Here is a 114645-nt window from a genome sequence, read left to right on the forward strand (position 1 = left end):
GTCCAGGCTCAGGATTTTCAGGCCAACGAAACCAGGGCGCGCGCGGTCCGGGTAGGCGGCGTTGAACCAGCTGCCGGCGTCGAGGGTTTGCAGTTCTTTCCAGGTGAATTCGTTGGCAGGCGCGTCTTTGCGCTCGGGGAACTTGGTGGCGACGTCGGTGGTGCGCTGCAGGTTGTTGTCGTGCAGGGCGAACAGTACGCCGTCCTTGCTGCGTTGCAAGTCCAGTTCCAGGTAGTCGGCACCCAGGTCGCGTGCAACCTTGTAGGCAGCGGCGGTGGATTCAGGCGCATCGTAGGAAGCACCACGGTGAGCGATCACGGCAGGGTAGGGAATGCCTTCGTTTGTCGCCAATTCGGCCGGGCTGACCGGCTCGGCAGCCTGTGCCTGGCCAAGGCCGAGCATCAACGCCAGCAGCAAGGCGCTTTTGGAAAACGTGACAGGCATATGCGAAGTCCTTTCGTGGAGGTAACTTTGAGAAGGTGTCCTTTTTAACAATTGATTGCGAACGGCGCTATCACCAAACCGACATTAACGTGCGCACCGGCCAATTTTGTCGACTTTTTTGCAGGGTGTTGCAGTATTCTTACGGGTAGCTGCCCCGCCAGAGGGCGGTATTTTCTGCCACGCGTGTAAACCATCTTTCCAGTCCCTGTGGGACTTTTCAGTGAGGTTTACCATGCGCATCACTTCCGAGCTTATCTGCCAGGCCGCCGACCAACTCCAGGGATTTGTCGGCCTCAACCGCAAGACCGGCCAGTACATCGTACGATTCAGCGAAGACTCATTCGGCATGGACGTGGCCGATGACGGCATCATCCCCACGGCCGAGTTCGTCTGGCTGCCGGCCGCCGACCACACCATGACCCTGTGCCGAGCGCGCCTGCAGTTGTTGCTCGACCAGAATATCGACGAACGCATCAACATCACCGAGCCGCTGCGTGTGTATATGCGCCGGGTAGAGATCCCGCAGATCAGCGCGTTGCGTAGTTTGGTGAGCTGAGCGTCCGCGATTGCTAACGATGACGAGCAAATGTGGGAGCTGGCTTGCCTGCGATAGTATCACTGCGCTTTCACTGCATCACCGAGGTGTCTGCATCGCCGGCAAGCCAGCTCCCACCGGGTTCGGTGATTCAAGTGGAGAAGGTGTAGGCCCGCTCTACCTTGCATACCCGTGTGTGAAACGCCTCATACCAGGTGGCCCGCCCTTGCTCGCGCACCTGCCGATGCTCGGCCTGCTGTTTCCAGGCCAGTATCGCCGCCTCACTGGCCCAGTAGGACACGGTGATCCCCAGTCCATCCTCCCGCGCCGATTCCACCCCCAGGAACCCCGGTTGTTGCCTGGCCAGTTCCAGCATGCGTGTGGCGGCCTCGCCATAACCCAGGTCGGCGCCGGTGCGCAGCGAGCTGAAAATCACCGCGTAATAAGGTGGGGCGGGTGTCTTGGCGATCATACCGATACCTCCTGGCAGGCCTTGAGCAGCGCAATCGTCAGCGGCGGCGTGATGCCCTTGAGTGCGGCGCGTTCGGGCTGGAACAGGGTAGCGACGAAGAACGGGTGGTCGAGCAGTTCCACCGCGCGCAGATCGCCCGCCGAATCGTGGCCGGTGGGAATCAGGTTGGCGTCCAGCAGGGCGTCGGCAAAGGCGGGGTTGATGCCGTAGCGGCAACGGTAACCCTCGTGGATGTCCAGGCGGCTGTAGGCCTGGGCAATGCGCGTGTACGGGGCCAGGCGTACGGTGTTGCTCACCTCCACCAGGGAGCAGTCCAGCGGCGTGATGACGGCGCGTTCAGCATCCGGCATTAATTCGCCGTGCTGGGCATCGGCCCAGCCGAGCACATGGCGGGCATATTCCAGCACGGCATGTTGAAAACCGCCGCAGGTACCGAGGAAAGGGCGACCTTGTTCGCGGGCAAAACGTATCGCCCGTAAGGCGCCGTCGACATCGCGATAGGGGCTGCCGGGCACGCACCAGAAACCGTCGAAGTCGCTCAGGGCAGAAGTGGAGGTGAGGGTGTCGGTGGCCAGCCATTGCACTTGGACGTTCAGGCCCAGAACGTCGGCGGCCTGTTGCAGGGCCATGGGAATGGCTTGGTGGGCGGTCACATCGGGGGTGTAATCACCGATCAGGGCAAGGTGCAGCGCGGGGGTTGGCATCATGTACGTCCATGACTTGTGGTGGGGTGATACCCACTATAGATTGGCGCTCACGCAATCAATATTGGCGTTTGCCCATATGTTCAATGCAGTCACGCACTATCAAATCGACTACGCCGACCTGTCGTTGATCCTGGCCCTGGTGCGCGGCGGTACCCTGGCGCGGGCGGCGGCGCTGCTGCGGGTCGATGTATCCACGGTGTTCCGTGCGGTGCGGCGGCTGGAGGCGGCGCTGGGCCAGACCCTGTTTGAAAAAAGCCGTGCCGGTTATTTGCCCACCAGCCTGGCGAGCAACCTGGCCCAACAGGCCGAGCGTGCCGAGCAGGCGCTGGAGGCGGCGCGTATTGGCGTGGAGCAGGGCGGTGAAGTGATCAGCGGTACCGTGCGCCTGACCTGCACCGACTCGGTGTTGCAAGGTTTGCTGTTGCCGGCCCTCGCGCAGTTCATGCCGGCCTACCCGGCGTTGACCCTGGAACTGAGCACCTCCAATGACTTCGCCAACCTCAGCCGCCGCGATGCGGATATCGCCCTGCGCCTGACCAAGACGCCGCCAGCGCATCTTGTCGGACGTTGCCTGGGGGCGGTGACCTATCAGGTGTGTGCCAGTGCCGACTATGCGCGCCTGCACCCAGACCATGAGTGGGCCGACCTGGCCTGGATCGCGCCGGACGATTTTTTACCCGATCACCCCACCGTCATCTGGCGCCGTGAGCATTTGCCGGGCGTGCGTCTCCGTTATCGGTGCAACAGCATGCAGTCGGTGACCGAATTAGTGCGCGCGGGGTTGGGCGTGGCGGCGCTGCCGGATTTTCTGATGGGCGATGGCCTGCAACCGCTGGGCCCTGCGCTGGCAGGGCACGATACGGCGCTGTGGTTGCTGACGCGGCCTGATTGCCGGGCGTTACGCTCGGTGGTGACGCTATTTGATGAACTGGGGCGGCATGTGCGCTGGCTGCGAAGTTAACCTGCAGACAGCCAGCGCCAATGGCTCAGCGATTGCCCCGCTCATTGGCAAACGCACTTACCGCTTGTACTGCTTCGCCGGTGCCTTCGCGAATCTGCAGGATCACCGTGCCGGCCTGGTTGGCCAGTTCCACACCCTGGGCGGCGCGGTCGCGGGTGGCGTCCATGCTGTCGATGGCTTGGCGGGTTTCGTCCTGGATCATGGCGATCATGCCGGAGATTTCGGCGGTGGAGCCGCTGGTACGCGCCGCCAGTTGCCGCACTTCATCGGCCACCACGGCAAAGCCACGGCCCTGCTCGCCGGCGCGGGCGGCTTCAATGGCGGCGTTGAGGGCGAGCAGATTGGTCTGGTCGGCGATGCCGCGAATGGTATTGACGATGGCGGTGATCTGTTGCGAGCGTTCGCCGAGTTTGGCGATCAGTTGCGAAGATGTGTCGATATCCACGGCAATTTCGCGCATGCCGCTGGCGGTTTTCTGAATCACCTCGGCGCCTTTTTCCGCCATCTCCTGGGTGTTCAACGACAGGTGGTAAGCCTGGGCGGCGCTCTGTGCGTCAGCGGCATGCTGTAGCACGCGGGCGGTGACATCCGAGGCGAACTTCACCACTTTGCACAGGCGCCCGCTGGCGTCGTACACCGGGTTGTAGTTGGCTTCCAGCCACACGACCTGGCCGTGTTTGTCCACCCGCTCGAACTGGCCATTGAACAGCTCGCCCTGGTTCAAGCGCTTCCAGAACTCGCTGTAGGCCGCACTGTTGGCCAGCTCGGGTGTGCAAAACAGGCGGTGATGCTTGCCCTGGATCTGCGCCAGGCTGTAGCCCATGCGCTGCAGGAAATTGTCGTTTGCGGTGATGATGGTGCCGTCGAGGTTGAACTCGATCATCGCCATGGCGCGGTCGATGGCTTCGAGCTTGGCGTTGGCTTCGCTTTCGGCTTGCAGACGCGGGGTGACGTCCATGGCGTATTTCACCACTTTGATCACATTCCCCGCCTCATCCCGTACCGGGTTATAGCTTGCTTCCAGCCACACCGAGGCGCCGTTGGCGCCTACTCGTTCAAAGGTGCCCGACTGGAATTGGCCGTTTCGCAGGTGCGTCCACAGCTGGTTGTAGTCCGCGCTGCGGGCGAACGCCGGGGTACAGAACATCCGATGGGGCTGGCCCAGGATCTGTTCGGCGCGGTAGCCCATGGTCTTGATGAAGTTGTCATTGGCGCGCAGCACGGTGCCTTGCAGGTCGAATTCGATCACGGCCATGGAGCGTTCGATGGCGTCCAGCAGGCTGGTCTGTTGGGCTAGGCTGTGTTGCAGGGTACTGATGGTTTTCTTGTGAGCGTTGAATAGCATGGTGGAGGGCTCGGGCATGCAAGCGTATGCGGGGTCCATGTATTTGCGCCTGACCCCGTAGGGCCCCTGGCCTTACGGTTGACTTGCTCATTGCCAGCTTCCTGATGCTGACAGAGGGGGGTAGAACAACGGTGTCAGAGTGATCAACCGACCTGGAAGTTCGCCCGTCAGGCAGGACTATTTTGACCAGGCGACCAATGGCGGCATTATGCTATTGCGGCAGGCCGGCGAATGAAGTTTCAGACGAGGTGTCATCAGACAACTCAGGCCGGATGGGCGGCCACGCAACGGGCGGAATACGCCAAAACGCTCTGCAATAACGCGCCTTAGTATGAGGGCGGAGTGCTGACTTCGTAGCCGGCCAGGAACAGGTCGATGGCTGATTCGATAACACCTGCCTGGGCGGCGGGGTCGAGGGTGGGCTGGCCGAGGGTAATCTGCGGCCAGAATGCAAAGGCCTTGAGCAGGCTTTGGATCTGGTGGGCGGCGAACCCCGGGTCGGTGCAGGTGAGGCGGCCGTCTTCCTGGGCGGCGCGCACCCATTGGGTAAAGCCTTCTTCTCGTGCGCTGAGGCGGTTGACCATGTCTTGAGCGCGTTCCGGCGAATGAATGGTGGCAGCAATGGCTACGCGTGCCAGGTCGAGGAAGTTGGCGTCCGACATCATCTGCATTTTCGCTTCCAGCAACGTGCGCAGTTGGTCGCGCAGCGGACGGTCGCTCGTATAGATCACGTCCAGCTGGGCAACGCTGCTGGCCCATAGTTGGTGGAGGATCTCGGCGAACAGTTCTTCCTTGCTGGGGAAATGGTTGTACACCGTGCGCTTGGAAACGCCAGCAGTTGCGGCGATTTTGTCCATGCTGGTGACCTCGAAGCCGTTCTCGCGAAATTCGGCAATCGCCGCAGCCACGATGGCTTCACGTTTACGCTCGGTGAGGCGTTTGGGGGCAGTCATGGAAGGCATTCGACTCAACAATGAAATTACACCGGGCAGTTTACTTGCTCCGGATTTTGTTGCAATCTAGAAACTACACTGTGCAGTGTAATACTTGAGCGGACCGCCGGAGTCACATCGTCATGGCCACTATTTCAACCCGTCTCGACCCGGCGCCCTCGGCGCCCAAGCCTGCCGAGCAGGGCCTGGGGCACTTCAGCAACGACACTCCGGTGCAGCACGGTGGCTTGGGCAAGACCCTGCGCATTTTCTGGAACATGCTATTCAACAAGCCGCGCACGACACGGCCGGTGGGGCAGATTCCGGTACAGCCACTGACCCGCGAGCAGTTATTGGCCGCCCCTGATCACAGCGTGTATCGCCTCGGCCATTCAACCGTGCTGCTGAAACTACGTGGTAAATTCTGGGTCACCGACCCGGTGTTTGCCGAACGCGCCTCGCCGTTCAGTTGGGCCGGCCCCAAGCGTTTTCATCAGCCGCCTATCAGTGTTGATGAGCTGCCAGCGCTGGAAGCGGTGATCCTTTCCCATAATCATTACGACCATCTCGACCGCAAAGCGGTAGTCCAATTGGCCGAAAAGACCCGCTACTTCCTGGCGCCCCTGGGCGTGGGTGACACGCTGGTCAAATGGGGCGTAGACGCCAGCAAAGTGCGCCAGCTGGAGTGGTGGCAGGGCATCGAAGTCGATGGCGTTCGTTTTGTCTGCACGCCGGCTCAGCACTTTTCAGGGCGCGGCCTGTTTGATGGCAACCAGACCCTGTGGTGCTCATGGGTAATGATCGACGCTACGCGACGTATATTTTTCAGTGGCGATACTGGCTATTTCGACGGTTTCAAACGCATCGGCGAGCAGTACGGGCCGTTTGACCTGACCCTGATGGAAACCGGCGCTTACAATGTCGATTGGCCCCATGTGCACATGCAGCCGGAGCAAACGCTGCAGGCGCATATCGATCTGAAAGGGCGCTGGCTTCTGCCGATTCACAACGGCACCTTCGATCTGGCCTTCCACGCCTGGCATGAGCCCTTCGACCGCATCATGGCCCTGGCCTGGGAGCGCAATATCTCGATCACCACTCCGGCGATGGGTCAGGCTTTTCGCTTGAACCAGCCTGAGCGCGGGCAAGCCTGGTGGCTGGAAGTGGAGCCTCAACCGGTCAACGAACACGCAGCAAGCTGAGCCGATGGCCCGCTTGGAAAAGAGTTTTTCAGCGAATTTCTGCTCTGCGACAAAGGCCAAATGAGAGTGCGATGATCCCGCGGAAATTTTATTTCCGGGAGGATGTTTCGATGGACAGCCACTGTAAGAAGCTTTGGAAAATAGGGGTGCCTTGTGCCCCAGCCCAACCGCTACCCCCGCCAATGAACGCCGCCGACGTACCCGCTTCACCCCCCCATGCTGCACCCACCTCTATTGTCTTTGGCACCGAACAGGCTGCGGGCGCCATGCTCATCCCAGGGTATAACGCCCTGGCGCCCCATCTACGGCCGGTGCGTGACCCCGCGCTATCACTTGTCGCCCTCAGCGGCGAGGACCCTACCGAACCGGTGATGGTAGAGGTACCGCTCGTGTTGAATAACACCACGTTCACCGCCACGCGGGCGTTGACGGGCTATCGGGTCGGGTATGTCGAGCGCTATGTGCAGGGCAATCACGTTGAACGGGTCGAACACAGTGAGGCCTTGCACCGAGTCTTCGACACCCTGCGCAGGGCCGGTGTCCAATGGGTAGCGGTGGACATGCAGCGCAGCGGCGACAATCAGCAGGCCTGTCGTGAAATCGATGAGCGGGTGGCAGGCCTTCGCCTGGATGCCTTGGTGTCGGAGGATCCAGAAGCCGCCTTTCATAACGCCTCGAAAAGCGGGTACCCCACGGTGTGTGAAACCCTGGAGGATGGCTCCAGAGTCTGGTTTTACGGTGCACGCTGGGCAGGTGATCGTTTGGCGGCACTGGTACGCGCTTACCGCCAGCTACGGCCATAGACGTTATTGAAGACTACGTCGGGCTGGGAAGAGTAGGACGCAGCAGCAGGATTCGCCCGAAATATTGATGGGGTGTCGGCTCTTAGACTGGTGCGGTGTTATCGACCGATAACGCTCACATCCAGTTAGACAGAGGGGAATTTCATGATCGGACCAGTTTCGGTAAGTGGATGGGCGACAGGCCTGCTTCAGGAACTTGCAAACCCTGTGCAAGGTTTCAAGAGTGCCTGCCAGATGTCATTGGAGATGGGCCAAGGTGGCGGCGTTACCTCAGAGTCACTGTTGAGGGACTCGCTCAAGCAGATTGCCAATATTGATCGTGGGCTACAGGGCGGCAATGCGTTTTTGGAAACCAACCCGGATGCTATGAGGGAGGCGAAGGCCCGCGACCAGGAACGTGCCAATGGCCGCGTACTCAAGCACTTGCATGGCGTGCCGATAGCGCTGAAGGATGTCTTCGAAACCAACGACCGCATGCAGACCAGTGCAGGTTCGAAGGCCTTGGTGGGCGCGCCGGCCACTAAAACCGCCAAGGTTGTCGACAATTTGTTGAAGCACGGGGTGGTGATTGTGGGGAAAACCAATATGAGTGAGCTGTCCAACTTTCGGTCACTATTACCTGTGGATGGCTGGAGCTCCCGAGGTGGCCAGACGCTGAACCCTCATCGACTCGGAGGGCCGGTGGCTGGGTCGAGTTCAGGTTCGGCAGTGGCGGTCGCCCAAGGGCATGTGCCTGTGGCACTGGGGTTGGAAACCAACGGATCGATCATCAGCCCCGCCGCCTACAACGGTGTGTTTGGCCTGAAAACAACGACGGGCCTGGTCAGTACCGAAGGCGTCATGACCAGCACTCGCATGGACGCGGTGGGGACTTTTACCCGCAATATCTGTGATGCGGCCGAAGCGCTTAACGCAATGACCGAGACCACTGCCTACACCAAGGGCCTGCAGTCCGACGCCTTGAAGGACAAGCGAATTGGCTATACCCCTTTACCCGAGTTGTCCGCTGAGGAGGCCAAGGACCCGGCCAAGCGAGCAGACCGCAAGCATTATGAGGCGGCGCTCGACGTGATGAAGGCCCAAGGGGCGATTCTGGTGCCGATGGCGCGGTTGGATGCTGGCGTCCCCGAACAAACCTATGTCGATTATAACAACGCGCTTTTCTCGGAGGTCAAGCAAGCGCTGGAAGGCTACCTGGCTGGGCGAGAAGGTTTGCCGGTCAAATCACTCTCTGAGCTGATTGCTTTTATCAACCGCACCCAGAAACCTGGTGAGCCTGACCAGAAACTGCTGGAAATGATCAATGGGGTGCAGACCAACCAGGAAGATCGCGATGCGCTGTGGAAAGCCATTCTTCCTATATTTCAGAACACCATTGATGACCCCATGAAGGAGCACAAGCTCGACGCCATGGTGTCGAACTTCCAGTCCCACAATTATTTTTTCAGCGCTGCGGCCGGGTACCCAGGCATATCCGTTCCGTCAGGCATGGATGAAGATGGCATGCCCACGGCACTTTACGTGTATGGCTCCGCCAACAGTGAAGCGACCTTGCTGTCAGTCGCCTATGGTTATGAACAAGCCTCACAGGCCATTCAAAAACCGGCTTTTCTCCCAGGTGCTCCCTTCACACCGACACCTGCCAGTACAGAGGACGTGGTTGAGACTACTGACACTTGAGTTTGAATCAGCCTCTGCAGACGGCTGCCTCGCAGAGGTTGTGCCAGGGTTCAATCGACCGCCACGGGTGCATTTGAAACTATTGAAGCGCCCGGAGAAACACCTGGGCTCTACGCACCATTGGGTTGAGGCGTTTGTGAGTCAATGGTTGCGGTGGTTGAACCCATCAACCGGGAAATGAGGCCTTGCGCAGAAGGTTGCGCTGCGGCGGTATCAAACCGCCGCGCACTCATCCCCCACCCCGGCGCGAACCCCGGGAAAAATACCAGCCCTTCGGCCTCCAGGCGAAACGCCAGGATCAAACGAGTTTCATCGTCCACGTCGCCGTGGCCTTCCAGTTTCTCAATTGCTTGCACCGCCACGCCAGCCTGGCGAGCCAGCTCTTCGCGGCTCCAGCCCAGCATCACGCGCGCCTGCGCGCAGTGTTTGGTGGTGAATTGATGCAAGACGATCTGTTGTTCTACGAAAGAACTCATTGCCAGAGAGGACATGGGGTTTCTCCAGGTTCGACAGGGGAGGCGCAACTATACTGTTTTTTTGTACAGTTGTTTCTACCGCTCATCCATTGGCGTTGCAACCCCTTATGATTCCAGCCCCGGCGCCTCGCGAATAATCAGGTGATCCAGGTTTTCGATCCTGGCGCTGAATACCCCGAACGTCTGCTCGGGTTTTTTCTGGCTGGGCACCTGCACAAGCTGCGGCGTGACCCCGTAGAAAAAGCAATACAGCGGCCGTTCGCTGCTGGCCGCCGCCTTGATCTGTTCCAGGAATGCCGTGCGCTTGCGGTAGTTTTCGATAAGCTTTTTGCTCAGGTAGACATTTACCGAATAGGGCTTCTTGTCGAGCCACACCTTCTTTTCGAAGTCGATGCGAAAGCTGCTGGTGTAGTCCTTGATGGTCTTGATCTTGCCCCAGTAAATCAAACCCTGGTTGTCTTGCAGGTATTCGATCTTCTTGAAGAATGCCCAGTAGGTCGCCGTGTGCTCACCGATCTTCAAGGGCATGGCCTTGAGCTTGTCCTTGTCATCGATGTTGGACACGTAGCACTCCACCGGGTGTGCGAATACGCTGGTTTTGTCCGGGATCGAGTCATTGCTGCCAGAAGAGGTGGTAGCGCGGTTTGCGGGCACTTTCGTCGGCTCCTGCAGGACGCTCCCAGCGGTGCCGACTACCGGCGTTCTAAGCTCGTACAGTCGCCGCGTCAGCACAAATTCCGATGGGAAATTTTCCTCACGCTCGTCGTCATTTTCACCCGTCGCAGGTTTATGGCTGCCGGCATAGCGGCAGCCGTCGATATGCCGCGTGCCGGGTTTGTTCTTGAAGTGCGGCGTGCGCTGGTAGTTGACGTTCTTGGCGTTGAAGGTACTCAACGCATTGGCGCTATCGAACGCCGCACGGCAGGCGTCGTTGGGGCACAGGAAGCTGTCCTTGTCGGAATCGAAGGCGGTAGTTTCATCGAAATTCAGATCTCGCACGTCGTAGATCGACAGCTTGTCGCCGAGACTCAAGCTGTAGGCCGTGTCGAATTTCATGGGGCTCGGGTCCGTCAGAGGTTTGGCTATTAATAGCCGGATCTTGCGTAAATATCAGCAAGAACCTGCCACGCGTCGCCCGCTCAAGAAACACAGGGTGCCACCCATGGCCGTGAGTGCGGCCAGGGCAAAGAACATGCTGGTGGGCGCCGCATTGATCAGCAGATAGCCACAAATCACCGGGCTCATGGCCCCGCCAAACGCGGCCAGGTTCTGTGCGCCGTAATAACTGCCCCGTAGTGCATCCGGTGCGATGGTGTCGATAAACAGAAACTCCGAGGGGTAGATGATCATCTCGCCCAGGGTGAACACGAACATTGCCAGGCACCAGGTCAGCAGACTGTGCGCCTGGCTGAAGCTGACCAACCCGGCAATAAACAGCAGGGTGCCCAGCACGATCCAATGGCGCAGTTGCTCGCGCTTGAGAAATCGGCCGATTTGGTACTGCATCAAAATCACGGTGATGGCGTTGCAGGCGAGCACCGCAGACAGAATTTTCAGTGCCTGGTCGGGTGTGTAGGCCACCAGCAAAAACTGCGACAGATAAAGGGTGTAGCGCCCATGGACGATGGTGCTCAACAGGCTGCCGCTGGTGAAGAGGATCAGCGTGCGGTCGCTGCGCAAGATGCGCAGGGTGCTGAGGAAACTCTGAGGCTTATGACTGTCGTCGCGCTGGGTCGGCGCAATGCCGATCATCAGGAACAAGCTGCCAAAGGCAATGGCGCTGGCGATCAAAAACGGTGCCCACGGCAATTGGCCGGCAATCACTACGCCCAACATCGGGCCCGTGGCATAGCCGACATTGGTCAGGGTGTAGCGCAGGGAAAACACCTTGGCGCGCTCACCCACCGGCAGGTTTTCGCTGATGATCGCCTTGGAGCCGATCAGGAACAGCGCCGACGCGGCTTCAGTCACAACAAGGGTCAGCGTGGTGAGGTAGAGGTTGCTGGCAAAGGTCAGCAACAAAAAACCGATGGAGCTGGAGAGCATGGCCAGGATCAACAGCTTGCGCTTTTCCAGACGGTCGATGATGTAGCCGCCGTACAAACCCAGGAGCGTGGCGATGAACACGGCGACCCCCATCAGCAGGCCGATGTCCTGCTGGTTGAGGCCCAGGCGTGTGCTCAGCCAGAGGGCCAGCAACGGGCTGGTCATGGCACGGCTGACCACGATGGTCACCGAGCAGATCATCAGGCGACGGATTACCAGGGAGTAGGTGGCCACGGTGGGGGAGGGTTCCTTGTTATACCTTCACGACAACACAACTTGAATGTGAACACCGATCCAATGTGAGAGCTGGCTTGCCTGCGATAGCGGTAGGCCAGTTTGCATCGTCATTGGCTGATCTACCGCTATCGCAGGCAAGCCAGCTCCCACAGGTTTTGCGGTGTTTACTGGCCCGCGTTTATGCTTATTTTCTCGACCGCGCCCTGCTCCAGATCCCACTTTTTCAAGATCTTGCCGTAAGTCCCGTCATCAATCATGCCCTGCAATGCCTCACTGATCGCCGTGACCAACTCGGTATTGCTCTTCTCAATCCCAAGCCCGGTGAATTGCTTGGAAATCGCCAGGCCCACCGGCTTGTACTTGCCTTTGTCCAGCGACATCAAATAAGGAATGGTCTCGCTGCCCTGCATCGCCGCATCCAGGCGGTTCTGCTGCAACTGCGCCCGGGCATCTGCCGAGCCTTCGGTGCCGATCACCACGATTGCCGGCTTACCCGCCGCTTCGCAGTTTGCCTTGCTCCAGGCGGTAATTTCAGACGGCCAGGTGGTGCGGCGGCTGGTGCCGACTTTTTTACCGCACAGGTCGGTCAATTCCTTGATCTCTTCGCGCTTGGCCAAAGTGTAGAGCTGCGGGCCGCTGGTGAAGTAGTCGATGAAGGTCACGGCTTTCTGGCGCTCGGCGGTATCGGTCATGCCCGACAGCACGATGTCCACGCGCTTGGTGGTCAGGCCGCTGAGCATCTGTTCGAAGCCGGTTTCCTGCCATTTGATCTTCACGCCCAGTCGCTCGGCCAGGGCGTTGCCCAGGTCGAAATCGAAACCGGTGAGTTTGTTGGTGGCCGGGTCCTTGAAGTCCATCGGCGGGTAGTTCGGCACGATGGCCGCGCTGATCTCACCCTTGTCCTTGATGGCTTGCGGCAAGGCCGCGAATACACACGAGGAGGCCATCAGGCCTGCAAGCAAGGTAGGGATAAATATCTTCTTCATAGGGGCGTTCTCGTTAGTTTTTTAGTTAAGTGCGAACGGCAGAAATAAAGCTTTGGGTACGCGGGTTTTGTGGGCTTATTAGAATGTCTTCCGGGCTGCCGGCTTCCACAATCTGGCCGGCGTCCATAAACACCATGCGGTTGGACACTTCGCGAGCGAAGCCCAATTCATGGGTGACCACGATCATGGTCATGCCGGTGGTGGCCAAATCGCGCATCACCGACAGCACTTCGCCTACCAGCTCCGGGTCGAGGGCTGAGGTGGGTTCGTCAAACAGCATCAACTTGGGGCGCATCGCCAAGGCCCGGGCAATTGCCACACGCTGTTGCTGGCCGCCGGACAACTCCACCGGGTAGGCATTGCGCTTGTCCGCCAGGCCAACGCGGGCCAGCAGTTCCAGCGCATCTTCGATGGCTTCCTTGGGCGAGCGCTTGAGCACCTGGCACGGGCCTTCGATGATGTTTTGCAACACAGTCATGTGCGGGAACAAATTGAACCGCTGGAACACCATGCCGGTGGCCAGGCGCTGGCGGGCGATCTGCGCTTCGTTCATCTCGTGCAGCTTGTTGCCGACCACTCGATAACCAACCAATTCGCCATCGACCCACAGGCCGCCCTTGTCGATCTTTTCCAGCTGATTGACGCAACGCAGCAGGGTACTTTTGCCCGAGCCGGACGGGCCGATGATGCACATCACCTCGCCTTGCTCGACCTCTATATTGATGTCACGCAGGGCGTGATACTGGTCGTAATACTTGTTCAGGTTGACAGCCTTGACGATGCTTCTCATGGGGCAAATCTCCTCAACCCAGGCTTACGAACGCTTGCCGGCGCCGCGGGCAAAACGACGCTCGAGGCGGCTTTGACCGAATGAAAGAACAGTCACCACCGCTAGGTACCAGATGCCCGCCACAATCAGCAGCTCCATCACCCGGGCGTTGGCGTAGTAGATGTTTTGCGCGTTGTGCAACAGCTCCGAGTACTGGATGACACTGGCCAGGCTGGTCATTTTCACCATGCTGATGAACTCGTTGCCTACGGGCGGGATGATCACGCGCATCGCCTGCGGCAGAATGATCCTGCGCAGCGCCTGCAGGCTCGGCATGCCGATGGACTTGGCCGCCTCGTATTGGCCGGTGTCCACCGACAGCAAGCCGGCACGCACCACTTCAGCGGTATAGGCGCCCTGGTTGATGCTCAAGCCGAGCAGGGCGGCCACGAAGGGCGTCATCAGGTCGACGGTGTCGATGCTGAACAGGCCCGGAATCGCGATCACCGGGAAGATCAACGCCAGGTTGAACCATAACAGCAGCTGCAAAATCAGCGGTGTACCGCGAAACAACCAGGTGTAGGTGATGGCCACGTAACGCAGGATCGGGTTGGCCGACATGCGCATGATCGCCGTGATCACTCCGATCACTACGCCCAATGCCATCGCCAGGATCGACATGACGATGGTGTTCACCAGGCCCCAGAGGATGGCTTGCGACGTAAGGAACTGGCCAATGTAGGACCATTCGATCTGGCCATTGGCAAACGCGCGCAACAGCGCCGCCAACACAATCACGATCAGGGTGGCAAAAAACATCCGCCCGTAATAGCGCCGCGGCACGTGCTCGTACTGGGTGATATCGAACTGGTTTTCGGACAACTTGCGCTCGGCTTCCAAGCGCTCGGCCGGGGTTTGGTTCATGCTGCTACTCCAAAATTTATTCTTGATGCGTGATCGTTCCCACGCTCCGCGTGGGAACGCCGCCTCGGACGCTCCGCGTCCCGCCGTTGGCGCGTAACGTGACGACGCGGAGCGTCACGGGATGCATTCCCACGCAGTGCGTGGGAACGATCGTCACCGGCTTAAATCCGAAATCCTTGATAACTTTCAGTCCACTTTTGCTGAGCCGCCAACGCCATCTTCAACCGTCCAATCTGCTCCTTCACCCGCTCCGGCGCCGTCCCACCCCACCCACTACGCGCCGCAATCGCCGCCTCCAGGGTCAGGCAGTCGCGCACGTCCGGGGTGAGTCGCCCATCCACCTCGGCCAACATCGCCGGTGAGGCTTGCCACAACTCAATCTCATGCTGCTCACAGGCCTGCACCAGCGCGCCGGTAATCTCGTGGGCCTCCTTGAACGGCACACCACGGGTGGCCAGCCAGTCCGCCACCTCAGTCGCCAAGGTAAAGCCCATTGGCGCCTGGCGCCGCAACTCCTCTACCTGCACCTTCATGGTCGCCACCATGCCGGTCATCGCCGGCAATACCAGCAGCAAGGTGTCCACGCTATCCAACACGCAGTGCTTGTCTTCACTCAAATCGCGGTTGTACGACAGCGGCAACGACTTGAGCGTCGACATCAGCCCGGTCAGGTTGCCGATCAAACGCCCGGCCTTGCCCCGCGCCAATTCGGCAATGTCCGGGTTCTTTTTCTGCGGCATGATCGAACTGCCGGTGGCGTAGGCATCGTCCAGCACTACCCAGCGAAACTGGCGCGACGACCACAGGCAAAACTCCTCCGACAGCCGCGAAATATTCACCCCGAGCATGCCGGCCACAAACAGGAACTCCGCCACATGGTCACGGCTGGCGACGGCGTCTATGGAGTTTTCGCATGGCCCGGTGTAACCCATTTCCCTGGCCGAGTGCTCTGGCTGACGCGCTATCGCCGAACCTGCCATAGCGGCCGCGCCCAACGGCGACAGGGCCGTACGCGCATCCCAATCCACCAGGCGCTGCACATCGCGCAGCATCGACTGCGCGTGGGCCAGCAAGTGATGGGCAAACACAATGGGTTGCGCCTGCTGCAAATGGGTGAAGCCCGGGCAGATGCTCTGCACATGTTGCTCGGCCTGCTCAACCAGCGCCTGCTGCAAACCCAGCACCTCGTTGGCGATGGTGCGCGCATGGTCGCGCAGGAACAGGCGCAGATCATTGGCCGTCTGGTCATTGCGCGAGCGTCCGGCACGCAACTTGCCGCCCAGGGCGCCCAGGCGCTCGGTCAATACGCGTTCGATAAAGGTGTGTACGTCCTCGTCATCCAGGGTGGGATGCAGGCGCCCGGCGGCAAAATCCTCACCGATGCGGTCCAGGGCCTCGAGGGTACGCAAAGTCTCCGACTCATCCAGCAACCCAGCGCGCTGCAACTCACGGGCATGGGCGCAGGAGCCGGCCAGGTCGTAGGGCGTCAGGCGAAAATAGCGCTCAGGGCAACGCGACAACGCGGCCAACGCCGCAGACGGACCGGTCTTGAAACGAGCGCCCCAAAGGCGGTCGGTGGGCTGGGACATGGGTATTCCTCACGCTTGTTTTTAGAAGAGTCGGAGGCAGTTTCAACAGACGTTTATCGGTGTAGAACCGGCATCTGACGCGCCGTATTCAAGGTTGCCAAGGGCGGATGTTTATGTTCATTATCGCCGCCTGGCTATGTTCAAGGATTGGGTTCAAGCCTGTTGAATATGGCACTCGAGGTCAACGCGCATTATGGAAACCCCACTTTCCACTTCTGGAAACCTGCCGCCAAAACCCGGCACACGAGCACCGCTGCAACTGAGTGGGCTGGACTTCAAATTGCTGCGGGTATTTATGGCCGTGGTCGAAGCCGGCGGCTTCAGTGCTGCGCAAAACGAGCTGAACGTGGGCCTGGCGGCCATCAGCAAACAGATCTCCGACCTGGAGATTCGCATCGGCATGCGCCTGTGCACACGGGGCCGCGAAGGGTTCGGGCTGACCGAAGAAGGCAAGTTGGTGTATCAAGCATCCATCGAGTTATTTACCTCAGTGGACAGTTTTCGCGACAAGCTTAGTTCGGCGCAAAACGAACTGATCGGCGACCTGAGTGTGGGCGTTATTGATAACACCGTCTCTGATGTCAATTCCCCGCTGATTACCGCTCTGGGCAACTTACATCGCCAATCGCCAAAAATAAGATTGCGCCTACACGCCTCTCAATTGGACGAAGTTGAACGCGGAGTAGTGGAAGGGCGCCTGGTCGCCGGCATCGTCCCGGTGTACCAACGCCGTGAAGAATTCGACTACTTCCCGCTCTACGAAGAAAAGGCCCACGGCTACTGCGCCGTAGGGCATCCCTTGTTCACTGCGAGCGACATCACCCCCGATGCGCTTCGCCAATACGAAGTGGTGAACCATCGGTATGCGATCCATCGCGACAAGGCCAACTTCGTCGGCCACGACAGCCAGTCCGCCTCGGCTTCACAAGTGGAAGCCGTCGCCATCCTGATCCTCACCGGCCGCTTCCTGGGCTTTCTGCCAGAACACTACGCCACGCCACTGGTGAGGGAAGGGCGCCTGCGCGCACTGTGCCCACAGCAGGTTCATTTAAGCACCGCGTTCAACCTGATCCTGCGCCACAACGCGCCGAGAAGCCCAATGGTAAAAGCCTTTGCCACAGCGCTGGGTGTAGACCTGAAGACGTCGGCCTAAGCCTCAACAAAGCTCAAATGTGGGAGCTGTCGAGCCCCAGCGAGGCTGCGATGGGATCGCCTCGGTCTCCCCGCCAACCTCATCCCCCCGCATCACCGCTGCAACCGAGCTCGCTTTTTCTTCTTCGCATGAAAATGCCGAAAATGCGCATCCTGCGCCGCCGCCAACAACTCCCGATCCCCACGCGTATCGCCCCAGGCCCTGAGCCGATACTCCCCCAGGTCGCCATACACGGCCTCAAGCCGCAGCACCTTATTCTCACAACGGCAGTTATTCCCAGTGAGCTTGCCGGTCAACACCCCGTCGACCACCTCAAGCTCAGTCCCAATCAACTTGATCCCAAGCCGATCGGCAAACGGCTGCAACACCAACGCCGGCGACGCCGAGCACAGCGTCACCACCGCCCCCGAGCCCAACTCCTGCTCCACCGACAACACCCCCGCCGGGCGCATCAACCGCGCCCAATTGCGCTGGCAATACTCCTCGGCTTTCTGCTGCACCCACGTCTTCTCCACCCCAGTCATAAAGGTGCGAATCAACTGCGCCTTCAACTCATCCCGGCTGATCTGCCGCACCAAAAAACGTAGCCCCGGCACCGCCAGCTTGACCATCCGGCCATAAAACTCACCGGTGCCAAAGGCAAACTTGAGAAAGGGCACGAAACTGTCGTGGTGGGTGAGGGTGCCGTCGAAGTCAAAGACGGAAAGTACTTTGGCGTCTGCGGGGCCGGCTTCGAGCATGTCTGGGTTCACGGGTGGTCCTTATCAGGTAGGGCGGTTTCATAGCGTTGTGACTGACGCTTGCCTGCCGGGGTTCAGGTTGACGGTTCAGCCTGGTCGCTGCGGGTCAGCCTCTGCGCTCTTTGTGTGCGTGCGACGGTCCATGCGTTTATGGCGATACGAGTTTACTACCCCTGAGCCAGGAGTGGGGCTTCCGAGGTTCCGGCACGCTCATTCGAGAGCGAGTGCAGTTAGGTCTTACAAGTGTTTTGGCCGACTGATTGGAGTGTGGGTTAAATTTCCTACATACCACTCGCACCACTTAAAGCGAACTTTCCGATATTTCCTATTTGCTATTTTTCGTATGGTAAATGCCAAAAACAACAAGGCGTTAACCCTATGGCAAACCACGGCTACATGACCATCAGCGGCAAATCCCAAGGTCTGATTTCTGCAAAGTGTTCGACTCAAGACTCTATCGGCAACAAGTGGCAGGAGGGGCACTGCGAGAGATAATGGTGCTGTCCTTCCACCATAATATGGCCAACAGGGGCAACGTCAGGGCGTCGAGTCATGGGCCGATTGCCATTACCAAAAATATCGATAAATCGTCACCCTTGCTGGCGGTAGCGCTCTCCAACAGGGAAGAGCTCAACTGCGTCATCAATTTTTATCGGATCGCCCAATCGGGCTGGCATGAAAAATACTACAGCGTCGATATTCGAGGCTGCATCATCACCGACCTCACTGTCGACGTACCGCATTCTGTTTTGCATATTGATGCAGAGGCACAAGAGCATGTTGCGCTTAAATATCGTGAAATAATCTGGACTCATCATCAGGCGGGAATAAGTGGCTTCAGTACTTGGGAGACAGGCCGGTGAACATAAATGAAGAACGGAAGCCTACCTTTCAAGACCTTTGGGTGGTTAGTCAGGCTGCGGCGTATCTGACTAACCAGGCTTGTACGATAAGTGCTCGGAATATTAATGATGGGATTGTTCGGCTGCAATTCAATCGTGAGGTGGCTTATTACGCTCGGAGTATTGTTAGGGAAGTTGAGGACGGCAGAAAAACTGTTGATCAGGGATTGAAAGAAATAAAGCACGAACAAGAAAGCCTCCTAAACCAATCCCTGGAGGTGGGGAGGAAAGGCATCGGGGTTATCGCAGGCGCACTTCAGTTTGCGACGGGGGCAGGAATTTGCTACGCCTCAGTCGGTACGCTGTGTTTGCTGGCGGGCATCCCGATTATGGCGCACGGCGCTAATAACATGTATGAAAATGGTAGGAATATGCTTGAGGGGCATTCCGATACAGTTGGACCGGTCAGAACTGGATATCGCGGCGCAGCACAGTCCCTCGGGTATGGCGAAAGTGGAGGTGATTTAGCCTATGGTGGCACGGATATGATTATGTCTTTTTATAGTCTACGTAGGCTTGTATTGAAGCCGGATGCTTGGCGTTTGTTCAGATATATAAGGTCAGATAAGGAGAGGGCTTACAAAAGAATGGGGATGTTTCCATTAGGTGTTGAGGTTTATATTGATTATGAGACAGGGAAGCAGATGTATCAGGGGGTGGTAGATTGATTGTGTTCTATGCTCTTGTTTTTGTGGTTTTTGGTGTGGTCGGTGCGTATGCCTTAAGGGCTAGGCTTTCGGGGGAAGGTCTTAATACCTTGAAGTTATTTTTATGTGTGATATTTAACGGTTTTTTTGTCGTGTCCTATATTGAGGTGATTAAGTATGGCGAGTTTCCTTTTTTTGGGATTAGGACTGATTTTATTATTCAATATCCCATCATCGAGTGGATTGCCTTTTTCGGCATATTGGCTCACGGATTTGCACTTCCGGTGAAGTGGGAGGTCAGGCGCTGGTTTTGAACGAAAAAAGAGAGTGTGGGCTTGTCGGAGGCAGAGAGTACTCAGGCCTTAGGTTCGGCTTCGAGCATGTCTGGGTACACGGGTTGGCCTAGGTCCTATCTAATAGTATTAAGCATGCATCAGCTATGACAACAGGAGCCTACTCCCGTGCCAGTCCTCCGATCTTGGCGTAAAGCCTTTCGCTAAAAGCCTCCCGACCACTCGACCGATGACAACGCTGATGGCAATCGGGCACAAGGCTACAGCATTGGTGATGCGATCCGAACCCTTCTGGGCTAGGTGCTTGACGTGATGGACTTCAAGAAATAGCAAATTCCTTTTTTACCGACGAAAAAAAAGCCCTGAACATGCCAGGGCTTCCTTTAGTGCTTAGTCCGGATCAATCCCAGCTCAGCGCGCCGCCGGTCTGATACTCGATCACACGGGTCTCGAAGAAGTTCTTCTCTTTCTTCAAGTCCATGATCTCGCTCATCCACGGGAACGGGTTAGTCGTGCCTGGGTACTCTTCCTTCAAGCCGATCTGCGACAGGCGACGGTTAGCGATGAACTTGAGGTAATCCTCCATCATCGCCGCATTCATGCCCAACACCCCACGAGGCATGGTATCCCGCGCATATTCGATCTCCAGCTGCGTACCTTGCAGGATCATCTGGGTCGCTTCTTCTTTCATCTCGGCATCCCACAAGTGCGGGTTTTCGATTTTGATCTGGTTGATCACGTCGATACCGAAGTTCAGGTGCATCGACTCATCGCGCAGGATGTACTGGAACTGCTCGGCCACGCCGGTCATTTTGTTGCGGCGACCCATGGACAGGATCTGGGTGAAGCCGCAGTAGAAGAAGATGCCTTCCAGCACGCAGTAGTAGGCGACCAGGTTGCGCAGCAGCTCTTTGTCTGTGTCGACGGTGCCGGTTTCGAACTTCGGATCGGAGATCGAGCGGGTGTACTTCAGGCCCCAGGCGGCCTTTTTGGCGACCGATGGAATCTCGTGGTACATGTTGAAGATCTCGCCTTCATCCATGGCCAGCGATTCGATGCAGTACTGGTAGGCGTGGGTGTGGATCGCTTCTTCGAAGGCCTGGCGCAGGATGTACTGGCGGCACTCCGGGTTGGTGATCAGGCGGTACACGGCCAGCACCAGGTTGTTGGCTACCAGGGAGTCGGCGGTGGAGAAGAAGCCCAGGTTGCGCATGACGATACGGCGTTCGTCATCGGTCAGGCCTTCGGGGTTTTTCCACAGGGCGATGTCGGCGGTCATGTTGACCTCTTGCGGCATCCAGTGGTTGGCGCAGCCGTCGAGGTACTTCTGCCAGGCCCAGTCGTACTTGAATGGCACGAGTTGGTTGAGGTCGGCGCGGCAGTTGATCATGCGCTTTTCGTCAACGGCGACGCGGGCGGAGGCGCCTTCGAGTTCGGCGAGGCCTTCGGCGACGTCGAGTTTGTCCAGGGCGGCCTTGGCGCGCACGATGGCGGCGGAGTCGTTGGCGGTGACGGCGCGGGCTTCCACGGCGGCAGCGGCGCCGGCACCGTCGAGGCGGTCCATGTTGGCTTCGGTGGCGTGGCCGGCGTTGGCGCCTTTGGCGGCTACTTCGCCTTCTTCTTCTTTGTCGAATTCGTCCCAGCTCAGCATGACGTGTCGTCTCCTGCGTGAGGGCTCAAAGGTGCCCGTGTGAAACCGGATGGTTGGGTGTTCACACGGCCCTAGGGCCGCGGTGGATCTTAAGGAATCGTTTGTTGCAACAGCTCGCGCAGGCAAATAAACGGAATCAGGTTGCGGGTGCTGCATGAGGCTTGAGGGGCGCAGCGATGCGTACTTGCTGCAGCGCAGGCTCAAGGTCTGGCTCTTTATCCCTGTGTAAAGGGATATTGCAGGCCCGATTTACCCGCGCATTATAGGGAAAAATTCAGGTTTGTGTTGCGGCGGATGGTCACTTGGGAGCGCCAAAATGACGTGGGTTTCGGCCAAAGCGAGTGTTTGCAAGGCTTTGCTGGGCGTGGGGGTTTTTGACGGGCGGGGATGTTTTTTTTGGGGCAGGGGAAGGGGGGCGTAAAAAGAGTGGTCGTGGCTGAAATCGCCATCGCAGGCAAGCCAGCTCCCACAATTGATGTGGGGTGTATTCAAGGGCGGGTTCTTGGCCGCAAGAACGATTTCTTGCGGCAATTAAGAATCCAACTTCAGAAGTTGTTAGCCGTTAGAGCAACCATTGCCCATTACTTGATAGTTAAGAATATGACGCTGGCCTTGAGAATCTTCATATTCCATCTTCACCGGTACAACTTCGCAGACTTCTGGAATGCTGCTCATGGACAAGACTTTGGCCACATCCAAGTGCGTGCTATAGGTGTAGTTCTCGACAATCGGGGCGTTCTGGCCGGCCAGTTCAGTCGGGGCTTCGTCCGCCAGGGCAGCGGTGGCGCACAGGCTGCTCAGGGCGATCACTAATAACGCTTTCATTGCTTCATTACCTTCTTCAGGGCGAAAGGGGGCACGGGGCCCTTGTGAGGCCGCGTGTGTCACTTAAAAGTTGGGAAGTTCGGATTAACGTTGCCTTCGTGGGGGCTGTTGCGTTGTTAATCAGAGTGCCTTGTTGGCGGAGTTGATTTTAGGCGCCTCGGTTATATTCATATACCCGTGCTTTTGATAAACACTTTTGGCGGTTTTTGTAACAATCCCTCAATCAAGATTTTTTCAGAAACCTGCCAGCCGCCGCAGCACGCGGGCCAGAGCGGTGAAAAGGCATAGCAGGGCAATTTGTAGGGTCTTGTTACTACCATCGTCGAATGGTTCTATAGGCCCACCCCGGCTACAACAGGGGCCATACAACAACAACTATGTCACCGAGGTAAGAAAGATGAGTGCGGCTTCCCTGTACCCCGTTCGCCCCGAAGTAGCAGCCAACACGCTGACCGACGAGGCGACCTACAAGGCCATGTACCAGCAGTCGGTGGTCAACCCCGATGGCTTCTGGCGCGAGCAAGCCAAGCGCCTTGACTGGGTCAAGCCTTTCACCGCGGTGAAGCAGACCTCTTTCGACGACCACCATGTCGACATCAAATGGTTCGCCGATGGCACCCTGAACGTTTCCTACAATTGCCTGGACCGTCACCTCGCCGAGCGTGGCGACCAGATCGCAATCATCTGGGAGGGCGACGACCCTGCCGAGAGCCGCAACATCACCTACCGCGAGTTGCATGAAGAAGTCTGCAAGTTCGCCAACGCCTTGCGCGGCCAGGACGTGCACCGCGGCGATGTGGTGACTATCTATATGCCGATGATTCCCGAAGCCGTGGTCGCCATGCTGGCCTGTACCCGCATCGGCGCGATCCATTCGGTGGTGTTTGGCGGTTTTTCCCCAGAAGCCCTGGCCGGTCGCATCATCGACTGTAAGTCGAAAGTGGTGATTACCGCTGACGAAGGCATTCGCGCCGGTAAGAAAATTCCGCTTAAGGCTAACGTTGACGACGCACTGACCAACCCGGAAACCAGCAGCATCCAGAAGGTGATCGTGTGCAAGCGCACCAATGGCGCGATCAAGTGGAACCAGCATCGCGACATCTGGTACGAAGACCTGATGAAAGTGGCGGGCACCGTGTGTGCGCCAAAAGAGATGGGCGCCGAAGAAGCGCTGTTTATCCTCTATACCTCCGGCTCTACCGGCAAGCCCAAGGGTGTGCAGCACACCACCGGTGGCTACTTGCTCTATGCGGCCCTGACCCACGAGCGCGTATTCGACTATCGCCCAGGCGAAATCTACTGGTGCACCGCCGACGTCGGCTGGGTCACTGGCCACACCTACATCGTCTACGGCCCGCTGGCCAATGGCGCGACCACGCTGCTGTTCGAAGGCGTGCCGAACTACCCGGACATCACCCGCGTGGCGAAGATCGTCGACAAGCACAAGGTCAATATCCTCTACACCGCACCGACCGCGATCCGCGCGATGATGGCTTCCGGCACCGCAGCCTGCGAAGGCGCCGACGGCAGCAGCCTGCGCCTGTTGGGCTCGGTGGGTGAGCCGATCAACCCGGAAGCCTGGGACTGGTACTACAAGAACGTCGGCCAATCCCGTTGCCCGATCGTCGATACCTGGTGGCAGACCGAAACCGGTGCCACGCTGATGAGCCCACTGCCAGGCGCCCATGCGTTGAAGCCGGGTTCGGCGGCACGGCCGTTCTTCGGTGTGGTGCCGGCGCTAGTGGACAACCTGGGCAACATCATCGAAGGCGCCGCCGAAGGCAACCTGGTGATTCTGGATTCTTGGCCAGGCCAGGCGCGTACCCTGTACGGCGACCATGACCGTTTTGTCGACACCTACTTCAAGACCTTCCGCGGCATGTACTTCACCGGTGACGGCGCACGTCGCGATGAGGATGGTTACTGGTGGATCACTGGTCGTGTGGATGACGTGTTGAACGTGTCCGGCCACCGCATGGGTACTGCCGAGATCGAGAGCGCCATGGTTGCGCACCCCAAAGTCGCCGAGGCGGCGGTGGTGGGCGTGCCGCATGACATCAAGGGGCAGGGCATTTATGTGTATGTCACCTTGAAGAATGGTGAAGAGCCCAACGAAGCACTGCGCCTGGAGCTGAAAAACTGGGTGCGCAAGGAAATCGGGCCGATTGCCTCGCCGGACGTAATCCAGTGGGCGCCCGGGTTGCCGAAAACGCGCTCGGGGAAAATCATGCGGCGCATTTTGCGCAAGATCGCCACGGCTGAATACGACGGGTTGGGGGATATCTCTACTTTGGCAGATCCAAGCGTGGTGGCGCATTTGATTGAAACGCACAAGACCATGAACGTCGCGTAAGCGGGGTAGGTGGGACAGAGCCCCATTCGGTGCAAGCCGGGTGGGGCTTTTTTGTGGGGGGCCATGTAACACCGAGATGCAGTGTGGGAGCTGGCTTGCCTGCGATAGCTATTTATCAGTTAGCCCATCTTTGGCTGATACACCGTTATCGCAGGCAAGCCAGCTCCCACAGTTCAGATCGCATTTCATAAAGGGGTGTGGGTGGCGGTCTGACAGAGCCGCATCACGACCAAGCCAATAAATATCGGTTTTCCCGGTAGGACGTTTCTGAATGTTACCGGCCCGCTCAAATGTGTAACCACCCGCACAAAGCTGGGGCAATGGACCACGCCCCCGCCCCGAAAAACCGCGTTCTAGACACCCCCAAAAATAAGATTAAACGCCAGACTTGCCGTGCTAGAAGGGTTTGCGAATAATAGGCCCGCAATTTGCAGCATCATCAGGTTTAATATCTTTTGTCTCTGCATAAAATTCAGAGGCTGTCAATGTGTTGGAACCGCTTTCTCAGTGCTTCTGTAAATTGTTGTCGCATTGAGGAAATATCGGCTTCCGGCCTGTCGTTAGAATGCCGATCACTCGCTCGTCGTCGCAGGTGTCGCCCGCGCAGGACGCAGCACCGCTATTCGGTTACACCTTCGCCGCATCGTGGGCCATGGCTCATACTGCTGTTTTTGCCCTATACCGATGGAGTCCCAAGATGAAGAAACTCGTGCTGTTGGGCGCCCTGGCGCTGTCCGTGCTGTCCATGCAGGCTTTCGCCGAAGGCAAGCCGCTGAAAATTGGTATCGAAGCGGCTTACCCTCCGTTTGCCTCGAAGGCGCCGGATGGCAGCATCGTCGGTTTTGACTACGACATCGGCAATGCGCTGTGCAAGCAGATGGACGTCAAGTGCACCTGGGTTGAGCAGGAATTCGATGGCCTGATCCCTGCGCTGAAAGTGCGCAAGATCGACGCGATTCTGTCGTCCATGTCCATCACTGAAGACCGCAAGAAATCCGTGGACTTCACCACCCGCTACTACCTGTCCCCAGCGCGCCTGGTGATGAAGGAAGGCACCACCGTCAGCGACAGCCTGGATGAGTTGAAGGGCAAGAAGATCGGTGTGCAGCGCGGTTCGATCCACGATCGTTTCGCCCGTGAAGTCCTGGCGCCAAAAGGTGCGGATATCAAGGGTTACAGTACCCAGAACGAAATCTACCTGGACGTGGCTGCCGGTCGTCTCGACGGTACCGTGGCTGACGCCACCCTGCTGCAAGATGGTTTCCTGAAAACCGACGCCGGCAAAGGCTACGCGTTTGTAGGCCCATCGTTCACCGAAGCCAAATACTTCGGCGACGGTATCGGCATCGCAGTGCGCAAAGGCGACAAGGAAAACCTTGAGCGCATCAATGCGGCCATCGCTGCAATCCGTGCCAACGGCGAATACAAGAAAATCCAGGACAAGTACTTCGACTTCGATATTTACGGCGCTGACGCCAAGTAACTCATCGCAGCTGTCTGTCCGAAATGGCGCAAGCAACAGTCATCCTGAAGTTTGCGCCATTTTTTCATCCCCCTTTTCGAGGACCTGAATCATGTTGAAAGGCTACGGGGCCGTTATCCTCGATGGCGCTTGGTTGACGCTTCAGCTCGCCTTGTCGTCCATGGCCTTGGCCATTGTTCTGGGTCTGATCGGGGTCGCGTTACGCCTGTCGCCGGTGCGCTGGTTGGCTTGGCTGGGTGACTTGTACTCCACGGTGATCCGCGGGATCCCCGACCTGGTGCTGATCCTGCTGATTTTCTATGGCGGCCAGGACTTGCTTAACCGCGTCGCGCCGCTATTGGGCTTTGACGACTATATCGACTTGAACCCCTTGGCCGCCGGTATCGGCACCCTGGGTTTCATCTTTGGCGCCTACCTGTCGGAAACTTTCCGTGGCGCCTTCATGGCCATTCCCAAGGGGCAGGCTGAAGCCGGCCTGGCGTATGGCATGAGCAGCTTCCAGGTGTTTTTCCGGGTGATGGTGCCGCAGATGATTCGGCTGGCGATCCCTGGGTTTACCAACAACTGGCTGGTATTGACCAAGGCCACCGCGCTGATTTCGGTGGTAGGTCTGCAAGACATGATGTTCAAGGCCAAGCAGGCGGCAGACGCCACCCGCGAGCCTTTTACCTTCTTCCTCGCAGTGGCGGCGATGTACCTGGTGATCACCAGCGTGTCGTTGCTGGCCTTGCGTTACCTTGAGAAGCGCTACTCGGTAGGCGTAAGGGCGGCTGATCTATGATCTTCGACTACAACGTCATCTGGGAGGCCATGCCGCTGTACCTCGGCGGCCTGCTGACCACCCTGAAACTGCTCGCTATCTCGCTGTTCTTCGGCCTGCTCGCGGCCTTGCCCCTGGGCTTGATGCGCGTGTCCAAGCAGCCGATCGTCAACGGCGTGGCCTGGCTTTACACCTACGTGATCCGCGGCACGCCGATGCTGGTGCAGCTGTTTTTGATCTACTACGGCCTGGCGCAGTTCGAAGCGGTACGCGAAAGCTTCCTGTGGCCGCTGCTGTCCAGCGCGACATTCTGTGCGTGCCTGGCGTTTGCGATCAACACCAGCGCCTACACCGCCGAAATTATCGCCGGCAGCCTCAAGGCCACGCCTAACGGTGAGATCGAAGCGGCCAAGGCCATGGGCATGTCGCGCTACAAACTGTACCGCCGCATCCTGTTGCCGTCGGCCCTGCGCCGCGCGCTGCCGCAGTACAGCAACGAAGTGATCATGATGCTGCAGACCACCAGCCTGGCGTCCATCGTTACCCTGATCGACATCACCGGTGCCGCGCGTACGGTCAATGCCCAGTATTACCTGCCGTTCGAAGCCTATATCACCGCCGGCGTGTTCTACCTGTGCCTGACCTTCATCCTGGTGCGCCTGTTCAAGTTGGCCGAGCGCCGCTGGCTGAGCTACCTGGCTCCACGGAAGCACTGATATGGAACGTATCGATCATCTGCTGCCCTGGGGGCATTTGGGCTGCGAGCGCCAACTGAGCGTGTTCCGCTTTGGCAGCGGCGAGCGCAAGGCCTATATCCAGGCCAGCCTGCACGCCGATGAGTTGCCGGGTATGCGTGCCGCGTGGGAACTGAAAAAACGCCTCACAAAGCTGGAGCAGCAGGGCGCCCTCAACGGCGTGATCGAGCTGGTGCCGGTGGCTAACCCGATGGGCCTTGGCCAGCTGTTGCAGGGCAGCCACCAGGGGCGTTTCGAAGTGGGCAGCGGCAAGAACTTCAATCGCGACTTCGTTGAGTTGAGCGAGCCGGTCGGTGCATTGTTGCAAGGCAAACTGGGTGATGACCCGCACGCCAATGTGCGCATGATTCGCCAGGCCATGAGCGATACGCTCACCGCCTTGCCCGAGCCGAGCAGCCAGTTGCAAGGCATGCAACGCATCCTGCTGAGCCATGCCTGCACCGCCGATGTGGTGCTGGACCTGCATTGCGACGCCGAAGCCGCACTGCACATGTACGCGCTGCCCCAACACTGGCCGCAGTGGCGGTCGCTGTCGGCACACCTGAATGTGAAGGTCGGCCTGCTGGCGGAAGATTCCGGCGGCAGTTCGTTTGACGAGGCGTGCTCGTTGCCGTGGCTGCGTTTGTCGCGCATGTTCCCGCAGGCGCAGATTCCGCTGGCCTGTCTGGCGACGACGTTGGAATTGGGCGGCCAGGCCGACACCGGCCGTGATGAAGCCATCTTCCACGCCGAAGGCATCCTTGCGTTCCTCGCCGAACAAGGCTTGATCAAGGGCGAGTGGCCCGCGCCGCAACACGAACCTTGCGAAGGTGTGCCTTTCGAGGGCACCGAACTGCTGTTCGCGCCCCATGCCGGGGTGATCAGTTACCTGCGTAAAGCGGGCGACTGGGTAGAAACCGGCGACGAGATTTTTGAAGTGATTGACCCCCTGACTGACCGCGTAAGCACTATTTGCGCGGGTACCTCGGGGGTGTTGTTTGCCGTTGAACGGCTACGTTATGCCCAAGCGGGTTTCTGGCTGGCCAAGGTGGCGGGGCGCGAAGCGCTGCGTCACGGGCGCTTGCTCAACGACTGACCACCTGTTTTTGTGAGAACCGACCGCATGTACAAGCTTGAAGTCCAAGACCTGCATAAACGCTATGGCAGTCATGAAGTGCTCAAAGGTGTGTCCCTGGCCGCCGCCGCCGGTGATGTGATCAGCATCATCGGTTCCAGCGGTTCGGGCAAAAGTACCTTTTTGCGCTGCATCAACCTGCTGGAGCAGCCCCACGCCGGCAAGATTCTGCTCAATAACGAAGAGCTGAAACTGGTGGCCAACAAGGACGGCGCCATGAAGGCTGCCGACCCCAAGCAACTGCAACGTATGCGTTCACGCCTGTCCATGGTGTTCCAGCATTTCAACCTGTGGTCGCACATGACCGCGATTGAAAACGTGATGGAAGCCCCGGTGCACGTGTTGGGCATATCGAAGAAAGAGGCCCGTGAAAAGGCCGAGCATTACCTGGCCAAAGTCGGCGTGGGCCATCGTAAGGATGCGTTCCCGGGCCACATGTCCGGTGGCGAGCAGCAGCGCGTAGCGATCGCCCGCGCGCTGGCGATGGAGCCTGAGGTGATGCTGTTCGACGAACCTACTTCGGCGCTGGATCCGGAGTTGGTGGGCGAAGTGCTCAAGGTCATGCAGGACCTGGCCCAGGAAGGCCGCACCATGGTGGTGGTGACCCACGAAATGGGCTTTGCCCGTGAAGTGTCGAACCAACTGGTGTTCTTGCACAAAGGCATCGTCGAAGAGCGTGGCAACCCGCGGGAGGTGCTGGTGAACCCGCAATCCGAGCGTTTGCAGCAGTTCTTGTCCGGCAGCCTGAAATAATCAAGGCTGCTTTTGTGCACTGATATAGGGCATGCTCCGCAGCTCGGAAGTTGACGCCGATCCCTGTGGGAGCTGGCTTGCCTGCGATAGCGGTCTGTCTGTTCCATAGATGTCAGCTGGGCTACCGCCATCGCAGGCAAGCCAGCTCCCACATGTGTTCTGCGTTTGTTTTGAGATTTGTGTTGGTTTACCGGCTAGCATTGGCCTTTGTCTTCATTACCGTTCTTCGCTTCGGATAGCTCCCACATGACCGCCCACAAAATTGGTTTCCTGATATGGCCCAGCACAAAAGCACTCACGCTTGCGCTGGCTGAGGAGGCTTTGCGCGTTGCTCAACGGGTGCATCCGGACGTGGTCTACGAGCTGTCGTTTCTGCTCGCCGAACCTGCGACCGACGGCGCCTGGCAACTGCCGGGCGAGCCATGGGCCGGCAAGCTCGAAGGGTTTCAGAAGCTGTTCCTGTTGGCCGACGAGCCGCCCACCGTCATCGCTTCCCAGCTCAGTACCGCCCTCAAGCAGCTTGTTCGGGCAGGGTGTGTGATCGGCGGGTTGTCGGCCGGCGTGTACCCGCTGGCCCAGCTCGGCCTGCTGGATGGCTATCGCGCCGCCGTGCACTGGCGCTGGCAGGACGACTTCGCCGAACGTTTCCCCAAGGTCATCGCCACCAGCCATCTGTTCGATTGGGACCGTGATCGCCTGACCGCCTGTGGCGGCATGTCGGTACTCGACTTGCTGTTGGCGGTTCTGGCGCGGGATCACGGCGCCGAGCTGGCTGGCGCGGTCTCCGAAGAGCTGGTGGTGGAGCGCATCCGCGAAGGCGGCGAGCGCCAGCGTATTCCGCTGCAAAACCGCCTGGGTTCCAGCCATCCGAAGTTGACCCAGGCGGTGTTGCTGATGGAGGCCAATATCGAAGAACCGCTGACCACCGACGAAATCGCCCAGCATGTCTGTGTGTCGCGACGACAGCTGGAAAGGATCTTCAAGCAATACCTCAACCGTGTCCCCAGCCAGTACTACCTGGAGTTGCGCCTGAACAAGGCGCGCCAGATGCTCATGCAAACCAGCAAGTCGATCATCCAGATCGGCCTGTCGTGCGGCTTCTCCTCGGGGCCGCATTTCTCCAGCGCCTACCGTAACTTCTTCGGCGCTACTCCCCGTGAAGACCGCAACCAACGGCGCAGCAGCAGCCCGTTCGAGTTGTCGTCGGTGCCCTCCGAGCGCGGTTGAGCGGCGGGCTATTCATCGCCCTCTGTGTCGGGTCCACCGCTGACGGAGTCCTGGTTGGGATTGATCGGCGGGGGTTGTAAAGCTTCCGGTACATCGAAACTTACCGCCGTGCGGTTGTAATAACTGCGCAGCATGGCGATCGCCGCGGGCGAGAACGGGTTGCCGCTGAGGTCGAAGCCCTGGGCTCTGTCTGCATCCATTTCAAGGAGGTCGCTGGGCAGCTCGCTAATCTGGTTATTGCGCAAGCTCACTTGATCAAGCGATGGCAGGTTGAATATTCCGTTCGGCACTTGCGTGAGGCCAGCTTCTTCGATCATCAAACCTGTCAGCCCCGACATTTTGCTGATGTCGGGCGCGACGCCCAGCGGGTTATGACTCAGGTCCAGGTACTCAAGGTTTTGCAGGTCGCTCAGGGCGTCGGCGCTGGTGGTGGTCAAGCGAATATGGCTGTTTGCAAGGCTCAGTGACTTGAGTTTGGGTAGATTGAACACGGCGCCAGGAATGTCGTTCAAGGCATAGCGGTAGATCAGCAGGCTTTCCAGGTTGGGAAAGTGCTCGAGAAATCCCTGGGGAATCGACGTAGTTTCCTCTGCTCTCAATTCCAGCTTCGAAATGTGCTCGAAATCGATATTCAATGACGGTAGATCGCCTAGCGGCGCCAGCGTCACTTCCATTTCATGGGAGGCGGCGGGCGGCTCTTGGTCGGAGTCCAGAGCGGTTTCCCGTCGCCAGGCTGCTTCCAGCACTGTTTTGAGTTCGTCTCGCACCAACTGCTGCTGAGCCTGGGCTTGCTCGTCCAGTGGTGCCCTCGTACGCGGATGCTGCGCCGGCACACTCACTATCCATTCCTGCAAATCGGCTTGAAGACGCTCGTAGTCCGCTTTCAAGCGCACCAAGTGTGCCATTGAGTCGTCCAGGCCGCCGGGCAGCCTGAAGATGAAGTTATTCGCCTGGTCGACGCTGTACTTGGGGTAAAGCGCTTGCACCATAAGCCGCTGCGCGGGGTTGGCATCAGCACCAAAATGTTCGCCGGTTATCTGGCAATAGGCTTTGATCCTCTGCAGCGTGGCGCGTGAGAACCCGTTGCCTGACAGGTTAAAGGCTTTGGCGGCATTGCCTGGCAGTTGGAAGATCAAATCAGGCAGCCGACTCAAATAGTTGTTGCTCAGATCGGCGCTGACTAGTTGGGGGCGATTGAGCAAGTTCTCGGGAAACAGGGAGATATGGGTTCCGCTCAGGTTCAGCGTCTGTAGTTCAGGCATGTGCCCGAGGTTGGGAGACCGTGACAGCTGATTGTTGTTGGACAGGTCCAGGCTTTTGAGTCCTGTGAATGGATCAAGGTCTGCGCGGTTTTGCAGGGTCAGGTTGCAGTTGCGCAGCGTCAGTCTGTCAAGGTGAGAAAGTGCGATGACCTCGGGAGGAATTGTGTTGAGGGCAACGTCGCTCAGATGCAACGTACGTAGGTTGGGGAAGTGGGTGAGGAAACCTGGCGCTCCCCGGGTAGTGGGGTAACCCTTTAGCGTCAAACTGGAAATGTGATCGAAGTTTGCATTGAGTACAGGCAGTTCGCCGTGTATGGGGTAGCCAAGGTTCAGTGTGCGTCCGATTGCGTGGTCAGTATCGATCGGCGTTTCATGGCGCCAGCCGCGGAGCAGTTCTTGTGTCCATATCCAGCGGTGCAGTTCCGCTTCGGCGACGGTGGAAGGGGGTAGCGGGGCATCGGTGTTGAGAGAGGCCTGCAAGAGGCTCGATCGCCAGGCCATCAGATCGGTTTTCAGTCGTAAAAGCTCGTTTTTCAGGTAGCGGAGCGTCTGTAAGGGAGTGCTGGGATAGCTGTTCAAAATGTCCAGTGTCTGAGTCAGCTCTTGCGGGCTCAGGCCAGGGTACAGCTCGTGTAACAACGCCAATTCGGGGGTGTTGCCGGCCTCTGGCGGTGTGGCGGGGTAGCCTTCCATGCCGCCGGGCAGGCGCATCAACCTGGGGTCGTAGGCAGGTTTGCGCACTGGATCCTGGGCCAACAGCGCGCCGATCGCCTCACGTGTCAGGGGGCGCTGGCTCAAGGTTTGCCGCAGCAACGGACCCTGGCCGATATGAATGCCCAGCGCATCGCGCTGAGTGTCAGGCAGGGCCTGCAGGACGGCAGTGTAAAAATCCGTTTCGGCAAGCACCATGCCTTTTTCGTCTTCGGGGATGTACTCGCCTTCGATGGTACGCACCAGGGTGCGTTTGATCGGTGCTTCAGGAGCGCCGATTGCATCGTGCAGCTTGCCGGTTTGCTTGAAATCGCGCACTTCCAGGCGCACAGACGGCGACCAGCCCGGCAGGTTTTCCAGCGAGTGCAGGGCGAGGCGGTGGGTGTCGCTGTTTTCCAGAGCGGTCATGTACAACCCTTCATGCGCCCGGCTGATTCGAACGTGATGAGCGGCCCAGCGTGCTCGCTCAAGTACCGGTGCGGGTACCGTGCCTTGGTCGATGTCCAGCAACTGCTGGCCGGTGGAGCAGCGTAATACGTCTTCGGCGGCGCTCGTTGGCAGGCCGGGCGCGGCGTCGATGATGGTTTGCAGGCGTGCGTCAGCGGTTATCTCCAGCCCGCGATAACGCGAGTCGAACAGCGAGGCGCGGCTTTTCTGAGCTGCGCGTGCCAGTTGTTTGCGCAGTTTGGCGGTGCGTGCAGGCAGGGTGGGCGTGGGGCCGAACGGCTCTTCAAGCAAGGTTTTGCGTTCCGACTCATTCAAGGTTTCCAGCACGATCGTCAGCAAATCGCCGTTGTTCATCTGGGCTTCGTGTATCTGTGCCACGGCGGCGTTTTTATGGCCTTTGTGCTCCCAGACGGTTTCACCTTTGGCGTTGAGAAACCGCAGGGTCTTGGATTCGGGCCATAGGCCCGTCTGGCTCAGCAGCCACAGTTGCGTTTGGGTATCAGCCTTCTGATACATCGCAGGGTCATCGCTGTTCATTTGGTCGATGAAAGTTTGCAACTGCTCATCGATCCGGATGCGCTTGAGTGTGTCGGCCAACAGCGGCGGCGGCGGTTGGTGGTCCACGTACAGTTTGCGCAGGACGTCATCATTGGTCTCGCTGATGCGACTGGCTCTTTCAAGACCGGCTTCGCTGATACCTTCGGCAGATGGACCGAGCCGGCGTAGCAAGGTGGTGCGATTCCAGGTCAACGGGCGATCCACGGGCGTCAACCAGGCGCCCTTGCCATTGCTCAGTAGGCGTGGGCGGTAGGCGTGGGGGCGCGTAGGGTGTTCAAGGCTAGCGTTGCCCGAGGGTTGTTTGATGGAGAAATATTGCCCGTCCAGCGCCAGGATCTGCTTTTGTTGATGGGCATGTAATCCCTGCGGGCCGGGGCGCGACCCTGGAACCAATTGAATGTCGTGGGCGTAGGGCGCCAGGTCGGGGTTCCACAGACGGGTTTTACGGTCGGTGGTCACCGGAGTGAGTCTGTCAAAGAAGTCCCATAGCGCCTTCGGTAGCGTCTGTCGCAACAGGTTTTCGGCTATCGGTGCGCCGACCGCGAACATCCCCAGTTGGACCATTTGCTCAAGGATTGACATCAGGTGCCCGAATGCCTGGCGCTTGAGCCCTTCGGCCCAGTCGAGCACGCCTTCGAACACATCGTCGAGCAGTTGATAGGCGGTATAGCCGAGCATCAGTAAGCCCAGCGGCGGAACAAAGGGTGTTGCGATGAAGGCGGCGATTTCGAGAATGGCTTCACCGATTTTCTGCACAACCTCCCAGTGCCGCCAGCGAGCATTTCTGTCAGCGTCGGCGGTGGGAATGGCCGTTACGCGAGCATCGTTGAGCAACTTATCAAGCTTGTTCTCATACAGGTGCTCGTACAGGTCGTTGGTGATTTTCGTCGCATAGAATTGCAGGTTGGTTTTGGCCACGGGTTCGTCACGCCAGACAGGGCGGGGGTCGCCCGAAACATGCTCGTGCCAGACGACCTGTGATAAGCGGCTGTTGAGATCGGCAAAGAAGTAGCCACGCTGTTCATGCCTGACGAAACGGCTGAAAAACGCCTGATAGTCGGCGCTGCGCAGTTTGTTCGCCAGGTCCTGCATGAAGGCCTGACCGTTGGCGTAATACTTGAGCGGCGATTGCGGGTCGCCCGGAATGTAGGCCACCATCGGGACGGCGCTGCGATTGGACTCCAGGTCGGCGGCGAACAGCACGATGCCGGTCAAGGGGGCGTTCATCAGGCTAAGGTCATGGCACAGCAACGGCCTGCCGTTCAGGTCGCCGATCAGGTTTTTGAGAAAGCTGCGAAGTGCATTGAACGCTTGGGGCGATATATCTTTTTTCAGCTGCGCCATATGCAAGCTGGCTTGGGCGTCGGCTTTCAGGCTGTTGATGACCTTTTGGCGCAGTTGAGCCTTGATCGCCGCGTCATTGAAGCCCAAAAGGTTCTTGAGGTAGCGCTGGTATTGCTTGCCGACATCCAGCGTACGGCATAACCCAATGAATTGCGCGATGCTGATTTTCTCGCGCAATTGGGGCAGCGTGTTGAATTGCCCGGTGGCGGAGGGCTGAGTAATGAATGTCGACTCTTTGGCATAGGCCGTCGGCTTGCTTTCGCCCGCATCAAAGTTGTGCAATGCCGCCTCCACCAGTGAAACGGTCCAGGTTTTGGCGCCAGTTTCTATGGGAAGCAGCGGTGTGGTCTGTGGGATATACAAGCGCAGGTAAATAGCGCTGACGTCGCAGTCGGCGTCGTACTGCTGCTTGAGTGCCTGCTGCAGCAAGGGGGCGGCAAATGCCTGCGGGGATTGGAGCATGGATAGGGCGCTGTCGACTTGGTTTTGTGCCTTCCAACTGTTCTCCAGGGCCTTCTTGGCGGGAGCTTGCTGGGTGCGGTTGGCATCGCCATACCAATCGGCGAATTCAATTGGGCTGTTTTTCAGGGCCTGACGCCGGGCACTTGAGGCGTTCCCTAGCCATTTCGGTAGGCGGGGGTTGACCTCGGCGGGCACTACGGCTGCGACTTGTGCGAGGTGTTGGGAGAGCGAGGTCTGAGTTGGGGTGGGCATGGGCTGGATCTTCATTGAGTTGAGGCAGCGACATCACACCAACTTTGATGCAGGGCGGGAGCATATATAGTGATGCCCGCAAAGAAACCTGCAGATCTTGCGCTTGCCTCCCTTGCTTATGAGGCCGTGCTGCCCGGAACTCAGGTAGGCGCAGTTAGATCGTCAGGGCGCGCCAACCCTTTCGCTGCATGATCCTGACGTAAACCTGCCGCAGCGTTTAAACTGCGCCATTGCGACGCTATTTGTCGCATTCGCGTAAACCCGCGAAAAACACGGGTTGGCGCTATAAGAAGTTGTCGCTTGGCGACAAGGCCCCACTGAAAACTGTCCTTACAATCCCTGCATCGCCCGCCAGTTCCAGGCAGGCGTTCCTCTTCAGGAGACTCCGATGTCCGTTGAGCAAGCCCCGGTGCAACGTGCCGATTTCGACCAGGTGATGGTGCCCAACTACGCACCTGCTGCCTTTATTCCTGTGCGTGGCCAAGGTTCGCGCGTCTGGGACCAGGCCGGTCGCGAGCTGATCGACTTTGCCGGCGGCATCGCGGTTAACGTTCTAGGCCACGCCCATCCGGCACTGGTCGGTGCTTTGACCGAACAGGCCAACAAACTCTGGCACGTCTCCAACGTGTTCACCAATGAGCCGGCGCTGCGCCTGGCCCACAAGCTGATCGACGCCACCTTTGCCGAGCGCGTGTTCTTCTGCAACTCCGGCGCCGAAGCCAACGAGGCCGCCTTCAAGCTGGCCCGTCGCGTGGCGTTCGACCGTTTTGGCAGCGAGAAGTACGAGATCATCGCCGCGCTGAACAGCTTCCATGGCCGTACCCTGTTCACCGTCAACGTCGGTGGCCAGTCGAAGTACTCCGATGGTTTCGGGCCTAAAATCACCGGCATCACCCACGTTCCTTATAACGACCTGGCTGCGCTGAAAGCGGCGGTGACCGATAAGACCTGCGCCGTGGTTCTGGAACCGATCCAGGGCGAAGGCGGCGTACTGCCAGCCGAACTGGCTTACCTGCAAGGCGCCCGCGAACTGTGCGACACCCACGATGCGCTGCTGGTATTCGACGAAGTGCAAACCGGCATGGGCCGCAGCGGCCACCTGTTTGCCTACCAGCATTACGGCGTGACGCCGGACATCCTCACCAGCGCCAAGAGCCTGGGCGGCGGCTTCCCGATTGCGGCGATGCTCACCCGTGAAGACTTGGCCAAGCACTTGGTGGTCGGCACCCACGGCACCACCTACGGCGGCAACCCGCTGGCGTGCGCGGTAGCGGAAGCGGTGATCGACGTGATCAACACCCCAGAAGTGCTGGCGGGTGTGAATGCCAAGCACGACCTGTTCAAGGCGCGCCTGGAGCAGATCGGCAAGCAGTACGGCATCTTCACCCAAGTGCGTGGCATGGGCTTGTTGATCGGTTGCGTACTCAGCGATGCCTTCAAAGGCAAGGCTAAGGACGTGTTCAACGCGGCCGAGAAAGAAAACCTGATGATCCTGCAAGCCGGCCCCGACGTGGTGCGTTTTGCGCCGAGCCTGGTGGTGGAAGAGGCGGACATCAACGAAGGCCTGGATCGTTTTGAGCGTGCTGTGAAGACGTTGACGCAAGCCTGATAGCGACACATTTTATTGGCCGGACCTGAACACATGTGGGAGCTGGCTTGCCTGCGATAGCATCACCTCGGTGACATTGATATACCGAGTTGCCTGTATCGCAGGCAAGCCAGCTACCACATGGATCTGCTGACACATTGAGACCGATGTGTATCCAGGGCCTGTGTCCGGCATTTTTTCCTCTGTGAGTTTTCGAGTTAAGGAGTGACACCATGCTGGTGATGCGCCCCGCGCAAATGGCTGATCTGGGCGAGGTACAGCGTCTGGCTGCGGACAGCCCGATTGGTGTCACCTCCTTGCCGGATGATGTGGAACGCTTGAGCGACAAGATCGCGGCCAGCGAAGCTTCTTTTGCGGCCGAGGTGAGTTTCAACGGTGAAGAGAGCTATTTCTTCGTGCTGGAAGACACCGAGACCGGCAAGCTCGCCGGCTGCTCGGCCATCGTGGCCTCGGCCGGTTACTCCGAGCCGTTCTATAGCTTTCGTAACGAGACCTTCGTACACGCCTCCCGCGAGCTGAAGATCCACAACAAGATCCACGTGCTTTCCCAGTGCCACGACCTTACCGGCAACAGCCTGCTCACCAGTTTCTACGTGAAGCCTGCGCTGGTCGGTTCGCCGTGGTCGGAACTCAATTCCCGTGGCCGACTGCTGTTTGTCGCCAGCCATCCCGAGCGCTTTGCCGACTCGGTGGTGACCGAGATTGTCGGCTACAGCGACGAGAACGGTGACTCGCCGTTCTGGGATGCCATTGGCCGCAATTTCTTCGACCTCAACTACGCCGCCGCCGAGCGCCTGTGCGGGCTGAAAAGCCGTACCTTCCTCGCCGAGCTGATGCCGCACTATCCGATCTACGTGCCGCTGCTGCCGGACGAAGCGCAAGAAGCCATGGGCCAGGTGCACCCGCGTGCGCAAATCACCTTCGACATCCTCATGCGTGAAGGTTTCGAAACTGACCATTACATCGACATCTTCGACGGTGGCCCGACGCTGCACGCCCGGGTCTCGGGCATTCGCTCGATTGCCCAGAGCCGCGTGGTGCCAGTGAAAATCGGTGAGATGGTCAAGGGGGTTGGCCGCCAGTACCTGGTGAGCAACGCGCAGTTGCAGGATTACCGTGCGGTGATGCTGGAGCTGGACTACGCGCCCGGCAAACCAGTGACCCTGGACCTGGCGGCAGCCGAAGCGCTGGGCGTTGGCGAAGGCGCCAGTGTGCGCCTGGTTGCGGTTTAAAAAGAGAGTTTCGCGGGTGGCTGACAACAGCGGCCCGTTCGAGGAGATAGCATGATCGTTCGTCCCGTACGCAGCAGCGATTTACCGGCCCTGATAGACCTGGCGCGCAGCACTGGCACCGGCCTCACCACCTTGCCGGCCAACGAAGAGCGCCTGACCCACCGGGTGGGCTGGGCGGAAAAAACCTTTCGCGGCGAAGCCGGGCGCGGCGATGCCGACTACCTGTTCGTGCTGGAAAACGACGAAGGCCGCGTGGTGGGAATCTCCGCCATCGCTGGCGCCGTTGGCCTGCGCGAGCCGTGGTACAACTTCCGGGTTGGGCTGACTGTCAGCGCTTCCCAGGAACTGAATATCTACCGTGAGATACCGACGCTGTTCCTGGCCAACGACCTCACCGGTAATTCCGAATTGTGCTCGTTGTTTTTGCATGCCGATTACCGCAACGGCCTCAACGGTCGCATGCTGGCCAAGGCGCGCATGTTGTTTATCGCCGAGTTCCCGCAACTGTTCGGCAACAAGATCATTGCCGAGATGCGCGGTGTGTCCAACGACGCCGGGCGTTCGCCGTTCTGGGAAAGCCTGGGCCGGCACTTCTTCAAGATGGAGTTCAGCCAGGCCGACTACCTCACGGGCGTGGGCAACAAGGCGTTTATCGCCGAGCTGATGCCCAAGTTCCCGCTGTACAGCTGCTTTCTCTCCGAAGACGCGCGCAATGTAATCGGCAAGGTCCACCCGGACACCGAGCCGGCGCTGAGCATGCTCAAGAGCGAAGGCTTCAGCTACCAGGGCTATGTGGATATTTTCGACGCCGGCCCGGCGGTGGAATGTGAAACCAGCAAGATCCGTGCGGTGCGCGACAGCCAGTCACTGGTGTTGGCCATCGGCACGCCGGGGGACGATGCCACGCCGTTCCTGATCCATAACCGCAAGCGCGAGGAATGCCGTATCACCGCCGCTCCGGCCCGTCTGGCGGCAGGTACGCTGGTGGTCGATCCACAGACTGCCAAGCGCCTGCAATTGGTGGTGGGTGATCAAGTACGTGCTGTTGCGTTGTCTGCTGCTCGGGAGTCCAAATAATGAATTCGCTGTATATCGCAGGTAGCTGGCTGGCTGGCCAGGGTGAGCTGTTTGAATCGCGCAACCCGGTGACTCAGCAAGTGCTGTGGGCTGGCAATGGTGCCAGTGCTGAACAGGTCGAATCCGCCGTGCAGGCTGCGCGTCAGGCATTCCCGGCATGGGCCAAGCGCCCGCTCGAAGAACGCATCAGCGTGCTGGAAACCTTCGCCGCTACGCTTAAAAGCCGTGCCGATGAAATCGCCCGCTGCATTGGCGAAGAAACCGGCAAGCCACTGTGGGAGTCGGCCACTGAAGTCACCAGCATGGCCAACAAGATTGCGATCTCGGTGCAAAGCTACCGCGAGCGTACCGGCGAGAAGAGCGGCCCCCTGGGCGACGCCACCGCTGTGTTGCGCCATAAACCCCACGGTGTGGTGGCGGTATTCGGCCCTTACAACTTCCCTGGGCACTTGCCCAATGGGCACATCGTCCCGGCGTTGCTGGCGGGCAATACCGTGCTGTTCAAGCCGAGCGAGCTGACCCCCAAGGTCGCCGAGCTGACCGTACAGTGCTGGATCGAAGCCGGTTTGCCGGCGGGCGTGCTCAACCTGCTGCAAGGCGCGCGGGAAACCGGCATCGCCCTGGCGGCCAACCCAGGCATCGACGGCCTGTTCTTTACCGGCTCCAGCCGCACCGGCAATCACTTGCACCAGCAATTCTCAGGGCGGCCCGACAAGATCCTGGCCCTGGAAATGGGCGGTAATAACCCGCTGGTCGTGGACGAAGTCGCCGACGTGGATGCGGCGGTGTACACCATCATCCAGTCGGCGTTTATCTCGGCGGGCCAGCGTTGCACCTGCGCGCGCCGCTTGCTGGTGCCGCAAGGTGCCTGGGGCGATGCCTTGCTGGCGCGCCTGGTGGCGGTGAGTGCGAGCATTGAAGTGGGCGCTTTCGATCAGCAACCGGCGCCGTTCATGGGGTCGGTGATCTCCCTGGCTGCGGCCAGAGCCTTGATGCAAGCCCAGGAACTGATGTTGGCCAATGGCGCCGTGGCACTGCTGGAAATGACCCAGCCTCAGGCTCAGGCCGCATTGTTGACCCCTGGAATCATCGACGTAACCGGGGTGACGGAACGTGAAGACGAAGAGCTGTTCGGCCCGCTGCTGCAGGTGATCCGCTATGCGGATTTTGCCGGTGCCATCGCTGAGGCCAACAACACCCAGTACGGCCTGGCCGCTGGCCTGTTGTCGGACTCCGAAGCGCGTTACCAGCAGTTCTGGCTGGAAAGCCGCGCCGGTATCGTCAACTGGAACAAGCAGTTGACCGGCGCTGCCAGTACCGCGCCGTTCGGTGGTGTCGGGGCGTCGGGCAATCATCGCGCCAGTGCCTATTACGCGGCGGATTATTGCGCGTACCCGGTGGCGTCGTTGGAAACGCCAAGCCTGATAGTCCCGGCAACGCTCACGCCAGGTATAACGCTGATCTAAATGTGGGAGCGGGCTTGCTCGCGAATGCGGTGTTTCATTCAACATTTGAAGTGACTGAACCACCGCTTTCGCGAGCAAGCCCGCTCCCACAATGGATCTGTGGTGTATTCAAGTGATTTGATGCCTATAAAAACAGATGTTTGTGGAGCCTCGCCGATGAAATCCTGTGAAGTCAATTTTGACGGTCTAGTGGGGCCGACCCATAACTACGGCGGTTTGTCATTCGGCAACGTCGCGTCCCAAAGCAACAGCCAGCAGTCTTCCAACCCGAAGGAAGCGGCGTTGCAGGGCCTGCAGAAAATGAAAGCCCTGATGGACATGGGCTTTGTGCAAGGTGTATTGGCGCCCCAGGAGCGCCCGGATGTAGCCGCCTTGCGCAGCTTGGGTTTCAGCGGCACCGACGCTCAGGTGATCGAGCAGGCTGCCAGGCAGGCCATGCCTTTGCTGGTAGCGAGCTGCTCGGCATCCAGCATGTGGGTAGCCAACGCCGCCACCGTCAGCCCAAGCGCCGACACCGCAGACGGTCGTGTGCATTTCACCGCTGCCAACCTCAATTGCAAATACCACCGCAGCATCGAGCACCCCACCACCAGCCGAGTGCTGGGGGCGATGTTCGCCGACGGCAAGCATTTCGCTCACCACGCCGCCTTGCCGGCCGTGGCGCAATTTGGCGATGAAGGCGCGGCCAACCACACGCGTTTCTGTCGTGAGTACGGCGAGGCGGGCGTCGAGTTTTTCGTCTTCGGCCGTAGTGCTTTCGACCCCCGTTACCCGGCCCCGCAGAAGTACCCGGCGCGCCAGACCCTCGAAGCCTCCCAGGCCGTTGCGCGCCTGCATGGCTTGAAGGATGACGGCGTGGTCTACGCCCAGCAGAACCCTGCGGTGATCGATGCCGGTGTGTTCCACAACGATGTGATCGCGGTGGGCAACGGCGAGGTGCTGTTCTATCACGAGGATGCGTTCCTAAATACCGAACAGATGCTTGCCGAGCTGCACGGCAAGTTGGGCAAGTTGGGCGGCAACTTCCAGTCGGTGTGTGTGCCTCGCGCGTTGGTCAGTGTCGAGGACGCGGTGCGTTCCTACCTGTTCAACAGCCAGTTGCTGACTCGTCCTGACGGTTCGATGCTGCTGATCGTGCCGGAAGAGTGCCGCGCCAATGAGCGCGTGTGGCAGTACTTGCAAGGCCTGACCGCTTCCGGCGGGCTGATTCGCGAGGTCAAGGTCTTCGACCTCAAGCAAAGCATGCAGAATGGCGGTGGGCCGGCGTGCCTGCGCCTGCGTGTGGCGTTGAACGAAACCGAGCTGGCGGCCGTGAACCCAGGGGTTATCATGACTGCGCCGTTATACGAAACCCTGACCCAATGGGTGGGCAAGCACTACCGTGACAGCCTGCGCGAAACCGACCTGGCTGACCCGCAGTTGCTGCTTGAGTGCCGGACGGCACTGGATGAGCTGACGCAAATCCTTAAACTGGGCTCGGTTTATCCTTTCCAGATCAATTAATGCCACACGGCTGAGATATTTTATTTATGACCGACACCCTGAAACTCATCCTTGAAGACACCGACGGCACCCAGCTGGAAACCTCCTGCACCCGCGTCGCCGTGGTCTGGCAGGGCAAGGAGATCTGGATCCAGCACGATGGCCGCGGCCAACTGCTGATTGGCGTAGACGTAGAGGAGGGCGACGCCGAGTACGCCAACCTGCTGATGCGCCCATTGGCCACCAACCTGATGAGCCTGCAGCTGGAAATGGAACCGGCCGACGTTGAAGGTGACGACGACGATCACGTCCATGGCCCAGGCTGCAACCACTAAGGAAGCTGCTTATGCTCGCCCTCGGCAAACTGCTTGAACTGACCCTCGCCGGTCGTGAACCGGCGCAAAAAATTCAACTGACTGTCGACGGCGTGCAGATGCGCTGGCTCAGCGAAGGCGCGCTTGAAGTGCGTCCTCCTGAAGCTCTGGACAACGGCAGCGACTTGCTGCTGTCGTCCGGCATCCATGGCAACGAAACCGCGCCGATCGAATTGCTCGACCGCCTGTTGCATGGCATTGCCCGCGGGGAGATCAAACCCCGCACCCGTATTCTGTTCCTGTTCGGTAATACCGAGGCCATGCGCCGCGGTGAGCGTTACCTCGAGCTGGACGTCAACCGGCTGTTCAATGGCCGTCATGAACAAAACATTGGCCCCGAAGCCATGCGCGCCGCCGAGCTTGAGCAATTGGCCCGCAGCTTTTTCAGCCTGCCTGGCCGCTCGCGCCTGCATTACGACCTGCACACCGCGATTCGTGGCTCGAAGATCGAACAATTCGCGCTGTATCCCTGGAAGGAAGGGCGCCAGCATTCGCGCCACGAGCTGGCACGCCTGCGCGCTGCCGGTATACAAGCGGTGTTGCTGCAGAATAAAACCTCGATCACCTTCACCGCGTTTACCTATGAACAGTTGGGCGCCGAGGCCTTCACCCTTGAATTGGGCAAGGCGCGACCATTCGGGCACAACGAGGGTGTAGACGTGCGTCTCCTGGAGGCTCGCCTCACGCAGATCATCGAGGGCACCGAGCCTGTGACCGAGAGCCTGGACGGCCTGCAGCTGTTTGCCGTGTCCCGTGAAGTGATCAAGCACAGCGACGCGTTCCTGTTGCACCTGCCGGCGGATGTGGAAAACTTCTCGCCGTTGGCCAAGGGCTACCTGTTGGCCGAAGACGTGGCCAAGACCCGTTGGGTGATCGAGGAGGAGGGCGCGCATATCATTTTCCCCAACCCGAAGGTCAAGAATGGCCTACGGGCGGGGATATTAATTGTGCCGACCTCAGAAGACGCCGCGGAGCTTAAACAGGGTTAAAGGAATACTGTTTGCGCGGCGGCATGTTCAGTTCTTCGCGGATACCATTCTCACTGAATGACACCGGGTTGGAATTGGTGGGTGGAGTCGACGGGTCGTTGTCGAAGTCGAAAGGGGGGGCGTCTGTAGGCAGGCCCACCGCCTGCAGTTCGCTGTTGCGGATGAGCGGACGGGCCTTGTCGCCGTCGACACCGTCCTCGCTGTATCCTGGCAGGGTGGTTCCGGTGACCGCGTTGTACGCATGGCACAGCTCGTGATAAAGCAACGGTATGTTGGTCATTCGATTGCCGATGAACGTCGGATTGTAGTAGATCGAACCACCGTAGGCCGGTATGCCCCGTTGATTATTCTCAATGAATGACCTGGGTTCCGATTCGTTGCTCGGCGCAAACAGCCCGTTGCTCTCATCTTGCAACTCATAGATATTGATTGGGGTGCCGCCTATCAATTGCGCGGCGTACAGCGCTTGCAGCAATTGTTGCCCGTTCGGCGATTGGGCCAGCAGCGAGAGGTCATCGTTTACTCGTTGTTGAAACTGGAGGCTACCGACTACTCGAACGCCGCTGTGGATCAGAGGGTAGTAATTGATATCGGTCACCCGCGCTTGCTGGACATCTATTGGCGAGCTGTTCCCTGATGTGGAAGCGGGCACGCTGAACTGCTGCGCAGCAACAAGGATGGTGTTGGAGTCTTTGAAGACTATGTCCCTCGGCTTGAGCTGAAGTGCCAGATCCATGCCGTGTCCGGCATACATCACATTGCTGTGCGGGCCTGCCTGTAAAATATCATCGCCTGGCCCACCCACCAGGATGTTGTGCTTGCCTCCCCCTGTCAGATGATCATGGCCCTCTCCGCCATTGATAAAGGCCTGCCCTTGGGCGCCAATGACGGTATCGTCCCCCGCGCCGGAGTAGACCGTCATGTCACCGTCGGCGAGGGCAACAACCTTGTCGTTTCCATCACCTGCCTCGATATAGCAGGCGCCTCGCCGAGTCAGGATCATATCTTCGCCGGGGCCGGCGAAAATGCGCGAGTAGCCGCCTCCGGCCCAGATGCGATCACTGCCTTCACCGGCGTCGATCAGGATGGGGTGGGTGACATCGTCGGCAACATTAATTAGGTCATCACCGCCCTGTGTCCGGAACACCACGAACTGATTGAGCCCGTTCAGGGTGACATGGAAACGTTGCGTATTGACTATGACGCTGAGGCCTTCACCTTCGCCTTGCGCGGGGAGGTCGACGCAGATTCGGTCGGCTTTATCGGTGGTTGTGAACACAAGGTAATCGTGCAGTTCATCGGCCAATTCGCGCTCGACAAGCACGGTATTATCGGCATGCAGCGTGATGAACGCTAACGGCAGTTGGGCGTGCGGGCCCCTTTGGAGGTTTTTGGTGCGGTTGATGGGGTCGCTGATTCGTCCGTCAATCATCCAGACGTTATCGGGAGCGCGCGGAGCGCTTGGAAGGGTAATCTCAGACATGCTGACTCCGTTGATGATGGGAACTCTTTTGAGGTAAACCTCAAAACCATTACATCGTCGGTACATCAATCACTGGTTTTACTTATATATATGCCCTGTCGATCCAAGGAAACTCGGCTGGACAGGGCTCGGATGCAATCAGCTAACGCGCTTTTGCGGCTCGCTTTGATAGATCGCCCGCACTTTGTGCAGGGTATCGGCGCAGGTGCGCGCAGCTTCCTGACCCTTGTGCACGAAGTGCTCATAGAAGAACGTGGTGTGCTCGCTGCCGGCATGGAAGTGGTGCGGCGTCAGGGACACCGAGAACACCGGCACTTCAGTTTCCAACTGCACCTGCATCAGGCCGCTGACCACCGATTGCGCGACGAATTCGTGACGGTAGATGCCACCGTCCACCACCAGCGCGGCAGCGACGATCCCCGCGTAACGGCCGGTCTTGGCCAGCAACTTGGCGTGTAGGGGCATTTCAAAGGCGCCGCCGACTTCGAAGAAGTCGATGTCCGATTCCTGATAACCCTGGGCGATCATTTCGGCGAGGAAGCCTTTGCGCGATTGGTCGACAATATCCTTGTGCCAGCAGGCCTGGATAAACGCGACGCGCTCGCCGTGATGGTTTTTGCTTTTGCTGTCGATTGCGGTGGGTTGCATGTTCTGACTCCTGTTTAAGAAAAAAACAGGGCGTTATGAATCGAATGGGATTTAAGGGTACGCATGCGCAAACAGGCGCGCGGCCCTTAGGTGCCAATCCCGTTCTCTCTTCATCCGGACTATGACCGTCGGCCCCGGGATCACACCGGGTCTGCTGACCTTGTCGCCGTCCTGCCTGAGCAGTTCAAGGCGCCAAGCGCTCGCGGGCTATGCACATTGCGTGCAATTACCGCCGGTGGGGAATTGCACCCCGCCCTGAGAACGTTGCCGCCAGAACCCTGGCGGCGGAGAGTTTTTAACATGGTTTTTCGAAAACTGCACGGCTGCCGTCTCGATAACTTATATCGGTTTGATTGGTTGGTATTCGAATGAATGCAATAGGGGCTTGATATTCCGTGGCTTTGCCCGCAGTAATCACACACAAAAGGACTTATCCACTCCGTTAGAGGCCCCCTTCATGACCGTGATCGACCTGCGCAGCGACACCGTGACCCAACCTACCCCCGGCATGCTCGACGCAATGGCCAGCGCCGTCAGCGGCGATGATGTTTATGGTGAAGACCCCAGCGTTAACCGCTTGGAGGCCGAGTTGGCCAAGCGCCTGGGCTTTGCCGCGGCGCTGTTCGTACCCACCGGCACCATGAGCAACCTCCTGGCGTTGATGGCTCACTGTGAGCGCGGCGAGGAATACATCGTCGGCCAGCAGGCCCACACCTACAAATACGAAGGTGGCGGTGCGGCGGTGCTGGGGTCGATCCAGCCGCAGCCCCTGGAGGTTCAAGCTGATGGCTCCCTTGATCTGAACCAGGTGCTTGCAGCCATCAAGCCCGACGACTTCCACTTCGCGCGCACGCGCCTGCTGGCGCTGGAAAACACCATGCAGGGCAAAGTGCTGCCGCTGGATTATCTGGCCAAGGCCCGGGCATTTACCCACGAGCACGGCTTGGCCCTGCACCTGGATGGCGCCCGCCTTTACAACGCGGCAGTCAAGCTGGGGGTGGATGCGCGAGAAATCGCCCAGCATTTCGATTCGGTGTCGGTGTGCCTGTCCAAGGGCCTCGGTGCGCCGGTCGGCTCGGTGCTGTGTGGCTCGGTGGCGCTGATCGCCAAGGCTCGGCGCTTGCGCAAGATGGTCGGCGGCGGCATGCGCCAGGCCGGCTCACTGGCGGCGGCGGGGTTGTATGCTCTGGATCATCAGGTGCAGCGCCTGGCTGACGACCATGCCAACGCGCAATGGCTGGGCGATGAGTTACGCAAGGCCGGCTACAGCGTCGAGCCGGTGCAGACCAATATGGTGTATGTGCAGGTAGGCGATCAGGCGCAGGCGCTGAAGGCCTTTGCGGCCGAGCGTGGGGTCAAGTTGAGTGCCGCGCCGCGCCTGCGCATGGTCACCCATCTGGACGTCAGCCGGGCGCAGATCGAGCAAGTGCTGCAGACATTCGTCGCGTTTTCGCAGAAATGACAGTGCAGGCCGTCTAATTGACTGTTTCTATCACATAAACACGCTGTACCACCGGCAAAGGGCCGATATAATGCGGCCCTTTGCCGTCGCTCCGTCTGATGATGTTGCGCACTGGCCTTTGGCCGCAGCCTCCGTGGAAGAACCTAATGAAAAGCGCAGAAATCCGTGAAGCCTTCCTTCGCTTCTTCGAAGAGCAAGGTCACACCCGTGTAGCCTCCAGCTCCTTGATCCCAGGCAATGACCCAACCCTGCTGTTCACTAACGCGGGGATGAACCAGTTCAAGGACTGCTTCCTGGGCCAGGAAAAGCGCGCCTACACCCGCGCTACCAGCAGCCAGAAGTGCGTACGCGCCGGCGGCAAGAACAGTGACCTGGAAAACGTCGGCTACACCGCTCGTCACCACACCTTTTTCGAGATGCTGGGTAACTTCAGCTTCGGCGACTATTTCAAGAAAGACGCGATCACGTTCGCCTGGACCTTCCTCACCGGCGTGCTGAAGCTGCCCAAGGAAAAGCTCTGGGTCACCGTGTACGCGACGGACGATGAAGCGTATGACATCTGGACCCAGGAAATCGGTGTACCTGCCGAGCGCATGATCCGTATCGGTGACAACAAAGGCGCGCCCTACGCGTCCGATAACTTCTGGACCATGGGCGATACCGGCCCGTGCGGCCCGTGCACCGAGATTTTCTACGATCACGGCGACGATATCTGGGGTGGCCCGCCAGGCTCGCCGGAAGAAGACGGCGACCGTTACATCGAGATCTGGAACAACGTGTTCATGCAGTTCAACCGCACCGCCGATGGCGTGTTGCATCCGCTGCCGGCACCGTCGGTGGACACCGGCATGGGCCTGGAGCGGATCAGTGCGGTGATGCAGCACGTTCACTCCAACTACGAAATCGACCTGTTCACCAACCTGCTGAGCGCCTCGGCGGCGGCCATTGGCTGCGCCAATGAAGGCCAGTCTTCGCTCAAGGTGGTGTCGGACCACATCCGTTCCTGCGGTTTTCTTATCGCCGACGGCGTGCTGCCGTCCAACGAAGGCCGTGGCTACGTGCTGCGTCGCATCATCCGTCGCGCGTGCCGCCACGGTAACAAGCTGGGCGCTACCGGCAGCTTCTTCTACAAGATCGTGGCCGCGCTGGTTGCCGAGATGGGCGATGCCTTCCCGGAACTCAAGCAACAGCAAAGCAACATCGAGCGGGTGCTCAAGGCTGAAGAAGAGCAGTTCTCCAAGACCCTGGAGCACGGCCTGAAAATTCTGGAACAGGACCTGGCTGAACTCAAAGGCACCGTGGTGCCGGGTGATGTGGTGTTCAAGCTGTACGACACCTATGGTTTCCCGATGGACCTGACTGCCGACATCGCCCGCGAGCGTGAGTTGACCGTCGACGAAGCCGGTTTCGAGCGTGAGATGGAAGCCCAGCGCGTGCGCGCACGTTCGGCCAGCTCCTTTGGCCTGGACTACAACACCTTGGTCAAGGTTGACGTACCGACCGAGTTCACCGGCTACAAAGCCACTGCGGGCTCGGCCAAGATCGTCGCCATCTATAAAGACGGTAAGTCGGTCGACGTGTTGAGCGAAGGTGAAGAGGCGGTTGTGGTACTGGACCAGACGCCTTTCTATGCCGAGTCGGGTGGCCAGATTGGCGATTGCGGTTTGCTGAGCTCGACATCCGGTCGTTTTGATGTGCGCGACACCACCAAGACCGGCGGGGCTTTCCTGCATCACGGTGTGCTGGTGCTGGGCAACTTGACCGTGGGCGCACCGGTAGACACCCAGGTGGATGCCGACGTACGGCATGCCACGGCGTTGAACCATTCGGCCACTCACTTGCTGCACGCCGCGCTGCGCCAGGTACTGGGCGAGCACGTGCAGCAAAAAGGTTCGTTGGTGGACAGCCAGCGCCTGCGTTTTGACTTCAGCCACTTTGAAGCGATCAAGCCTGAGCAGATCAAGGCCCTGGAAGACATCGTCAACGCCGAGATTCGCAAGAATACCCCGGTTGAAACCGAAGAAACCGATATCGAGACCGCCAGGAACAAAGGCGCCATGGCGCTGTTTGGCGAGAAGTACGGCGACGAAGTCCGCGTACTGAGCATGGGCGGCAGCTTCTCGGTAGAACTCTGTGGTGGCATCCACGCCAACCGCACCGGCGATATCGGCCTGCTGAAGATCATCAGCGAAGGTGGTGTGGCCTCGGGCGTACGTCGTATTGAAGCGGTAACCGGTGCTGCGGCCCTGGCTTACCTCAATGCAGCCGAAGAACAACTCAGGGAAGCGGCCGGCCTGGTCAAGGGCAGCCGCGACAACCTGATCGACAAGCTGTCCGCCGTGCTGGAGCGCAACCGTGCGCTTGAGAAACAGCTGGAGCAGTTGCAGGCCAAGGCGGCGAGCGCTGCGGGCGATGACCTGTCGGCCGCGGCGGTTGACGTCAAGGACGTAAAAGTCCTGGCTGCGCGCCTGGACGGCCAGGATGGCAAGGCGCTGTTGGCCTTGGTCGATCAGTTGAAGAACAAGCTCGGCCGCGCAGTGATCCTGCTCGGCAGTGTCCATGAGGATAAGGTCGTTCTGGTTGCTGGTGTAACCAAGGACCTGACTGGCCAACTCAAAGCCGGTGATTTGATGAAGCAAGCCGCTGCGACAGTGGGCGGCAAGGGCGGTGGTCGTCCGGACATGGCGCAAGGCGGTGGTGTCGATGCCGCAGCCCTGGACGCGGCGCTGGCCTTGACCGTGCCATTTGTCGAGGCAGGTATTTAAAGCACTGTTAACCGGCCCGTGGTCTGTCTAGTCACGGGCTTGTTCAGTGCGGGTGGATTGGAAATTAGGCGCCCCTTTACGGGCTGAGGCGGCTTGGAAATGGCTTTGATCGTACAGAAATTTGGAGGCACCTCGGTCGGTTCTGTCGAAAGAATCGAGCAGGTCGCCGACAAGGTTAAGAAATTCCGCGATGCTGGCGATGACCTGGTAGTGGTGCTGTCGGCCATGAGTGGCGAGACCAATCGCCTGATCGATCTGGCCAAGGCCATCAGCGGTGATCAACAGCCGCTGCCGCGCGAGCTGGATGTGATTGTCTCCACGGGCGAGCAGGTAACCATTGCGCTGTTGGCCATGGCGCTGAACAAGCGTGGCGTGCCAGCGGTGTCCTACACTGGTAGTCAGGTGCGCATTCTTACAGACAGCGCACATACCAAGGCGCGGATCCTGCAGATTGATGATCAGAAAATTCGCACTGATCTCAAAGCAGGCCGTGTGGTAGTTGTAGCGGGTTTCCAGGGCGTGGATGAGCACGGCAACATCACCACGCTGGGTCGTGGCGGTTCGGACACCACCGGTGTGGCCCTGGCGGCAGCGCTCAAGGCTGACGAATGCCAGATCTATACCGATGTGGATGGCGTCTACACCACTGACCCACGCGTCGTGCCAGTGGCCCAACGGCTGGACAAGATCACCTTTGAAGAAATGCTGGAAATGGCCAGCCTTGGTTCCAAGGTGTTGCAGATTCGTGCGGTGGAGTTCGCCGGCAAGTACAACGTTCCGCTGCGCGTATTGCACAGCTTCAAGGAGGGTCCGGGCACCCTCATTACTATTGATGAAGAGGAATCCATGGAACAGCCGATCATTTCCGGCATCGCTTTCAATCGCGATGAAGCCAAGCTGACGATCCGTGGCGTGCCAGACACCCCAGGCGTGGCTTTCAAGATTCTGGGGCCTGTCAGCGATGCGAATGTTGAAGTCGACATGATCGTGCAGAACGTTTCGCACGACAACACCACCGATTTCACCTTCACCGTGCATCGCAATGAATACGATGCAGCATTGAAAATCCTGCAGAACACTGCGAGCGAGATTGGCGCGCGTGAAGTGGTCGGCGATACCAAGATTGCAAAGGTGTCGATCGTCGGGGTGGGCATGCGTTCCCATGCTGGCGTTGCCAGCCGTATGTTCGGGGCTCTTGCCAAAGAAGGTATCAACATCCAGATGATTTCCACCTCGGAAATCAAAGTCTCGGTCGTCCTCGAAGAGAAGTACCTGGAGCTGGCTGTACGCGCGCTGCATACGGCTTTTGAGTTGGATGCGCCGGCCCGACAGGGCGAGTGATGCATTGCCAGGAAGGCGCGGTTTACCGCGCCTTTCATTTTTTTGTGGGGTACATGGTCTTTTGCATGGGCTCGACAATACTTAGCGAGTAGGGCTACGACCTTTTGGTTGTAGGTCGAATGCTTTTTTTTTGCAGACTGTTGTTCCTGAACTGAAATGCGTGAGGTGAAAGGTATGCTGATTCTGACTCGTCGTTGCGCAGAAAGCCTGATTATCGGTGATGGCGAAATCACTGTGACCGTGCTCGGCGTCAAAGGCAATCAAGTACGTATTGGGGTTAACGCTCCGAAAGAGGTGGCGGTCCACCGCGAGGAAATCTACCTGCGGATCAAGAAAGAGAAGGACGAAGAACCAAGCCTTTAATTTTTATCGTTTTTTATGTTTGCAAACGGGGAGGAACGTGGTTAATATACGCCCCGTGTTGCGGAGAGCTGGCCGAGTGGCCGAAGGCGCTCCCCTGCTAAGGGAGTACACCTCAAAAGGGTGTCGGGGGTTCGAATCCCCCGTTCTCCGCCATTATTTGCTTAGTACGTTGCAATCTGGTTTTTTCGGTAAGTTGTTGAAAATACTCGAAAAAATAGCTTTACATAGAGATTGAACGGCCTATAATGCGCGGCAACAAATGCACTCGTAGCTCAGCTGGATAGAGTACTCGGCTACGAACCGAGCGGTCACAGGTTCGAATCCTGTCGAGTGCACCATTTAAGAGTTAGTTGCAGCGATGCAGGTAGCTTGGCTTCAACCAGTTGTGATCTGGTCTAAAAACACAATCTGCACTCGTAGCTCAGCTGGATAGAGTACTCGGCTACGAACCGAGCGGTCACAGGTTCGAATCCTGTCGAGTGCACCATACAAACAAAAAGCCCGCTTAGTGCGGGCTTTTTGCCGTCTGGGGTTTGTATAGGCTTTATCCGGCGTCCTCCTTTTTCTCCCTCCTCATGTGTTTTCCCATGCGTCTGCGTCGTCGCAGTTCATAGATGCAGCCAATACTGAGCTTTGGCGTGCAAGCGCTTGTTCTTTCCAGTTTTTTAACGTTTAAAACGTCCGGGCGGTGTATCATGCGCCCGTCAGCCCCGCCGGGGCTTGTGGAATACCTCCATGGACTTACCCAGTAGTTACTCAGTACCCCGTTTTACCAATCATGAATTGACTGATTGATCCTTCCGGCGTGCCCCGCTGCTGGGAGTGGAGTTCGCCTATGACCGAAGTAGAAGTAAAGAAAACACAAGAAAGCCTGCAGGATCGTCTGGCTCAAGTTATCGAGCTGCTGCAGCGCCAGCGCGTGGTCGAAGACCTCACGCACCGCCAGGAAGGTCCGAACCACGACCGCGTCGAAAACCTGGTTCACCGGCAAAACCTCGTCGAGTTGCAACGCAAGCTCGATGACCTGCACTCCGCCGACGTCGCCTACATTCTTGAAGCCTTGCCGTTGGATGACCGACTGACCCTGTGGCAGTTGGTGAAGGCTGATCGCGACGGTGACATCCTTCTGGAAGTATCGGACTCGGTGCGTGAGACGCTCATCGCCGACATGGATGACCACGAACTCCTGGCTGCCGCCAAGGAGATGGATGCGGACGAGCTTGCTGACCTGGCCCCTGAGCTGCCCCGTGATGTTGTCCATGAGTTGATGGAAGCGCTCGACACGCAGCAGCGTGAGCGTGTGCGTTCCGCGCTGTCGTACGACGAGGATCAGGTCGGCGCCCTGATGGACTTCGAGATGGTCACCATCCGCGAAGACGTCAGCCTGGAAGTGGTGCTGCGTTACCTGCGCCGCCTCAAAGAGTTGCCCGGCCACACCGACAAATTGTTTGTGGTCGACTATGAGGGCATCCTCAAAGGCGTTTTGCCGATCAAGCGCCTGCTGGTCAATGATCCGGAGAAAAAAGTTGCTGACCTGATGGCCAGCGATACCGTGAGCTTCCACCCGGACGAAGATGCCTACGACGCGGCCCAGGCATTCGAGCGTTACGACTTGATCTCGGCTCCGGTGGTAGATAAGAACGGCAAGTTGATCGGTCGTCTGACCATCGATGAAATCGTCGACTTGATCCGTGAGGAAAGTGAAACCGAAGTCCTCAACATGGCGGGTTTGCGTGAAGAGGAAGATATTTTCGCGTCGGTCTGGCGTTCACTGCATAACCGCTGGGCTTGGCTGGCTATCAATCTGATTACCGCGTTTATCGCTTCTCGCGTGATCGGGTTGTTTGAAGGCTCCATCGAGAAGCTGGTTGCCTTGGCGGCGTTGATGCCGATTGTGGCGGGCATTGGCGGCAACTCTGGGAACCAGACCATCACCATGATCGTGCGCGCCATGGCGCTGGACCAGGTCAGTACCGCCAATTCCTCACGGCTGTTGCGCAAGGAACTGGCTGTAGGCCTCATAAACGGATTGGTGTGGGGGGGCGTGATTGGCGTGGTGGCCTACTTGCTCTACGGCAGTTGGTCCCTAGGTGTGGTCATGACTGCGGCCATGACCCTTAACCTGTTGCTGGCGGCCTTGATGGGGGTATTGATCCCCATGACCTTGGCGCGTCTAGGTCGCGATCCCGCCATGGGTGCCAGTGTGATGATCACGGCCATGACTGACAGTGGTGGTTTCTTCATCTTCCTGGGCCTGGCAACGATCTTCCTGCTCTGACCCTTCCCGCGGGGGCAAACCTGCCCTCGCTTTGCTTCTTATTCCCAAACTCGACGCAAAAAAAAGCCAGCGCAGGGCTGGCTTCGGCTTTCAGGTGTCAATCAATTGGCTTCTGCGGCCGCCTCCACGTCGTGCGCGATCAGCGAGACGAGAGCATTTTGCTGGCGGTGGGAGAGCTGACGAAAACGCTGCAGCAGTTCGCGTTCGTGCAGTGACAGCTCGGGGCTGTCCAGGCGCATGCTCAACTCTTCACCCAAGGCACCTTCCTGAATAAGGCTTTGTTCCAGGCGTGCGATGATTTCGGAGTTCATGCTGCGGTGATGATTGCGAGCCACCTCGGCAATGCGTTCCCGCATTCCGTCTGGCAGACGTACGACGAATTTGTCAGCCGTACGGCTGGAATAAATTGCCTGTTTCAATGGGCGCATATATTTAACCGGTTAGTTCAGGGGAGCGGTTTCTGGAATTGGCCGCAAGATGAGTGTTAAGACAAGGCTCACGACCAAAGTTCAACGCGAATTGCAAAGAGGCCGCATCATGCCTCAGATTTGCCATTTCATTGGCGTCAATTCTGTGACAAATATTGAACCGCCTAAAGGCTTTATGCCAGTACTGATTTGCGTTTTTGCGGACTGGTTGGAAAAATTTCCTGCAGCTGCAGCGAAGCTCGGCAACCTTCGTCCAGGCCAGCGCGGAATCTGAGTCGAAGGGTGTCCTTTCTATAGGGGTATGGCCTTTTGCCCGCAAGCTTAAGGTTAGTAGCTGTTCGGCTATTTACGAGTGTCAGGCGACATAAGGTAGGGAGAAGGGACGGCGGGGGAGGGCTAGCGAAGGAGTGGATCGAATTTGATTCGGCGACCCTTGATGAGTGCAATTATCAGTAGGCTGCCCAGCACGGCGCTCGCGACGAAGGCTAGGGTTTGAGCTTGTTGTGAGGTGGCTCCCAGGCCTAGTGCGGCGGACATGAGGGTCAGGCACAGAAATAACCAGGCAGATTTGGACATGAATATTTTCTCAGAAAACCCAATGCTCGGCCGCTGGGGCAGATTCGGTTTCTTGGGTCAGGCGGATGGGGGGCTGGGGGTTGGCAGTCATCAGTGCGAGTTGAGGGCGCTGTTGCGGATGGTGGGGAATGGCTTGGCTGATTTGCGCGCCGTCTTCAGTATTGGTCGGCTGAAAATGAAACGTCACCACCGCGGCCAGTGCCACAGCGTTCAGTGCTAATAGAAGGGCGCTGTTCATAGTCATGGTCTCCACGGTGCCTGAAACGATTGGTTGTGTATATATGACTTTGCAGATGTCGTGCCAACCTATTAGGCCAATAAAAACAAAGAGTTAGATTTGATTTGTGGGGTTTTGAGGTTGCAGTTTGCAATGATGGCATATTGGCGCAGTGCAATTTGCACGATACATCTGAAGGCTTTGGTCTGCAGCGAGAGGCTTTGAATGCATTCGCAGGGATCGGCCTACATTCAAAATGCCAACGGACGACATGACAAAACCAGCCTCGGCCGTTAAGATGCACGCCGTCTGTCGCTAGCCCTTCCGGGTAAGCATTTGTCCCAGTAGCTCAATTGGATAGAGCATCCCCCTCCTAAGGGGAAGGTTGGCCGTTCGAACCGGCCCTGGGACACCATCTCTGTTGAGCTTTCCCTTTCCGGTATTCGCCGGTCTAAAAAAACAGTCTTTCTCGCTCCTCGCTTTCGCAGGTCTCGGCCGGGCTTCTTCCGGTTGGAGTTCGATGCATTTGTGTGGGAGGGGGTATTCACGCCCTAGGGCGATAAGCTTCTTCTTATATAGAAGAGGCGGCGAGGCATCCTGATTTTATAGGCGAATGGGTTTTTAGCTTTTTTGCGGATAAGGGGTTGACGTTCATGGCGATTCCTGTAGAATTCGCCTCCCGCTTACGAGAGATCGCAAGCGCAAGTGGTTGAAGTTGTTGAAGAAATCTTCGAAAACTTCTGAAAATAACCACTTGACAGCAAATGAGGCTGCTGTAGAATGCGCGCCTCGGTTGAGACGAAAGATCTTAACCAACCGCTCTTTAACAACTGAATCAAGCAATTCGTGTGGGTGCTTGTGGAGTCAGACTGATAGTCAACAAGATTATCAGCATCACAAGTTACTCCGCGAGAAATCAAAGATGTAACCAACGATTGCTGAGCCAAGTTTAGGGTTTCTTAAAAACCCAAAGATGTTTGAACTGAAGAGTTTGATCATGGCTCAGATTGAACGCTGGCGGCAGGCCTAACACATGCAAGTCGAGCGGTAGAGAGAAGCTTGCTTCTCTTGAGAGCGGCGGACGGGTGAGTAATGCCTAGGAATCTGCCTGGTAGTGGGGGATAACGTTCGGAAACGGACGCTAATACCGCATACGTCCTACGGGAGAAAGCAGGGGACCTTCGGGCCTTGCGCTATCAGATGAGCCTAGGTCGGATTAGCTAGTTGGTGGGGTAATGGCTCACCAAGGCGACGATCCGTAACTGGTCTGAGAGGATGATCAGTCACACTGGAACTGAGACACGGTCCAGACTCCTACGGGAGGCAGCAGTGGGGAATATTGGACAATGGGCGAAAGCCTGATCCAGCCATGCCGCGTGTGTGAAGAAGGTCTTCGGATTGTAAAGCACTTTAAGTTGGGAGGAAGGGTTGTAGATTAATACTCTGCAATTTTGACGTTACCGACAGAATAAGCACCGGCTAACTCTGTGCCAGCAGCCGCGGTAATACAGAGGGTGCAAGCGTTAATCGGAATTACTGGGCGTAAAGCGCGCGTAGGTGGTTTGTTAAGTTGGATGTGAAATCCCCGGGCTCAACCTGGGAACTGCATTCAAAACTGACTGACTAGAGTATGGTAGAGGGTGGTGGAATTTCCTGTGTAGCGGTGAAATGCGTAGATATAGGAAGGAACACCAGTGGCGAAGGCGACCACCTGGACTAATACTGACACTGAGGTGCGAAAGCGTGGGGAGCAAACAGGATTAGATACCCTGGTAGTCCACGCCGTAAACGATGTCAACTAGCCGTTGGAAGCCTTGAGCTTTTAGTGGCGCAGCTAACGCATTAAGTTGACCGCCTGGGGAGTACGGCCGCAAGGTTAAAACTCAAATGAATTGACGGGGGCCCGCACAAGCGGTGGAGCATGTGGTTTAATTCGAAGCAACGCGAAGAACCTTACCAGGCCTTGACATCCAATGAACTTTCCAGAGATGGATTGGTGCCTTCGGGAACATTGAGACAGGTGCTGCATGGCTGTCGTCAGCTCGTGTCGTGAGATGTTGGGTTAAGTCCCGTAACGAGCGCAACCCTTGTCCTTAGTTACCAGCACGTAATGGTGGGCACTCTAAGGAGACTGCCGGTGACAAACCGGAGGAAGGTGGGGATGACGTCAAGTCATCATGGCCCTTACGGCCTGGGCTACACACGTGCTACAATGGTCGGTACAGAGGGTTGCCAAGCCGCGAGGTGGAGCTAATCCCATAAAACCGATCGTAGTCCGGATCGCAGTCTGCAACTCGACTGCGTGAAGTCGGAATCGCTAGTAATCGCGAATCAGAATGTCGCGGTGAATACGTTCCCGGGCCTTGTACACACCGCCCGTCACACCATGGGAGTGGGTTGCACCAGAAGTAGCTAGTCTAACCTTCGGGAGGACGGTTACCACGGTGTGATTCATGACTGGGGTGAAGTCGTAACAAGGTAGCCGTAGGGGAACCTGCGGCTGGATCACCTCCTTAATCGACGACATCAGCTGCTCCATAAGTTCCCACACGAATTGCTTGATTCATTGAAGAAGACGAAAGAAGCAGCCCGAAATTGGGTCTGTAGCTCAGTTGGTTAGAGCGCACCCCTGATAAGGGTGAGGTCGGCAGTTCGAATCTGCCCAGACCCACCAATTTTGTGTGGGAAACGCCTGTAGAAATACGGGGCCATAGCTCAGCTGGGAGAGCGCCTGCCTTGCACGCAGGAGGTCAACGGTTCGATCCCGTTTGGCTCCACCACTACTGCTTCTGTTTGTATAAAGCTTAGAAATGAGCATTCCATCGTTGTGATGGTGAATGTTGATTTCTAGTCTTTGACTAGTTCGTTCTTTAAAAATTTGGGTATGTGATAGAAAGATAGACTGAACGTTACTTTCACTGGTAACGGATCAGGCTAAGGTAAAATTTGTGAGTTCTCTTAAATGAGAAATTCGAATTTTCGGCGAATGTCGTCTTCACAGTATAACCAGATTGCTTGGGGTTATATGGTCAAGTGAAGAAGCGCATACGGTGGATGCCTTGGCAGTCAGAGGCGATGAAAGACGTGGTAGCCTGCGAAAAGCTTCGGGGAGTCGGCAAACAGACTTTGATCCGGAGATGTCTGAATGGGGGAACCCAGCCATCATAAGATGGTTATCTTGTACTGAATACATAGGTGCAAGAGGCGAACCAGGGGAACTGAAACATCTAAGTACCCTGAGGAAAAGAAATCAACCGAGATTCCCTTAGTAGTGGCGAGCGAACGGGGACTAGCCCTTAAGTGGCTTTGAGATTAGCGGAACGCTCTGGAAAGTGCGGCCATAGTGGGTGATAGCCCTGTACGCGAAAATCTCTTAGTCATGAAATCGAGTAGGACGGAGCACGAGAAACTTTGTCTGAATATGGGGGGACCATCCTCCAAGGCTAAATACTACTGACTGACCGATAGTGAACCAGTACCGTGAGGGAAAGGCGAAAAGAACCCCGGAGAGGGGAGTGAAATAGATCCTGAAACCGTATGCGTACAAGCAGTGGGAGCCCACTTTGTTGGGTGACTGCGTACCTTTTGTATAATGGGTCAGCGACTTATTTTCAGTGGCGAGCTTAACCGAATAGGGGAGGCGTAGCGAAAGCGAGTCTTAATAGGGCGTCTAGTCGCTGGGAATAGACCCGAAACCGGGCGATCTATCCATGGGCAGGTTGAAGGTTGGGTAACACTAACTGGAGGACCGAACCGACTACCGTTGAAAAGTTAGCGGATGACCTGTGGATCGGAGTGAAAGGCTAATCAAGCTCGGAGATAGCTGGTTCTCCTCGAAAGCTATTTAGGTAGCGCCTCATGTATCACTGTAGGGGGTAGAGCACTGTTTCGGCTAGGGGGTCATCCCGACTTACCAAACCGATGCAAACTCCGAATACCTACAAGTGCCGAGCATGGGAGACACACGGCGGGTGCTAACGTCCGTCGTGAAAAGGGAAACAACCCAGACCGTCAGCTAAGGTCCCAAAGTTATGGTTAAGTGGGAAACGATGTGGGAAGGCTTAGACAGCTAGGAGGTTGGCTTAGAAGCAGCCACCCTTTAAAGAAAGCGTAATAGCTCACTAGTCGAGTCGGCCTGCGCGGAAGATGTAACGGGGCTCAAACCATACACCGAAGCTACGGGTATCACGTAAGTGATGCGGTAGAGGAGCGTTCTGTAAGCCTGTGAAGGTGAGTTGAGAAGCTTGCTGGAGGTATCAGAAGTGCGAATGCTGACATGAGTAACGATAATGGGTGTGAAAAACACCCACGCCGAAAGACCAAGGTTTCCTGCGCAACGTTAATCGACGCAGGGTTAGTCGGTCCCTAAGGCGAGGCTGAAAAGCGTAGTCGATGGAAAACAGGTTAATATTCCTGTACTTCTGGTTATTGCGATGGAGGGACGGAGAAGGCTAGGCCAGCTTGGCGTTGGTTGTCCAAGTTTAAGGTGGTAGGCTGGAATCTTAGGTAAATCCGGGATTCTAAGGCCGAGAGCTGATGACGAGTTACCTTTTAGGTAACGAAGTGGTTGATGCCATGCTTCCAAGAAAAGCTTCTAAGCTTCAGGTAACCAGGAACCGTACCCCAAACCGACACAGGTGGTTGGGTAGAGAATACCAAGGCGCTTGAGAGAACTCGGGTGAAGGAACTAGGCAAAATGGCACCGTAACTTCGGGAGAAGGTGCGCCGGTGAGGGTGAAGGACTTGCTCCGTAAGCTCATGCCGGTCGAAGATACCAGGCCGCTGCGACTGTTTATTAAAAACACAGCACTCTGCAAACACGAAAGTGGACGTATAGGGTGTGACGCCTGCCCGGTGCCGGAAGGTTAATTGATGGGGTTAGCTAACGCGAAGCTCTTGATCGAAGCCCCGGTAAACGGCGGCCGTAACTATAACGGTCCTAAGGTAGCGAAATTCCTTGTCGGGTAAGTTCCGACCTGCACGAATGGCGTAACGATGGCGGCGCTGTCTCCACCCGAGACTCAGTGAAATTGAAATCGCTGTGAAGATGCAGTGTATCCGCGGCTAGACGGAAAGACCCCGTGAACCTTTACTATAGCTTTGCACTGGACTTTGAATTTGCTTGTGTAGGATAGGTGGGAGGCTTTGAAGCGTGGACGCCAGTCTGCGTGGAGCCATCCTTGAAATACCACCCTGGCAACTTTGAGGTTCTAACTCAGGTCCGTTATCCGGATCGAGGACAGTGTATGGTGGGTAGTTTGACTGGGGCGGTCTCCTCCTAAAGAGTAACGGAGGAGTACGAAGGTGCGCTCAGACCGGTCGGAAATCGGTCGTAGAGTATAAAGGCAAAAGCGCGCTTGACTGCGAGACAGACACGTCGAGCAGGTACGAAAGTAGGTCTTAGTGATCCGGTGGTTCTGTATGGAAGGGCCATCGCTCAACGGATAAAAGGTACTCCGGGGATAACAGGCTGATACCGCCCAAGAGTTCATATCGACGGCGGTGTTTGGCACCTCGATGTCGGCTCATCACATCCTGGGGCTGAAGCCGGTCCCAAGGGTATGGCTGTTCGCCATTTAAAGTGGTACGCGAGCTGGGTTTAGAACGTCGTGAGACAGTTCGGTCCCTATCTGCCGTGGACGTTTGAGATTTGAGAGGGGCTGCTCCTAGTACGAGAGGACCGGAGTGGACGAACCTCTGGTGTTCCGGTTGTCACGCCAGTGGCATTGCCGGGTAGCTATGTTCGGAATAGATAACCGCTGAAAGCATCTAAGCGGGAAACTAGCCTCAAGATGAGATCTCACTGGAACCTTGAGTTCCCTGAAGGGCCGTCGAAGACTACGACGTTGATAGGTTGGGTGTGTAAGCGCTGTGAGGCGTTGAGCTAACCAATACTAATTGCCCGTGAGGCTTGACCATATAACACCCAAGCAATTTGAGTCGAAAGGCCAGATTGCGGTGTGTGAAGACGAAAATGAACCGAAAGTTCGACGCTCACAAAACACCAAGCTCTATCACATACCCAATTTGCTGAAGCGAGGCCACTTGGTCACGACTCAGTACCCGAATTTCTTGACGACCATAGAGCATTGGAACCACCTGATCCCATCCCGAACTCAGCAGTGAAACGATGCATCGCCGATGGTAGTGTGGGGTTTCCCCATGTGAGAGTAGGTCATCGTCAAGATTAAATTCCGAAACCCCAATTGCGAAAGCAGTTGGGGTTTTGTTTTGGGCGCTCTAAAAGCACGCCAACTTCCAAAGCCTGCATAGCGTTCCATTGAAACCTTTTGTACAGATACCCGAATACCAGTCGAACCTTGCGTGTTATCAAGGTTCACAGGTGGTGCGCCATGTATTTATCTCCACGGTTATGTACCTCGCAGACACCCACGTAGCGTCTGAGCTGTGAAACAAAATAATCGCCGGGAACAGGCCCTGCTGCCTGTCCGGATCCAACCGCCCCGGACTATCATGCTGATAGCCCTACCCCTCACCGCAAGGAGCCGCTCGGAACGCCGATGCGCCAGATCTGGAAATCTTTTCGAGCCCTTTATTTCGCCTCTTTGATGATGCTGATCGGCTCCGGCCTACTTAGTACTTATCTGGCTTTGCGTCTGGCAGCAGACAATGTCGACAGCCTGTGGGTCGGTGCGCTGATGGCCGCCAACTATTTTGGCTTGGTGCTGGGCGGCAAGCTCGGACACCGCCTCATCGCCCGGGTCGGGCATATTCGCGCCTACGCCACCTGCGCGGGCATCGTCGGTGCAGCGGTGCTGGGGCACGGTTTGATTGATTGGCTGCCAGCCTGGATCGTGCTGCGGATGATCGTGGGCCTGGGGATGATGTGCCAGTACATGGTCATCGAGAGTTGGCTCAACGAGCAGGCGGATGCCAAGCAGCGCGGTGTGGTGTTCAGCGGCTACATGATTGCGTCCTACCTTGGGTTGGTGCTGGGCCAACTGATCCTGGTCATGCATCCCCATCTTGGGCTTGAGCTGTTGATGCTCGTGGCGTTGTGCTTTGCGCTGTGCCTGGTCCCGGTGGCAATGACTCGACGCATTCACCCGGCCCCACTGCACCCGGCCCCGATGGAGCCGCGCTTCTTTATCAAGCGCGTGCCGCAGTCGCTCAGCACCGTGTTGGGCGCTGGGTTGATCGTCGGTTCGTTCTACGGCTTGGCACCGCTGTACGCCTCTCAGCAGGGCCTGACGACCGAGCAAGTCGGCCTGTTCATGGGTAGCTGCATTTTTGCTGGATTGGTCGTGCAGTGGCCACTGGGCTGGTTGTCGGACCGATATGACCGCGCGCTGCTGATTCGCTGCTTCGCCTTGTGCCTGGCGGTGACGGCCTTGCCGTTGGCAATCATGACGCAGGTTCCGCTGGAAGTGTTGTTCGTGGCGGGCTTCTTCTGTTCGCTGGTGCAGTTCTGCCTTTACCCTTTGGCAGTGGCCTTTTCCAACGACCATGTGGAAGGCGATCGTCGGGTATCGCTGACGGCCATGTTGCTGGTGACCTACGGGATCGGCGCCAGCGTGGGGCCGCTGTTGGCCGGTGTGGTAATGAAGCTATTCGGCAGCCAGATGCTCTATGCGTTTTTCAGCCTGTGTGCATTGATCCTGGTGTGGCGCATTCGCCCCAAGGCGGTGACCAACCTGCATCAGGTCGATGACGCGCCGCTGCATCACGTGGCGATGCCCGACAGCATGTCCAGTTCGCCTTTGGTGGCTGCCCTTGACCCGCGGGTGGATGAGCAGGTGGTACAGGATCAGATGCAAGTCACTGTGCCCGATCCAGAGCCTGCCCCTGAAACCGATGAGCCGACGAGCGAAGAGCCGCACGAGCCACCAGACCCGGACGAACATCCCCATGACTTAAGCAGGGCACGCCCCTGAACGAAAAAACGGGCAGATCCCATCAGGATCTGCCCGTTTTTTTATCTCAGCGTCTAACGCTTAGAGATCGTCGTCTTTATCGAAGCGCCGAGCTTCACGCTGTAATTGGTAGACAAAGCGTTCCACTTGTCGCTGCACCAAGCCACTCATGTTATGAAAGCGCACGCCGGCAAAGGTGGTGTTGATCTTGTCTTCGAAGTGCAGATAGCGCAGTTCCACAGAGGTGGTCATGCTGCCGAAGGGCAGGGCAGCGATAAAGCGATCATAGACCTGGCCTAACTGCAGACGCTCGGAGATGTCGCCTTCAAAGCGCAATTTGCAGCCGGTTGCCGAGATGTCCAACAGCTTACCGCTGACAGGCACCTTGAGCTTCTCGCCACCTAACTGAATATCCACCAATTGCGCGAGTTTCAGTGCGGCGCGGAAGGCATTGCGTCTTTGGTGGTAAACCACTTCGCCGGGCAGGCTGCCGCTGTAGATGCGGTGGCCGCCTTTCTCGCTGATGGTCAAGGTGCCGTTGCTTTCCCAGGCAACCCGCACGCCCTCATGGAAGCCTTCGATACGGAAGGCTTCGCCATTCTCAAGATAGCGTTCACCGTCGCGGGGAATCATTTCGTCCAGTACCAGCGTCTTGCTGTCCCGGTCGATGTCCACCAGGTAGCTCTGGAAGCGCTGGCTACGTTCGTGGAAGGTGATGATCAGCGGGTCATGGCTTTCTTGCAGCATCCGCAACGTGCTGGCGATTTCCAGAGGCGTGGTGAGCACCTTGGGTGGCTGCGGTGCATCTTCCGCATTAAGGGCGTTGAACACGGTTCTTCCATCTCCAGGCAAAATACGACTACACGCAAGAACCGGCATTTTGCCAGTATGTAGCGCGCCTTGGATAGGTCGCGCTGTAAACCGGCGTCAGGCTTGGCTGCGGGTGCTTGGTTTGATCAGGCGTGAGGTGGAGCCTTGGGCGTTATACAGGGCCGGAGGCTCTCCGCCGTGCAGTATGCGCAACTGATTGGCGGTGGTGGCTTGCTGAAGCTGGATCGACTGGCCGTTGAGCAGGTTGGCTTCCTGGCACTGGGCGAGCAAATGATTGAGTTCTTTGCTTTGTGCCAGCAGTTGATCGCCGACTGAGGAGTGGCTGGCCAGTTGTGCCAGGCCATCATGATCTGCGGGCAGGCCCAGGCTGATCAGAATCTCGCTGCGTTTTTTGCCGTGCTGTTCGAGCAAGACAATCAGGGACTGTTTGCGCGCCAGGATTTCTTCCAGCAAGGGCATATCCCGGCCGTACAAGGCCAGTGATTCTTCCTTGAGCAGCTCGAGCAATTGTTGCGTCGGCGCCAGATCATCAATGATCAGTTGGAGCAAATGTTCGTCGTGGTGCATGGCTGGCCTTGGGTTTTAAGCGTCCAAAAGCCCAGCGCAGGCGTTTGCCTAGCGCTCGGCTTCGAAGTTGAGCAGCTTGCTGGCTACACGGTTGCTGTCGACTTTATAGCTGCCATCGGCGATAGCCTGTTTCAACTCGGCCACGCGGGCTTTATTGACGACGGGTTGATCGCGCAGCGAGTCAGTGACCTTCTGCAACTGTTGAGCCTCATTGCTCAGGTGTACCGATTCCCCACTCTGGCTGGCGGCGGCCTGTTCTGCTTTGGCAGGCAAGGGCTGCGGCTTGGCCTCTACGCTGTCCTTGGCACCGGCGGTGCGCGTATTGCCGGGCAAGGCCGGGGTGTTATTCAAACGACTGAAATCAATGACCATGTTGAAAAACCTCTGGGTATTTGGACGCTTGCCATGTTTTCGGCCATACCCGGGCAAACTTTAGGCTCGATTGACAATAAACCTGTACGGCTCAATATCCAGCACACAGTGTAGGAAAAGCTGGCATTTGATTCCAGTCATCTATAGCGCCACCTCGACCTGGCCTGGTGCCGTGACCCGCGCCTTGATCACGCGATTGGAGTTGAGGTTCTTGACGCGGATCTGTTCGCTCATGCCGCCATTTGACAGCGCCTCGCCCGGCATCCTGACGTTCAGGCCGCCGCTGCTGGCGGAAATTACCACCTGGTCACCCTTGCGAATCACCTCGGCCTGTTCCAGATGAACCAGCGTGAGGACTTGGTCGGTGACCACTGGCCGCGTGAGTTTCTGCCCGACGGCCTGTTCCAGCGACGTCAGGTAGCCCTGGTTGATCAAGCTGATATCCCGCTCGCGCAACGCCACGTCGTCGTAGCCGATGATGCCCGTGCGCTTCAACGGTCGCGCCACTACCACCACATCGCGATACAGCTTGACCTGAGCTGGTACGAAAACCGTCCAGGGCGAGGCGCCCTCACAGCGTACCTTTACGGTCACACGACCGATGGGCTGGGCGGGGCTTTCCAGAGTGGCTGTCAATTCCTTGTCGCACATTGGCATGCGCAATCGAGGGTCCAACTGGTTGACCTGAATTTCATAACGCCCCGGCGTCTGGGTAGTCGCCAGATAATCTTCTACAGTGAACTCAAGAAAGCCTTGGGTGACGCCGATAAGTAGATCAGGCAGGGTGACGTTGTCGGCACGGGCCGTGGCGCCCAGGCTCGAGACAAGCAGTGCCATCGCGGCGCAGAGCAGTCTACGGTAGCGTGAGCGGCCAGGGTGTCGGGAAACTGTCGTTTTAATATCCATACTCAGTAAATAGCAAAGCTCGTGCCGTTTAGTGTTGGGTACGCGTCGTACCCCTAGGATTTAGGAGTCTGGGCATGGCAGGTGTAATGGATTCAGTAAACCAGCGCACACAGCTGGTAGGGCAGAATCGCCTGGAGTTGTTGCTTTTCCGCCTGGATGGCAAACAGTTGTATGGCATCAACGTGTTTAAAGTGCGTGAAGTGCTGCAATGTCCCAAGTTGACGATCATGCCCAAGTCCAGTCCGGTGGTGTGCGGCGTGGCCAACATCCGTGGCGCGACCATTCCGATTCTTGACCTGGCCATGGCCACGGGGGCCGCGGGTTTGCAAGACCGCCAGAACCCCTTCGTGATCATCACCGAATACAACACCAAGACCCAGGGTTTCCTGGTGCGCTCGGTGGAGCGCATCGTCAATATGAACTGGGAAGAGATCCATCCGCCGCCCAAGGGCACGGGGCGCGATCACTACCTGACGGCCGTGACGCGGGTCGATAACCAGTTGGTGGAAATCATCGACGTGGAGAAGATCCTCGCCGAAGTGGCCCCCACCTCGGAAACCATCTCCGTCGGGGTGGTGGATGCCGAAACGGCACACAAGGCGGTTTCGCTGCGTGTGTTGACCGTGGACGACTCTTCTGTGGCGCGCAAGCAGGTCACGCGTTGCCTGCAAACGGTCGGGGTTGAGGTGGTAGCGCTCAATGATGGCCGCCAGGCCTTGGATTACCTGCGCAAGCTGGCAGACGAAGGCAAGAGGCCTGAAGAAGAATTCTTGATGATGATCTCTGACATCGAGATGCCGGAAATGGATGGCTACACGCTCACGGCCGAAATACGTAACGATCCACGCATGCAAAAGTTGCATATCATCCTGCATACTTCGTTGTCGGGGGTATTCAATCAGGCAATGGTCAAGAAGGTCGGTGCGGATGACTTTCTGGCCAAGTTCCGTCCTGATGACCTCGCATCCCGGGTAGTCGACCGGATCAAGGCAGCAGATCACGGCTAGGGGATTTCCCCTGGCGGTCACACGATTTAAGAGGCGGCATCATTGTCTACGGGTAATTTGGATTTCGAACAGTTCCGGGTCTTCCTGGAAAAAGCCTGTGGCATATTGCTCGGTGAAAACAAGCAGTACCTGGTATCCAGCCGTCTCAACAAGCTGATGGAACAGCAGGGCATCAAGTCCTTGGGTGAGTTGGTCCAGCGGATCCAGGGGCAGCCGCGCAGTGGGCTCAAGGAAATGGTGGTCGATGCCATGACTACCAACGAAACCTTGTGGTTTCGCGATACCTATCCCTTTGAAGTGCTCAAGAACAAAGTCTTGCCGGAAGCCATCAAGGCCAGCCCGGGCCAGCGCCTGCGTATCTGGTCGGCGGCCTGTTCCTCGGGGCAGGAGCCGTACTCGATCTCGATGTCCATCGACGAGTTCGAGCGGACCAACATGGGCCAGTTGAAAGCCGGCGCGCAAATTGTGGCCACGGACTTGTCCGGCACTATGCTCACCAACTGCAAGACCGGTGAGTACGACAGCCTGGCGTTGGGCCGAGGCTTGTCCCAGGAGCGCCTTCAACGTTACTTCGATCCCAAAGGGGCGGGGCGTTGGGCGATCAAGGCGCCGATCAAGAATCGCGTCGAATTCCGCTCGTTCAATCTGCTCGACAGCTACGCCAGCCTGGGCAAGTTCGACATGGTGTTCTGCCGCAATGTGCTGATCTATTTCTCCGCTGAAGTGAAGAAAGACATCCTGCTGCGTATCCATGGCACGCTCAAGCGCGGAGGTTATCTGTTCCTCGGTGCTTCCGAGGCGCTCAATGGGCTGCCGGATCACTTCCAAATGGTGCAATGCAGCCCGGGGATCATCTACCAGGCCAAGTAGCCTGGGTGTATGCAATAAAACTGTGGGAGCCGGGCTTGCCCGCGATAGCGTTTTGTCAGTCGACGAATAGGTCGGCAGGCACTCCGCCATCGCAGGCAAGCCAGCTCCCACATTTGTTTTCTCGGCAAGCTGGCGTAAAGCGGCAACTGCCCATTGCCGCTTTACTGGCACTACGCGGAAATCGCTTGCCGCTTTTCTGGCATAGTCGCCGGCAACTCCCTTCGAAACCCTTGATATACGGGGCTCTCGCAAGTTTGGCATACACCTTGCTATAACCCTGCTAACGAACAGCAGGTCAGCCTAAAGGTTTCCGCCATGAGCATCAGCTTCGATAAAGCGCTCGGTATCCACGAACAAGCCCTGGGCTTCCGCGCCCAGCGTGCCGAAGTCCTGGCCAACAACATCGCCAACGCCGACACCCCGAACTACAAAGCTCGGGACTTGGACTTCTCCGCCGTGCTCGCCGCACAACAGGACAAGACCAAGAACGGCACCTTCGCCTTGAACATGACCAATAGCCGTCATATCGAAGCGCAAGGCCTGGGCAATGGTGACGAGTCGCTGCTGTATCGCACGCCGATGCAGCCGTCGATCGACCAGAACACCGTTGACGCCCAGCTGGAGCAATCGAACTACGCCGAAAACTCGGTGAACTTCCAAGCCAGCTTCACCCTGCTCAACAGCAAATTCAAAGGGCTGATGTCAGCCCTGCGCGGAGAGTAAGCCATGTCCCTGTCCAGTGTTTTCAATATTGCCGGCAGTGGCATGAGCGCGCAGACCACGCGTTTGAACACCGTCGCCAGTAACATCGCCAACGCCGAGACCGTCTCCTCGAGCATTGACCAGACCTATCGCGCCCGCCATCCGGTATTCGCCACCATGTTCCAGGGTGGCCAGGCAGGCGGCAGCGAGTCGCTGTTCCAGAATCAGGACGCAGCTGGCTCCGGCGTGCAGGTGTTGGGCGTCGTCGAAGACCAGAGCAACCTGGAGGCCCGTTACGAGCCCAACCATCCTGCCGCGAACGAAAAGGGTTACGTCTACTACCCCAACGTCAACGTGGTCGAGGAAATGGCTGACATGATTTCCGCCAGCCGTTCGTTCCAGACCAACGCGGAAATGATGAACACCGCCAAAACCATGATGCAGAAGGTCCTGACCCTGGGTCAGTGATAAGGGGCGCCAAATAATGGCCATCGTTGATACGTCAAACAACACGGCTGTCCAGGACCTGTTCAACTCCAAGGTCAAGGACGCGTCGAACAATGTCTCGAATGTTTCCAAAGCGGCCACGGGTAACCAGGCGCTGGGCAAGGACGCATTCCTGCAGTTGCTGGTGACCCAGCTGAAAAACCAGAACCCGCTGTCGCCCCAGGACAACGGCGCGTTCGTGGCCCAGCTTGCCCAGTTCAGCAGCCTGGAAGGCATCAACACCCTGAACGACTCGGTGAACAACATCTCCAGCAACTTCAGCTCTTCTCAAGCGCTGCAGGCTTCGTCGCTGGTGGGGCGGTCGATCATTATCCAGACCGACAAAGCCATGGTGGATACCAGCAAGAGCATGAACGGTTCAGTGGCGGTGCCATCGGCGGTGGGCAACGTGTCCGTCAAGATCACCGACAAGGACGGCAACGTCGTACGCACCGTGGATATGGGCGCGCAGAGTGCCGGCAGCCAGAGCTTTATCTGGGACGGCAAGAACGACAAGGGTGAGGTCGCCCCAGCCGGCACCTACACCTTCAATGCCTCCACCAAGAACGACAAAGGTGACGCGGTGGCCCTGACCACCTCGCTACCAGCCACGGTCACCAGCGTGACCCTGAGCAAGACCGGCGGCGAAATGCTGCTCAACCTTGCAGGCGGCATGGGCAGCGTCAAGCTGTCGCAAATTCAGACTATCGGTACATAGAGCCGGCTAAATACGGCAGAGGAGAGAAACATGTCTTTTAACATCGGCCTTAGCGGCCTCTATGCGGCCAACAAACAACTGGACGTGACCGGCAACAACATCGCCAACGTCGCGACCACTGGCTTCAAGTCATCCCGTGCGGAATTCGCGGATATCTACGCGGCCTCCAAGCTGGGCACTGGCCAGAACAGCATCGGCAACGGTGTGAACCTGGCGGCGGTGTCCCAGCAGTTCACCCAGGGCGACGTCAACGGGAGTGGCGGCATCCTCGACATGGCGATCCAGGGTGGTGGCTTCTTCGTGCAGAAGGGCAGCGACGGTTCGCTGGAATACACCCGTAGCGGTGCTTTCCGTGCGGACAAAGACGGCTATATCACCAACAATACCGGCACCTCGCGCCTGCAAGGCTATGCCGCGGACGAGAATGGCAAAATCACCAAAGGCGGCCTGGTTGACCTGCAGCTGAACCTGGCGAACCTGCCGCCGAAGGCGTCTACCAAGGTGGACTCTTCCAGCAACCTGAACTCCTCGTCGCCGGTGATCGATCAGTCCAAGAACCCGTTTGATCCAACCAAGTCCGAAAGCTTCACCACGCAATACAGCACCACCTTGTACGACTCCCAGGGCAATGCGCACCCGATGGTGCAGTACTTGGTCAAAACCGATGCCAACCAGTGGCAGGCCTACACCTTGATCGATGGCCGCAATCCTGATGGTTCGGCTCCTACCGGTACCGGTGCTGACGTGAAGGCGCCTGTGCCGTCGACGTTGAGCTTCGATGGTGCTGGTAACCTCAAGAGCATCGTGACCGGCGGTGTTGCCGGTAACACCTTGACCATCAAGGATTGGGTACCTGGCACGGTGACCGATGGAGTATGGAAAGCTAACGATGCGACGGCTAACAAGGATGGCATCGCCATCAACATGGGCACCGTCACCCAGTACAACTCGGCCAGCTACCGTAACCCGCCGGTCACAGATGGTTACGCCACCGGCCAGATCACCGGCCTGAAGATCGATGGCAGCGGCGTGCTCTTCGCCACCTTCAGTAACCAGCAGAGCAAGGCCATCGGCCAGATTTCCCTGGCCAGCTTCAACAACGAGCAGGGCCTGCAGCCCGCCGGCGGTACGACCTGGAAAGAGACCTTCGCGTCGGGCCAGCCGGGCTACGACGCACCGGAATCTGGCACTCTGGGGTCGATCAAGGCCAGTTCCCTGGAGAACTCCAACGTCAACTTGACCAACGAGCTGGTGGACCTGATCAAGGCCCAGAGCAACTACCAGGCGAACGCCAAGACCATCTCCACCCAAAGCACCATCATGCAGACCATCATTCAGATGACCTGATAGGTTAGCGCTTTAAAATGTGGGAGGGGGCTTGCCCCCGATAGCGGTGAATCAGCCAAGTATCCATTGACTGACACCCTATCGGGAGCAAGCCCCCTCCCACATTTGCATCTGCTTCACGCTGTCCATCCAGGTATTGACCGAACAGCAATACCGCAACAAGGGCTTTATGCCCGCCCAAGAAAAAGCCCCCGATACACCCTAGGTGTATCGGGGGCTTTTCTGCCTCGGGTGGTTAAACCCAGGGCAGGTTCAGCTTATTGGCAAGCTTCGCAATCCGGCTCGTCAATGGCGCAGGCCTTTGGCACCGGCGCCGGGCCGGCTGGCGCTGCGAGTACCGAGTCATCACCGTGGTTGCCGCTGGACACTGCGTTCAGCTTGCCGGTGTTGATGGTCGACTTCTCGGTGCTGGTGGCGGCCAGGGCACGGAGGTAGTAAGTGGTTTTCAGGCCACGGTACCACGCCATGCGGTAGGTCACGTCCAGCTTCTTGCCCGAAGCGCCGGCGATGTACAGGTTCAGGGACTGGGCCTGGTCGATCCACTTCTGACGACGGCTGGCGGCGTCAACGATCCACTTGGTGTCCACTTCGAAGGCGGTCGCGTAGAGCTCTTTGAGTTCTTGCGGGATGCGCTCGATCTGCTGCACGGAACCGTCGTAGTACTTCAGGTCGTTGATCATGACCGAGTCCCACAGGCCACGGGCCTTCAGATCGCGAACCAGGTACGGGTTGATCACGGTGAATTCGCCCGACAGGTTCGATTTCACATACAGGTTCTGGTAGGTCGGTTCGATCGACTGCGACACGCCAGTGATGTTGGCGATGGTGGCGGTCGGTGCGATGGCCATGATGTTGGAGTTACGAATACCCTTCTGCACACGGGCACGTACTGGTGCCCAGTCCAGGGTTTCGTTCAGGTCGACGTCGATGTACTTCTGGCCACGGGCTTCGATCAGGATCTGTTGCGAATCCAGCGGCAGGATGCCCTTGGACCACAGCGAACCCTGGAACGTCTCGTAGGCGCCGCGCTCGTCGGCCAGGTCGCAGGAAGCCTGGATCGCGTAGTAGCTGACCGCTTCCATGGACTTGTCGGCGAACTCGACCGCTGCATCGGAACCGTAAGGGATGTGCTGCAGGTACAGCGCGTCCTGGAAGCCCATGATCCCCAGGCCAACCGGACGGTGCTTGAAGTTGGAGTTCTGCGCCTGTGGCACCGAGTAGTAGTTGATGTCGATGACGTTATCGAGCATGCGTACGGCGGTGTTGACGGTGCGCTCCAGCTTGGCGGTGTCCAGCTTGCCGTTGACGATGTGGTTCGGCAGGTTGATCGAGCCCAGGTTGCAAACGGCGATCTCGTCCTTGTTGGTGTTCAAGGTGATCTCGGTGCACAGGTTCGAGCTGTGGACCACGCCCACATGCTGCTGCGGGCTGCGCAGGTTGCATGGGTCCTTGAAGGTCAGCCATGGGTGGCCGGTTTCGAACAGCATGGACAGCATTTTGCGCCACAGGTCTTTGGCCTGGATGGTCTTGAACAGCTTGACCTTGCCTGGGTACTCGGTGAGAGCTTCGTAGTACTCGTAGCGCTCTTCGAAGGCCTTGCCGGTCAGGTCGTGCAGGTCCGGCACTTCGGATGGCGAGAACAGGGTCCACTTGCCGTCATCGAAGACGCGCTTCATGAACAGGTCAGGGATCCAGTTGGCGGTGTTCATGTCGTGGGTACGACGACGGTCATCACCGGTGTTCTTGCGCAGCTCGATGAACTCTTCAATGTCCATGTGCCAGGTTTCCAGGTAGGCACATACAGCGCCTTTGCGCTTGCCACCCTGGTTCACGGCAACGGCGGTGTCGTTTACCACTTTCAGGAACGGTACGACGCCCTGGGACTTTCCGTTGGTGCCCTTGATGTAAGAACCCAGTGCACGCACCGGTGTCCAGTCGTTGCCCAGGCCGCCGGCGAATTTGGACAGCATGGCGTTGTCGTGGATCGCGTGGTAGATGCCCGACAGGTCATCCGGCACGGTGGTCAGGTAGCAGCTCGACAGCTGTGGACGCAGGGTGCCGGCGTTGAACAGGGTCGGGGTCGACGACATGTAGTCGAAGGACGACAGCAGGTTGTAGAACTCGATCGCACGGTCTTCTTTGTTCTTCTCTTCGATCGCCAGGCCCATGGCCACGCGCATGAAGAACACTTGCGGCAGTTCGAAGCGGATGCCGTCCTTGTGGATGAAGTAACGGTCGTACAGGGTTTGCAGGCCCAGGTAGGTGAACTGCTGGTCACGCTCGTGGTTGATCGCCTTGCCGAGTTTTTCCAGGTCGAAAGTGGCCAGGACCGGGTTCAGCAATTCGAATTCGATACCTTTGGCGATGTAGGCCGGCAGGGCCTTGGCGTACAGGTCGGCCATCTCGTGGTGAGTGGCGCTGTCGGCGACTTTCAGGAAGCCCAGGCCTTCGGCGCGCAGGGTGTCCATCAGCAGGCGGGCGGTCACGAACGAGTAGTTCGGCTCACGCTCGACCAGGGTACGGGCGGTCATCACCAGCGCGGTGTTGACGTCGGTCAGGGCCACGCCGTCGTACAGGTTCTTCAGGGTTTCGCGCTGGATCAGGTCACCGTCGACTTCTTCCAGGCCTTCGCAGGCCTCGGTGATGATGGTGTTCAGGCGGCCCAGGTCCAGCGGTGCGAAGCTGCCGTCGGCCAGGGTGATGCGGATCGACGGGTGCGCTTGTACGGCGGCTTCTTCGGCCGGAGAACGTACTGCACGCTCCTTGGCGCGCGAGTCACGGTAGATCACGTAGTCGCGGGCCACTTTTTGCTCGCCGGCACGCATCAGGGCCAGTTCTACCTGGTCCTGGATTTCTTCGATATGGATAGTGCCGCCCGATGGCATGCGACGCTTGAAGGTCGCGGTGACCTGTTCGGTCAGGCGTGCAACGGTGTCGTGGATGCGCGACGAAGCGGCAGCGGTGCCGCCTTCAACTGCAAGAAACGCTTTGGTGATGGCGACGGTGATTTTGTCATCGGTATAAGGAACGACAGTGCCGTTACGCTTGATCACGCGCAGTTGGCCAGGTGCAGTGGCGGACAGATCCAGGTTCGAATCAGCGGCCTGCGGCACGGAGCCCTGCGGGTTCTCGCGAGTTGTGTCGGTTTGCATGAGGGGGTGTCTCCACATTCTATATTTATTTGGGCACCATCACGGTGCCCACCGTTCCGTCCTGAAGCACTTACAGCAGGCCTGGGCCTGGCATAACAACTTCGGGACAGGAGGAAGGGAGCTCATCGCGCCGCTTCCATGCCGAAGTCTTTGGTTCGGGGCCGGGGAGCCCTTCGCCGTATTCCTGGTGGGTGACAGTGGCCCCATTCAAGCCCTGCAACACCCGTACCGTTTTCTGCCAATCGGGTTGGAAAACGGCCGCCATCCGCGTGCGCGGTTTGGGCTTTCAAAAAATGCTTTGGTTCAACCAAACGCGAGCAAGAAAGCGCTTGAGTTTCTTGTCTGATCTGTGTTTGGTCTTTTCGCTGAAAACCCTACATGTAGGGTTTTTTTAGCGCCGAGGTACAAGATAATGCGTTTTTGGGGGCTTAGCAACGCACTACCTGTGGATAACGCTGTGGGTAAAATGTGTATGAATCATGGAACACCCGTGTAGGCCGCATTACTACTGGATTACACCGTTTGTCACCGAATATTCCCGGGTAGAAACTGCCGGCGGGAATTTTGAGGGCGCGAACCCTACCACAAAAAATCGCCATGACCGAATGGATTTCCCGGCTTGTGTTCAAGGGCCGGTGCATGGCTACAATCGGCCTTGATCTGGGCGATAGCGTGCTTGCTCCATATGACAACTGTAGGAGCGAGCTCGCTCGCGAAAATCGTCAACGATAATGCGGTAAACCCGGATAACCGCGGTGCCCTTGCGTTCTTCGCGAGCAAGCTCGCTCCTACAATAGAGAACCGAGGTAGCGCATGGAGCAAGAAGCCTGGCAGATACTGATCGTCGAGGACGACGAGCGACTCGCCGAGTTGACCCGTGAGTACCTGGAAAGCAACGGCCTGCGTGTGTCGGTGGAAGGCGATGGTGCCAAGGCCGCGGCGCGCATCATCGCCGAGCAGCCGGACCTGGTGATCCTCGACCTGATGCTGCCCGGCGAAGACGGCCTGAGCATCTGCCGTAAAGTGCGCGAGCGCTATGACGGCGTGATCCTGATGCTTACCGCGCGCACCGACGACATGGACCAGGTGCTGGGCCTCGACATGGGCGCCGACGACTACGTGTGCAAACCCGTGCGCCCGCGGTTGTTGCTGGCGCGTATCCAGGCGCTGCTACGCCGCAGCGAGCCGGTGTTGCCGCCCGCAATGGAACATCAACGCCGCCTGCAGTTTGGCCCACTGGTGGTGGACAATGCCTTGCGCGAAGCCTGGTTGCATGAGAGCAGCATCGAACTGACCAGCGCTGAATTCGACTTGCTGTGGCTGCTGGTTGCGAACGCCGGGCGCATCCTGTCCCGCGAAGAAATCTTCATAGCGCTGCGTGGTATCGGCTATGACGGCCAGGATCGCTCCATTGACGTGCGTATCTCGCGCATTCGGCCAAAGATCGGCGACGATCCGCTCCACCCACGCCTGATCAAGACCATCCGCAGCAAAGGCTACCTGTTCGTCCCCGAAGCCGCTGCCGATATGCCGCTGTGAACTCGATCTTCCTGCGCATCTACGGCGGCATGTGCGCGGCGCTGATCCTGGTGGCGTTGCTCGGCGCTCTGGCACTGCACCTGCTTAATGACGTGCGCAGCGGCCAGTACCGTGAGCGCCTGGCCCACGGCACCTTTGCGTTGATGGGCGATAACCTGCAACCCATGAGCACCATTGAACGGCAGCGCGCCTTGGCGGTGTGGGAGCGCTTGCTGGGCATCCCGCTAGAGCTGCGCACGTTCACCGATGCGCAATTGGACCTGGGCCAGCGCAACCGCCTGCAACGCGGCCAGGTCCTGGTTGAGCAGACCGGGCCTCATGCGGCGCGAGTGCTGCGGTTAGTCAGCGAGCAAGAGCAATTGGTGCTCACGGGCGAAGTGCAGCAGATCAGCGAGCAATTGGCCCGTGCGACTATTTACCTGCTGGCCGACGAACTGGTGCGTTTCCCGGTGGCCGAACAGCCCCAGCGCCTGGCCGACATCAAACACGCCAAGGGTTTTGGTTTTGAAATGCACCTGATGGCCCTTGACCAGGCCGACATGGACGACGACCAGCGTCGTCGCGTGGCGGAGGGCGATACGGTGATGGCGCTGGGCAAGGGCGGCGATTCGATTCGCGTGTTTGCCGGCATGGTCGGCACCCCGTGGGTACTGGAGATCGGCCCGCTGTACCAGATGAACCCGTACCCGGCGCAATGGCTGATCCTGATCACCTTGATCGGCCTGACTCTGATCGGCTTGATCGTCTATCTGCTGGTGCGTCAGCTTGAGCGTCGGCTCAAAGGCCTTGAAGCGGCGGCTACGCGTATCGCCAAGGGCAACCTGGAAGTGCGCGTACCCGCTCGCGGTGCAGACTCGGTCGGGCGGCTGGCGGCCGCTTTCAATGGCATGGCCGAGCACCTGCAGCAATTGCTGGCGATTCAGCGCGAGCTGGTGCGCGCGGTCTCCCACGAGTTGCGCACACCGGTCGCGCGCCTGCGTTTTGGCCTGGAGATGATCGGTGACGCCGCCACGCCCGAGGCGCGGCGCAAATACCTGGAAGGCATGGATGGCGATATCCAGGACCTCGATGGCCTGGTGGACGAGATGCTCACTTATGCGCGCTTGGAACAGGGTGCGCCGGAGCTGAATTTCCAGCGCGTAGACCTTGATGCATTGCTCGATCAGGTGATTGGCGAATTATCGCCATTGCGCCCGCAGGTCACCGTCACTCGGGGTATTTGCCTGTCTTCGGCACATTGGGATGACGCCTGGGTCGACGCTGAACCGCGCTACTTGCACCGTGCCCTGCAAAATCTGGTGAGTAACGCCATGCGCCACGCCAGAGGCCAGGTGTTGATCAGTTATCAGGTGGGGCAGGTGCGCTGTCGCATCGATGTGGAAGACGACGGCCCTGGTGTGCCGGAAAGCGCCTGGGAGCGGATCTTCACGCCGTTCCTGCGCTTGGATGACAGCCGTACCCGCGCTTCTGGCGGGCATGGCCTGGGCTTGTCGATCGTGCGGCGGATTATCTATTGGCACGGCGGGCGGGCGCTGATCAGCAAGAGCAATAACCTGGGCGGGGCATGCTTCAGCCTGAGCTGGCCCAGGGATCAGCATAAACCCTGAAACCGCTATCGCAGGCAAGCCAGCTCCCACAGGTGAATGCGTTCCCAATGTGGGAGCCGGGCTTGCCCGCGATGGCGGTCTACCAGGCGCTGATAGCCACCAGGCTCAACAACTGCTCCCCTTGCACCACAAACTGCCCTTCCAGCTCTTTGCCATGCTTCCATTCTTGCGAAAGATCGGTCAGCAACCGCAGGCGCACCTTCCCAGCCGCTGACCACTCCAACACCTCGGCATGCTCGAAATAAAAGCGCTTGTGCACGATCGGATAGAGCGCCTTGAACAAGCTTTCCTTCACCGAAAACGTCAGCGTCACCAGCAAGGCGTGTTGCTCACGGGGCAGGGCGGCCATGCGCTGGAGCTCATCGGCCGTCAGAATTTCCCCGGCCAGGCGTTCGGCCCGTTCCACCGTCAGCAGATGCTCCAGGTCCATGCCCAGCCCGCGCCATTGCGCCTTGTGCCCGACAATCGCCGCAGCGTGCCCGGTGCTGTGGGTGATGGAACCACTGATATGCCCTGGCCAGACCGGGGCACGGTCTTCGCCGATGGCCGGGATGCAGTGCAGATGATCGAGTCGTTGCAGCGCTTCGCGCGCGCACAGGCGGCCGGCGAGAAATTCCGCCTGGCGCTTGGCGACCGAGCGTTGGATGCTCGCGGGCGGCGGCACATCGCAGCGCTGAAAATCGCCGTGGCTCAATAAAGCCGGGTCGAATCGCGTGCTCAAAAACACCGTGCCCGGCAAAGAAACCGGCAACGGCCAATGATCATCGAGTGGGGTGCAGCAAGCGGGTAGGGGCGTCATGCGCGGTATTTTGCCGAGTTGGTGCGCCAGTGGATAGCCCGATGCGGTTCAGCTGCGGTTCAGAGCCTGTTCAGGGGGAGTTCAGGGGCGCCTGCGTAGTCTGGGCCCCACAGCTTAAATGCGTATGAGGTAACCACCATGACTGCGATCAAAAAGCTGATGTTGGCCTTGACCATGCTCGGCGCCACTGCCGGCGTGCAGGCGTCCGATGGCGCCTTTGCGGCCTTTGGCAGCGAGAAAACCAAGAAATCCAGCAACCTGATCCATCGTGTCAGCTTCGAAGACGCCGGCACCCAGGCCGCGCCGTGGGGCCAGGCCCTGGGCGCTACCCCTGCGCAACCCGACTATCGCAGCGGCTACGCGCACCTGACTGGCCACTACAATGGCATAAAACTGCGCCCCCAAGAGCTGCAGGGCCGCTATGATATCCCCCTGTCGGCTAGTTGAATTGCAGTGGAGAACCTTATGAAATTGCTGGTGGTGGAAGATGAGGCGCTGCTGCGTCATCACCTGTTTACCCGCCTGACCGACAGCGGGCATGTGGTCGAAGCCGTGGCCAATGCCGAAGAAGCCCTGTACCAGACCGGCCAATTCAACCATGACCTGGCGATCATCGACCTTGGCCTGCCCGGCATGGGCGGCCTGGACCTGATTCGCCAGTTGCGCACCCAGACCAAGACCTTCCCGATCCTGATCCTCACCGCCCGCGGCAACTGGCAGGACAAGGTTGAAGGCTTGGCGGCCGGGGCCGACGACTACGTGGTCAAGCCGTTCCAGTTCGAAGAGCTGGAGGCACGCATGAACGCCTTGCTGCGCCGCTCCAGCGGTTTTACCCAGTCGACTATCGTTGCCGGGCCGCTGCTGCTGGACCTCAACCGCAAGCAAGCCTCCCTGGACGAGCAACCCTTGGCGCTGACCGCCTACGAGTATCGGATCCTCGAATACTTGATGCGTCATCATCAACAAGTGGTCGCCAAAGACCGTTTGATGGAGCAACTGTACCCGGATGACGACGAGCGCGATCCAAACGTGATCGAAGTGCTGGTCGGCCGCCTGCGCCGCAAGCTGGAAGGCCCGGCCGGGTTCAAGCCGATCGACACCGTGCGTGGCCTGGGCTACCTGTTCAATGAGCGCTGCCGTTGATTCGTTCGCTACGTGTGCGCCTGATGCTGGCGGCCGCCACCCTGGCCGTGCTGTTTATGCTCGGCCTGTTGCCGGCCATGCAAGGCGCGTTCAGCCTGGCGTTGCAGGATTCCATCGAACAGCGCCTGGCGTCGGATGTGACCACCCTGATATCTGCGGCGCGGGTCGACAATAACCGCCTGCTGATGCCGGCGCAGCTGCCCGATGAGCGTTTCAACCTCACCGACAGTCGGCTGCTGGGTTATATCTACGACCGTGAAGGCCATCTGGTATGGCGCTCGCGGGCGACCCAGGAAGAAAACATCAACTACAAACCGCGCTATGACGGGCGCGGCAACGAATTTGCGCGGATTCGCGAGGCCAATGGCCAGGAATTCTTCGTGTATGACGTCGAGGTGCGCCTACTGGGAGGCAAGAGCGCGGCGTTCAGCATTGTCGCCTTGCAGCCGGTGCGCGAATACCAACTGACCCTCGAAGGCCTGCGTGAGAACCTCTACCTCGGGTTCGGCGCGGCGTTGCTGGTGCTGTTGACGCTGTTGTGGCTGGGCCTGACCTGGGGCCTGCAAGCCCTGCGGCGCCTGAGCCATGAGCTCGACCAGATCGAAGGCGGCACCCGCGAAAGCCTCAGCGAAGAACACCCCCGTGAGCTGCTGCGCCTGACTGGCTCCCTGAACCGCTTGCTGCACAGCGAGCGCGAACAGCGTGCGCGCTACCGCGATTCTCTTGATGACTTGGCTCACAGCCTGAAAACGCCACTGGCGGTGTTGCAGGGCGTGAGCGAAGACATGGCCCAGCGGCCTGAAGAACGTAGCCAGGCGTGGGTGCTGCAATCGCAAATCGAACGCATGAGCCAGCAGATCGGTTACCAACTGCAGCGTGCCAGCCTGCGTAAAAGTGGCCTGGTGCGCCACCAGGTCCGCCTGGAACCGGTGGTGCAAAGCCTGTGCGATACATTGGAAAAAGTTTACCGCGACAAGCGGGTCACCGTGACCTTCGATTTACCGCAGGCCTGCGAAGTGCCCATCGAGAAGGGCGCGTTGCTCGAAATGCTCGGCAACCTGCTGGAAAACGCCTACCGCCTGTGCCTCAAGCAAGTGCGTATCAGCCTGGTGGAAAACCTCGATGGCATTGAGCTGTGTATCGAAGACGACGGCCCCGGCGTACCACCGGACCAGCGTGCACGGATCCTGCAGCGCGGCGAACGGCTAGATCGCCAGCACCCGGGGCAGGGGATCGGGCTGGCGGTGGTCAAGGACATCATCGAAAGCTATCACGCGCGGTTGACGTTGGGGGATTCAGCGTTGGGTGGGGCGGCGTTCAGGATTCACTTTCCTGCCTTGTGATCTGCACTGGCCTCATCGCAGGCAAGCCAGCTCCCAAATGTTGATGTGTGAATACATTCAACTGTGGGAGCTGGCTTGCCTGCGATGAGGCCCTCCCAGCCAATACACCGCTAACTCTCCTGCGCTCTGTAGGCCCCCGGCGTCAGTCCTGTCCACTTCTTGAACGCCCGATGAAACGCCGACGGTTCGGAAAACCCCAACTGCTCGGCGATCTCCTGCAAAGACAAATCCGCCCGCCCCAGGTGGTAAATGGCGATATCCCGGCGTAACTCATCTTTCAATGCCTGAAAGCTCGTGCCTTCTTCGCGCAGGTGCCGACGCAGGGTCTGTGGGCTGATGTGCAAGTGCTGGGCGACGGCTTCCAGGTCTGGCCAGGGCGTGCGGTCGCGGCTCAGCAGGCGGCGCAACTGGCTGCTCAGGCTGTCACCTTCATCCGGCCGGGACAACAAGTCGGCAGGGGAGCGCTGCAAGAAGTGCTTGAGGGTGCGTTCATCCTGCAACAGCGGCAGGCTCAGGTAGCGGCTGGGAAACACCAGGCTGCTGGTCGGCGCGCCGAACACCTGGGGGCAGGGGAACAGCAGGTCATATTCACCGGCATGGGCCGGCATCGGGTAACTGAAGGTGGCCTGCTGCAGCCGGATACGCTGGCCGATCAACCAACTGCCCAGGCGATGCCAGATCACCAGCAGGCATTCACTGAGGAAGTGGTCCGGGTCCCATAGCTGTGAGTCGTCCAGGCTCAGGCGCGCCATGTCGCCTTCTTTGGTCAGTTGCCAGCGTGGGCCTTGGGGGAACAGGCTATAAAACAATAAGCCGCGCTCCAGCGCCTTCTCCAGCGTGCGGCAATGGATCAGCGCGTGGCACATCATGGCGAAAGTGCCGCGTTTGCTCGGCGCTTCGGCAAACCCCAGGTATTCGTCATCCAACCCCAGCCAGAGCATTTGCAGCAAGCGGGTATATTGCCCTGGAGCGATGCGGGCGCGGGGTTCGGTCAGTAGTTCCGGGGTGATGCCCACCTGCTGCAACACCCCCGAGTAGTCGAAACCGGCCCGGCGCGCACCACCGAGGGCCGCTCGGGCGTAATGGCTGGCGATGGTACGTTCACGCATGCAAGGGCCTCATCCATGGAGTGGCGGATGGTAGCCATCACCCAGTGGGGCGACAAGGCGGATATCCGCCAAATTGTAGGACGAGACAGGATGAGTGGGCGGAAATCCGCCACTGTGTTGCACTCTCCGGAGTCGCCCGTGAACCCCAAGCCCTGATGTCTAAAGGCCTTCAGCGCGTTTAAGCAAAGTGGCACGCTGTTTGCGATAAGGATTACAGCGCAGGCTTGCTCCTACAGGCTTCGCAAACAACAAATCCCTCCAGTGCAGGAGGGTTCGCAATTCAAGTGCCGTGGGCAATGGCGGATATTTGCCACACGGGACGATTGAGGAACTTTGCAATGACGACTCGTCAGCCAATCTACAAATCCCTGTATTTCCAGGTGATCGTTGCAATCGTTATCGGTATCTTGCTCGGCCACTTCTACCCGCAGACCGGCGTGGCCCTCAAGCCACTGGGTGACGGCTTTATCAAGCTGATCAAAATGGTCATCGCCCCGATCATCTTCTGTACCGTGGTCAGCGGCATCGCTGGCATGCAAAGCATGAAGTCGGTGGGCAAGACCGGCGGCTACGCGCTGCTGTACTTCGAAATCGTTTCCACCATCGCCCTGCTGATTGGCCTGGTCGTGGTCAACGTGGTGCAGCCGGGCGCCGGCATGCACATCGACGTCGCGACCCTGGATGCTTCCAAAGTGGCGGCCTACGTCACCGCCGGTAAAGACCAGAGCATCGTCGGCTTTATCCTCAACGTCATCCCGAACACCATCGTCGGCGCCTTCGCCAACGGCGACATCCTGCAAGTGCTGATGTTCTCGGTGATCTTCGGTTTCGCCCTGCACCGCCTGGGTGCCTACGGCAAGCCGGTGCTGGACTTCATCGATCGCTTCGCCCATGTGATGTTCAACATCATCAACATGATCATGAAGCTCGCGCCAATCGGTGCCCTGGGTGCCATGGCGTTCACCATCGGCGCCTACGGTGTCGGTTCCCTGGTGCAGTTGGGCCAGTTGATGATCTGCTTCTACATCACCTGCATTCTGTTCGTGGTGCTGGTGCTGGGCGCTATCTGCCGCGCTCACGGTTTCAGCGTGTTGAAGCTGATCCGCTACATCCGTGAAGAACTGCTGATCGTACTGGGCACCTCGTCGTCGGAATCCGCACTGCCGCGTATGCTGATCAAGATGGAACGCCTGGGCGCGAAGAAGTCCGTGGTCGGCCTGGTGATTCCAACCGGTTACTCCTTCAACCTCGACGGTACGTCGATCTACCTGACCATGGCGGCCGTGTTCATCGCCCAGGCGACCGACACCCACATGGACATCACTCACCAGATCACCCTGCTGCTGGTGCTGCTGCTGTCGTCCAAAGGCGCTGCTGGCGTGACCGGTTCGGGCTTCATCGTACTGGCCGCCACCCTGTCGGCCGTTGGCCACCTGCCGGTTGCCGGCCTGGCGCTGATCCTGGGTATCGACCGTTTCATGTCCGAAGCCCGTGCACTGACCAACCTGGTGGGTAACGCAGTTGCCACCATCGTTGTGGCCAAGTGGGTCAAGGAACTGGACACCGACAAGCTGCAAAGCGAGCTGGCGTCTGGCGGTACCGGTATCTCCGAAACCCGCGAGCTCGATGACCTGGGCGTGGCTGAAGGCCCGGCGCCTGTCGTCAAGTAAGTGGCTGCTGGCGTGAACTGACGCCAACGCTATCCGTAAACGCCCCGACTGGTTCGGGGCGTTTGCGTTTCTGGCGGGATACAACCGATATTTTTGGTTTACAGTGAGCGCGACAGTACTTACCGGAGGCCTGATGGACAGTGTGGATCTGAACGTCCTGCGCAGCGTGCTGCAATGGCGCCGCGCCGGGCAGCGCGTGATGTTGTACAGCGTGGTGCAAACCTGGGGCAGCGCGCCGCGCCCGCCGGGAGCGATGCTGGCCCTGCGCGGTGATGGTGTGGTGATTGGTTCGGTGTCGGGCGGTTGCATCGAGGATGACTTGATCGCGCGCCTGCAGGACGGCCGCTTACCCGCTGACGGCCCGCCCGTGCAGTTGGTGACCTACGGCGTCACTCGCGACGAGGCGGCGCGTTTTGGCCTGCCCTGCGGCGGCACCCTGCGGCTCACCGAGGAGCGGGTGGAAGAGTGGGGTTGGGTCGAAACGCTGCTGGCGCGTTGTGAAGATCATCAGATTGTCGCTCGCGAGCTGAACCTGGCCACCGGCGAAGTGACCTTGAGCGCCGCCAGCAAGACCGACGTGGTGAGCTTCGACGGCGAACGCTTGCGCGCCATCTATGGCCCGCGCTGGCGCCTGCTGTTGATCGGCGCCGGGCAGCTGTCGCGCTACGTAGCGGAAATGGCACGCCTGCTGGATTTCGAAGTGCTGATCTGCGACCCCCGCGAAGAGTTCGTCTACGGCTGGGAAGACCAGCATGGCCGCTTTGTGCCGGGCATGCCCGACGAAGCGGTGTTGAATATTCATACCGATGAACGCACGGCTATTGTCTGCCTGACCCACGATCCACGTCTGGATGACATGGCGTTGCTGACGGCGCTGAACTCTACGGCCTTCTATATCGGCGCCCTGGGTTCGCGGGTCAATACCCAAAAGCGTCGGGAGAACCTGGCCGCGCTGGGCCTGTCGGCGGAGGCCATTGCGCGTTTGCACGGGCCGATCGGCCTGCACATCGGCAGCCATACGCCGGCGGAAATTGCGCTGTCGCTGATGGCGGAAATTGTTGCGATCAAAAACGGGGTGGCACCGATGCAGAAAAAACCGATGGCAGTGGTGGCCGAGTGACGGTGACGGCGATTGTGCTGGCGGCGGGGCAGGGCAGTCGTTTTCGTGCCGAAGCTGGAGCTGATCAAGACAAATTGCTCGCCGCGTGTGTGGGGCTGGATGGCGTTAGCCGGCCGGTCATCGAGCAGGTGCTGCGCAACTTGCCTGAGCGTGTGGTAACGCGCTGGCTGGTGACGTCGCCGGAGCGCGGGGAGGTTATCCGCCTGGCAGAGGCTTATGGCTGTCAGGTTGTACTGCTGGATTCGAGCGGTATGGGCGACAGTATTGCGGCAGCGGTCAAGGCCAGCGGTGCAGCGGATGGATGGCTGGTAGTGTTGGGGGATATGCCGTTTATTCAGTCATCGAGTATCGAACGGGTGATCGCCAGCGTGGAGGGCGTCACTGTGCCGGTATCTGCCGGGCAGTACGGGCACCCGGTGGCTTTCCATCACAGATTTGGGCCGGCGCTGATGGCGCTGAGTGGGGATCGTGGAGCCAGGCCGTTGTTTGCACAAACTCAGGTGCGAGAGGTGCAGGTAGATGATCCTGGTGTGCTTTGGGATGTGGATGTGCCGCAACGGTTGAGTTTTACTGCAGGTTAAGTGTGGCAGCTGGCTTGCCTGCGATAGCGGCCTGACAGTCAACACAGTTGGATTGTGTACATATCCATTCCTGCGGTAACGACCACTTAAGGTTCCGCCCTGACGGAGGCTAAACCGGCATCCCTGCCGGTTTACCCCCCAAATCCCTGTCGAATTCCGGCCAGCGTGGTTTGACGGGGCGCCTAAGATCAAAAGCAGATCAAGAGCGACTCGCTTCGCATCGTGGTTACCGTCTGCCGTTACACCCCACAAAGTTGTGTAGATACCTCTGCTGCGATAGCGGTGTGTCAGTCACCGCCACGCTGGCTGAATCGACGCTATCGCAGGCAAGCCAGCTCCCACAGTGATCGCATTCCAGGTCGAGATAATCAGCCATAAAAAAGCCCCGCCTGATCACTCAGGCGGGGCTTTTTAGTGGCTTATGGAATCAGACGAGGGGTTTAGGCTCGTGCTCTGCTTCCTGGGCGTCGTGCTCTACCGCCTTGGCTGCGGCTGCAGCAGCTTCGGCTTCCTTGCGGCGACGACGCACTTCACGCGGGTCGTTCGGCGCACGGCCGTTTTCGGTGAGGGCGCTTGCAGGTGCAGCTTCAACCACAGGGGCGGCCACTTCGGCAACCACTGGGGCTTCAACTTCAGCCACGGGCGCAGGCTCAGCAACCGGCGTCGGCTCAACTACTTGGGCTGGCTCGGCGACGACTTCAGCAACCGGTGCCGGTGCTTCTTCTACCACTGGGGCAGGCGCTGGCGCTTCAACCGGTGCAGCCGGTTCGGCGGTCCACTGGAAGGCGGTCTGTTCTTCGCGAACTTCACGCACAGCCGGGGCAGCTTCTTCGACCACCGGAGCTTCTACAGCCGCTTCGACTACTGGCTGAGGCTCAACCGGTGGAGCTGGCTCAACGGCAACCACGTCGGTTTCTGGCAGTGCATCGCGAACCGGGGCAACTTCCACTTCCGGAACCACTGGGGCTTCGACAGGGGTCGTGGCTTCAACGACTGGCGCTTCAACAACCGGCACTTCAACCGCTTGGGTTTCGGCGGCTGGCGCTTCTACGGCAACAGTGTCTTCGACGGCAGCGGTAGCACGTTCGGCTTGCTCGTGAGCCTGGGCTTCAGCAGGTGCGCTGATGACCGAGCTGGCAACGGCAGCGGTAACGGCCAAGCCGGCAGCCAGTTCGGCGCCTGTTGGCTCGTTGTTGGCAGCTTCTGCGTTCTCGCCGGTTTCTTCCGAACCTTCGATTACGTTGCCGTTTGCATCACGCTGACGCTCACGACGGTTGCTGCGACGACGCTGGCCACGGGAGCGGCGGCGTGGACGATCGCCTTCGGCGTTGTCCTGGCCGTCTTCCTGCAACTGCTCTTCGCCGGTCAGTACTTCTTCTTCTTCGGTGACAGCAGCGGCTTGCTCGGCGCGTGGTTGACGCTCTTCACGTGGCGGGCGCGGTTGGCGCTCTTCGCGAGGTGCGCGTTCTTCACGCGGCTGGCGGGCCGGGCGTTCTTCAGTGCTAACGGCTGCGGCAGCGGCAACGGCAGGTGCCGCGTCCAGAGGCTCACGCAGTTCACGCACGCGTTCTTCACGCTCGCCACGCGGCTTGCGATCTTCACGTGGAGCGCGTGGGGTACGTGGGGCGCGCTCTTCACGCGGTGCACGTTCTTCACGGGCTACGGTCGGGGTGTCTTCACGGGCTTCGCGAGGCGCACGTTCTTCACGTGGTGCGCGTTCTTCACGCGGGGCACGTTCTTCGCGAGGCTTGCGCTCTTCGTCACGGCGGCCATTGCGGTTACGGCTCTGCTGGCGACCGTTGCGACGCTCTTCATTGCGTGCTGGGCGCTCGGAGGCAGGCTTTTCAACCACAACCGGGGCAGCAGGCTCTTCCTTGGTGGCGAACAGGCTGACCAGCGACTTCACCAGGCCCTTGAACAGGCTCGGCTCAGGCAGGGCGGCCGGCGCTGCAACCGGGGCGGCAGCTTCGGTCGGTACCGGTGCGTTGGCACGGGCCGGTGCAGTCTTCACCGCGGCTTCCTGGCGAACCAGGGTGCGGGTCGCAGCGGCTGGCTGGACTTCTTCGACTTCGGCGGCAGCCGCGGCGATTTCATAGCTGGACTGCCCGCTATGGGCTTCCGGGCTGTCGTCACGCAGGCGCTGTACTTCGAAGTGCGGCGTCTCGAGGTGATCGTTCGGCAGGATGACGATACGGGCACGGGTGCGCAGTTCGATCTTGGTGATCGAGTTGCGTTTTTCATTGAGCAGGAAGGCGGCAACCGGAATCGGCACTTGTGCGCGAACTTCGGCGGTGCGGTCTTTCAGGGCTTCTTCTTCGATCAGGCGCAGGATCGCCAGGGACAGCGATTCAACGTCACGGATGATGCCGGTGCCGTTGCAACGCGGGCAGACGATGCCGCTGCTCTCGCCCAGGGAGGGGCGCAGGCGCTGACGGGACATTTCCAGCAGGCCGAAGCGCGAGATGCGGCCGACTTGCACGCGAGCGCGGTCAGCTTCCAGGCATTCGCGGACTTTCTCTTCCACGGCGCGCTGGTTCTTGGCAGGGGTCATGTCGATGAAGTCGATCACGATCAGGCCGCCGATGTCACGCAGACGCAGTTGGCGGGCGATTTCTTCAGCCGCTTCCAGGTTGGTCTGCAGGGCGGTTTCTTCGATGTCGCTGCCTTTGGTCGCACGTGCCGAGTTGATGTCGATGGACACCAGGGCTTCGGTCGGGTCGATCACGATGGAGCCGCCGGAAGGCAGTTCGACCACGCGCTGGAAGGCGGTCTCGATCTGGCTTTCGATCTGGAAACGGTTGAACAGCGGAACGCTGTCTTCGTACAGCTTGATCTTGCTGGCGTACTGCGGCATTACCTGGCGGATGAAGGTCAGGGCTTCGTCCTGGGCTTCAACGCTGTCGATCAGCACTTCGCCGATATCCTGGCGCAGGTAATCGCGGATGGCGCGGATGATTACGTTGCTTTCCTGGTAGATCAGGAACGGCGCGGAACGATCCAGGGACGCTTCTTTGATAGCGGTCCACAGTTGGAGCAGGTAGTCGAGGTCCCACTGCATTTCTTCGCTGCTGCGGCCAAGGCCTGCAGTGCGAACGATCAGGCCCATGTCGGCCGGTGCGATCAGGCCGTTCAGCGCTTCACGCAGTTCGTTGCGCTCTTCGCCTTCGATGCGACGGGAAATACCGCCTGCACGTGGGTTGTTCGGCATCAGCACCAGGTAACGACCGGCGAGGCTGATGAAGGTGGTCAGGGCTGCGCCCTTGTTGCCACGTTCTTCTTTTTCGACCTGGACGATGACTTCCTGGCCTTCGCTCAGGACGTCCTTGATGTTCACGCGGCCTTCAGGGGCTTTCTTGAAGTATTCGCGGGAGATTTCTTTGAGGGGCAGGAAGCCGTGGCGCTCGGAGCCGAAATCGACAAAGGCAGCCTCAAGGCTTGGTTCGATGCGAGTGATACGGCCTTTATAGATGTTGGCCTTTTTCTGCTCGCGTGCACCGGATTCGATGTCCAGGTCGTAGAGGCGCTGGCCATCTACCAGTGCAACACGCAACTCTTCGGGTTGAGTTGCGTTAATCAGCATTCTTTTCATGTTGTACCGTCGGTTTCCGGGCTGCCGGAAACGGCGTTCGGCACACACGACTTCTCACGGTCGGTGTCAGGTGCGTCAAGAGTGGTTGGCCACTCCAGTGTCCAGCAAAATCGGCCAATTGGGCCGGTATCGCGACGGACGCGTCCTGCTCGTTAGCGGTGGTGACAAAGGCACCACTTCAACAAAAGCTAAGGTCAGGAGGAGGAATCAACCGGCGACTGTGGACGAGATGAAGCGTCTAAAACAAGCCTAGTGCTACACAGTCCGACGGTTGTGCATCTCCACCCTACACGTATCCCTGATAATTCGGGTGCTGCCGCGCGCAGAATCCGCAGCGGGTTGGCATTTACCGTGTTCTCCAATGGGGAGTCCACGCTCATGGCTAAACAAGACTAGGTGTGGGCGGTTGCGCTCTCACTCAGCTCTTAACAGGCGTTGTTTCCGAAGCATTCGCCATGGTCTGGCTCAAAACTGACTGCACTTTGTGAACTGGCCGTAAATATCGGCGCAAAAGGCGAGTATTCACTCTGCTTTCTGCACTCGCTTCAGGCCTCATGTCACCTGCGCTTGTTACAATCTTGAGCCTTCCTGGGTGGCGAAAGCCCCGTAGGACGGCCTCGCGTCCTGATGAATTGCGATGGTCAGGGCCGGCAGTTTGCCGCATGTCCTCTGTCCAGGCCGCTTTTGGCGGCGTTCGCGACTATAGCAGTAATGATTAAGTGCTTCAATTCCATAAAAAATTGTTATCATCGCCGCCATGACGACTACCACCCCCCCGACCCCCAGCGTCCAGCTGCTTGAGGTCTCGCCGGAATATGCCGGCCAACGCATCGACAACTTTCTTTTGGCCAGGCTCAAAGGCGTGCCCAAGACCTTGATATATCGCATTTTGCGTAAAGGCGAAGTGCGCGTGAACAAGGGGCGCATCAAGCCTGAGTACAAGCTGCAGGCGGGCGATATCGTCCGTGTGCCGCCAGTGCGCGTGCCTGAACGCGACGAACCGGTACCGCTGGCCCAGGGGTTGTTGCAGCGCCTGGAAGCGTCGATCGTGTTCGAAGACAACAAGCTGATCGTGATCAACAAGCCCTGTGGCATTGCGGTTCATGGTGGTAGTGGCTTGAACTTCGGCGTGATCGAAGCCTTTCGTCAGTTGCGCCCGGATGCCAAGGAACTGGAACTGGTGCATCGCCTGGACCGTGACACCTCGGGCCTGTTGATGATCGCCAAGAAGCGCAGCATGTTGCGCCACTTGCACACCGCCTTGCGTGGTGATGGTGTGGACAAACGCTATATGGCGCTGGTGCGCGGTAACTGGGCCAGCTCGATCAAGAGCGTGCGTGCGCCGCTGCAGAAGAGCAATCTGCGCTCCGGCGAGCGCATGGTCGAAGTGGACGAGGAGGGCAAAGAGGCCCTGACCCTGTTCAAGGTGCTGCGTCGCTTCGGTGACTTCGCCACGATGGTCGAGGCCAAGCCGGTCACTGGCCGCACTCACCAGATTCGTGTGCACACCCTGCATGCGGGCCACTGCATTGCGGGCGACACCAAGTACGGCGACGAAGATTTCTCCAAGGAAATTCGCGACCTGGGCGGCAAGCGCCTGTTCCTGCACGCCTACATGCTCACCGTGCCGCTACCCGATGGCGGCGAGCTGAAATTGCAGGCGCCGGTCGATGAAATGTGGGCCAAGACCGTGGAGCGTTTGAGTGCCGCACCTTGACTACAAGCTGCTGATCTTCGATTGGGACGGGACGCTGGCCAATTCCATTGGCCGCATCGTCGAGTCCATGCACATGGCGTCGACCCGCTCGGGCTTTGAGTTGTGCACGGACCTGGCGGTGAAGGGCATTATCGGCCTGGGTTTGCCTGAAGCCATTCGCACCCTGTACCCCGACATCAGCGACGCCGAGTTGGTAGCGTTTCGCGAGCACTACGCCGACCACTACATTGCGCTGGAAGCTACGCCTTCGCCGCTGTTTGAAGGTGTGGTGCAATCGCTGCAAGCGTTTCGTGCCGAGGGCTATCACCTGGCGGTCGCCACCGGCAAGGCTCGTCGCGGCCTGGACCGTGTGCTCAAGGCTCACGGCTGGGAAGATTACTTTGATATCACCCGCGCTGCGGATGAAACCGCCAGCAAGCCTCATCCCTTGATGCTGGAGCAGATCCTTGCGCACTGTGGCGTTACGCCACGCGAGGCATTGATGGTGGGTGATGCGTCTTTCGACCTGATGATGGCGCGCAATGCAGGCATGGATAGTGTCGCCGTCAGCTACGGCGCCCAGTCTGCCGAGGCGTTGCAGCAGTACGAGCCGAGGCTGACGATTGATCATTTTTCCGAACTGCAGGTCTGGCTCAGCCGGGCCCGATAAGTCTTTGCTGGGGTTGATGGCATGAGTGACGAGTGGAAGGCGCCTGAAAAGGCACAGAGCAGTGATGATAAAAGCTGGAAGCTTTTGGAGAAGACCCTCCTGGCCAGCGTCCAGGAACAGCGGCGTTCGCGGCGCTGGGGGATTTTTTTCAAGCTGCTGACCTTTGTGTACCTGCTTGGGATGCTGGCGCTGTTCAGTCCGCTGATGGACATGGAAAAGAGCGCCACCCGTGGCAGTCATTACACCGCCTTGATTGAAGTGCGCGGCGTGATTGCCGACAAGGAGCCCGCCAGTGCCGACAATATTGTCACCAGCCTGCGCGCGGCTTTTGAGGATGCCAAGGTCAAGGGCGTTATCCTGCGCATCAACAGTCCAGGTGGCAGCCCAGTGCAGTCGGGTTATGTGTATGACGAGATTCGTCGTCTGCGCGCCTTGCATCCGGATACCAAGCTCTATGCCGTAATCTCCGACTTGGGTGCCTCGGGTGCCTATTACATTGCCAGTGCTGCAGACCAGATCTATGCCGACAAGGCCAGCCTGGTGGGTTCTATCGGTGTGACGGCGGCCGGTTACGGTTTTGTCGGTGCCATGGAGAAGCTGGGGGTCGAGCGTCGCACCTATACCTCGGGTGAGCACAAGTCGTTCCTCGATCCTTTCCAGCCGCAGAAGGCGGATGAAACCGCGTTCTGGCAGGGCGTGCTCGACACTACCCATCGTCAGTTCATCGCCAGCGTCAAGCAGGGGCGTGGGGATCGCTTGAAAGATAAAGAGCATCCGGAGCTGTTCTCCGGCCTGGTATGGTCGGGCGAGCAGGCATTGCCGCTGGGCTTGATTGACGGCTTGGGCAGCGCCAGCTCGGTGGCGCGGGATATAGTGGGTGAGAAGGAGTTGGTGGATTTTACGGTCGAGGAATCGCCGTTTGATCGCTTCTCCAAGAAACTCGGTGCCAGTGTGGCGGAGAAGTTGGCGCTGTACATGGGCTTCCAGGGGCCGTCCCTGCGCTGAAATTCCAAGCTAGGTGTAGATCAACTGTGGGAGCGGGCTTGCCCGCGATAGCGATGGATCAGTCGATATAAGTGTCGCCTGGTACATCGCTATCGCAGGCAAGCCAGCTCCCACATTGCTTTACGAAGGTTTCAAGGGATCTGTACGCTTTCGGTCAGCAGCATGTCCACCAGTCGAATCAGTGGCAGCCCAACCAGGCTGGTCGCATCCGGTCCCTCGGTGCTCCGGAACAAGCTCACACCGAGCCCTTCTGCTTTGAAGCTGCCCGCACAGTCATAAGGCTGCTCGATCCGCAGATAGCGCTCAATACGCTCTGCATCCAGTTCGCGCATGTGTACGGTAAACGGCACGCAGTCCACCTGGCAGCGCCCGGTCTCGCTGTTGAGCAGTGCCAGGCCCGTGAGGAAGCTCACACGCTTGCCGCTGGCAGCAAGCAGTTGCTCGCGAGCATTTTCGAAGGTGTGCGGCTTGCCGATGATCCGGCCTTCCAGTGCGGCGACCTGATCCGAGCCAATGATTAAATGGCCAGGATGGCTGGTGGCGAGGGCGCGGGCCTTTTGTTCGGCCAGGCGCTTGACCAGTTCGATGGCGGATTCATCCGGGCGGTGGCTTTCGTCGATATCCGGCGAGCTGCAGGTGAACGGCAGGTGCAGGCGACTCAGTAATTCCCGGCGATAAACCGAGCTGGACGCGAGTAATAAAGGCAGCATATACGTCTCCTCAAGGCAGTCGCCGATTCTATCGACGTGACCGGCTGACGCACAGGGCTGAATTTCCTTTGACATGGCCGGGTGCATCCCTATAATGCTGCGCCTATGTTGAATGACCCGATTCCACCTCACGTTGACCCGCGCAAATTGGCTGATCGTGGCACCACCCTTCAAGGTGAAGTGCTGCTGGCCGATTTGGAGAGACTCTGCGACCCGCTTTCCGACACTGTCGGTACGGTGCAGGCGAAATTCGTTTTTGAACGAGATGAACGTAAATCTGTGGTAATCCACAGCGTTATCGACACCGAAGTCAAAATGGTTTGCCAGCGTTGTCTTGAGCTGGTCACCCTGCCGATCCACAGCGAATGCAGTTATGCTGTGGTGAAAGAGGGTGCGAATACCCAGTCGTTGCCGAAAGGTTATGACGTGCTGGAACTGGGCGAAGATCCATTGGATCTGCATGCACTGATCGAGGAGGAGCTTTTGCTCGCCTTGCCCATTGTGCCTGCTCATCATCCGGAAGAATGCCAGCAGCCGGAGGGTCTCGATGACGAGGCCGAGCCGAGCGAGGACGAGGTAACGCGGTCCAACCCGTTCAGTGTATTGGCGCAGTTAAAGCGTGACCCAAACGTTTAGGAGTTAATCAATTATGGCTGTTCAGCAGAACAAAAAATCCCGCTCCGCCCGTGACATGCGCCGTTCGCACGACGCTCTCGAGGCTAGCACCCTGTCCGTGGAAAAGACCACTGGTGAAGTTCACCTGCGTCACCACGTATCGCCAGAAGGCGTATACCGTGGCCGTAAAGTGATCGACAAGGGCGCTGACGAGTAATCACTTGTCTGCTCAAGTCATCGCGATTGACGCAATGGGCGGGGACTTCGGTCCCCGCAGCATTGTTCAGGCCTGCATTGCCAGCCTGTCTGCCACGCCCTCGCTGCACCTGACCCTCGTCGGTCAACCCTCCCTAATTGAAGAACTGATTGCCAGCCATCCGGCGGTGGATCGCGCGCGCCTGACGATTACGCCAGCCAGCGAAACCATCAGCATGGATGAAAAGCCGGCGGTTGCCCTGCGTGGCAAGCCCGATTCTTCAATGCGGGTGGCCCTTGAGCTATTGCGTGATGGCAAGGTGCAAGCCTGTGTCAGTGCCGGTAATACTGGCGCGTTGATGGCCTTGTCGCGGCATGTGCTCAAAACATTGCCAGGTATTGATCGGCCGGCGATGGTGGCGGCGATCCCGACGCAGAAAGGCTATTGCCAGCTGCTGGACCTGGGCGCCAATGTTGATTGCAGCGCCGAGCACCTGCTGCAGTTCGCCGTAATGGGCTCGGTGGCCGCCGAAGCGCTGGGCGTAGCCCGACCCAGGGTTGCCCTGCTGAATATCGGTACCGAGGACATCAAGGGCAACCAGCAAGTCAAGCTTGCCGCCACCTTGCTACAAAGCGCGCGGGGCTTGAACTACATCGGCTTTGTTGAGGGTGATGGTTTGTACCGTGGTGAAGCTGATGTGGTGGTGTGCGACGGCTTTGTCGGTAATATCCTGCTCAAGTCCAGCGAAGGCCTGGCAACCATGATTGCCACGCGTATTGAAGCTTTGTTCAAGCGCAACCTGGGGTCACGTATGGTGGGTGCCTTGGCGTTGCCCCTGATGCGACGCTTGCAGGCTGACCTGGCGCCAGCACGGCACAACGGTGCAAGCTTTCTTGGCTTGCAGGGCATTGTGGTAAAAAGCCATGGCTCGGCCGGTGTGCTGGGCTTTCAAAGTGCAATTGCGCGGGCCTTGATCGAGATTCAGGAGAACCTGCCGCAACGCTTGCACGGCCGTCTCGAGGATCTGTTGCCTTAGGCGAATTGGCCCGGGAGTGCTTAAATGTGACCGGCCAGTTCAATTGACCATCCAATCAGTCAGTTTCGTTCGCGCCCACCGTAGGCGCGAGCATTTTTGACGACCAGATCATTAGGGGCTTGTTACATGTCTACATCCCTCGCATTCGTCTTTCCAGGGCAGGGTTCGCAGTCCCTCGGCATGTTGGCCGAGCTGGGCGCGCAATACCCGCTGATCCTGGACACCTTCAAGGAAGCTTCCGACGCCCTGGGTTATGACCTGTGGGCACTGACTCAGCAAGGGCCGGAAGCATTGCTCAACCAAACCGATAGAACCCAGCCGGCCATCCTGACCGCTTCGATCGCCCTGTGGCGCTTGTGGCTGGCTGAAGGCGGCGCACGCCCTGCCTTCGTCGCGGGTCACAGCCTGGGCGAATACAGCGCCCTGGTGGCCGCGGGCAGCCTGACCTTGGCTGAAGCGGTCAAGCTGGTCGAGCGTCGTGGTCAACTGATGCAAGAAGCCGTTCCGGCCGGGCAGGGCGGCATGGCCGCTATCCTGGGCCTGGACGACGCGGTTGTGATCGAGGCCTGCGCCGAAGCGGCGCAAGGCGAAGTGGTCAGCGCGGTGAACTTCAACTCCCCAGGCCAGGTGGTGATCGCCGGTGCCAAGGCGGCCGTCGAGCGTGCCATCGAGGGTTGCAAGGCCCGTGGCGCCAAGCGAGCGCTGCCATTGCCGGTGAGCGTACCGTCCCACTGCGAACTGATGCGCCCGGCGGCAGAGCGCTTTGCCGAGTCTATCGCTGCCATCAACTGGCAGGCGCCGCAGATCCCGCTGGTGCAGAACGTCAGCGCGGCCGTGGCCGCCGACCTCGACACCCTCAAGCGCGACCTGCTGGAGCAACTGTACAAGCCAGTTCGCTGGGTTGAATCGGTCCAGACCCTGGCCGCCAACGGTGCCGCCGAACTGGTCGAGTGCGGCCCGGGCAAAGTCCTGGCCGGCTTGAACAAGCGCTGCGCCGACGGTGTGTCGACCGCCAACCTCAATACCCCAGAAGCCTTCGCTGCCGCTCGCGCGGCACTGGCCTGAATCCCGTACTTAGGAGAAGCCTGCATGAGTCTGCAAGGTAAAGTTGCACTGGTTACCGGCGCAAGCCGTGGCATTGGCCAGGCGATCGCCCTGGAGCTGGGCCGTCAGGGCGCCGTTGTGATCGGCACCGCCACCTCCGCCTCGGGCGCCGAGCGTATCGCCGCGACCCTGAAGGAAAACGGCGTGCAAGGTACCGGTCTTGAACTGAATGTGACCAGCGATGAGTCCGTGGCTGCCGTACTGGCCCAGATCACTGCTCAGTTCGGTGCACCGGCTATCCTGGTGAACAACGCCGGGATCACCCGTGACAACCTGATGATGCGCATGAAAGACGACGAGTGGTACGACGTGGTCGATACCAACCTGAACAGTCTGTTTCGCCTGTCCAAGGGCGTTTTGCGCGGCATGACCAAGGCGCGTTGGGGCCGAATTATCAATATTGGCTCCGTAGTGGGTGCCATGGGCAACGCAGGCCAAGTAAACTACGCCTCTGCCAAGGCCGGCCTGGAAGGTTTCAGCCGCGCACTGGCGCGTGAAGTCGGCTCGCGGTCGATTACGGTCAACTCGGTGGCCCCTGGGTTCATCGACACCGATATGACCCGCGAACTGCCGGAAGCACAGCGCGAAGCCTTGCTGACGCAGATTCCGCTGGGCCGTCTGGGCCAGGCCCAAGAGATCGCGAATGTGGTCACTTTCCTGGCATCTGACGGTGCGGCATACGTGACTGGGGCTACAATCCCGGTTAACGGCGGGATGTACATGAGTTAAATTGTGACGGATCGCTTCAAAAAAATGTCATACGAGCTGTCTAAAATCCGTTATAAAGCTGCAACTTAATTTATAGGCAGGTGGCCGACCGGGTACAGGGTGAAGCTTTCAGTTGAAAAGCTGAAATGGCTTTCTATACACTTACCCACTGGCCAGCTGCCTGAATTTGTCCATTAGGAGTTAAACAAGGTATGAGCACCATCGAAGAGCGCGTCAAGAAAATCGTCGCCGAGCAACTGGGCGTTAAGGAAGAAGAAGTGGTCAACACTGCTTCCTTCGTAGAAGACCTGGGTGCCGATTCCCTTGACACCGTTGAGCTGGTGATGGCTCTGGAAGAGGAATTCGAGACCGAAATCCCGGACGAAGAAGCTGAAAAAATCACTACTGTTCAAGCTGCCATCGACTACGTTACTAGCCACCAGGCGTAATAGTTTGTAGTCGTCGCTTGCTGTCAGGGAAAAACCGCACTGCTGTAAAGGCGTGCGGTTTTTTCTTTAGCGGCGATGAAAAGTGTCGTCATTAGAAAAAGGAGAGTGCTGTGTCGCGTAGACGCGTCGTAGTCACCGGTATGGGTATGTTGTCGCCACTGGGTACGGATGTGCCGAGCAGTTGGCAGGGCATTCTGGCTGGCCGCAGTGGTATTGGTCTGATCGAACACACGGACCTTTCTGCCTATTCCACCCGTTTTGGCGGCTCGGTAAAGGGCTTCAATGTCGAGGAATATCTCTCGATCAAAGAATCCCGCAAGCTCGACCTGTTCATTCAGTACGGCCTGGCTGCCGGGTTTCAGGCTGTGCGTAACGCCGGCCTGGAAGTCACCGACGCCAACCGTGACCGCATCGGCGTGGCCATGGGTTCAGGTATTGGCGGTCTGACCAATATCGAAGAAACCAGCCGCACCTTGCATGAGACTGGCCCACGTCGAATTTCACCGTTCTTCGTACCGGGCTCGATCATCAATATGATTTCCGGCTTCCTGTCCATTCATCTGGGTGCACAGGGACCGAACTACGCAATCGCCACGGCGTGTACCACAGGTACCCACTGCATTGGCATGGCTGCACGCAACATTGCCTACGACGAAGCCGACGTGATGATCGCCGGCGGCGCCGAAATGGCCGCGTGCGGCCTGGGCATGGGCGGCTTCGGCGCGTCTCGTGCGCTGTCGACCCGCAACGACGAGCCGACCCGTGCCAGCCGTCCGTGGGACAAGGGCCGTGACGGCTTTGTGCTCTCCGACGGTGCCGGTGCGCTGGTGCTCGAAGAGTTGGAGCACGCCAAGGCGCGTGGTGCCACTATCTACGCCGAATTGATCGGGTTTGGCATGAGCGGCGATGCTTACCACATGACCTCGCCGCCGTCCGATGGTGCGGGTGCTGCGCGTTGCATCACCAATGCCCTGCGCGATGCGAAGGTCAACCCCAACCAGGTGCAGTACATCAACGCCCATGGCACTTCGACCCCGACCGGCGACCTGGCGGAAGCAGAGGCCATCAAGTCGGTGTTCGGCGAGCACGCCTATAAGCTGGCGGTCAGCTCCACCAAGTCCATGACCGGCCACCTGTTGGGTGCGGCGGGCGCGGTCGAGGCGATCTTCAGTGTGATGGCAATCAGGGATCAGGTCGCTCCGCCGACTATCAACCTTGATGAGCCGGACGAAGGCTGCGACCTGAACTTCGTGCCCCACGAAGCGCAGCCCATGCCGATCGACGTGGCGATTTCCAACTCGTTCGGTTTCGGTGGCACCAACGGTTCCCTGGTGTTCCGCCGGTTCGCCGAGTGATGCACAGCTGGGTCGACGGTCAGCCAGCGGACAGCGTGCCCCTGAAAGATCGCGGCCTGGCCTATGGCGATGGGGTGTTCGAGACCATCGCCGTCAAGGCCGGGCAGCCGTTGCTGCTCGACCGTCACCTGCAACGCCTGGAAGAGGGTTGCAGGCGTTTGGCATTGGTGGTGGATCACGGGTTGATTCGCCACGAAGTGCTGAGCTTCGCCGCCGCCCTTGGCGACGGTATTCTCAAATTGATCCTCACCCGTGGCGACAGCTTGCGCGGTTACGGCATCAACCCTGGCGCCCCGGTGCGCCGCATCTTGCAGGGCAGCGCGCCCGCTGTTTACCCGCCCATCCATGAAGTCGAAGGCGTGCGCCTGTTCGCGTGTGCCACGCGCTTGGCGCAGCAGCCGTTGCTGGCCGGTATCAAGCACCTCAATCGCCTGGAACAGGTGATCGCGCGTGCCGAATGGCAAGATACCGAACATGCCGAAGGTCTGATGCTGGATATGTCTGGCCGGGTGATCGAAGGCATATTCAGCAATCTTTTCCTGGTGAGCAACGGCTTGTTACTAACCGCTGATCTGAGCCGTTGTGGCGTTGCGGGCGTGATGCGCGCCGAAGTGCTGGCCCAGGCACAAGCGCTGGGCGTCCCGGTGGCCGTGGCCGACATCAGTTTGGAGCAGTTGCAACAGGCCGATGAAGTCTTCGTCTGCAACAGCGTTTATGGCATTTGGCCGGTGCGAGGCTGCGCTGCGATGAGCTGGCCGGTTGGGCCGCTCACCCGTAAACTGCAGGGCATTGTTCGCGCGCTATTGGATATTTGAGTTGATACGAAAACTGGTGTTACTGCTGCAGATCAGCCTGATCTCGGCGGCTTTGCTCGTGGGCTTTTCTGCCTGGAAACTCGACTCTGCCCTCAAGCAGCCCCTGAAGCTGCCTCAGGAGCAGTTGCTCGACGTACCCGCTGGCGCTACGCCGACGGGCACCTTCAATCGTCTGGAAGCCGACGGCGTGCTCGACGATGCATTCTGGTTGCGTCTGTACTGGCGCTTCAACCTCGAAGGCCAGCCACTGCACAGCGGCGAGTACCGCATGAGCCCGGGCCTTACCGCCGAGGGTTTGATCGGCCTGTGGCAGCGCGGCGAAGTGGTGCAGTACAGCCTGACCTTGGTGGAGGGCTGGAATTTCCGTCAGGTGCGCACCGCCCTGGCCAAGCATGAAAAGATCGTGCAGACCCTCGCGGGCCTGACTGACAGCGAAGTGATGGATAAGCTTGGCCACCCAGGTGTGTTTCCTGAAGGGCGGTTCTTCCCCGACACCTACCGTTTTGTCCGCGGCATGACTGATGTCGAGTTCCTGAAAAAAGCTTACAACCGCCTGGACGATGTACTCGCCCAGGAGTGGAGCAAGCGTGCCGCCGACGCGCCCTACACCGACCCTTACCAAGCACTGATAATGGCGTCGCTGGTAGAAAAGGAGACCGGTGTGCCTCAGGAGCGCGGGCAGATTGCCGGTGTGTTTGTGCGTCGCCTGAAGATCGGCATGCTGCTGCAGACCGACCCCACCGTGATCTACAGCTTGGGTGAGCGCTACAACGGTAAATTGACCCGCGCCCACCTCAAGGAAGCCAACCCCTACAACACCTACATGGTTGCTGGCCTGCCGCCCACGCCCATCGCGATGGTCGGTCGCGAGGCGATCCATGCAGCACTGAACCCGGTACCGGGCAGCAGCCTGTATTTCGTCGCCCGTGGCGATGGTAGCCATATATTCTCGGATAACCTGGATGCGCATAATGCCGCCGTGCGTGAGTTCCAACTCAAGCGCCGTGCCGATTACCGTTCCAGCCCGGCACCGGTGGTGAAACCGCCTGAAGATTCGGCACCTTCCAGTGATGCGCCTACCCCCGACGCTCCGATCGAGCCCGCGCCGGACACGACCGCGCCGCAAAGCCCGCAATGACTCTGACTAAGGACTGCCTGTGACTGGCTTGTTTATTACCCTGGAAGGCCCGGAAGGCGCCGGCAAAAGCACTAACCGTGACTACCTGGCCGAGCGCCTGCGTGCGCAGGGCATCGAGGTGGTGCTGACCCGTGAGCCGGGTGGTACGCCGTTGGCCGAGCGCATTCGCGACGTCCTGCTGACCCCGGGTGACGAGCCGATGAATCCGGACACCGAGTTGCTCCTGGTGTTTGCCGCCCGTGCCCAGCACCTGGCCGAAGTGATTCGCCCGGCCCTGGCGCGGGGTGCCGTGGTGATCTGCGACCGGTTTACCGATTCCACCTACGCCTACCAGGGTGGGGGCCGGGGGTTGTCCATGGAGCGCATCACCGCCCTGGAAACCTTCGTGCAAGGCGATCTGCGCCCCGACCTGACCCTGTTGTTCGACCTGCCGGTGGAAGTGGGCATGGCCCGCGCCAGTGCGCGAGGTCGTCTGGATCGTTTCGAGTTGGAAGGCCAAGCCTTCTTTGATGCAGTGCGCAGCGCTTTCCTGCAGCGCGCCAAGGCTGAGCCCGCACGTTATTACCTGTTGGACGCCGCCCAGCCGCTGAGCCGCGTGCAACAGGCTATCGACGCGCTGCTGCCCACTCTGTTGGAGCGTAGCCGTGGCTGAGTCCTACCCGTGGCAGGACGGCCTCTGGCAGCAACTGGCGGGGCGCGCCCAGCACGCCCACGCCTATCTGCTGCATGGGCCGGTGGGCATCGGTAAACGCCACCTCGCCGAACGCCTGATGGGCAGCCTGTTGTGCCAACGCCCGGTCAATCTGGAGGCATGTGGCGAGTGCAAGTCCTGCCTGTTGCTCAAGGCTGGCAGTCACCCGGACAACTATGTGCTGGAGCCCGAGGAAGCGGACAAGGCCATCAAGGTCGACCAAGTGCGCGACCTGGTGAGCTTCGTGGTGCAGACCGCGCAGATGGGCGGGCGCAAAGTGGTGCTGATTGAGCCGGTTGAGGCGATGAACATCAACGCGGCCAACGCCTTGCTCAAAAGCCTTGAAGAGCCGTCCGGCGATACCGTGCTGTTGCTGGTGAGCCACCAGTCCAGCCGCTTGTTGCCGACCATTCGCAGCCGTTGCGTGCAGCAGGCTTGCCCGTTGCCCAGCGAAGCCATGAGCCTGCAATGGCTGGCGCAGGCGTTGCCGGAATGCAGCGCAGAAGAACGAGGCGAGTTGCTGACCCTGGCGGCTGGCTCGCCTTTGGCGGCAGTGAAGCTGCAGGCTCAGGGCGTGCGCGAACAGCGTGCACTGGTCGTGGATGGCGTGAAGAAACTGCTCAAGCAGGAATTGTCCGCCACGCAACTGGCCGAAAGCGCCTGGAAGGATATTCCGCTGTTGCTGTTGTTCGACTGGTTCTGCGACTGGTCCAGCCTGATCCTGCGCTACCAGCTCACCCAGGATGAGAACGGCCTGGGCTTGGCGGATATGCGCAAGGTCGTGCAATACCTGGCGCAAAAAAGTGCCCAGGACAAAGTGCTGAACATCCAGGACTGGATCCTCGCCCAGCGCCAGAAAGTCCTCGGCAAGGCCAACCTCAACCGCGTGCTGTTGCTCGAGGCATTGCTGGTGCAGTGGGTCGGCCTGCTCGGGCGCCGTTAAATTCCGTGGCTGACGGGTGTATCGTTGGCCCTACCTCTTTTGTGACTTAAGCTCAGATTCCTATGCTCGTAGATTCCCATTGCCACCTTGATCGCCTCGACCTTGCCCAGCACGGCGGCTCCCTCGACGCCGCCCTTGAAGCTGCCCGCCAGCGTGGGGTAGGGCACTTCCTGTGCATTGGCGTCAGCGCCGACAACGCCGCCGATGTCAAAGCCCTGGCTGATCGCTACGCCGACGTCGATTGCTCGGTGGGCATTCACCCGCTGGACCTCAAGCCTGGCGAAGCGCCTGCTCTGGACTGGCTATTGGGCGAACTCAACCATCCGCGAGTGGTGGCCATTGGCGAAACCGGCCTGGACTATCACTACGAGCCTGAAGCTGCCGAGTTGCAACAGGCCTCGTTCCGCCTGCACCTGCAAGCCGCCCGGCAGACGGGCAAGCCGGTGATCGTCCACACCCGAGGCGCCCGTGCCGATACCCTGGCTTTGCTGCGTGAAGCCGCGTTGCCGCAGGCTGGCGTGTTGCATTGCTTTACCGAAGACTGGGACATGGCCAAGGCGGCCCTGGAACTGGGGTTCTATATTTCCCTGTCGGGCATCGTCACCTTCCGCAATGCCGACGCGCTGCGCGATGTGGCCCGCCAGGTGCCCGCCGACCGCCTGCTGGTGGAAACCGACTCGCCGTACCTGGCGCCCATCCCCCATCGCGGCAAACCGAACTTGCCCGAATATGTACGTGACGTGGCTGATTACCTGGCGATGCTGCGCGGCGAATCGTACGAACGCTTTGCCGAGCAGACTACCGAGAACTTCAAGCGCCTGTTCCCGCTGGCCCACGTAGCCGGTTAGGGCGGCCGAATTCCAGGCAAAAAAAACCCGGGTTCTGGGGGGTGAATCCGGGCTAAGACCATTAGGAGTAAAACAAGGGCACGCAGTCCGTCGGTACCCAGGTCGACGCGTCACTTGGGGGAGATGTCGCGCCGACAGTTGAAGTATTGACCACTATCCCATTCAGTCCAGTCGTGATTGATCGTTTTTTAAACAGATTTGGAATACGCGGCCTTCGCTTGAGTTCTCATTGCGCTGATGGGCAGGTTCAGGTGTTGCGTATTATTTCTGACTGATAACGGCGAAATCGTTGGTGCATTGAAAGTTATGTGCCTGACGGGTTCACATAGACATTGCCCAACGACCGTTCAGTCGGGATAATCCCTCGCACCGGGTAAATCGTATCGCCACGTATCCATGGCCCTGCGCAACCCTCCCTATTTCCGACCTTTGCAGACTCTTCCTCATGCACAAAGAACCCCGTAAGGTCCGTGAATTTCGCCGCCGTGAGCAGGAAATTCTCGACACCGCGCTCAAGCTGTTCCTCGAACAAGGTGAAGACAGCGTCACCGTCGAGATGATTGCGGATGCCGTGGGTATCGGCAAAGGCACGATCTACAAACACTTCAAGTCCAAGGCCGAAATCTACCTGCGCCTGATGCTCGACTACGAGCGTGATTTGAACGAGTTGCTGCACTCGGCGGATGTCGACAAAGACAAGGAAGCCCTGTCCCGCGCTTACTTCGAGTTCCGCATGCGTGATCCGCAGCGCTACCGCCTGTTCGACCGCCTGGAAGAGAAGGTTGTCAAAGGTCACCAGGTGCCGGAGATGGTCGAGGAGCTGCACAAGATCCGCGCCTCGAACTTCGAACGCCTGACCCTGCTGATCAAGGGCCGTATCAGCGAAGGCAAGCTTGAAGACGTGCCACCGTATTTCCACTACTGCGCCGCCTGGGCCTTGGTGCATGGCGCTGTGGCGCTGTACCACTCGCCGTTCTGGAGCAATGTGCTGGAAGACCAGGAAGGTTTCTTCCAATTCCTGATGGACATCGGCGTGCGCATGGGCAACAAGCGCAAGCACAGCCCGGAACTGCCGGGCGCCGAGAAGAGCGGTGACACCCCTGCCACATAAGTCATTCGCCACAGTGATGGCGCAACGATTTACTGCCAGGCGCAGTAACCCAGGAATATACTCAGGCAAGGACCTTGCTAAAAGCTGAGTTATGAGTCAGCTTTTAGCGCGCCCGAATTATCCTCTGCCGGAGTGATCCATGATCGTTGATCGTCAAGGCAGGCGTTTTCGCAATTTGCGGATCAGCCTGACTTCAGCCTGCAATTATGCGTGTACCTATTGCGTGCCTGACGGCAAGCGGCTGGTGGCTGCCCAGGATGAACTGTCGGCCGAGGCCATGGCCCGAGGCGTGGCTTACCTGATCGAAGCGGCGGGTATCGAGCGCTTGCGCATTACCGGCGGTGAGCCGTTGGTCAGCCCCAAGTTGGAAGCCTTCATGGGGGCGGTAGGGCAGATGGGCCTGAGCGACATCAGCCTGACCACCAACGGCCAACTGCTGGCGCGTAAACTGCCGTTGCTGGTGGCAGCCGGTATTCGGCGCATCAATGTCTCCCTCGACACGCTGGATGCCGACGCTTTCCGCAGCATCGCCCGTGGCGGCGACCTGGCCACCGTGCTCGATGGCATGGACCAGGCCAGTGCTGCCGGAATCAAGATCAAGGTCAACATGGTGCCGTTGCGCGGCCAGAACCTGGACCAGGTGATGCCGTTGCTCGATTACTGCCTGGCGCGTGGCTACGAGCTGCGCTTTATCGAACTGATGCGCATGGGGCACCTGGCCAAAGACTCCAACGCGTTCCTGCAACAGTTCGTCAGCTTGCAACAGCTGCTCAGCTTGATCGGCGAGCAACATGAATACCTGCAAGCCAACGCACCCGTCGATGCGACGGCGGTACGCTACGAAGTGCCGGGCAAAGGCTTCTTTGGTGTGATCGCCAACGAGAGCGTACCGTTCTGCCGTACCTGTTCGCGGTTGCGGTTGTCCTCCACCGGTTGGCTGCATGGGTGCCTGTCGTCCAGCAATCGCCATTATGTCGGTGACTTGCTCGATCAACCGCGTCACCAGGCGTTGCCGGCGTTGCAGGGCTTGTTGATGAAGGCCTTGGCCGACAAGCAGGAAGTGGCGTTCTCCGGCGGTGCCACGATCATGAAGATCATTGGTGGCTAAGCTAGATATTGCGGGTTCACACATTTGATTTGTAGCGCAGCTGAATGGCGCGGATTCTGCATCCCACGCCCCATTCGCCGGTTTCCTGTCACCGGCCTCTGGAGGATTAGGATGCGTAGTCTGGTTTTGCTGCTGGCGTCATTGGCCCTGGGCGGTTGCATGACCGTCAGTGATATGGCCGAAGGCACCCGCTATCAGATGAGCGATGCCGGGCTGCTCGATCACAGCGATACGCGCCGTACCGCCTCGGTGCGCATACAGCCGGATTCCTTTGTATTTATCGCCCAAGGCGCCTTCGTGCCGCCGGGCAGCGCCTACCCGCGGCCCAATGTGGTGGCCGAGGAAGCATTCAATGGCTTCGTTGAATATTTCCCCATGGTGCGTCGCGCCCGCCAGCCCGAAGGTCTTGAACAGGCCATGGCCGAAGCCCGTGCCGTCGGTGCTCACTACCTGCTGTATTGCCGTTTTGCGGCAGCCGATGACCGTATCGGCAACGCCGACGAGTGGACCGACCAGCAAGCCCTGGACCGCCTTGGCCTGGACAGCGGGGTGATCCAAGTCATGTTGATCGAGACCAGCACCCAGTATTTGATTGATACTGCACGTATTCGCAGTCGTGGCGGTTTACTGACGTTCCACGACACATCGCCACAAGATTTGATCGCTCGCCCCCTGGCGCAATATGCCCGCGGTTTGCTGGGTATGAGTGATCAGTAAGACAGAGGAGCCCGCCATGACCGATTCCGCCAAGGCCAATGATCTATTGGCCCAACTGCCCAAGGGCAAGGGGCCGGCACCGGTGCATTTGTGGAACCCGGATTTCTGCGGCAACATCGACATGCGCATCGCCCGCGATGGCACCTGGTTCTACCAGGGCACACCTATCGGGCGAAAGCCGATGGTCAAGTTGTTCTCCAACATCATCCGCCGCGACGGCGATGATTATTTCCTGGTGACGCCCGTGGAGAAGGTCGGCATCCGTGTCGATGACGCACCCTTTGTTGCAGTGACACTGGAAGTGCAAGGGCAGGGCGAAAGCCAGGTATTACGCTTTACCACCAACGTCGACGAACAGGTCGAGGCAGGTCTCGAGCACCCGCTGCGGGTGGTGACCGACCCTATCACCCAGGAACCCGCCCCCTATGTGCGCGTTCGCACCAACCTCGAAGCCCTGGTGCATAGAAACGTTTTTTACCAGTTGGTGGAGCTGGCGGTGAGCCGTCCGATCAACGGTCAGAACTGGCTTGGCGTCTGGAGCAGCGGGGAGTTTTTCCCCATCGGCCTGGAGCCCTGAGGCGGTTTTTGTCTTCAGCCTGAAATAATCCTCTTGCGGTAAACGCGCGCTTTCGGTTATCAATTTGTACATGATTAGACATGTTCGATTTGATAAGAAAAAACGCGTCGTCGATGAGCTCATCCGCCGTATCGAAGGTGGAGTCATGGCCGACGGCTTTCTGTTGCCGGGCGAGCACCAACTGGCCGAGGAGTTTGCGGTCAGCCGCGGCACGCTGCGCGAGGCGCTGGCCGAGCTCAAGCGTCGCAACTACATCGCCACCCAGAGCGGCGTCGGTTCGATTGTCACCTTTGACGGCATGGTGTTGGACCAACGCAGCGGTTGGGCCCAGGCCCTGGCCGATACGGGCGCCCAAGTAAGCACCGACGTCCTGCGTTTCGAAGCCGTGACGCGCCCGGATCTGTTCAGCCGTTTCGGCACCGACCAGTTCATTACCCTTGACCGCCTCCGGCGCACGGCTGACGGTACAGCGGTGTCGCTGGAACGCTCGTTGATGCCGGCCGTTGGCGATCTGGAAAACCTGCCCCACATTGGGCTGATCGATAATTCCCTGACCATCACTCTGGCCGCCTACGGCTACGTCGGGGCCGACGGTGACCAGTGGATCGGTGCTGAACCCCTGAGCGATGAAGACGCCGAATTACTCGGGCGCCCCAGCGGTACGGTATTTCTCAAGGCGTCGCGCACCACCTATGATCGTCGCGAGCGCTTCATGGAGCATGTCGAAAGCCTGCTTGACCCGTTGCACTTTCGCCTGCATCTGCAGTTTGGAGCGTCGAAATGAGCCGAGAAAATCGCGCACTTGGCGCCTTTTATGGCCTGGCCCTGGGCGATGCCTTGGGCATGCCCACCCAATCCTTGAGCCGCGAGCAGGTACAAAAGCGCTTCGGTGCTATCACCGCCTTGGAAGATGCCGACGCGGACCAGCCCATTGCGCCCAACATGCCTGCCGGTTCCATCACCGATGACACCGAACAAGCCATCCTGGTTGCCGAGTTACTGGTGCAAGGCCAGGGCAAGATCGAGCCCACCGTGCTTGCCCAGCGCCTGATCGACTGGGAAGCGGGGATGCGCGCCAAGGGTTCCCAGGACTTGCTCGGGCCGTCCACCAAACGCGCAATCGACATGATCCTCGCCGGTCATACTCCGGAGGAATCCGGGCGCTACGGCACCACCAATGGTGCGGCCATGCGCATCACCCCGGTGGGCATCGCCGTCGATGTCAGCGACCCGGCGCGGTTTATCCAGGCGGTGATCCAGGCATGCCAGGTCACCCATAACACCAACCTGGGTATTTCCAGCGCTGCGGCCGTGGCGGCGGTGGTCTCGGCTGGCATCAATGGCGTGGACCTGGGGGAAGCCCTGAATATCGGGACCCAGATTGCCCGACAGGCCGAAAGCCATGGTCACTGGATCGCGGGCGGACGCATTTCTACCCGCATCAGTTGGGCTCGCACCCTGAGCGTCGGCAGCGGCGACAAAGCGTTGTTTGCCGACCTGCTTTACGAGTTGATTGGTACTTCGGTGGCTTCTCAGGAATCGGTGGTGGTCTCGTTTGCCTTGGCCCAGCAAGTGGCGTCGGGTGATATGAACGCCTTCGAAGCCCTGTGCCTGGCGGCCAGCCTGGGCGGCGACACCGACACCATTGCCGCGATCCTCGGCGCCATGCTGGGGGCGTGCCTGGGTATGCAGTGCTGGCCTGAGGCGTTGGTTGAACAGGTCAAGCGGGTCAATGGCCTGGACTTGCAGCCGCTGGCCCAAGGGTTATTGGCCTTGCGATAAACACGGAACCAAATGTGGGAACTGGCAAGCCAGCTCCCACATTCAAAAGCGTTGGGTCAGGAAGACCGGATAAAGATTCGACTCGCTGCCACAACCACAACAACAATACAGGCATCAGGAGCCCCCCTTAATGAGCAGCCCCTCTTCCGGCCAAACCGCCGGGCAACTGGAAACACGCGGCATCGAGCCGGTCCCGGAAGGCGAGTGCAACGGTCATCCGCTGCAACTGTTCTGGGTGTGGTTCGCGGCCAATATCAGCATCCTCGGCTTGCCCCTTGGTGCAACGCTGGTGGCGTTTCGTGGCCTGGCCATCTGGCAGGCGATCATCGTCGCGATTCTTGGCGCCGCGGGCTCCTTTGCCGTAGTGGGCATCATCTCCATCGCCGGTCGCCGTGGTCGTGCGCCCAGCCTGACCTTGTCCCGCGCCATTTTCGGTGTGCGCGGCAATATCGGCCCGACATTGGTGTCGCTGATGTCCCGCCTGGGTTGGGAAACCGTCAACACCACCACCGCAGCCTTCGTATTGTTGTCGTTGAGCTCCATCCTGTTCGGCTCGGCAGTGGAGGCCAAGAGCGCGCCGGTGCTCACCCTGATCTTCATTGCCATCTTCGTGCTGTTGACCCTGGCCGTATCGGGCCTGGGCCACGCCACGTTGCTGGTGATCCAGAAGTGGGCCACCTACGTATTCGGCGGCCTGAACATTCTGGTGGGCGGCTTTCTGTGTGCCACCATCGACTGGAGCGCGGTGTTCAACGCCACCCCGGCGCCGTTGAGCGCGATGATCATTGGCGTAGGCACCATGGCTGCCGGTACCGGTATCGGTTGGGCCAACGCCGGTGCAGACATGTCGCGTTACCAGCACCGCAGCGTCAAGGCCGTGCGCCTGGTGGCCTCCGCCGCGTTTGGTGCAGGTATCCCGCTGGTGCTACTGATCACCCTGGGTGGCCTGTTGTCGGTGGGTAACAATGACCTGGCATCGGCCACCGACCCCATCATCGCGATCCGCGACATGCTGCCGACCTGGATGGCCGTGCCGTACCTGATCACCGCGTTCGGCGGCCTGTTGCTGTCGAACAACCTGTCGGTGTACTCGGCCGGCCTCACTACCCTGACCCTGGGCTTGAAGGTCAAGCGCGTGCATGCAGTGATCGTCGATATCGTGGCGATTTTTGCCGGCTCCATCTATTTCATGCTGATCGCCGATAGCTTCTATGGCCCGTTCATTACCTTCATTTCGCTGCTGGCGGTGCCGATCACGGCGTGGGTCGGGATTTTCGTGGTCGACCTGATTCACCGTCATTACTACAGCCCCACCGACCTGCTGGACGTCAGCCCCAACAGTGCCTACTGGTATCGCGGCGGCGTGGAGTGGCGTGCATTTGGCGCCTGGGCCGTGGCTATTGTGCTGGGGTTCAGCTTCACCACCATCGGCACCACCGCCGAAAACATCTGGTTTGCCGGGCCGCTGTCCGACTCCTGGCTGGGCCACAACGGGCTGGGCTGGATCGTGACCTTCGTGGTGGCTGGCGGAATATATGCAGTCTTGGGCGGGGCCTCTGACCGTCGTCCGGGTTTAGCAGAGAGCGCCAATGACTAGATTGCTGCACACCGGCCAGGTCATTGTCGACCTGGTCATGGGCCTCGACACCCTGCCGGCAAGCGGCGGTGACGTGCTGGCCAACTCCGCCAGTTTCCAAGTCGGTGGCGGTTTCAACGTAATGGCTGCGGCACGGCGCAATGGGTTGCCGGTGGTTTATCTGGGCCGCCATGGCGAGGGGCGCTTTGGCGAGCTGGCGCGTGCCACGATGCAGGCCGAAGGTGTTGAAATGGCCTTGGCGGCCAGCGCTGGCAAAGATACCGGGTTGTGCGTGTCGCTGACTGAAGCGAGCACCGAACGCACCTTCATCTCCCATCTCGGCGCCGAGGGTGAGCTGAGCGCCGACGACTTGGCTCAGATCGTCCCGCGTATCGATGATTATGTGTACGTCAGTGGCTACAGCTTGCTGCTTGAAGGTAAGGCGCAGCCGTTGCTTGACTGGCTGCTGGCGCTGCCGCGAGAGATCGTGGTGGTATTCGACCCGGGCCCGCTGGTCAAGGCGCCGGACTCGGCGTTGATGCGTGCCTTGTTGCCGCGTATCGACATCTGGACCAGCAATGGCCCTGAAGCCCTCGCGTTTACCGGGGCGGCGGATATGAGTCAGGCGCTGTCCACTCTGAGTCAGCACTTGCAGGCACTGCTGGTTGTGCGTGATGGACCAAATGGTTGCTGGGTAGGGCGTGGGGCAGAGACTGAGCATGTACCTGGCTTCAAGGTGCAGGCGGTAGACAGCAATGGTGCGGGGGATGCGCATGCAGGGGTATTTATTGCCGGGTTGGCGCAGGGCTTGAAACCCGTTGAGGCGGCGCGTCGAGCGAACGCAGCGGCGGCGTTGGCGGTGACGCGTTGGGGGCCGGCCACTTCACCTGGCGTCACCGAAGTCGACGCATTGCTGGCTGAATAAATACGCACAACCCTGGGGGAGCGGGCTTGCTCGCGAAGGAGGTGTATCAGTTAAAGCATGTGCTGGCTGACACACCGCATTCGCGAGCAAGCCCGCTCCCACAACGGGTTCTGCGTCTAACCTGCTTTTTTCAGCGCTTGAATCAACTCATCTTTGCGCATGGTTGAGCGCCCAGGAATATCCTTGGCCCTCGCCTCTTTCATCAAACTTTCCTTAGTCTGCGTACCCAGCGAAGCCCCACTGCTGCGCGGGTGGCCTTCACGGCTGGCAGCGGCACGCTTGGCCGATTCCTGCCGGTCCTGGGTTTTCTTGGCCGGTGCTTTGCGCCTGCCTGATCCGCCGGCTTTTTCACCACCGCCGGACTGTTTGTTGACGGTCGCCCAGGCGCGGGCTTCGGCTTCGTCCTTGGGCAACCCCTTATGCTCATAACTGTCTTCGATATGAGCGGCCTTGCGTTTCTGTTCGTCGGTGTATTTGGCTTTGCTTCCACGAGGCATCGCTAAAACTCCCTCTGGCCCCAGTCGCGGGGCCAGGCCAGAAATGGATTACTGAGTACTTTGAGCGTCGAGCTTGCGCGCCTCATCCACACCAGAAGCGGTGAGCTTGATCGGCAGGTTCAACGCGTATTCGCCGGCGTCGTCGGTGGTCACATGCCCATCCTTGATCAGCCCGCGGTCCTGCAGGAACGCCAAGACACTGGCGACCTCTTTTTCACCGCGGTAATTGTCCAGCACCTCCTTGCCCAAACCTTGCGGATGGGCGTGCAGCAGGCGGGTGAGGACTTCTTTTTCAAGGTTTCTATCGACGTTCATGCGTACCTCTTCACGGGGAAATGGTCGGGCGTTGGTCGTACCAAGGGTGCATCAAGGCGCTGGTTGTTTCTGCGCGCCGGGGATGTTCGAGTCGTCGCCCTTGTTGATCTTCGGCTCATTGTTGCTCGTGCCAGGGCCCATCTTGCCGTTGCCTACGGCAGGCGGTGCCTGGCGCTGGGTGTCGTTGCCTTTGGTGCGTGGGTCGGCGCTGTTGTCGATGATCGCGCCACCGTTGGTGTCCAGGCCGGTGCCCATGGACTTTTGCGATTCGGTAGTGGCGTCCGGCGTTGGATCGGTGGGGCCAGTGGTCGAGCTAGCCGCAAAGGCGCTCAAGGACGCGGCAGACAACAGGCCGGTCAGGGCGAGGGCAGCAAATTTGGAATTGTTCATCAGGGTGTCTCCATATGATTAATGTCCTTACCCTGTATTGGTCTGCCCGCGATTGTTGATCGTGCCGGGAGGGCGACGAACGGTATCAGCTCACCTGTATCACTTTGTGTGCCGATACTCGGCGCGCTATCACACGTGCCACCGTGATCGCCCAGTTGAAGGCCGCGATCACCAGTACGCTCAACATCATTGTCGCAAGGCCGAAGTCAACGATGATCTTGCCTGCGAGCCAGGGAAACCCGAAGACGCCGATAAAGTACGCCAGGCTGAACAGCAATAACGCCTGGGAAGTGGTACCGCTGGGCGCTTCGTTGGCCACCAGGCCGTTAATCACCGAATACGTCAGGCCATACCCGATCCCTAGCGTGGCGGCGGCGAGCACATAACTGAGGTTGCCGCTGACACCAAACGCGAACAGCGTGATCGCGCCGAGCATCACCCCGGATAATACGCAGGCAGCCTGGTACGCATCGCGCTTGACCACGAAACCGGCGATCAGCAGGCGACTGATAATTGCCGCTGTCAGGAAACCCGCGAAGAACAGCGAATAGTCCAGCTTATGGGCAACGGCATAGCTGGTCTGGAACGAAGATAGCCCCCCGAATACGCAGCCACCCAGGCCAACCATCAGGATGGCGAACGCCGCCTTGGAAGACAGTACGCGGCGGCTTGCAGCCCAGGAAATCCTGGAGGTCGGTACATTCGCGTGCTGTCGCAACCGAGAGCCCATGCGCCAGAACATCACCACCCCGGCGAGGCTGGCGAGCCCGGCAATATAAAACGCCGTTGTCAGGGGCAGGTCCAGCGCAGTGGCGGCGCGTCCCAGCAAAGGGCCGGAACCTATGCCGCTCAACATACTGCCCGAGAGCAAGGCGAAATATTTGGCCCGCTGGCGGGGTTCCACCAGCAGCGTCACGATGATCGGACCCAAGGTATAGAACACGCCCCAGCCCAAGCCAAGGGACAATCCAAACAGCATCAAGCCCTGGCCAAACCCTGGCGTCAGGGCAAACCCCAGGCAGGCCACCACTAACAATAGGCCGGTGCTCGCAATTGCTCGCGCTGCGCCCAGCGCATCAGCCAGGTGCCCGGAAAACACGACCGCCACAAAAGTGCTGAGCATCGCCGTGGCAATGACACTGCCCGCATCGTGTTCATTACCGCCACGGGCATGGATCAGCAGTGACAACAAAAAGGTCGAACCGTAAGACAGTGACAGCAGGAAGCTGGCTAGGCAGAACAGCGCGAATGTCTTGGTGCCCACTGGTGGCGTGGCGTGCATGAGCAGCTCTCTGATCGTTGGATTTATGCCCATTGTTTACCATGGGCGTGCGCAGGCTTTGTTCTGTGGTTGCCGATGCTTGCATCACCCCGCACCGGAGTGAAACGCGCTCGTCGGCATCAATTGCACTGCAAACGGCCATCAAATCGCCTTAGTATGTGGCCTTTGAATTTGCCCAAGGCTCGCCCATGACCATCGAGATTCGCCCCGCCGTGCCCAGCGATGCTGCGCAGATCCTGACCTTTATCACTGAACTTGCCGAGTACGAGAAAGCCCGGCATGAAGTGATCGCCAGCGTGGTGGATATCGAACGCAGCCTGTTCAGCGAAGGCGCCACGGCCCATGGCCTTATCTGCTTGCGCGACGGCTTGCCGATTGGCTTTGCGGTGTTCTTTTTCAGTTACTCGACGTGGCTGGGCAGTAACTGCCTGTACCTGGAAGATCTGTACATCAACCCGGAACAACGCGGCGGCGGGGCCGGCAAGAAGTTGCTGCGCCACTTGGCCAAGATCGCCTGTGACAACGGTTGCGGGCGCTTTGAATGGAGCGTGCTGGACTGGAACGAGCCAGCGATTGCCTTCTACAAATCCATAGGCGCCCAGCCTCAGGAAGAATGGGTGCGTTATCGCATGGAAGGCGATGCCCTGCGCGACTTTGCCCAAGGCTGACGCCTCATTTATGTAAACACTAAAACCAGATGTGAGCTTTCCTGTGGCGAGCAAGCTTGCTTGCGCTGGGGTGCGAAGCGCCCCCCAAAAGCGGGAGTCTGCTGCGCAGACAGCGGGAGCAAGCTCCCTCGCCACAGCTAACCCGCTCGAACATTTTTTTATTTTTCTCAATATATGGGATCTTAATTTATATATTGAGATATTTCAGGCGATGAGTTTATAGTCGCCAGCATCAGCACTCACTACAAAAAATAAAAAGGTGAAGCGATGCAGGCGCAACCGTTGTCCCTACCCGCCGTGCCCGAGCCGACTTATGGCGAGCGGCTGAAGAACAAGGTGGTGATCGTCACCGGCGCCGCCCAAGGCATTGGCGAAGCCATCGTTACCTGTTTCCAGGCCCAGCAGGCGCGGTTGATCATTGCGGATATCCAGGGCGACAAAGTCGAGAAAATCGCCGCTCATTGGCGCGAACACGGTGCGCAGGTTTACGCCCAACCGGTTGATATTACTTCCAAGGATCAATGGCAGGCACTGGTCAACCTGGCCATCGAGCGCTTTGGCCGCGTGGATGTGCTGGTCAACTGTGCCGGGGTCAATGTGTTTCGTGACCCGCTGGAGATGAGCGACGAGGACTGGCGCCGCTGTTTCGCCATCGACCTCGACGGCGCCTGGTACGGCTGCCGTTCGGTGTTGCCGCACATGATCGAGCAGGGCATCGGCAGCATTATCAATATCGCGTCCACCCATTCCAGCCACATCATTCCCGGTTGCTTTCCTTACCCTGTTGCCAAGCACG

102 protein-coding genes, 6 tRNA genes, 3 rRNA genes, 2 pseudogenes and 1 riboswitch (2 of these 114 running past the window's edge) are annotated in these 114645 nt (G+C 58.9%); of the genes and pseudogenes, 78 read left to right on the plus strand and 35 right to left on the minus strand.

Annotated elements, in window-relative coordinates; all coding sequences use genetic code 11:
- On the minus strand, positions 1-444 hold the 5' end (the start) of the coding sequence (locus FXO12_RS25735; protein ID WP_034128488.1) for a glycerophosphodiester phosphodiesterase. 684 nt of this gene lie to the left of the window's left edge; only the first 444 of its 1128 coding nucleotides appear in the window; it begins with the start codon at positions 442-444; its stop codon lies beyond the left edge, outside the window.
- A gap of 232 nt (positions 445-676) precedes the next feature.
- Between FXO12_RS25735 and FXO12_RS25740 the strand changes: the two genes are divergently transcribed.
- Positions 677-1000 (plus strand): DUF2025 family protein, encoded by a 324-nt coding sequence (locus FXO12_RS25740; RefSeq protein ID WP_014719621.1) that lies wholly within the window; start codon positions 677-679, stop codon positions 998-1000.
- A 130-nt stretch (positions 1001-1130) separates the two neighbouring features.
- On the opposite strand, the gene FXO12_RS25745 is transcribed toward FXO12_RS25740, so the two are convergent.
- Positions 1131-1451 carry an antibiotic biosynthesis monooxygenase gene (locus tag FXO12_RS25745; RefSeq protein ID WP_054918277.1) on the minus strand — a complete coding sequence of 107 codons (321 nt, stop codon included), beginning with the start codon at positions 1449-1451 and terminating at the stop codon, positions 1131-1133.
- A complete protein-coding gene (locus tag FXO12_RS25750) occupies positions 1448-2155 on the minus strand; it encodes a CTP synthase (RefSeq protein ID WP_057975144.1) in 708 nt (235 codons plus the stop codon). Before FXO12_RS25750 ends, FXO12_RS25745 begins: the two co-directional genes overlap by 4 nt.
- A gap of 79 nt (positions 2156-2234) precedes the next feature.
- On the opposite strand from FXO12_RS25750, the gene FXO12_RS25755 reads away from it, so the two are divergent.
- On the plus strand, positions 2235-3119 hold the full coding sequence (locus FXO12_RS25755; protein ID WP_057975145.1) for a LysR family transcriptional regulator: 885 nt from the start codon (positions 2235-2237) through the stop codon (positions 3117-3119).
- Positions 3120-3144: 25 nt separating this feature from the next.
- Here FXO12_RS25755 and FXO12_RS25760 read toward each other — a convergent pair whose 3' ends face one another.
- Both FXO12_RS25760 and FXO12_RS25765 read right to left on the minus strand, forming a co-directional pair.
- Entirely contained in the window at positions 3145-4464 is a 1320-nt protein-coding gene (locus tag FXO12_RS25760) for a PAS domain-containing methyl-accepting chemotaxis protein (protein WP_054918288.1), read from the minus strand.
- Positions 4465-4790: 326 nt separating this feature from the next.
- Positions 4791-5417: a TetR/AcrR family transcriptional regulator gene (locus tag FXO12_RS25765; protein ID WP_034128571.1), complete on the minus strand. Its 627-nt coding sequence runs from the start codon at positions 5415-5417 to the stop codon at positions 4791-4793.
- Between the two features lie 122 nt (positions 5418-5539).
- Between FXO12_RS25765 and FXO12_RS25770 the strand changes: the two genes are divergently transcribed.
- From FXO12_RS25770 to FXO12_RS25780, 3 genes are all read left to right on the plus strand, one after another.
- Positions 5540-6598: an MBL fold metallo-hydrolase gene (locus tag FXO12_RS25770; protein ID WP_057975146.1), complete on the plus strand. Its 1059-nt coding sequence runs from the start codon at positions 5540-5542 to the stop codon at positions 6596-6598.
- Positions 6599-6864: 266 nt separating this feature from the next.
- Complete coding sequence (locus FXO12_RS25775; protein ID WP_233098120.1) at positions 6865-7401, plus strand: hypothetical protein; 537 nt, start codon at positions 6865-6867, stop codon at positions 7399-7401.
- A 144-nt stretch (positions 7402-7545) separates the two neighbouring features.
- Positions 7546-9081 carry an amidase family protein gene (locus FXO12_RS25780; RefSeq protein WP_229999917.1) on the plus strand — a complete coding sequence of 512 codons (1536 nt, stop codon included), beginning with the start codon at positions 7546-7548 and terminating at the stop codon, positions 9079-9081.
- Positions 9082-9191: 110 nt separating this feature from the next.
- On the opposite strand, the gene FXO12_RS25785 is transcribed toward FXO12_RS25780, so the two are convergent.
- From FXO12_RS25785 to argH, 7 genes are all read right to left on the minus strand, one after another.
- Positions 9192-9572 (minus strand): helix-turn-helix transcriptional regulator, encoded by a 381-nt coding sequence (locus FXO12_RS25785; RefSeq protein ID WP_054896732.1) that lies wholly within the window; start codon positions 9570-9572, stop codon positions 9192-9194.
- A 90-nt stretch (positions 9573-9662) separates the two neighbouring features.
- The gene (locus FXO12_RS25790) at positions 9663-10613 is read right to left on the minus strand and encodes a hypothetical protein (RefSeq protein ID WP_057975147.1); all 951 of its coding nucleotides are present in this window, start codon (positions 10611-10613) and stop codon (positions 9663-9665) included.
- 54 nt (positions 10614-10667) lie between these two features.
- Positions 10668-11837: an MFS transporter gene (locus tag FXO12_RS25795; RefSeq protein ID WP_057975148.1), complete on the minus strand. Its 1170-nt coding sequence runs from the start codon at positions 11835-11837 to the stop codon at positions 10668-10670.
- A 167-nt stretch (positions 11838-12004) separates the two neighbouring features.
- Complete coding sequence (locus tag FXO12_RS25800; protein ID WP_057975149.1) at positions 12005-12826, minus strand: ABC transporter substrate-binding protein; 822 nt, start codon at positions 12824-12826, stop codon at positions 12005-12007.
- Between the two features lie 25 nt (positions 12827-12851).
- Entirely contained in the window at positions 12852-13616 is a 765-nt protein-coding gene (locus tag FXO12_RS25805) for an amino acid ABC transporter ATP-binding protein (protein ID WP_003193648.1), read from the minus strand.
- Between the two features lie 24 nt (positions 13617-13640).
- Entirely contained in the window at positions 13641-14519 is an 879-nt protein-coding gene (locus tag FXO12_RS25810; RefSeq protein WP_019819278.1) for an amino acid ABC transporter permease, read from the minus strand.
- A gap of 161 nt (positions 14520-14680) precedes the next feature.
- Positions 14681-16108 carry an argininosuccinate lyase gene (gene argH, locus FXO12_RS25815; protein WP_057975150.1) on the minus strand — a complete coding sequence of 476 codons (1428 nt, stop codon included), beginning with the start codon at positions 16106-16108 and terminating at the stop codon, positions 14681-14683.
- Positions 16109-16301: 193 nt separating this feature from the next.
- Between argH and FXO12_RS25820 the strand changes: the two genes are divergently transcribed.
- Positions 16302-17261, plus strand: a complete 960-nt coding sequence (locus FXO12_RS25820; RefSeq protein WP_057975151.1) for a LysR family transcriptional regulator — start codon at positions 16302-16304, stop codon at positions 17259-17261.
- Positions 17262-17353: 92 nt separating this feature from the next.
- Here FXO12_RS25820 and FXO12_RS25825 read toward each other — a convergent pair whose 3' ends face one another.
- Positions 17354-18001, minus strand: a complete 648-nt coding sequence (locus tag FXO12_RS25825; RefSeq protein ID WP_057704184.1) for an HAD-IB family hydrolase — start codon at positions 17999-18001, stop codon at positions 17354-17356.
- A gap of 378 nt (positions 18002-18379) precedes the next feature.
- Between FXO12_RS25825 and FXO12_RS25830 the strand changes: the two are divergent.
- The 3 genes and pseudogenes from FXO12_RS25830 to FXO12_RS25840 all read left to right on the plus strand — a co-directional run bounded on the left by FXO12_RS25830 (position 18380) and on the right by FXO12_RS25840 (position 19864).
- Positions 18380-18864, plus strand: a pseudogene (locus FXO12_RS25830) (Hcp family type VI secretion system effector).
- The gene (locus FXO12_RS25835; RefSeq protein WP_060772703.1) at positions 18861-19571 is read left to right on the plus strand and encodes a DUF4225 domain-containing protein; all 711 of its coding nucleotides are present in this window, start codon (positions 18861-18863) and stop codon (positions 19569-19571) included. Before FXO12_RS25830 ends, FXO12_RS25835 begins: the two are co-directional and overlap by 4 nt.
- Positions 19568-19864: a hypothetical protein gene (locus FXO12_RS25840; RefSeq protein ID WP_054918287.1), complete on the plus strand. Its 297-nt coding sequence runs from the start codon at positions 19568-19570 to the stop codon at positions 19862-19864. Before FXO12_RS25835 ends, FXO12_RS25840 begins: the two co-directional genes overlap by 4 nt.
- 139 nt (positions 19865-20003) lie before the next feature.
- On the opposite strand, the pseudogene FXO12_RS25845 reads toward FXO12_RS25840, so the two are convergent.
- The 3 genes and pseudogenes from FXO12_RS25845 to FXO12_RS25855 all read right to left on the minus strand — a co-directional run.
- Positions 20004-20176, minus strand: a pseudogene (locus FXO12_RS25845) (HNH endonuclease); the annotation flags it as partial.
- Between the two features lie 67 nt (positions 20177-20243).
- On the minus strand, positions 20244-21494 hold the full coding sequence (locus tag FXO12_RS25850) for a ribonucleotide-diphosphate reductase subunit beta (protein WP_014719604.1): 1251 nt from the start codon (positions 21492-21494) through the stop codon (positions 20244-20246).
- Between the two features lie 555 nt (positions 21495-22049).
- Entirely contained in the window at positions 22050-22319 is a 270-nt protein-coding gene (locus FXO12_RS25855) for a DUF2790 domain-containing protein (protein ID WP_054896740.1), read from the minus strand.
- Between the two features lie 397 nt (positions 22320-22716).
- Between FXO12_RS25855 and acs the strand changes: the two genes are divergently transcribed.
- The 7 genes from acs (at position 22717) to FXO12_RS25890 (ending at position 30764) form a co-directional block, all read left to right on the plus strand.
- On the plus strand, positions 22717-24672 hold the full coding sequence (acs, locus tag FXO12_RS25860) for an acetate--CoA ligase (protein ID WP_005790645.1): 1956 nt from the start codon (positions 22717-22719) through the stop codon (positions 24670-24672).
- A 697-nt stretch (positions 24673-25369) separates the two neighbouring features.
- Entirely contained in the window at positions 25370-26155 is a 786-nt protein-coding gene (locus FXO12_RS25865; protein WP_034128472.1) for an ABC transporter substrate-binding protein, read from the plus strand.
- Positions 26156-26246: 91 nt separating this feature from the next.
- Complete coding sequence (locus FXO12_RS25870; RefSeq protein WP_003193627.1) at positions 26247-26936, plus strand: ABC transporter permease; 690 nt, start codon at positions 26247-26249, stop codon at positions 26934-26936.
- Positions 26933-27631, plus strand: a complete 699-nt coding sequence (locus FXO12_RS25875) for an ABC transporter permease (protein ID WP_034119440.1) — start codon at positions 26933-26935, stop codon at positions 27629-27631. The genes FXO12_RS25870 and FXO12_RS25875 overlap by 4 nt, the downstream gene beginning before the upstream one ends.
- A gap of 1 nt (position 27632) precedes the next feature.
- Positions 27633-28745 carry a succinylglutamate desuccinylase/aspartoacylase family protein gene (locus FXO12_RS25880; RefSeq protein ID WP_057975154.1) on the plus strand — a complete coding sequence of 371 codons (1113 nt, stop codon included), beginning with the start codon at positions 27633-27635 and terminating at the stop codon, positions 28743-28745.
- A 27-nt stretch (positions 28746-28772) separates the two neighbouring features.
- Complete coding sequence (locus FXO12_RS25885) at positions 28773-29537, plus strand: ABC transporter ATP-binding protein (protein WP_014719598.1); 765 nt, start codon at positions 28773-28775, stop codon at positions 29535-29537.
- Positions 29538-29783: 246 nt separating this feature from the next.
- On the plus strand, positions 29784-30764 hold the full coding sequence (locus tag FXO12_RS25890) for a GlxA family transcriptional regulator (protein WP_057975155.1): 981 nt from the start codon (positions 29784-29786) through the stop codon (positions 30762-30764).
- Between the two features lie 8 nt (positions 30765-30772).
- On the opposite strand, the gene FXO12_RS25895 is transcribed toward FXO12_RS25890, so the two are convergent.
- The gene (locus FXO12_RS25895; RefSeq protein WP_057975156.1) at positions 30773-35800 is read right to left on the minus strand and encodes a leucine-rich repeat domain-containing protein; all 5028 of its coding nucleotides are present in this window, start codon (positions 35798-35800) and stop codon (positions 30773-30775) included.
- A 388-nt stretch (positions 35801-36188) separates the two neighbouring features.
- Between FXO12_RS25895 and FXO12_RS25900 the strand changes: the two genes are divergently transcribed.
- From FXO12_RS25900 to astE, 7 genes are all read left to right on the plus strand, one after another.
- Complete coding sequence (locus FXO12_RS25900) at positions 36189-37409, plus strand: aspartate aminotransferase family protein (RefSeq protein ID WP_054922319.1); 1221 nt, start codon at positions 36189-36191, stop codon at positions 37407-37409.
- 212 nt (positions 37410-37621) lie between these two features.
- The gene (aruF, locus tag FXO12_RS25905; RefSeq protein WP_015885475.1) at positions 37622-38641 is read left to right on the plus strand and encodes an arginine/ornithine succinyltransferase subunit alpha; all 1020 of its coding nucleotides are present in this window, start codon (positions 37622-37624) and stop codon (positions 38639-38641) included.
- A 51-nt stretch (positions 38642-38692) separates the two neighbouring features.
- Positions 38693-39718: an arginine N-succinyltransferase gene (gene astA / locus FXO12_RS25910; RefSeq protein ID WP_003193612.1), complete on the plus strand. Its 1026-nt coding sequence runs from the start codon at positions 38693-38695 to the stop codon at positions 39716-39718.
- Positions 39715-41184 carry a succinylglutamate-semialdehyde dehydrogenase gene (gene astD / locus FXO12_RS25915; protein WP_164919372.1) on the plus strand — a complete coding sequence of 490 codons (1470 nt, stop codon included), beginning with the start codon at positions 39715-39717 and terminating at the stop codon, positions 41182-41184. Before astA ends, astD begins: the two co-directional genes overlap by 4 nt.
- A 156-nt stretch (positions 41185-41340) precedes the next feature.
- The gene (gene astB / locus FXO12_RS25920; protein ID WP_034128466.1) at positions 41341-42687 is read left to right on the plus strand and encodes an N-succinylarginine dihydrolase; all 1347 of its coding nucleotides are present in this window, start codon (positions 41341-41343) and stop codon (positions 42685-42687) included.
- A gap of 26 nt (positions 42688-42713) precedes the next feature.
- Positions 42714-43001, plus strand: coding sequence for a hypothetical protein (locus FXO12_RS25925; RefSeq protein ID WP_003175651.1), 288 nt, complete (start codon positions 42714-42716; stop codon positions 42999-43001).
- A gap of 11 nt (positions 43002-43012) precedes the next feature.
- The gene (astE, locus tag FXO12_RS25930) at positions 43013-44029 is read left to right on the plus strand and encodes a succinylglutamate desuccinylase (RefSeq protein WP_054922329.1); all 1017 of its coding nucleotides are present in this window, start codon (positions 43013-43015) and stop codon (positions 44027-44029) included.
- On the opposite strand, the gene FXO12_RS25935 is transcribed toward astE, so the two are convergent.
- The gene (locus FXO12_RS25935) at positions 44016-45512 is read right to left on the minus strand and encodes a M91 family zinc metallopeptidase (RefSeq protein ID WP_157717964.1); all 1497 of its coding nucleotides are present in this window, start codon (positions 45510-45512) and stop codon (positions 44016-44018) included. The two genes, astE and FXO12_RS25935, sit on opposite strands and share 14 nt — an antisense overlap.
- Before the next feature lie 138 nt (positions 45513-45650).
- Positions 45651-46160 (minus strand): 6,7-dimethyl-8-ribityllumazine synthase, encoded by a 510-nt coding sequence (locus FXO12_RS25940; RefSeq protein ID WP_054922336.1) that lies wholly within the window; start codon positions 46158-46160, stop codon positions 45651-45653.
- Between the two features lie 97 nt (positions 46161-46257).
- Positions 46258-46427, minus strand: a riboswitch (FMN riboswitch).
- Between the two features lie 190 nt (positions 46428-46617).
- On the opposite strand from FXO12_RS25940, the gene ltaE reads away from it, so the two are divergent.
- The 8 genes from ltaE to mgtE all read left to right on the plus strand — a co-directional run bounded on the left by ltaE (position 46618) and on the right by mgtE (position 54369).
- Complete coding sequence (gene ltaE / locus FXO12_RS25945) at positions 46618-47622, plus strand: low-specificity L-threonine aldolase (protein ID WP_057975159.1); 1005 nt, start codon at positions 46618-46620, stop codon at positions 47620-47622.
- Between the two features lie 146 nt (positions 47623-47768).
- The gene (alaS, locus tag FXO12_RS25950) at positions 47769-50387 is read left to right on the plus strand and encodes an alanine--tRNA ligase (RefSeq protein WP_057975160.1); all 2619 of its coding nucleotides are present in this window, start codon (positions 47769-47771) and stop codon (positions 50385-50387) included.
- Positions 50388-50486: 99 nt separating this feature from the next.
- The gene (locus FXO12_RS25955; protein WP_003193595.1) at positions 50487-51728 is read left to right on the plus strand and encodes an aspartate kinase; all 1242 of its coding nucleotides are present in this window, start codon (positions 50487-50489) and stop codon (positions 51726-51728) included.
- 174 nt (positions 51729-51902) lie between these two features.
- Complete coding sequence (csrA, locus tag FXO12_RS25960) at positions 51903-52091, plus strand: carbon storage regulator CsrA (RefSeq protein WP_003175645.1); 189 nt, start codon at positions 51903-51905, stop codon at positions 52089-52091.
- A 62-nt stretch (positions 52092-52153) separates the two neighbouring features.
- Positions 52154-52244: transfer RNA gene (locus FXO12_RS25965), tRNA-Ser, on the plus strand.
- A gap of 108 nt (positions 52245-52352) precedes the next feature.
- A tRNA-Arg gene (locus FXO12_RS25970) sits at positions 52353-52429 on the plus strand.
- A 72-nt stretch (positions 52430-52501) separates the two neighbouring features.
- A tRNA-Arg gene (locus FXO12_RS25975) sits at positions 52502-52578 on the plus strand.
- 348 nt (positions 52579-52926) lie between these two features.
- The gene (gene mgtE / locus FXO12_RS25980; protein WP_003193593.1) at positions 52927-54369 is read left to right on the plus strand and encodes a magnesium transporter; all 1443 of its coding nucleotides are present in this window, start codon (positions 52927-52929) and stop codon (positions 54367-54369) included.
- A 101-nt stretch (positions 54370-54470) separates the two neighbouring features.
- Here mgtE and FXO12_RS25985 read toward each other — a convergent pair whose 3' ends face one another.
- Positions 54471-54797: an Arc family DNA-binding protein gene (locus FXO12_RS25985; protein ID WP_003193592.1), complete on the minus strand. Its 327-nt coding sequence runs from the start codon at positions 54795-54797 to the stop codon at positions 54471-54473.
- Positions 54798-54846: 49 nt separating this feature from the next.
- On the opposite strand from FXO12_RS25985, the gene FXO12_RS25990 reads away from it, so the two are divergent.
- Positions 54847-55071: a hypothetical protein gene (locus FXO12_RS25990; RefSeq protein WP_106117681.1), complete on the plus strand. Its 225-nt coding sequence runs from the start codon at positions 54847-54849 to the stop codon at positions 55069-55071.
- 122 nt (positions 55072-55193) lie between these two features.
- On the opposite strand, the gene FXO12_RS29230 is transcribed toward FXO12_RS25990, so the two are convergent.
- Both FXO12_RS29230 and FXO12_RS25995 read right to left on the minus strand, forming a co-directional pair.
- Entirely contained in the window at positions 55194-55373 is a 180-nt protein-coding gene (locus FXO12_RS29230; protein WP_034128463.1) for a PA3371 family protein, read from the minus strand.
- Positions 55374-55383: 10 nt separating this feature from the next.
- Positions 55384-55611: a hypothetical protein gene (locus tag FXO12_RS25995; protein WP_057975161.1), complete on the minus strand. Its 228-nt coding sequence runs from the start codon at positions 55609-55611 to the stop codon at positions 55384-55386.
- Between the two features lie 317 nt (positions 55612-55928).
- On the opposite strand from FXO12_RS25995, the gene FXO12_RS26000 reads away from it, so the two are divergent.
- From FXO12_RS26000 to FXO12_RS26030, 7 genes are all read left to right on the plus strand, one after another.
- A tRNA-Arg gene (locus tag FXO12_RS26000) sits at positions 55929-56005 on the plus strand.
- 564 nt (positions 56006-56569) lie between these two features.
- Positions 56570-58106, plus strand: a 16S ribosomal RNA gene (locus FXO12_RS26005).
- An 81-nt stretch (positions 58107-58187) separates the two neighbouring features.
- A tRNA-Ile gene (locus FXO12_RS26010) sits at positions 58188-58264 on the plus strand.
- A 30-nt stretch (positions 58265-58294) separates the two neighbouring features.
- A tRNA-Ala gene (locus tag FXO12_RS26015) sits at positions 58295-58370 on the plus strand.
- A 247-nt stretch (positions 58371-58617) separates the two neighbouring features.
- Positions 58618-61509 (plus strand): 23S ribosomal RNA (locus tag FXO12_RS26020).
- A 152-nt stretch (positions 61510-61661) separates the two neighbouring features.
- Positions 61662-61777 (plus strand): 5S ribosomal RNA (rrf, locus tag FXO12_RS26025).
- Together the 16S, 23S and 5S rRNA genes with 2 tRNA genes alongside form the textbook arrangement of a ribosomal RNA operon.
- A 334-nt stretch (positions 61778-62111) precedes the next feature.
- The gene (locus FXO12_RS26030) at positions 62112-63485 is read left to right on the plus strand and encodes an MFS transporter (protein WP_054922167.1); all 1374 of its coding nucleotides are present in this window, start codon (positions 62112-62114) and stop codon (positions 63483-63485) included.
- A gap of 60 nt (positions 63486-63545) precedes the next feature.
- Here the strand turns inward: FXO12_RS26030 and FXO12_RS26035 are convergent, their stop codons facing one another.
- The 4 genes from FXO12_RS26035 to flgA form a co-directional block, all read right to left on the minus strand.
- Positions 63546-64295, minus strand: a complete 750-nt coding sequence (locus FXO12_RS26035; protein ID WP_054922165.1) for a flagellar brake protein — start codon at positions 64293-64295, stop codon at positions 63546-63548.
- Positions 64296-64391: 96 nt separating this feature from the next.
- Positions 64392-64862: a flagella synthesis protein FlgN gene (locus FXO12_RS26040; protein WP_034128459.1), complete on the minus strand. Its 471-nt coding sequence runs from the start codon at positions 64860-64862 to the stop codon at positions 64392-64394.
- A 48-nt stretch (positions 64863-64910) separates the two neighbouring features.
- Positions 64911-65234, minus strand: coding sequence for a flagellar biosynthesis anti-sigma factor FlgM (gene flgM, locus FXO12_RS26045; RefSeq protein ID WP_054897918.1), 324 nt, complete (start codon positions 65232-65234; stop codon positions 64911-64913).
- Positions 65235-65375: 141 nt separating this feature from the next.
- The gene (gene flgA, locus FXO12_RS26050) at positions 65376-66140 is read right to left on the minus strand and encodes a flagellar basal body P-ring formation chaperone FlgA (protein WP_057976403.1); all 765 of its coding nucleotides are present in this window, start codon (positions 66138-66140) and stop codon (positions 65376-65378) included.
- 74 nt (positions 66141-66214) lie between these two features.
- On the opposite strand from flgA, the gene FXO12_RS26055 reads away from it, so the two are divergent.
- The 6 genes from FXO12_RS26055 to flgE all read left to right on the plus strand — a co-directional run bounded on the left by FXO12_RS26055 (position 66215) and on the right by flgE (position 71270).
- Positions 66215-67147: a chemotaxis protein CheV gene (locus tag FXO12_RS26055; protein ID WP_034128456.1), complete on the plus strand. Its 933-nt coding sequence runs from the start codon at positions 66215-66217 to the stop codon at positions 67145-67147.
- Between the two features lie 42 nt (positions 67148-67189).
- Positions 67190-68017, plus strand: coding sequence for a protein-glutamate O-methyltransferase CheR (gene cheR / locus FXO12_RS26060; protein WP_014719581.1), 828 nt, complete (start codon positions 67190-67192; stop codon positions 68015-68017).
- 315 nt (positions 68018-68332) lie between these two features.
- Positions 68333-68740, plus strand: a complete 408-nt coding sequence (gene flgB, locus FXO12_RS26065) for a flagellar basal body rod protein FlgB (RefSeq protein ID WP_034120825.1) — start codon at positions 68333-68335, stop codon at positions 68738-68740.
- 3 nt (positions 68741-68743) lie between these two features.
- Positions 68744-69187 (plus strand): flagellar basal body rod protein FlgC, encoded by a 444-nt coding sequence (flgC, locus tag FXO12_RS26070; protein ID WP_032895649.1) that lies wholly within the window; start codon positions 68744-68746, stop codon positions 69185-69187.
- Between the two features lie 16 nt (positions 69188-69203).
- The gene (gene flgD, locus FXO12_RS26075) at positions 69204-69923 is read left to right on the plus strand and encodes a flagellar hook assembly protein FlgD (RefSeq protein WP_034128455.1); all 720 of its coding nucleotides are present in this window, start codon (positions 69204-69206) and stop codon (positions 69921-69923) included.
- Between the two features lie 30 nt (positions 69924-69953).
- Complete coding sequence (gene flgE / locus FXO12_RS26080; protein ID WP_054922158.1) at positions 69954-71270, plus strand: flagellar hook protein FlgE; 1317 nt, start codon at positions 69954-69956, stop codon at positions 71268-71270.
- Between the two features lie 257 nt (positions 71271-71527).
- Here flgE and FXO12_RS26085 read toward each other — a convergent pair whose 3' ends face one another.
- Positions 71528-74422 carry a ribonucleoside-diphosphate reductase subunit alpha gene (locus FXO12_RS26085; RefSeq protein ID WP_032895655.1) on the minus strand — a complete coding sequence of 965 codons (2895 nt, stop codon included), beginning with the start codon at positions 74420-74422 and terminating at the stop codon, positions 71528-71530.
- Positions 74423-75235: 813 nt separating this feature from the next.
- On the opposite strand from FXO12_RS26085, the gene FXO12_RS26090 reads away from it, so the two are divergent.
- Together FXO12_RS26090 and FXO12_RS26095 are read left to right on the plus strand one after the other, a co-directional pair.
- Complete coding sequence (locus FXO12_RS26090; RefSeq protein ID WP_034128451.1) at positions 75236-75961, plus strand: response regulator; 726 nt, start codon at positions 75236-75238, stop codon at positions 75959-75961.
- On the plus strand, positions 75958-77568 hold the full coding sequence (locus FXO12_RS26095; RefSeq protein ID WP_060765199.1) for an ATP-binding protein: 1611 nt from the start codon (positions 75958-75960) through the stop codon (positions 77566-77568). The genes FXO12_RS26090 and FXO12_RS26095 overlap by 4 nt, the downstream gene beginning before the upstream one ends.
- Positions 77569-77647: 79 nt before the next feature.
- On the opposite strand, the gene FXO12_RS26100 is transcribed toward FXO12_RS26095, so the two are convergent.
- On the minus strand, positions 77648-78367 hold the full coding sequence (locus tag FXO12_RS26100) for a 4'-phosphopantetheinyl transferase (RefSeq protein WP_057976399.1): 720 nt from the start codon (positions 78365-78367) through the stop codon (positions 77648-77650).
- 138 nt (positions 78368-78505) lie between these two features.
- Between FXO12_RS26100 and FXO12_RS26105 the strand changes: the two genes are divergently transcribed.
- From FXO12_RS26105 to FXO12_RS26115, 3 genes are read left to right on the plus strand one after another with little or no spacing between them, the layout of a single operon-like run.
- A complete protein-coding gene (locus FXO12_RS26105; protein ID WP_003193560.1) occupies positions 78506-78814 on the plus strand; it encodes a hypothetical protein in 309 nt (102 codons plus the stop codon).
- An 18-nt stretch (positions 78815-78832) separates the two neighbouring features.
- Complete coding sequence (locus FXO12_RS26110; RefSeq protein WP_003193559.1) at positions 78833-79510, plus strand: response regulator; 678 nt, start codon at positions 78833-78835, stop codon at positions 79508-79510.
- On the plus strand, positions 79507-80853 hold the full coding sequence (locus FXO12_RS26115) for an ATP-binding protein (RefSeq protein ID WP_019817208.1): 1347 nt from the start codon (positions 79507-79509) through the stop codon (positions 80851-80853). Before FXO12_RS26110 ends, FXO12_RS26115 begins: the two co-directional genes overlap by 4 nt.
- Before the next feature lie 110 nt (positions 80854-80963).
- Here the strand turns inward: FXO12_RS26115 and FXO12_RS26120 are convergent, their stop codons facing one another.
- A complete protein-coding gene (locus FXO12_RS26120; protein WP_057976397.1) occupies positions 80964-81962 on the minus strand; it encodes an AraC family transcriptional regulator in 999 nt (332 codons plus the stop codon).
- Positions 81963-82300: 338 nt separating this feature from the next.
- Between FXO12_RS26120 and FXO12_RS26125 the strand changes: the two genes are divergently transcribed.
- The 3 genes from FXO12_RS26125 (at position 82301) to FXO12_RS26135 (ending at position 85333) form a co-directional block, all read left to right on the plus strand.
- The gene (locus tag FXO12_RS26125) at positions 82301-83632 is read left to right on the plus strand and encodes a dicarboxylate/amino acid:cation symporter (protein WP_003189258.1); all 1332 of its coding nucleotides are present in this window, start codon (positions 82301-82303) and stop codon (positions 83630-83632) included.
- Positions 83633-83765: 133 nt separating this feature from the next.
- Positions 83766-84752: an XdhC family protein gene (locus tag FXO12_RS26130; protein WP_054897927.1), complete on the plus strand. Its 987-nt coding sequence runs from the start codon at positions 83766-83768 to the stop codon at positions 84750-84752.
- Positions 84749-85333 carry an NTP transferase domain-containing protein gene (locus FXO12_RS26135; RefSeq protein WP_057976395.1) on the plus strand — a complete coding sequence of 195 codons (585 nt, stop codon included), beginning with the start codon at positions 84749-84751 and terminating at the stop codon, positions 85331-85333. The genes FXO12_RS26130 and FXO12_RS26135 overlap by 4 nt, the downstream gene beginning before the upstream one ends.
- A 427-nt stretch (positions 85334-85760) precedes the next feature.
- On the opposite strand, the gene rne is transcribed toward FXO12_RS26135, so the two are convergent.
- On the minus strand, positions 85761-88913 hold the full coding sequence (gene rne / locus FXO12_RS26140; protein ID WP_057976394.1) for a ribonuclease E: 3153 nt from the start codon (positions 88911-88913) through the stop codon (positions 85761-85763).
- A 766-nt stretch (positions 88914-89679) separates the two neighbouring features.
- On the opposite strand from rne, the gene rluC reads away from it, so the two are divergent.
- From rluC to FXO12_RS26155, 3 genes are read left to right on the plus strand one after another with little or no spacing between them, the layout of a single operon-like run.
- Positions 89680-90639 (plus strand): 23S rRNA pseudouridine(955/2504/2580) synthase RluC, encoded by a 960-nt coding sequence (gene rluC / locus FXO12_RS26145; protein ID WP_057976391.1) that lies wholly within the window; start codon positions 89680-89682, stop codon positions 90637-90639.
- Positions 90626-91288 carry an HAD-IA family hydrolase gene (locus FXO12_RS26150; RefSeq protein WP_057976388.1) on the plus strand — a complete coding sequence of 221 codons (663 nt, stop codon included), beginning with the start codon at positions 90626-90628 and terminating at the stop codon, positions 91286-91288. The genes rluC and FXO12_RS26150 overlap by 14 nt, the downstream gene beginning before the upstream one ends.
- A gap of 21 nt (positions 91289-91309) precedes the next feature.
- Positions 91310-92293 (plus strand): S49 family peptidase, encoded by a 984-nt coding sequence (locus FXO12_RS26155; protein ID WP_054897930.1) that lies wholly within the window; start codon positions 91310-91312, stop codon positions 92291-92293.
- Between the two features lie 131 nt (positions 92294-92424).
- Here the strand turns inward: FXO12_RS26155 and FXO12_RS26160 are convergent, their stop codons facing one another.
- Positions 92425-93003 (minus strand): nucleoside triphosphate pyrophosphatase, encoded by a 579-nt coding sequence (locus tag FXO12_RS26160; protein ID WP_054897931.1) that lies wholly within the window; start codon positions 93001-93003, stop codon positions 92425-92427.
- 105 nt (positions 93004-93108) lie between these two features.
- Here FXO12_RS26160 and FXO12_RS26165 point away from each other — a divergent pair, with 105 nt between their 5' ends.
- The 20 genes from FXO12_RS26165 (at position 93109) to FXO12_RS26260 (ending at position 110697) form a co-directional block, all read left to right on the plus strand.
- A complete protein-coding gene (locus FXO12_RS26165) occupies positions 93109-93639 on the plus strand; it encodes a YceD family protein (protein ID WP_003175611.1) in 531 nt (176 codons plus the stop codon).
- Between the two features lie 13 nt (positions 93640-93652).
- Complete coding sequence (gene rpmF, locus FXO12_RS26170; RefSeq protein WP_003179396.1) at positions 93653-93835, plus strand: 50S ribosomal protein L32; 183 nt, start codon at positions 93653-93655, stop codon at positions 93833-93835.
- A gap of 4 nt (positions 93836-93839) precedes the next feature.
- On the plus strand, positions 93840-94850 hold the full coding sequence (gene plsX / locus FXO12_RS26175; protein ID WP_082631538.1) for a phosphate acyltransferase PlsX: 1011 nt from the start codon (positions 93840-93842) through the stop codon (positions 94848-94850).
- Positions 94851-94976: 126 nt separating this feature from the next.
- Complete coding sequence (gene fabD / locus FXO12_RS26180; RefSeq protein ID WP_034128439.1) at positions 94977-95915, plus strand: ACP S-malonyltransferase; 939 nt, start codon at positions 94977-94979, stop codon at positions 95913-95915.
- Between the two features lie 24 nt (positions 95916-95939).
- Positions 95940-96683, plus strand: coding sequence for a 3-oxoacyl-ACP reductase FabG (fabG, locus tag FXO12_RS26185; protein ID WP_003189275.1), 744 nt, complete (start codon positions 95940-95942; stop codon positions 96681-96683).
- 191 nt (positions 96684-96874) lie between these two features.
- The gene (acpP, locus tag FXO12_RS26190; RefSeq protein WP_003175607.1) at positions 96875-97111 is read left to right on the plus strand and encodes an acyl carrier protein; all 237 of its coding nucleotides are present in this window, start codon (positions 96875-96877) and stop codon (positions 97109-97111) included.
- Between the two features lie 110 nt (positions 97112-97221).
- On the plus strand, positions 97222-98466 hold the full coding sequence (gene fabF / locus FXO12_RS26195; protein WP_034128438.1) for a beta-ketoacyl-ACP synthase II: 1245 nt from the start codon (positions 97222-97224) through the stop codon (positions 98464-98466).
- The gene (gene pabC, locus FXO12_RS26200) at positions 98466-99281 is read left to right on the plus strand and encodes an aminodeoxychorismate lyase (RefSeq protein ID WP_057976385.1); all 816 of its coding nucleotides are present in this window, start codon (positions 98466-98468) and stop codon (positions 99279-99281) included. The genes fabF and pabC overlap by 1 nt, the downstream gene beginning before the upstream one ends.
- A 1-nt stretch (position 99282) precedes the next feature.
- Positions 99283-100419, plus strand: coding sequence for an endolytic transglycosylase MltG (gene mltG / locus FXO12_RS26205; RefSeq protein WP_160049777.1), 1137 nt, complete (start codon positions 99283-99285; stop codon positions 100417-100419).
- Positions 100420-100438: 19 nt separating this feature from the next.
- On the plus strand, positions 100439-101071 hold the full coding sequence (gene tmk, locus FXO12_RS26210) for a dTMP kinase (protein WP_054922134.1): 633 nt from the start codon (positions 100439-100441) through the stop codon (positions 101069-101071).
- Complete coding sequence (locus tag FXO12_RS26215; protein ID WP_034128434.1) at positions 101064-102053, plus strand: DNA polymerase III subunit delta'; 990 nt, start codon at positions 101064-101066, stop codon at positions 102051-102053. The genes tmk and FXO12_RS26215 overlap by 8 nt, the downstream gene beginning before the upstream one ends.
- A 62-nt stretch (positions 102054-102115) precedes the next feature.
- A complete protein-coding gene (locus FXO12_RS26220; protein WP_057976383.1) occupies positions 102116-102901 on the plus strand; it encodes a TatD family hydrolase in 786 nt (261 codons plus the stop codon).
- A gap of 445 nt (positions 102902-103346) precedes the next feature.
- Entirely contained in the window at positions 103347-104012 is a 666-nt protein-coding gene (locus FXO12_RS26225; RefSeq protein ID WP_034128432.1) for a TetR/AcrR family transcriptional regulator, read from the plus strand.
- Positions 104013-104151: 139 nt separating this feature from the next.
- Positions 104152-105120 carry a GTP 3',8-cyclase MoaA gene (locus FXO12_RS26230; RefSeq protein WP_019817203.1) on the plus strand — a complete coding sequence of 323 codons (969 nt, stop codon included), beginning with the start codon at positions 104152-104154 and terminating at the stop codon, positions 105118-105120.
- A 111-nt stretch (positions 105121-105231) separates the two neighbouring features.
- On the plus strand, positions 105232-105837 hold the full coding sequence (locus tag FXO12_RS26235; protein WP_034128431.1) for a DUF4823 domain-containing protein: 606 nt from the start codon (positions 105232-105234) through the stop codon (positions 105835-105837).
- 16 nt (positions 105838-105853) lie between these two features.
- Positions 105854-106414, plus strand: coding sequence for a DUF1285 domain-containing protein (locus FXO12_RS26240; protein ID WP_034128430.1), 561 nt, complete (start codon positions 105854-105856; stop codon positions 106412-106414).
- A 70-nt stretch (positions 106415-106484) separates the two neighbouring features.
- A complete protein-coding gene (locus FXO12_RS26245) occupies positions 106485-107198 on the plus strand; it encodes a GntR family transcriptional regulator (protein WP_057976379.1) in 714 nt (237 codons plus the stop codon).
- Complete coding sequence (locus tag FXO12_RS26250) at positions 107195-108196, plus strand: ADP-ribosylglycohydrolase family protein (RefSeq protein WP_034128428.1); 1002 nt, start codon at positions 107195-107197, stop codon at positions 108194-108196. The genes FXO12_RS26245 and FXO12_RS26250 overlap by 4 nt, the downstream gene beginning before the upstream one ends.
- Positions 108197-108326: 130 nt before the next feature.
- Entirely contained in the window at positions 108327-109793 is a 1467-nt protein-coding gene (locus FXO12_RS26255; RefSeq protein ID WP_057976378.1) for a cytosine permease, read from the plus strand.
- Positions 109786-110697, plus strand: coding sequence for a PfkB family carbohydrate kinase (locus FXO12_RS26260; protein WP_057976377.1), 912 nt, complete (start codon positions 109786-109788; stop codon positions 110695-110697). The genes FXO12_RS26255 and FXO12_RS26260 overlap by 8 nt, the downstream gene beginning before the upstream one ends.
- A 116-nt stretch (positions 110698-110813) precedes the next feature.
- Here the strand turns inward: FXO12_RS26260 and FXO12_RS26265 are convergent, their stop codons facing one another.
- From FXO12_RS26265 to FXO12_RS26280, 4 genes are all read right to left on the minus strand, one after another.
- The gene (locus tag FXO12_RS26265; protein WP_034128425.1) at positions 110814-111194 is read right to left on the minus strand and encodes a hypothetical protein; all 381 of its coding nucleotides are present in this window, start codon (positions 111192-111194) and stop codon (positions 110814-110816) included.
- A gap of 48 nt (positions 111195-111242) precedes the next feature.
- Complete coding sequence (locus tag FXO12_RS26270) at positions 111243-111509, minus strand: hypothetical protein (RefSeq protein WP_032895690.1); 267 nt, start codon at positions 111507-111509, stop codon at positions 111243-111245.
- Between the two features lie 51 nt (positions 111510-111560).
- Positions 111561-111899, minus strand: coding sequence for a hypothetical protein (locus FXO12_RS26275; protein ID WP_057976376.1), 339 nt, complete (start codon positions 111897-111899; stop codon positions 111561-111563).
- Positions 111900-111984: 85 nt separating this feature from the next.
- Positions 111985-113181, minus strand: a complete 1197-nt coding sequence (locus FXO12_RS26280) for an MFS transporter (protein WP_060772988.1) — start codon at positions 113179-113181, stop codon at positions 111985-111987.
- Between the two features lie 188 nt (positions 113182-113369).
- On the opposite strand from FXO12_RS26280, the gene FXO12_RS26285 reads away from it, so the two are divergent.
- On the plus strand, positions 113370-113849 hold the full coding sequence (locus FXO12_RS26285; protein WP_034128422.1) for a GNAT family N-acetyltransferase: 480 nt from the start codon (positions 113370-113372) through the stop codon (positions 113847-113849).
- A 267-nt stretch (positions 113850-114116) separates the two neighbouring features.
- Positions 114117-114645, plus strand: the 5' portion of a protein-coding gene (locus tag FXO12_RS26290; RefSeq protein WP_057976373.1) for an SDR family oxidoreductase. It continues 293 nt past the right edge of the window; the window shows 529 of its 822 coding nt (coding positions 1-529); its start codon is at positions 114117-114119; its stop codon lies off the right edge, out of view.

Origin of the sequence: Pseudomonas sp. J380 (assembly GCF_009827115.1) — a bacterium.
Taxonomy (GTDB): domain Bacteria; phylum Pseudomonadota; class Gammaproteobacteria; order Pseudomonadales; family Pseudomonadaceae; genus Aquipseudomonas; species Aquipseudomonas paracarnis.

Bases quoted from the DNA above. Each gene is read 5' to 3' on its own strand.
- FXO12_RS25740 (WP_014719621.1), top strand. From the start codon at position 677: ATGCGCATCACTTCCGAGCTTATCTGCCAGGCCGCCGACCAACTCCAG.
- FXO12_RS25745 (WP_054918277.1), bottom strand. From the start codon at position 1,451: ATGATCGCCAAGACACCCGCCCCACCTTATTACGCGGTGATTTTCAGC.
- FXO12_RS25750 (WP_057975144.1), bottom strand. From the start codon at position 2,155: ATGCCAACCCCCGCGCTGCACCTTGCCCTGATCGGTGATTACACCCCC.
- FXO12_RS25755 (WP_057975145.1), top strand. From the start codon at position 2,235: ATGTTCAATGCAGTCACGCACTATCAAATCGACTACGCCGACCTGTCG.
- FXO12_RS25760 (WP_054918288.1), bottom strand. From the start codon at position 4,464: ATGCTATTCAACGCTCACAAGAAAACCATCAGTACCCTGCAACACAGC.
- FXO12_RS25765 (WP_034128571.1), bottom strand. From the start codon at position 5,417: ATGACTGCCCCCAAACGCCTCACCGAGCGTAAACGTGAAGCCATCGTG.
- FXO12_RS25770 (WP_057975146.1), top strand. From the start codon at position 5,540: ATGGCCACTATTTCAACCCGTCTCGACCCGGCGCCCTCGGCGCCCAAG.
- FXO12_RS25775 (WP_233098120.1), top strand. From the start codon at position 6,865: ATGCTCATCCCAGGGTATAACGCCCTGGCGCCCCATCTACGGCCGGTG.
- FXO12_RS25780 (WP_229999917.1), top strand. From the start codon at position 7,546: ATGATCGGACCAGTTTCGGTAAGTGGATGGGCGACAGGCCTGCTTCAG.
- FXO12_RS25785 (WP_054896732.1), bottom strand. From the start codon at position 9,572: ATGTCCTCTCTGGCAATGAGTTCTTTCGTAGAACAACAGATCGTCTTG.
- FXO12_RS25790 (WP_057975147.1), bottom strand. From the start codon at position 10,613: ATGAAATTCGACACGGCCTACAGCTTGAGTCTCGGCGACAAGCTGTCG.
- FXO12_RS25800 (WP_057975149.1), bottom strand. From the start codon at position 12,826: ATGAAGAAGATATTTATCCCTACCTTGCTTGCAGGCCTGATGGCCTCC.
- FXO12_RS25805 (WP_003193648.1), bottom strand. From the start codon at position 13,616: ATGAGAAGCATCGTCAAGGCTGTCAACCTGAACAAGTATTACGACCAG.
- FXO12_RS25810 (WP_019819278.1), bottom strand. From the start codon at position 14,519: ATGAACCAAACCCCGGCCGAGCGCTTGGAAGCCGAGCGCAAGTTGTCC.
- argH (WP_057975150.1), bottom strand. From the start codon at position 16,108: ATGTCCCAGCCCACCGACCGCCTTTGGGGCGCTCGTTTCAAGACCGGT.
- FXO12_RS25820 (WP_057975151.1), top strand. From the start codon at position 16,302: ATGGAAACCCCACTTTCCACTTCTGGAAACCTGCCGCCAAAACCCGGC.
- FXO12_RS25825 (WP_057704184.1), bottom strand. From the start codon at position 18,001: ATGCTCGAAGCCGGCCCCGCAGACGCCAAAGTACTTTCCGTCTTTGAC.
- FXO12_RS25850 (WP_014719604.1), bottom strand. From the start codon at position 21,494: ATGCTGAGCTGGGACGAATTCGACAAAGAAGAAGAAGGCGAAGTAGCC.
- FXO12_RS25855 (WP_054896740.1), bottom strand. From the start codon at position 22,319: ATGAAAGCGTTATTAGTGATCGCCCTGAGCAGCCTGTGCGCCACCGCT.
- acs (WP_005790645.1), top strand. From the start codon at position 22,717: ATGAGTGCGGCTTCCCTGTACCCCGTTCGCCCCGAAGTAGCAGCCAAC.
- FXO12_RS25865 (WP_034128472.1), top strand. From the start codon at position 25,370: ATGAAGAAACTCGTGCTGTTGGGCGCCCTGGCGCTGTCCGTGCTGTCC.
- FXO12_RS25870 (WP_003193627.1), top strand. From the start codon at position 26,247: ATGTTGAAAGGCTACGGGGCCGTTATCCTCGATGGCGCTTGGTTGACG.
- FXO12_RS25875 (WP_034119440.1), top strand. From the start codon at position 26,933: ATGATCTTCGACTACAACGTCATCTGGGAGGCCATGCCGCTGTACCTC.
- FXO12_RS25880 (WP_057975154.1), top strand. From the start codon at position 27,633: ATGGAACGTATCGATCATCTGCTGCCCTGGGGGCATTTGGGCTGCGAG.
- FXO12_RS25885 (WP_014719598.1), top strand. From the start codon at position 28,773: ATGTACAAGCTTGAAGTCCAAGACCTGCATAAACGCTATGGCAGTCAT.
- FXO12_RS25890 (WP_057975155.1), top strand. From the start codon at position 29,784: ATGACCGCCCACAAAATTGGTTTCCTGATATGGCCCAGCACAAAAGCA.
- FXO12_RS25895 (WP_057975156.1), bottom strand. From the start codon at position 35,800: ATGCCCACCCCAACTCAGACCTCGCTCTCCCAACACCTCGCACAAGTC.
- FXO12_RS25900 (WP_054922319.1), top strand. From the start codon at position 36,189: ATGTCCGTTGAGCAAGCCCCGGTGCAACGTGCCGATTTCGACCAGGTG.
- aruF (WP_015885475.1), top strand. From the start codon at position 37,622: ATGCTGGTGATGCGCCCCGCGCAAATGGCTGATCTGGGCGAGGTACAG.
- astA (WP_003193612.1), top strand. From the start codon at position 38,693: ATGATCGTTCGTCCCGTACGCAGCAGCGATTTACCGGCCCTGATAGAC.
- astB (WP_034128466.1), top strand. From the start codon at position 41,341: ATGAAATCCTGTGAAGTCAATTTTGACGGTCTAGTGGGGCCGACCCAT.
- FXO12_RS25925 (WP_003175651.1), top strand. From the start codon at position 42,714: ATGACCGACACCCTGAAACTCATCCTTGAAGACACCGACGGCACCCAG.
- astE (WP_054922329.1), top strand. From the start codon at position 43,013: ATGCTCGCCCTCGGCAAACTGCTTGAACTGACCCTCGCCGGTCGTGAA.
- FXO12_RS25935 (WP_157717964.1), bottom strand. From the start codon at position 45,512: ATGTCTGAGATTACCCTTCCAAGCGCTCCGCGCGCTCCCGATAACGTC.
- FXO12_RS25940 (WP_054922336.1), bottom strand. From the start codon at position 46,160: ATGCAACCCACCGCAATCGACAGCAAAAGCAAAAACCATCACGGCGAG.
- ltaE (WP_057975159.1), top strand. From the start codon at position 46,618: ATGACCGTGATCGACCTGCGCAGCGACACCGTGACCCAACCTACCCCC.
- alaS (WP_057975160.1), top strand. From the start codon at position 47,769: ATGAAAAGCGCAGAAATCCGTGAAGCCTTCCTTCGCTTCTTCGAAGAG.
- FXO12_RS25955 (WP_003193595.1), top strand. From the start codon at position 50,487: ATGGCTTTGATCGTACAGAAATTTGGAGGCACCTCGGTCGGTTCTGTC.
- csrA (WP_003175645.1), top strand. From the start codon at position 51,903: ATGCTGATTCTGACTCGTCGTTGCGCAGAAAGCCTGATTATCGGTGAT.
- mgtE (WP_003193593.1), top strand. From the start codon at position 52,927: ATGACCGAAGTAGAAGTAAAGAAAACACAAGAAAGCCTGCAGGATCGT.
- FXO12_RS25985 (WP_003193592.1), bottom strand. From the start codon at position 54,797: ATGCGCCCATTGAAACAGGCAATTTATTCCAGCCGTACGGCTGACAAA.
- FXO12_RS25990 (WP_106117681.1), top strand. From the start codon at position 54,847: ATGAGTGTTAAGACAAGGCTCACGACCAAAGTTCAACGCGAATTGCAA.
- FXO12_RS29230 (WP_034128463.1), bottom strand. From the start codon at position 55,373: ATGTCCAAATCTGCCTGGTTATTTCTGTGCCTGACCCTCATGTCCGCC.
- FXO12_RS25995 (WP_057975161.1), bottom strand. From the start codon at position 55,611: ATGAACAGCGCCCTTCTATTAGCACTGAACGCTGTGGCACTGGCCGCG.
- FXO12_RS26030 (WP_054922167.1), top strand. From the start codon at position 62,112: ATGCGCCAGATCTGGAAATCTTTTCGAGCCCTTTATTTCGCCTCTTTG.
- FXO12_RS26040 (WP_034128459.1), bottom strand. From the start codon at position 64,862: ATGCACCACGACGAACATTTGCTCCAACTGATCATTGATGATCTGGCG.
- flgM (WP_054897918.1), bottom strand. From the start codon at position 65,234: ATGGTCATTGATTTCAGTCGTTTGAATAACACCCCGGCCTTGCCCGGC.
- flgA (WP_057976403.1), bottom strand. From the start codon at position 66,140: ATGGATATTAAAACGACAGTTTCCCGACACCCTGGCCGCTCACGCTAC.
- FXO12_RS26055 (WP_034128456.1), top strand. From the start codon at position 66,215: ATGGCAGGTGTAATGGATTCAGTAAACCAGCGCACACAGCTGGTAGGG.
- flgB (WP_034120825.1), top strand. From the start codon at position 68,333: ATGAGCATCAGCTTCGATAAAGCGCTCGGTATCCACGAACAAGCCCTG.
- flgC (WP_032895649.1), top strand. From the start codon at position 68,744: ATGTCCCTGTCCAGTGTTTTCAATATTGCCGGCAGTGGCATGAGCGCG.
- flgD (WP_034128455.1), top strand. From the start codon at position 69,204: ATGGCCATCGTTGATACGTCAAACAACACGGCTGTCCAGGACCTGTTC.
- flgE (WP_054922158.1), top strand. From the start codon at position 69,954: ATGTCTTTTAACATCGGCCTTAGCGGCCTCTATGCGGCCAACAAACAA.
- FXO12_RS26085 (WP_032895655.1), bottom strand. From the start codon at position 74,422: ATGCAAACCGACACAACTCGCGAGAACCCGCAGGGCTCCGTGCCGCAG.
- FXO12_RS26090 (WP_034128451.1), top strand. From the start codon at position 75,236: ATGGAGCAAGAAGCCTGGCAGATACTGATCGTCGAGGACGACGAGCGA.
- FXO12_RS26100 (WP_057976399.1), bottom strand. From the start codon at position 78,367: ATGACGCCCCTACCCGCTTGCTGCACCCCACTCGATGATCATTGGCCG.
- FXO12_RS26105 (WP_003193560.1), top strand. From the start codon at position 78,506: ATGACTGCGATCAAAAAGCTGATGTTGGCCTTGACCATGCTCGGCGCC.
- FXO12_RS26110 (WP_003193559.1), top strand. From the start codon at position 78,833: ATGAAATTGCTGGTGGTGGAAGATGAGGCGCTGCTGCGTCATCACCTG.
- FXO12_RS26120 (WP_057976397.1), bottom strand. From the start codon at position 81,962: ATGCGTGAACGTACCATCGCCAGCCATTACGCCCGAGCGGCCCTCGGT.
- FXO12_RS26125 (WP_003189258.1), top strand. From the start codon at position 82,301: ATGACGACTCGTCAGCCAATCTACAAATCCCTGTATTTCCAGGTGATC.
- FXO12_RS26130 (WP_054897927.1), top strand. From the start codon at position 83,766: ATGGACAGTGTGGATCTGAACGTCCTGCGCAGCGTGCTGCAATGGCGC.
- rne (WP_057976394.1), bottom strand. From the start codon at position 88,913: ATGCTGATTAACGCAACTCAACCCGAAGAGTTGCGTGTTGCACTGGTA.
- rluC (WP_057976391.1), top strand. From the start codon at position 89,680: ATGACGACTACCACCCCCCCGACCCCCAGCGTCCAGCTGCTTGAGGTC.
- FXO12_RS26155 (WP_054897930.1), top strand. From the start codon at position 91,310: ATGAGTGACGAGTGGAAGGCGCCTGAAAAGGCACAGAGCAGTGATGAT.
- FXO12_RS26160 (WP_054897931.1), bottom strand. From the start codon at position 93,003: ATGCTGCCTTTATTACTCGCGTCCAGCTCGGTTTATCGCCGGGAATTA.
- FXO12_RS26165 (WP_003175611.1), top strand. From the start codon at position 93,109: ATGTTGAATGACCCGATTCCACCTCACGTTGACCCGCGCAAATTGGCT.
- rpmF (WP_003179396.1), top strand. From the start codon at position 93,653: ATGGCTGTTCAGCAGAACAAAAAATCCCGCTCCGCCCGTGACATGCGC.
- fabD (WP_034128439.1), top strand. From the start codon at position 94,977: ATGTCTACATCCCTCGCATTCGTCTTTCCAGGGCAGGGTTCGCAGTCC.
- fabG (WP_003189275.1), top strand. From the start codon at position 95,940: ATGAGTCTGCAAGGTAAAGTTGCACTGGTTACCGGCGCAAGCCGTGGC.
- acpP (WP_003175607.1), top strand. From the start codon at position 96,875: ATGAGCACCATCGAAGAGCGCGTCAAGAAAATCGTCGCCGAGCAACTG.
- pabC (WP_057976385.1), top strand. From the start codon at position 98,466: ATGCACAGCTGGGTCGACGGTCAGCCAGCGGACAGCGTGCCCCTGAAA.
- FXO12_RS26220 (WP_057976383.1), top strand. From the start codon at position 102,116: ATGCTCGTAGATTCCCATTGCCACCTTGATCGCCTCGACCTTGCCCAG.
- FXO12_RS26225 (WP_034128432.1), top strand. From the start codon at position 103,347: ATGCACAAAGAACCCCGTAAGGTCCGTGAATTTCGCCGCCGTGAGCAG.
- FXO12_RS26230 (WP_019817203.1), top strand. From the start codon at position 104,152: ATGATCGTTGATCGTCAAGGCAGGCGTTTTCGCAATTTGCGGATCAGC.
- FXO12_RS26235 (WP_034128431.1), top strand. From the start codon at position 105,232: ATGCGTAGTCTGGTTTTGCTGCTGGCGTCATTGGCCCTGGGCGGTTGC.
- FXO12_RS26240 (WP_034128430.1), top strand. From the start codon at position 105,854: ATGACCGATTCCGCCAAGGCCAATGATCTATTGGCCCAACTGCCCAAG.
- FXO12_RS26245 (WP_057976379.1), top strand. From the start codon at position 106,485: ATGATTAGACATGTTCGATTTGATAAGAAAAAACGCGTCGTCGATGAG.
- FXO12_RS26250 (WP_034128428.1), top strand. From the start codon at position 107,195: ATGAGCCGAGAAAATCGCGCACTTGGCGCCTTTTATGGCCTGGCCCTG.
- FXO12_RS26255 (WP_057976378.1), top strand. From the start codon at position 108,327: ATGAGCAGCCCCTCTTCCGGCCAAACCGCCGGGCAACTGGAAACACGC.
- FXO12_RS26260 (WP_057976377.1), top strand. From the start codon at position 109,786: ATGACTAGATTGCTGCACACCGGCCAGGTCATTGTCGACCTGGTCATG.
- FXO12_RS26265 (WP_034128425.1), bottom strand. From the start codon at position 111,194: ATGCCTCGTGGAAGCAAAGCCAAATACACCGACGAACAGAAACGCAAG.
- FXO12_RS26270 (WP_032895690.1), bottom strand. From the start codon at position 111,509: ATGAACGTCGATAGAAACCTTGAAAAAGAAGTCCTCACCCGCCTGCTG.
- FXO12_RS26275 (WP_057976376.1), bottom strand. From the start codon at position 111,899: ATGAACAATTCCAAATTTGCTGCCCTCGCCCTGACCGGCCTGTTGTCT.
- FXO12_RS26280 (WP_060772988.1), bottom strand. From the start codon at position 113,181: ATGCACGCCACGCCACCAGTGGGCACCAAGACATTCGCGCTGTTCTGC.
- FXO12_RS26285 (WP_034128422.1), top strand. From the start codon at position 113,370: ATGACCATCGAGATTCGCCCCGCCGTGCCCAGCGATGCTGCGCAGATC.